General features: G+C 54.9%; 83 protein-coding genes (1 of these 83 cut by a window edge). 21 read left to right on the top strand and 62 right to left on the bottom strand.

Annotation, left to right across the window (positions count from 1 at the left end; all coding sequences use genetic code 11):
* Window positions 1-40 precede the first annotated feature (40 nt).
* The 4 genes from J2I48_RS19500 to J2I48_RS19485 all read left to right on the top strand — a co-directional run bounded on the left by J2I48_RS19500 (window position 41) and on the right by J2I48_RS19485 (window position 3,523).
* A complete protein-coding gene (locus tag J2I48_RS19500; RefSeq protein ID WP_207337171.1) occupies window positions 41-916 on the top strand; it encodes an NAD kinase in 876 nt (291 codons plus the stop codon).
* A 108-nt stretch (window positions 917-1,024) separates the two neighbouring features.
* Window positions 1,025-1,990: a hypothetical protein gene (locus J2I48_RS19495; RefSeq protein WP_207337161.1), complete on the top strand. Its 966-nt coding sequence runs from the start codon at window positions 1,025-1,027 to the stop codon at window positions 1,988-1,990.
* Window positions 1,981-2,649, top strand: a complete 669-nt coding sequence (gene porG / locus J2I48_RS19490; RefSeq protein ID WP_207337160.1) for a type IX secretion system protein PorG — start codon at window positions 1,981-1,983, stop codon at window positions 2,647-2,649. The genes J2I48_RS19495 and porG overlap by 10 nt, the downstream gene beginning before the upstream one ends.
* An 85-nt stretch (window positions 2,650-2,734) precedes the next feature.
* Window positions 2,735-3,523 (top strand): M23 family metallopeptidase, encoded by a 789-nt coding sequence (locus J2I48_RS19485; protein ID WP_207337159.1) that lies wholly within the window; start codon window positions 2,735-2,737, stop codon window positions 3,521-3,523.
* A 99-nt stretch (window positions 3,524-3,622) separates the two neighbouring features.
* Here J2I48_RS19485 and J2I48_RS19480 read toward each other — a convergent pair whose 3' ends face one another.
* Window positions 3,623-3,826: a hypothetical protein gene (locus tag J2I48_RS19480; RefSeq protein WP_207337158.1), complete on the bottom strand. Its 204-nt coding sequence runs from the start codon at window positions 3,824-3,826 to the stop codon at window positions 3,623-3,625.
* A 45-nt stretch (window positions 3,827-3,871) separates the two neighbouring features.
* Between J2I48_RS19480 and J2I48_RS19475 the strand changes: the two genes are divergently transcribed.
* The gene (locus J2I48_RS19475; protein WP_207337157.1) at window positions 3,872-4,348 is read left to right on the top strand and encodes an FKBP-type peptidyl-prolyl cis-trans isomerase; all 477 of its coding nucleotides are present in this window, start codon (window positions 3,872-3,874) and stop codon (window positions 4,346-4,348) included.
* A 25-nt stretch (window positions 4,349-4,373) separates the two neighbouring features.
* Here J2I48_RS19475 and J2I48_RS19470 read toward each other — a convergent pair whose 3' ends face one another.
* Together J2I48_RS19470 and J2I48_RS19465 are read right to left on the bottom strand one after the other, a co-directional pair.
* Complete coding sequence (locus J2I48_RS19470; RefSeq protein WP_207337156.1) at window positions 4,374-5,996, bottom strand: hypothetical protein; 1,623 nt, start codon at window positions 5,994-5,996, stop codon at window positions 4,374-4,376.
* Window positions 5,997-6,008: 12 nt separating this feature from the next.
* The gene (locus J2I48_RS19465) at window positions 6,009-6,716 is read right to left on the bottom strand and encodes a hypothetical protein (protein WP_207337155.1); all 708 of its coding nucleotides are present in this window, start codon (window positions 6,714-6,716) and stop codon (window positions 6,009-6,011) included.
* Between the two features lie 81 nt (window positions 6,717-6,797).
* Here J2I48_RS19465 and J2I48_RS19460 point away from each other — a divergent pair, with 81 nt between their 5' ends.
* Window positions 6,798-7,568, top strand: coding sequence for a tyrosine-protein phosphatase (locus J2I48_RS19460; RefSeq protein ID WP_229376522.1), 771 nt, complete (start codon window positions 6,798-6,800; stop codon window positions 7,566-7,568).
* Here J2I48_RS19460 and J2I48_RS19455 read toward each other — a convergent pair.
* The 14 genes from J2I48_RS19455 to J2I48_RS19390 form a co-directional block, all read right to left on the bottom strand.
* Window positions 7,555-8,700, bottom strand: a complete 1,146-nt coding sequence (locus tag J2I48_RS19455; protein WP_207337154.1) for an acyltransferase family protein — start codon at window positions 8,698-8,700, stop codon at window positions 7,555-7,557. The genes J2I48_RS19460 and J2I48_RS19455 overlap by 14 nt on opposite strands.
* 22 nt (window positions 8,701-8,722) lie before the next feature.
* Window positions 8,723-10,264: a capsule assembly Wzi family protein gene (locus J2I48_RS19450; RefSeq protein WP_207337153.1), complete on the bottom strand. Its 1,542-nt coding sequence runs from the start codon at window positions 10,262-10,264 to the stop codon at window positions 8,723-8,725.
* A gap of 49 nt (window positions 10,265-10,313) precedes the next feature.
* Window positions 10,314-11,567 carry a WcaI family glycosyltransferase gene (locus J2I48_RS19445; RefSeq protein ID WP_207337152.1) on the bottom strand — a complete coding sequence of 418 codons (1,254 nt, stop codon included), beginning with the start codon at window positions 11,565-11,567 and terminating at the stop codon, window positions 10,314-10,316.
* Window positions 11,568-11,578: 11 nt separating this feature from the next.
* Window positions 11,579-12,634: an acyltransferase family protein gene (locus tag J2I48_RS19440; protein WP_207337151.1), complete on the bottom strand. Its 1,056-nt coding sequence runs from the start codon at window positions 12,632-12,634 to the stop codon at window positions 11,579-11,581.
* Between the two features lie 4 nt (window positions 12,635-12,638).
* Window positions 12,639-13,223, bottom strand: a complete 585-nt coding sequence (locus J2I48_RS19435; RefSeq protein WP_229376514.1) for an LbetaH domain-containing protein — start codon at window positions 13,221-13,223, stop codon at window positions 12,639-12,641.
* A gap of 33 nt (window positions 13,224-13,256) precedes the next feature.
* Entirely contained in the window at window positions 13,257-14,492 is a 1,236-nt protein-coding gene (locus tag J2I48_RS19430; RefSeq protein ID WP_207337150.1) for a glycosyltransferase, read from the bottom strand.
* A gap of 84 nt (window positions 14,493-14,576) precedes the next feature.
* Window positions 14,577-15,239, bottom strand: coding sequence for an acyltransferase (locus tag J2I48_RS19425; protein ID WP_207337149.1), 663 nt, complete (start codon window positions 15,237-15,239; stop codon window positions 14,577-14,579).
* Between the two features lie 12 nt (window positions 15,240-15,251).
* Window positions 15,252-16,388, bottom strand: a complete 1,137-nt coding sequence (locus J2I48_RS19420) for a glycosyltransferase family 4 protein (RefSeq protein WP_207337148.1) — start codon at window positions 16,386-16,388, stop codon at window positions 15,252-15,254.
* A gap of 23 nt (window positions 16,389-16,411) precedes the next feature.
* Window positions 16,412-17,659, bottom strand: coding sequence for a glycosyltransferase family 4 protein (locus tag J2I48_RS19415; RefSeq protein ID WP_207337147.1), 1,248 nt, complete (start codon window positions 17,657-17,659; stop codon window positions 16,412-16,414).
* 13 nt (window positions 17,660-17,672) lie between these two features.
* Window positions 17,673-19,292 carry a hypothetical protein gene (locus J2I48_RS19410; RefSeq protein WP_207337146.1) on the bottom strand — a complete coding sequence of 540 codons (1,620 nt, stop codon included), beginning with the start codon at window positions 19,290-19,292 and terminating at the stop codon, window positions 17,673-17,675.
* An 18-nt stretch (window positions 19,293-19,310) separates the two neighbouring features.
* Entirely contained in the window at window positions 19,311-20,861 is a 1,551-nt protein-coding gene (locus tag J2I48_RS19405; protein ID WP_207337145.1) for a lipopolysaccharide biosynthesis protein, read from the bottom strand.
* Between the two features lie 68 nt (window positions 20,862-20,929).
* Window positions 20,930-23,290, bottom strand: coding sequence for a GumC family protein (locus tag J2I48_RS19400; RefSeq protein WP_207337144.1), 2,361 nt, complete (start codon window positions 23,288-23,290; stop codon window positions 20,930-20,932).
* Window positions 23,291-23,364: 74 nt separating this feature from the next.
* Complete coding sequence (locus J2I48_RS19395; RefSeq protein WP_207337143.1) at window positions 23,365-24,042, bottom strand: sugar transferase; 678 nt, start codon at window positions 24,040-24,042, stop codon at window positions 23,365-23,367.
* Window positions 24,043-24,281: 239 nt separating this feature from the next.
* Window positions 24,282-25,034 (bottom strand): polysaccharide biosynthesis/export family protein, encoded by a 753-nt coding sequence (locus tag J2I48_RS19390; RefSeq protein WP_229376512.1) that lies wholly within the window; start codon window positions 25,032-25,034, stop codon window positions 24,282-24,284.
* A gap of 675 nt (window positions 25,035-25,709) precedes the next feature.
* Between J2I48_RS19390 and J2I48_RS19385 the strand changes: the two genes are divergently transcribed.
* On the top strand, window positions 25,710-27,338 hold the full coding sequence (locus tag J2I48_RS19385) for an ArnT family glycosyltransferase (RefSeq protein WP_229376510.1): 1,629 nt from the start codon (window positions 25,710-25,712) through the stop codon (window positions 27,336-27,338).
* Between the two features lie 116 nt (window positions 27,339-27,454).
* On the opposite strand, the gene J2I48_RS19380 is transcribed toward J2I48_RS19385, so the two are convergent.
* Genes J2I48_RS19380 through J2I48_RS19370 form a run of 3 tightly spaced genes read right to left on the bottom strand, consistent with a single transcriptional unit; the run spans window position 27,455 to window position 31,038 of the window.
* Window positions 27,455-28,897, bottom strand: a complete 1,443-nt coding sequence (locus tag J2I48_RS19380; RefSeq protein WP_207337141.1) for a CCA tRNA nucleotidyltransferase — start codon at window positions 28,895-28,897, stop codon at window positions 27,455-27,457.
* Window positions 28,894-29,418, bottom strand: a complete 525-nt coding sequence (locus tag J2I48_RS19375; RefSeq protein WP_207337140.1) for an L-threonylcarbamoyladenylate synthase — start codon at window positions 29,416-29,418, stop codon at window positions 28,894-28,896. Before J2I48_RS19375 ends, J2I48_RS19380 begins: the two co-directional genes overlap by 4 nt.
* Before the next feature lie 39 nt (window positions 29,419-29,457).
* On the bottom strand, window positions 29,458-31,038 hold the full coding sequence (locus J2I48_RS19370) for a hypothetical protein (RefSeq protein ID WP_207337139.1): 1,581 nt from the start codon (window positions 31,036-31,038) through the stop codon (window positions 29,458-29,460).
* Window positions 31,039-31,216: 178 nt separating this feature from the next.
* On the opposite strand from J2I48_RS19370, the gene argS reads away from it, so the two are divergent.
* From argS to J2I48_RS19340, 6 genes are all read left to right on the top strand, one after another.
* Window positions 31,217-33,052 carry an arginine--tRNA ligase gene (argS, locus tag J2I48_RS19365; RefSeq protein ID WP_207337167.1) on the top strand — a complete coding sequence of 612 codons (1,836 nt, stop codon included), beginning with the start codon at window positions 31,217-31,219 and terminating at the stop codon, window positions 33,050-33,052.
* A 30-nt stretch (window positions 33,053-33,082) separates the two neighbouring features.
* Window positions 33,083-33,703, top strand: a complete 621-nt coding sequence (locus J2I48_RS19360; RefSeq protein WP_207337138.1) for a glutathione peroxidase — start codon at window positions 33,083-33,085, stop codon at window positions 33,701-33,703.
* A 106-nt stretch (window positions 33,704-33,809) separates the two neighbouring features.
* A complete protein-coding gene (locus tag J2I48_RS19355; protein WP_207337137.1) occupies window positions 33,810-34,703 on the top strand; it encodes a 1,4-dihydroxy-2-naphthoate polyprenyltransferase in 894 nt (297 codons plus the stop codon).
* 57 nt (window positions 34,704-34,760) lie between these two features.
* Window positions 34,761-35,867, top strand: a complete 1,107-nt coding sequence (locus J2I48_RS19350) for an efflux RND transporter periplasmic adaptor subunit (RefSeq protein WP_207337136.1) — start codon at window positions 34,761-34,763, stop codon at window positions 35,865-35,867.
* Window positions 35,868-35,994: 127 nt separating this feature from the next.
* Window positions 35,995-39,114: an efflux RND transporter permease subunit gene (locus J2I48_RS19345; protein ID WP_207337135.1), complete on the top strand. Its 3,120-nt coding sequence runs from the start codon at window positions 35,995-35,997 to the stop codon at window positions 39,112-39,114.
* 161 nt (window positions 39,115-39,275) lie between these two features.
* Window positions 39,276-39,845 carry an NIF family HAD-type phosphatase gene (locus J2I48_RS19340; RefSeq protein ID WP_207337134.1) on the top strand — a complete coding sequence of 190 codons (570 nt, stop codon included), beginning with the start codon at window positions 39,276-39,278 and terminating at the stop codon, window positions 39,843-39,845.
* A gap of 103 nt (window positions 39,846-39,948) precedes the next feature.
* Here J2I48_RS19340 and J2I48_RS19335 read toward each other — a convergent pair whose 3' ends face one another.
* Entirely contained in the window at window positions 39,949-41,493 is a 1,545-nt protein-coding gene (locus J2I48_RS19335; RefSeq protein ID WP_207337133.1) for a S41 family peptidase, read from the bottom strand.
* A 97-nt stretch (window positions 41,494-41,590) separates the two neighbouring features.
* Here J2I48_RS19335 and J2I48_RS19330 point away from each other — a divergent pair, with 97 nt between their 5' ends.
* On the top strand, window positions 41,591-42,598 hold the full coding sequence (locus J2I48_RS19330; protein WP_207337132.1) for an ABC transporter ATP-binding protein: 1,008 nt from the start codon (window positions 41,591-41,593) through the stop codon (window positions 42,596-42,598).
* A gap of 2 nt (window positions 42,599-42,600) precedes the next feature.
* On the opposite strand, the gene J2I48_RS19325 is transcribed toward J2I48_RS19330, so the two are convergent.
* From J2I48_RS19325 to J2I48_RS19245, 17 genes are all read right to left on the bottom strand, one after another.
* Complete coding sequence (locus J2I48_RS19325) at window positions 42,601-45,162, bottom strand: ExeM/NucH family extracellular endonuclease (RefSeq protein ID WP_207337131.1); 2,562 nt, start codon at window positions 45,160-45,162, stop codon at window positions 42,601-42,603.
* A 1,023-nt stretch (window positions 45,163-46,185) separates the two neighbouring features.
* On the bottom strand, window positions 46,186-47,469 hold the full coding sequence (locus J2I48_RS19320; RefSeq protein ID WP_207337130.1) for a hypothetical protein: 1,284 nt from the start codon (window positions 47,467-47,469) through the stop codon (window positions 46,186-46,188).
* 86 nt (window positions 47,470-47,555) lie between these two features.
* Complete coding sequence (locus tag J2I48_RS19315; RefSeq protein ID WP_207337172.1) at window positions 47,556-48,266, bottom strand: hypothetical protein; 711 nt, start codon at window positions 48,264-48,266, stop codon at window positions 47,556-47,558.
* A 3-nt stretch (window positions 48,267-48,269) separates the two neighbouring features.
* Window positions 48,270-49,583, bottom strand: a complete 1,314-nt coding sequence (gene eat / locus J2I48_RS19310; RefSeq protein ID WP_207337129.1) for an ethanolamine permease — start codon at window positions 49,581-49,583, stop codon at window positions 48,270-48,272.
* A gap of 112 nt (window positions 49,584-49,695) precedes the next feature.
* Complete coding sequence (locus tag J2I48_RS19305) at window positions 49,696-50,463, bottom strand: hypothetical protein (RefSeq protein WP_207337128.1); 768 nt, start codon at window positions 50,461-50,463, stop codon at window positions 49,696-49,698.
* A gap of 109 nt (window positions 50,464-50,572) precedes the next feature.
* Entirely contained in the window at window positions 50,573-50,791 is a 219-nt protein-coding gene (locus J2I48_RS19300; protein WP_207337127.1) for a YgaP family membrane protein, read from the bottom strand.
* 216 nt (window positions 50,792-51,007) lie between these two features.
* The gene (locus J2I48_RS19295) at window positions 51,008-51,898 is read right to left on the bottom strand and encodes an N-acetylmuramoyl-L-alanine amidase-like domain-containing protein (RefSeq protein ID WP_207337126.1); all 891 of its coding nucleotides are present in this window, start codon (window positions 51,896-51,898) and stop codon (window positions 51,008-51,010) included.
* Between the two features lie 50 nt (window positions 51,899-51,948).
* A complete protein-coding gene (locus J2I48_RS19290; protein WP_207337125.1) occupies window positions 51,949-53,685 on the bottom strand; it encodes an alpha-amylase family protein in 1,737 nt (578 codons plus the stop codon).
* Between the two features lie 141 nt (window positions 53,686-53,826).
* Window positions 53,827-54,576: a GLPGLI family protein gene (locus J2I48_RS19285; RefSeq protein WP_207337124.1), complete on the bottom strand. Its 750-nt coding sequence runs from the start codon at window positions 54,574-54,576 to the stop codon at window positions 53,827-53,829.
* A 39-nt stretch (window positions 54,577-54,615) separates the two neighbouring features.
* Entirely contained in the window at window positions 54,616-57,468 is a 2,853-nt protein-coding gene (locus tag J2I48_RS19280) for an outer membrane beta-barrel protein (protein WP_207337123.1), read from the bottom strand.
* Between the two features lie 274 nt (window positions 57,469-57,742).
* A complete protein-coding gene (gene trhO / locus J2I48_RS19275; protein WP_207337122.1) occupies window positions 57,743-58,690 on the bottom strand; it encodes an oxygen-dependent tRNA uridine(34) hydroxylase TrhO in 948 nt (315 codons plus the stop codon).
* Window positions 58,691-58,842: 152 nt separating this feature from the next.
* Window positions 58,843-59,316 carry a hypothetical protein gene (locus tag J2I48_RS19270; protein WP_207337121.1) on the bottom strand — a complete coding sequence of 158 codons (474 nt, stop codon included), beginning with the start codon at window positions 59,314-59,316 and terminating at the stop codon, window positions 58,843-58,845.
* A 71-nt stretch (window positions 59,317-59,387) separates the two neighbouring features.
* On the bottom strand, window positions 59,388-60,353 hold the full coding sequence (locus tag J2I48_RS19265) for a glycoside hydrolase family 16 protein (protein ID WP_207337120.1): 966 nt from the start codon (window positions 60,351-60,353) through the stop codon (window positions 59,388-59,390).
* 113 nt (window positions 60,354-60,466) lie between these two features.
* Window positions 60,467-61,222 carry a uroporphyrinogen-III C-methyltransferase gene (gene cobA / locus J2I48_RS19260; RefSeq protein WP_207337119.1) on the bottom strand — a complete coding sequence of 252 codons (756 nt, stop codon included), beginning with the start codon at window positions 61,220-61,222 and terminating at the stop codon, window positions 60,467-60,469.
* 107 nt (window positions 61,223-61,329) lie between these two features.
* The gene (locus J2I48_RS19255) at window positions 61,330-63,507 is read right to left on the bottom strand and encodes a ferredoxin-like domain-containing protein (protein WP_207337118.1); all 2,178 of its coding nucleotides are present in this window, start codon (window positions 63,505-63,507) and stop codon (window positions 61,330-61,332) included.
* A 267-nt stretch (window positions 63,508-63,774) separates the two neighbouring features.
* Window positions 63,775-64,515, bottom strand: coding sequence for a LytR/AlgR family response regulator transcription factor (locus J2I48_RS19250; protein ID WP_207337117.1), 741 nt, complete (start codon window positions 64,513-64,515; stop codon window positions 63,775-63,777).
* A 3-nt stretch (window positions 64,516-64,518) separates the two neighbouring features.
* Window positions 64,519-65,592 (bottom strand): sensor histidine kinase, encoded by a 1,074-nt coding sequence (locus J2I48_RS19245; RefSeq protein WP_207337116.1) that lies wholly within the window; start codon window positions 65,590-65,592, stop codon window positions 64,519-64,521.
* A gap of 159 nt (window positions 65,593-65,751) precedes the next feature.
* Here J2I48_RS19245 and J2I48_RS19240 point away from each other — a divergent pair, with 159 nt between their 5' ends.
* Window positions 65,752-66,891 (top strand): C1 family peptidase, encoded by a 1,140-nt coding sequence (locus tag J2I48_RS19240; RefSeq protein WP_207337115.1) that lies wholly within the window; start codon window positions 65,752-65,754, stop codon window positions 66,889-66,891.
* 144 nt (window positions 66,892-67,035) lie between these two features.
* A complete protein-coding gene (locus tag J2I48_RS19235; protein ID WP_207337114.1) occupies window positions 67,036-67,746 on the top strand; it encodes a beta propeller repeat protein in 711 nt (236 codons plus the stop codon).
* Here J2I48_RS19235 and J2I48_RS19230 read toward each other — a convergent pair.
* Together J2I48_RS19230 and J2I48_RS19225 are read right to left on the bottom strand one after the other, a co-directional pair.
* Window positions 67,743-68,606, bottom strand: coding sequence for a CHAD domain-containing protein (locus tag J2I48_RS19230; protein ID WP_207337113.1), 864 nt, complete (start codon window positions 68,604-68,606; stop codon window positions 67,743-67,745). The genes J2I48_RS19235 and J2I48_RS19230 overlap by 4 nt on opposite strands.
* Before the next feature lie 11 nt (window positions 68,607-68,617).
* Window positions 68,618-69,199: a DUF1003 domain-containing protein gene (locus J2I48_RS19225; protein WP_229376501.1), complete on the bottom strand. Its 582-nt coding sequence runs from the start codon at window positions 69,197-69,199 to the stop codon at window positions 68,618-68,620.
* Between the two features lie 73 nt (window positions 69,200-69,272).
* On the opposite strand from J2I48_RS19225, the gene J2I48_RS19220 reads away from it, so the two are divergent.
* Window positions 69,273-70,706 carry a glycoside hydrolase family 140 protein gene (locus J2I48_RS19220; protein ID WP_207337112.1) on the top strand — a complete coding sequence of 478 codons (1,434 nt, stop codon included), beginning with the start codon at window positions 69,273-69,275 and terminating at the stop codon, window positions 70,704-70,706.
* Between the two features lie 13 nt (window positions 70,707-70,719).
* Here J2I48_RS19220 and J2I48_RS19215 read toward each other — a convergent pair whose 3' ends face one another.
* Window positions 70,720-71,082, bottom strand: coding sequence for a DUF3471 domain-containing protein (locus J2I48_RS19215; protein ID WP_207337111.1), 363 nt, complete (start codon window positions 71,080-71,082; stop codon window positions 70,720-70,722).
* Window positions 71,083-71,241: 159 nt separating this feature from the next.
* Between J2I48_RS19215 and J2I48_RS19210 the strand changes: the two genes are divergently transcribed.
* From J2I48_RS19210 to J2I48_RS19200, 3 genes are all read left to right on the top strand, one after another.
* On the top strand, window positions 71,242-71,784 hold the full coding sequence (locus J2I48_RS19210; protein ID WP_207337110.1) for a (2Fe-2S)-binding protein: 543 nt from the start codon (window positions 71,242-71,244) through the stop codon (window positions 71,782-71,784).
* Window positions 71,785-71,793: 9 nt separating this feature from the next.
* A complete protein-coding gene (locus J2I48_RS19205) occupies window positions 71,794-72,801 on the top strand; it encodes an FAD binding domain-containing protein (RefSeq protein ID WP_207337109.1) in 1,008 nt (335 codons plus the stop codon).
* Window positions 72,802-72,934: 133 nt separating this feature from the next.
* Window positions 72,935-75,184 (top strand): xanthine dehydrogenase family protein molybdopterin-binding subunit, encoded by a 2,250-nt coding sequence (locus J2I48_RS19200; protein WP_207337108.1) that lies wholly within the window; start codon window positions 72,935-72,937, stop codon window positions 75,182-75,184.
* 56 nt (window positions 75,185-75,240) lie between these two features.
* Here J2I48_RS19200 and J2I48_RS19195 read toward each other — a convergent pair whose 3' ends face one another.
* From J2I48_RS19195 to J2I48_RS19135, 13 genes are all read right to left on the bottom strand, one after another.
* Entirely contained in the window at window positions 75,241-76,131 is an 891-nt protein-coding gene (locus J2I48_RS19195) for an NmrA family NAD(P)-binding protein (protein WP_207337107.1), read from the bottom strand.
* Window positions 76,132-76,148: 17 nt separating this feature from the next.
* Window positions 76,149-76,733, bottom strand: coding sequence for a nucleotidyltransferase family protein (locus J2I48_RS19190; RefSeq protein WP_229376499.1), 585 nt, complete (start codon window positions 76,731-76,733; stop codon window positions 76,149-76,151).
* A gap of 2 nt (window positions 76,734-76,735) precedes the next feature.
* Window positions 76,736-77,980 (bottom strand): sulfate adenylyltransferase subunit 1, encoded by a 1,245-nt coding sequence (locus tag J2I48_RS19185; protein ID WP_207337106.1) that lies wholly within the window; start codon window positions 77,978-77,980, stop codon window positions 76,736-76,738.
* A gap of 102 nt (window positions 77,981-78,082) precedes the next feature.
* Entirely contained in the window at window positions 78,083-78,979 is an 897-nt protein-coding gene (gene cysD / locus J2I48_RS19180; protein WP_207337105.1) for a sulfate adenylyltransferase subunit CysD, read from the bottom strand.
* A 106-nt stretch (window positions 78,980-79,085) separates the two neighbouring features.
* Window positions 79,086-79,796 (bottom strand): phosphoadenylyl-sulfate reductase, encoded by a 711-nt coding sequence (locus tag J2I48_RS19175; protein ID WP_207337104.1) that lies wholly within the window; start codon window positions 79,794-79,796, stop codon window positions 79,086-79,088.
* Window positions 79,797-79,877: 81 nt separating this feature from the next.
* On the bottom strand, window positions 79,878-80,966 hold the full coding sequence (locus tag J2I48_RS19170; protein ID WP_207337103.1) for a Gfo/Idh/MocA family protein: 1,089 nt from the start codon (window positions 80,964-80,966) through the stop codon (window positions 79,878-79,880).
* A gap of 171 nt (window positions 80,967-81,137) precedes the next feature.
* Window positions 81,138-82,328, bottom strand: coding sequence for a trans-sulfuration enzyme family protein (locus tag J2I48_RS19165; protein WP_207337102.1), 1,191 nt, complete (start codon window positions 82,326-82,328; stop codon window positions 81,138-81,140).
* A gap of 101 nt (window positions 82,329-82,429) precedes the next feature.
* Window positions 82,430-83,497, bottom strand: a complete 1,068-nt coding sequence (locus J2I48_RS19160) for a sulfite exporter TauE/SafE family protein (protein ID WP_207337101.1) — start codon at window positions 83,495-83,497, stop codon at window positions 82,430-82,432.
* 124 nt (window positions 83,498-83,621) lie between these two features.
* On the bottom strand, window positions 83,622-84,206 hold the full coding sequence (locus tag J2I48_RS19155) for a YdeI/OmpD-associated family protein (RefSeq protein WP_207337100.1): 585 nt from the start codon (window positions 84,204-84,206) through the stop codon (window positions 83,622-83,624).
* Window positions 84,207-84,226: 20 nt separating this feature from the next.
* Entirely contained in the window at window positions 84,227-85,522 is a 1,296-nt protein-coding gene (locus J2I48_RS19150) for an acetylxylan esterase (RefSeq protein WP_207337099.1), read from the bottom strand.
* Between the two features lie 59 nt (window positions 85,523-85,581).
* Complete coding sequence (locus J2I48_RS19145) at window positions 85,582-86,271, bottom strand: uracil-DNA glycosylase family protein (RefSeq protein ID WP_207337098.1); 690 nt, start codon at window positions 86,269-86,271, stop codon at window positions 85,582-85,584.
* An 89-nt stretch (window positions 86,272-86,360) separates the two neighbouring features.
* The gene (locus tag J2I48_RS19140; RefSeq protein WP_207337097.1) at window positions 86,361-86,885 is read right to left on the bottom strand and encodes a GNAT family N-acetyltransferase; all 525 of its coding nucleotides are present in this window, start codon (window positions 86,883-86,885) and stop codon (window positions 86,361-86,363) included.
* A complete protein-coding gene (locus J2I48_RS19135) occupies window positions 86,882-88,375 on the bottom strand; it encodes a helix-turn-helix domain-containing protein (protein WP_207337096.1) in 1,494 nt (497 codons plus the stop codon). The genes J2I48_RS19140 and J2I48_RS19135 overlap by 4 nt, the downstream gene beginning before the upstream one ends.
* Before the next feature lie 160 nt (window positions 88,376-88,535).
* On the opposite strand from J2I48_RS19135, the gene J2I48_RS19130 reads away from it, so the two are divergent.
* Window positions 88,536-89,405: a glucose 1-dehydrogenase gene (locus J2I48_RS19130; protein WP_207337095.1), complete on the top strand. Its 870-nt coding sequence runs from the start codon at window positions 88,536-88,538 to the stop codon at window positions 89,403-89,405.
* Window positions 89,406-89,492: 87 nt separating this feature from the next.
* Here J2I48_RS19130 and J2I48_RS19125 read toward each other — a convergent pair whose 3' ends face one another.
* The 8 genes from J2I48_RS19125 to J2I48_RS19090 all read right to left on the bottom strand — a co-directional run.
* Window positions 89,493-90,137, bottom strand: a complete 645-nt coding sequence (locus J2I48_RS19125; protein ID WP_207337094.1) for an NAD(P)-dependent oxidoreductase — start codon at window positions 90,135-90,137, stop codon at window positions 89,493-89,495.
* A 221-nt stretch (window positions 90,138-90,358) separates the two neighbouring features.
* Window positions 90,359-91,216, bottom strand: a complete 858-nt coding sequence (locus J2I48_RS19120) for a glycine-rich domain-containing protein (RefSeq protein WP_207337093.1) — start codon at window positions 91,214-91,216, stop codon at window positions 90,359-90,361.
* A 64-nt stretch (window positions 91,217-91,280) separates the two neighbouring features.
* Window positions 91,281-92,468, bottom strand: coding sequence for an MFS transporter (locus J2I48_RS19115; protein ID WP_207337092.1), 1,188 nt, complete (start codon window positions 92,466-92,468; stop codon window positions 91,281-91,283).
* Window positions 92,469-92,486: 18 nt separating this feature from the next.
* Entirely contained in the window at window positions 92,487-95,354 is a 2,868-nt protein-coding gene (locus J2I48_RS19110; protein ID WP_207337091.1) for an ABC transporter permease, read from the bottom strand.
* Between the two features lie 22 nt (window positions 95,355-95,376).
* Complete coding sequence (locus J2I48_RS19105; RefSeq protein WP_207337090.1) at window positions 95,377-96,204, bottom strand: hypothetical protein; 828 nt, start codon at window positions 96,202-96,204, stop codon at window positions 95,377-95,379.
* 134 nt (window positions 96,205-96,338) lie between these two features.
* Window positions 96,339-99,008: a site-specific DNA-methyltransferase gene (locus tag J2I48_RS19100; RefSeq protein WP_207337089.1), complete on the bottom strand. Its 2,670-nt coding sequence runs from the start codon at window positions 99,006-99,008 to the stop codon at window positions 96,339-96,341.
* 16 nt (window positions 99,009-99,024) lie between these two features.
* Window positions 99,025-99,456, bottom strand: a complete 432-nt coding sequence (locus tag J2I48_RS19095; protein ID WP_207337088.1) for a type II toxin-antitoxin system VapC family toxin — start codon at window positions 99,454-99,456, stop codon at window positions 99,025-99,027.
* 32 nt (window positions 99,457-99,488) lie between these two features.
* Window positions 99,489-102,099: the 3' portion of a BPTD_3080 family restriction endonuclease gene (locus J2I48_RS19090; protein WP_207337087.1), read on the bottom strand. The gene runs 632 nt beyond the window's last position; the window shows 2,611 of its 3,243 coding nt (coding positions 633-3,243); the start codon falls outside the window, past its right edge; it ends in the stop codon at window positions 99,489-99,491.

Here is a 102,099-nt window from a genome sequence, read left to right as displayed (position 1 = left end):
GACTTACGACTATCGACTTGTGACTTACGACTATTTTCTCATGAAAATTGCCATTCACGGACGTACGCTGCCAGAACCGGCCCGGCCTTTTGTACAGTCGATGTTCGATACGCTGGCGGCCCGCGGCATTGACGTCCAACTCTCGGACGTATACCGCCGGGCGCTCGACGAGATGGGCGTGGCGCATAACAGCCATAGTACTTACGCCAGCCCCAAAGATTTGTTCGATGCTGATTTTGCCTTTAGTCTGGGCGGCGACGGCACCCTACTCGACGTGGTGTCGCAGGTGGGGGAGCGCGAAATTCCCATTGTGGGCATCAATATTGGTCGGCTGGGGTTCCTGGCCACGGTGTCGCCGGGGGGGATCCAGTTCATGCTCCACGCCCTGATGCACCAGAAATTCACTATCGACGAGCGGTCGTTGGTCAGTGTGCAGTGCGACACCGACATTTTCGAGGGCATTCCGTTTGGGCTGAATGATTTCACCATCACGCGCACCCAAAGCTCGTCGATGATTACGGTGCATACCTATCTGGACGGTGAGTTTCTGAATTCCTACTGGGCCGACGGCATCATTGTCTGCACACCCTCCGGCTCCACGGGCTACTCGCTTAGTTGCGGCGGGCCGGTGCTCTTGCCCCATACCAACAATTTCATTATCACGCCTATTAGCCCTCATAACCTCAACGTGCGGCCCATGGTGATCATGGATTCGTGCAAGCTGTCGTTTGAAGTAGAAAGCCGGAGTGGCAACTTCCTCATAGCACTCGACTCGCGCTCAACTACTGTCGACGTGGCCACCAAACTGCACGTGCAGCGCGAGCGTTTTTCGGCTAAACTTGTCAAGCTCAGCGACGACAACTTCCTGAATACCCTACGCAGCAAGCTCAACTGGGGGTTCGACGTGCGCAACTAAACCGGGGCTGCTCTGTAGAAAAAGCGTTTATTCGCCAATATTTCACCTTACCTGCCGTTTTCTGAACAAACCGATTGGATTGGGACAACCTAGTCTGGACTAAATTACATGACATACCGAAACATAACTACCTGGGGATTTTTGTCGGTGCTGCTGGTTGGTGTGGTTAGCAATGAAGGGTTAGCGCAGAGCCGACAAAACCCCAATTTTTTACCTTATTCGGAAGTGGGTTTTGGCGCCGGTACCTCCACCTACTTTGGTGACCTGGCCGGTATCAGCCGCCCGCTGAAGAGCCTGTTTACCCTGCCCCGCTGGAATGTGGGCCTGATGTATACCCGGCATTTTACCCCCCGAATCAGCGCACGGGCTTCGTTTACCTGGGCACGAATCACCGGCGACGATTACACCTTTAGCAAGGGTGACCCGGTAACGTATGCGTCGTTTTTTGTGCGAAACCTCCACTTTCGGAACGACCTGAAAGAGTTTGCACTCATTGGTACGTATGATTTTATTCCGGGTGGCCGCACTCCCCGCGAACGTCCCAAAGTAGCGCCGTACTTTTTGCTGGGCGTAGCTTTGGTAGGGCATAACCCTATGGGCTATACCCCGGCAGGCAGTGCCGATGGTCCTCAGCAGTGGGTAGCGCTTCAACCGCTGCATACCGAAGGCCTGGGGCTGCCCGGCTATGGCAAAAATTATTCGCTGGTGACGGTCTCCATCCCAGTAGGGCTGGGCGTTCGGTATGCCCTCAATGAGTCGTTCAATCTGGGGGCAGAGGTGCGATTTGCTCCCACCTTCACTGACTACCTCGACGATGTAGGCGGGCCATACCCGAATCCGAACGACCTGGAATCGCCACTGGCCAAGTCTTTTTCAAACCGGACCCAGGAACTTGTGGCCGCCCGCACAGGCGAGAGTCGGCAGCCGGGTATCGATAAGATCATTGCAGCGGGCGGCAACCCCGCTAACGAAACAGCGCGGGGCGGAGCCAGCCGACTGCCTATCAAAGACTCCTACCTGCTCACCAGCTTCCAGATCCATTACATCATTCCCGCCAAAATCAGATGCCCCTAGCCCCTGTCCACGTTCGGCTGTTTTTGGTGGGTTTGTTGCTGATACCGGTGCTGGGTTATTCGCAAACGATTGAAGTCGGCGGGGCGTTGGGTGGCATGCTCTATAAAGGCGATGTGTCGCCCACGCTAAACCCGCGGTTTGTACAGCCGGGTGGCGGGCTTTTTTTTCGCTATCACCCCACGCGCTCGTTTGCCGTGCGGGTGCAGGTAAGCACCGGCCGACTCATTGGTGTCGATAGCCTGACTACCGACCCCTTTCAGCAGGCGCGGGGGGCCTCGTTTCGCAATACCGTTCGGGAGTTTGCCGTGCTGGGCGAATACAAATTCAGAAATTATACACCACTGCGGAATGTGAAAAACTGGACGCCCTACGCTTTTGGGGGCATCGGCGTGTTTACGCATGGCCTGCGTCAGCCGGGTGAAGGCCCCGTAAACATCGCTTTTCCGCTCGGCGTGGGGGTTAAATATGAATTTCACCGGCCCTGGACACTGGGCTTAGAATGGGGCACCCGGTTTACCTTCTCAGATTCGCTCGATGGGCTAAAGCAGCCTGCCGCCGGTGCCTCCCGATTGAACCAGAGCGACCCCGATACCAAAGATCAGTATACGTTTGTGGCCCTTACGCTGAGCTACACGTTCTATAAAGTCTTTTGCCCATAGGTAGGGCAGTTAGCCTATCAGGTGGCCTTCCGGGTGTATGTTTGTAGGAAACTTACCCTCACCGATAGCCGATTCTTACCTGCTCATGCCGCCTGTTAGTCGTTTAACCAGTGTCCTGCTGGTATTATTGCTGGGGTGCGTCAGCGTTGCTTCGTCGCAAATACCGGCGCTCCTTGCCCCCGGCGCTACGCCCTACGCGCACTGTCAGCGTTTTAACACCCTATATGTAGAAATCAGGGAGCAGACCATTGCCCCTGATTCGGCGCGGGCCGTGTTTAGTCAGGTTATGCAGGGGTTACGCAACTATTACCGGTCTAACGCGAATTTCCCGGACACAACTACCATCGGTGGGCGCATCCGCACGGCCATGGCATTTCCGCTACGAGGCTATGCGGCAGGGGCCATTGGTGGCACGCACGGCGAAGGCTACCGGGGCAACGGCTTCGACCTGTTCGACTATAAGGTGCGGGGTAGCCACCCGGCCCAGGACATTTTCATCCGCGACCAGAATCAGGATTGTATCGACGACCGCACGGGTGCGCCGGTAGACGTGCTGGCTATGGGCGAGGGGCTGGTGCTGGCGGTGGAAACGGGCTGGACACCGGGGCAGGAGTACCGGGGCGGCAACTGGATCTGGGTGTATGACCCCGTCCGCGATGGCCTGTTCTACTACGCCCACAACAAGGTGGTGAACGTGGCCATGGGCGACTGGGTGCAGGCGGGCCAGAAGCTGGGCGAGGTGGGCCGTTCCGGCCTTAACGCCTACAAAGCCCGCTCGCCAACGCACCTGCACCTGATGTACCTGCAACTCCAGCCCGACGGGCTGCCACAACCGAAGAATACCTACGGCTGGCTACTAACGGCGAAAAAATAATGTACAATGTATAATGAACAATGTACAATGACTTCGCCAGCTACCGCAAAGGTTCTCTGGCGAAGCCATTGTACATTGTTCATTATACATTGTACATTATTAAGAGTTATTGATCAAGTTAAAACCAGCGCCGAAGAAGATCAGGCCTACGATGAAGGGGGCGGCGGCTTCGCCACGCGATACGTCGAGGCCCAGGGTAGGCTTACCGTCGGAGAGGAACGCCACGCAGGCAAACAGGATTACCACGGCCCCCAGGATGGTCAGGCCCGCGCCAAACGAACGACGAAAATTATTCTTTTCCATAGTGCTGCAAAACTACGCCGTAACTTTGCGGCTAACCGAATTACGATGAAAAAATACGCGTTTACGATCCTGCTGGGTGCCCTCCTGGCCACCGGCTGCAAACAGGCTGATCAAACACCCTGTAATGCCGCGACGGTGACGATCAAAGCACCCGATACGGAAATTGCCACCCTGAAAAAATATATCGACGATAACAAGATTGCCGCCACCGCCGATGGCCGGGGTTTTTACTACAGCATTCAGTCGACGGGGGCGGGTACGAAGCCTACGGTTTGCTCGACGGTGACGGTCAATTACAGCGGCAAGCTGACCAACAACAGCACATTCGACAGTGGCAATGGCGTCACGTTTGGGCTTAGTCAGCTGATTATAGGCTGGCAGGAGGGGATTCCACTGGTGGCTCCCGGTGGCAGCATCACGCTCTATTTGCCGCCCAGCCTGGCCTACGGCTCCGCTGCCCAAAACGGTATCCCGGCCAACTCAATCCTGATCTTTAAAATTGATCTGCTGAAAGTGGAGTAGTGATTAGTCATTTGATGACCAATCACTACTTACAATATATCTCCGACTTGATTTTAAACGTCCATTCGGGTTTATCGACCAGGTAGTCATTCTGGCGCAGGAGCCAGGTGGCTCCGCCGTCGAGGCTGGCGCGGAAGTCGTAGCGTTTGCCCACCTGAATTTTGTAGGACATCACACTGCGCTGGGTTTTGGTGGCGGTGAGCAGGTCCTGCCAGTTTTCTTTGCCTACCTCGCTATACTGCGCTTTCACCAGCGACGGCAGCGAGGCTTCGTCCAGTGCCTTGCCGGCGGGGCAGGAAAACTGGAAATCGAGTTTGGTGGCCGCCGGAACGGGTAACTCGCTCAGATTGATCGGCACGGGCGTGGCGTTGCAGGACTCGGCCACGCCCGATTCACCCATCAGCCCGCCTTTGGTGCCTTTGCCCCAGGCATCGGTTTGGTCGAAGACACGCAGCCTATAGCGCCGCCCCGGCTCCTGGTCGTAGATGCTGATAGTAATGCCGTTGTTTACGTTGGTGTAGAACTGACTTATCAGATTATTCGTCTGTGCATCAACGAGTTGGCAAAAGTAATTCACGTCTACGTTGCTGAGCTTGCTGCTTACCCTAAACACCGGGCCAAGTTTGCACACCGACTGTGTCCAGGCTGCAATGTAGGCTCCTGTTTTGCTCACGTCACTGTGCAGCACCAGACGGCCGGTGACGTCATCGCGCAGGATCACCCCCGGCCGTACCTGTTGCCAGCTACGCTCCTGAGCGTCGTACCGAAACAGCGGAATACTATCGCCTACCTGAATAATCCGGCCTTTCGCCTGGTTCGTCGTAACCGGATTCAGCTCCATGGTCAGGTGTATTGGTTTCGATAGTGTATTGACCAATTGATAGGCCTCGTTGTAGAGCGTCACGGTGAGTGAACCGGCAATGGTTTGCAGGCGCATCGTACCCGGCAGGGTACCACCGCTAAAGCCTGCCACATTGTCGAGGATGGTACCGCCCGGCAATTGTGCCCCTGGGTTGTTAGTCCGTGCGTTGGTGTGGATCAGTTGGGCGGTGAGCATACCAGCCACGGCAGCACCCTCGCGGTCGGTACATACGGTGCCCGGCTGAAGAGCTATACCGGCCCGGTCTACCGCAGGTAGGCTGGGCCTGGTAGTTAGCGAAACACCGGCCAACAACGCACCATCGGCACCGCCCTGCCCTGCCTCCAGTTGGGCGGGGGTTACGCTTTCGGGGGGTCTTGTCAGGCTAATAAGGGGCATGTATCGTCCCTGTCGGTTATTATTGGCAATGATAAATGGCTGCACTACAGTGAGGTAGCCCGGTGTTTCGAGCGCCAGCGTAAACCGAACCGGGTCGGCGGCCGAGGGCAACACGTTGGGCGAGGGGGCCAGTAGCAACACGCCGTCGCTGTTGATCTTGAAGTTCCTGGTGTTGAGGGTCGTCACCACCTCGCCCGCATCGGGTCCGGCCAGGATGATCTGGGTGGTGCCGGGCCGGGGATTACCCGACGGGTCGTACAGGCGGCAATCTACTATTCCCGCCTGTAGCGGATCTTTCAGCCGGATTGTAACACCATCCAGGGGATTGCGGCAGGCATCCAGGGCTATCAACAGGCTCAATAGCAGGTAACAGAGAACAGTACGATTCATGGGTGGCGTTGGTTAGTTAGGCCTGTTGAGTTGGTAAGTCAGCGTGACGTTCAGCGAGGGCAAATAACGATACCCGGAAAGGTTGCGGTTGATGGCGGGCAACTGATCGGCAAGGGTGGTGTTGTTGAGCGCCCCGTCTGAGTCGAGGGTAACGGTGGGCTTGCCCAGGTAAAAGACGCCCAGTTCCAGGCCCGTGCTAAACCGGCGTCTGGTCCTGATTCGTCCAAAACCAATGCCCGCATAGGGCATCACCGACTGCCAGGTGAAGTTGATGTTCACCGTGCCGATGTCGTCTGCTTTCAGCACCAACCCGCTGAGGTTTAGATCGCTACTGGTGTTTAGCATGAAACCCAGCGACGGCCGCCAGTTATAGGAAATGCCCCCTGTGAGGTACAGCGACCGCCGGGGAAACACCTGCCATTTCAGGCTCACCTCCGTGGCATTGATCCGCAGGTCGGGCCTGATCGTGATGCTCGACGTCTTGTCGATGGCCACATTGAAGGGCTTCTGATAGGCCAGGTAATGCGCGCCCAGGCGCAGGCTAACGCGCTGGGCTTTTCCCAGACTGTGGTAGTAATAGAGGCGGGCACCCGTCGTGCCAAGCTGCACCTGAACAGATTGCGTGCTTCGTTGGCCGGTGGTGTCGTGGGGTTGGTGCTGATTGGTTGGCAACGACCCGTAGAGGCTGGAAATGAGAGTACTAACCAGGAGTAGGTGCATGGGCTACGATGAGGCTTACGTTGAGGTAATCTGTTTTGGGTGTTATCGCGTATCTTCACTTACTTCATTGGTTTCTTTTCCATGCGTGTAGACAGTCTGGTACAGTCGTTTAAACAGTTGTTTTCGCTCGCCCCTGACAGTGCCGGGCTGCGCGAACGCATGGAAGCGGTCTGGATGGTCGATATGCACAATCACCTTTTGCCGGGTATTGACGATGGGCTGACCACCCTCGACGACACCATGGCCTGTTTGACGCAGTATGCCGAATGGGGCATCCGGCGCGTTATCTGCACCCCCCACGTCAGTCAGGATTACTACCCCAACACAGCGCAGGCGATCAGGGCGTTGGGCGAAACCGTTCGGCAGGCCGTGGCCGAAGCCAACCTGCCCATCGACCTGACCGTGGCCGCTGAATACCTCCTCGATGAGCAGTTTGACGTGCTCCTGCGTACCGACGAACTACTCTCCTTCGGGTCGGCCCGGTACGTGCTGGTCGAAACGGGCTGGGCAGCGGCCCCCATGCAACTCGACCAATGGCTGTTTGCTATGCAGCTCAAAGGCTATACCCCCGTTTTGGCGCATCCCGAACGCTACCGCTACTACCAGACCGACCCCGGCCGGTTAACACAGCTTCGAGACCAGGGCTGTTTACTGCAGCTGAACCTGCTCTCGCTGGCAGGACGTTATGGGCCGCAGGCTAAAACACTGGCTATGAGTTTGTTACAGGATCGAGCCATTAGCTTTGTCAGCAGCGACCTGCACCGCACTGCTGACCTTGCTGCACTTCAAAAAATTGTTGAAAGTGCCGTCTGGTACCAATTGAAAGAGCAACCCCTCGTTAGGCTGGCGTAGCAGCCTGACCCACCACCACACCAGTTTCTGGCTGTTGGCTGAGTACGGGTTTGGCCGCGGTGGCTTTGAAGCGGTCTTTCAGCTTCAGAATTGGCTTCTCCAGCACGTAGTACGAGAACACGGCAGCCGCCACGGCCAGCAACAGGTTCTGCGGGAACTGAGCAGGCCAATACCCTTCTTTATCCGTTAGAAACAATTGCTGCCAGACGTACAGTGAATACGACAGCACACCCACCTGCACAAACGCCGCCGAGTTCAGTACCGTAGCCACCCGCGACGGAACATGAATGCTCCATAGGAGAATAAATAGAATCGACATGTTGTTGAGCGTAATGCCAATGGGAAGAAAATAAGCCCCCTGGTACCGGCCACTCAACATGGGCGAAATGATAAATAGAAATAGGCACAACGCGGTAACAAATAACCAACTATGCAACAGTGTGAGTATACGTCGATTGTTCAAGATTTTGTTTTCTAGTAAAGCCCCCAGACAACCGGTCAAAATAGCGTCGCCGCCGGTATGTAGCATCATACCTATTTGGCCCCGACTATCGGGAACAAAAAAATATGTAAGTAGTCGAATAATGGGCATCACTAAAATGAGTGTGATTGTAATCTGAATCAGCCTGATTTTAGTCAATTTTTTAAAGGCTAATGGCCAGAGTAAATAAAATTGCTCTTCCATTGATAATGACCAGAAATGGCCAAAAAACCAGTTGCCTTTGTCGTCGGGGCTGACGGGTGCACTCAGCAAATGTTTGTAATTCCAGAGATACAAACCGGCAAACACCACCAGCGAATAACTACCGAACATATCGGGTACAACAAACCATTTCAGCAGTAAAACAACCAGGATGTACAGGTAGAATACGGGAAAAATTCGGAACACCCGCCGGATGTAGAACTGTCCGATATGAATACTGCCCGTTTTCTTTTCTTCCAGCAGCAACAGTCTGGTAATCAGGTAGCCACTGATGACAAAGAAGACTTTAACGCCCAGGGCCGAATTGGAAAAAAAGGCATAAATTGGTGATTCGGCAATGGATTTTGGCAGGGTGTGGGCCGCATGACCCAGCAGTACCATGGTAATTGAAATGGCCCGTAGCCCATCGATGCTTTTAATGCGATTCATAGACTTACTTCTTGTTACAGGTCTATCTGAAGAATCCCTCTTTCCGGATAGTCAACATACCCCCCAGGTTCGAGCTGAAAATACGCCCGCTGTCGAAGGCTAGCTTTACGCCGGCCTGAAGGCCGCTGGCGTTCAGGCGTAACAGATTGTTTACCTCAAGGCTGGTATAGAGCTGATCGTAGTATTTTTTTGTATTTGGCCATTCGTAATAACGATTTGCTGTTACGAGCAAAACTACTGGTATACGGTCAGACACGAGGGCATATAGACCCAAATGAACGGTTTGTACGGCATTATTATTTACGGGCAATACCCAGCCAGGTTTGTTTTTGTCGGTAACTTCCATTTTTCGGTTAAACCACTCATTATTGTACCGCAGATCATTCGGTAAATCGTTGGTTCTGGTGAAAATTGGCGTGCCGATCACGTTTTTTTGCTGTACCCAACCCTCAATGTATTGACCGTTAAAAAAATAATTATCTCGGCCATAAATGGGCGATGTACCGCTGCGGTTTATGGACGTCAAAAATTCAACTGTCAGTTGTTTTAGCTGCACGGCCTGGTGTGAACTGGGCCTGTCTTTACGCCAGCGAATGCCAAACAGGCCGTCGGGGAAATTCTGGAATTTTACGCCCGATCCATCCTCGTAAATATGCTGATAGTAGAGGTACAGGTTCGACCGGGCAAACTGAACGTCCATGCCCATGTCGATAGATCCCAAATGGTTGCCTACCTGATTCAGCGAGTCGATGGTTGATATCTGCCCATCGTTGCCACTGACGGCACCTACGGGCCAGACCACGTTTTTGTAGGCATTCCAGTCGCTGGCGATGTGCCCCTCTTTCGCCACGAAGCTGGGCAGGTAAGGCGAGTCGCCGCCCCACTGCACAAAATGGTTGATGCCCCCGTAGAACCGGACTTTCCAGTTGGGTTTGCCAATGCGCAAAAACACCGATTTGGCGTGCAGCTTCACGTTGCGCATAGAGTCGGTGTTGGCAAACCAGCCGTGGCTGATGAAAGCGTTGACGGCAAACAGCCCACCCGCCATTTTCAGCGGGGCAAAGCCGTTGGTGCCCAGGCGTATCTGGGTAATAGGCAGTGCATTGCCCGACCAGGCAACAGAACCCGAGGTGAGCAGAGTGTCGGTGAGGCCGTTGATTTCTTTGCGCCGCCCCACATACAGCTCCCCGTGGCCGAACCGAATGGCGGCGTAGGCTTCAGGCAGCACCAGGCGAGAAGCCCCGTTCAGATTGGCCACCACCTCGACACCCGCTTTCAGGTAGGGTCGGCGTTGGGTGGGGTCGCCCCAGATGCCCACGGCACCCACACTGGCCAGACCCGTGGGCGAATTGAACGGAATAGTGCCAAACTGGTTCGAGCGAATCCAGAACGGAGTGGTGCCGTTGCTGGCCGCAATTCCACCCAGGGCTACCCGGTACCGAACCCCCTGCGCCGTGGCGGTGTCGGCCACGGGCCGGTTATAAAACTGACCAAACGCGGCTGCGTGGGTGAGCAAAATTGCGCCAAGCAAGCCGAGGAGCGAACATGGAGATAGATGTTTCATACGTTGGTTGTATGCTGAATGATGGATTCTGGACGCATCCAGCATCCCTTTAGGCAAGTGAAAGCGGCAGTGAGCGTTGTTGAAGATGGAACAGATCGGCCTCGAACTGCCGCAGAATGGCCTCTTTGCTCAGGTACTTCTGGGCGTAGGCGCGGGCGTTATGCCGGTAGTGCGACAGGTCGGTGGTGAGCGCGTGGGTGAGGCCCGCAATGAGGGCCGGGGCCGATTCGGGTTCAATCAGCAGGCCCATCTGGTGCGTACTGACCACGTCGTAGAGCGTAGTGTCCGGTACCGCCGATACCAGCGCGCACCCACCCGCCGCCAGCATACCCGTCAGCTTGGACGGCAGCACCAGGTCAGAGGCCGATTTTTTCTGCAATACCAGGTGAACATCCGGCGTGGCCAGCAGGGCCGCCAGCTTCTCGTAGGGCTGTAACGGATGGAAGTATACGTTAGTGAGCTGAAGCTGTTGCACCAGGGCCTCGAGCCGCGTTTTGCCCCCGCCCGATCCCACAATCAGAAATTTTACGTCGGGCTGCTGCTGAAAATGCCGGGCGGCTTCCATGATCAACTCCAGGCCCTGCTTTTCGCCCAGGCTACCCGAATACAGCACCACTTTGTCGGTGTCGCTCAGCCCAAATTCGGCACGGAGCGACTGGCTGCGGGGTAAGGGCCTGATCACCGTTTCATCTACCCAGTTGGGAAACAGCAGCGGTGTTTCGGTCAGCACGCGCTTGTCGGCCACCTTCCGAATCATGCCCTCGCTGATAGTCGACACCACCGAGGCCTGTTTCAGCATCCGGGCCTCAGCCGAAAAGAGCAGGTCGATAAAGCGTCCGTTTTTAAACATGCCCAGTTCTTTGGCCATATCGATTTGCAGGTCCTGCAAGTGAATCCAGAGCGGCGTGTTGGTCAGTTTGGCAAATAAAACGGGGAGCAGGCTGGCATGGAACGGCGGTGCTACGCAGATGACTGCATCGTAACGGGTTGAAAAACAACGTCGTAGCCATAGCGGAAAGCTGCTGAGCTGAAACGAAAACTCGTGGATCACCCGGCTCAGCGACGTCACCTTGTTGGGTACGTAGAGCGGGCAGCGATGCACCGTCACGCCATCGATGTGTTCGGTAAACCAGCCCCGGCCCCGGTAGGCAGGGTGCACCCGCCATTCGGGGTAGTAGGGCATGGCCGTAATTACGTCTACGGTATGGCCCTGCGCAGCCAGCCAGGACCCCATCTCGCCGGTGTATTTGCCCACGCCCGTGAGTTCCGGTGCGTAGTTGATATCGTAGATTAACAGGTTCATCGGGATGGCGGCTATGATACACGATTGGATACAGCGCGAACGGGGGCGGCAGCGGTAGACGACCGACGTACGGCTCGGCTCACGTATTTTGCCAGTTTATGCGACGGTTTTTCGACTACTAAAAAGAAAACATACGATACCGCCAGGGCCACTACAAGTTGCACTATTTTTAAGCCAGCACCCTGTAGCCAGGCTACTCCAAGTAGTGTAATCATGGCCGGTATAGTCTGGTGAATAATGTAGAGCGAATAACTCCAGCGGCCTGCCCGCTCCAGGATGGGTGATGGGATCCGTTCTTTGAAATAAATAATCTCTAGCCCCAGCCACCAGCACACAGGAAAGGCAAATGCATTCAGGGTAAATATATTGCTGGCAAAGGGCGAGTGAACGTGGAATTTAATAACCTGGAGAAAGACACTTGCGAAGAAAATACCCGCCCGAAGTATCCAGATTTGCGACGTAGCCGTATAGGAGAAAAGCTGATAATTTTCGGCAAGCCAACACCCTAGTAACCAGCAGGGTAGCCCAATAATCCAGGTAAGCGCTCCCAGATCAATATAATTATTCTGGGCAGCGGCAATCTGATCGAGGTTCGTGAAACAAACCATAAAATAAACAACGAAACTTGGCAGAATTAATTTGCCCCAGCTTAGCTTATTTCTGACCTGTAATAGTAGTGGATAAAGAAGATAATAAATCAGCTCGCAGATCACACTCCAGAATACACCATAATGAGGTACCGTTAATTTCAAACCCACCAAACTGTATACACCCATAGCGATTAATGCTGGCAAACAAATTCGAATAATACGCCGACTATAATAGGGATATAGTGGTACCGATTTGCACCCCACAAACGGGTAATGAATGCAAAAGCCGCTGATGATAAAAAATACGATAACCGCCGCCGGTCCGTTGAAGGCGTTGTCGATAAAGCCATTGATCGCGAACAGGATGGGGTTACTGGCCGACGCGACCAGGTCTGGCTTTGGAAAACCGAAATGGCCCAGCACCACAATGAGTGCACACACAAAACGGATAGTATCTATCCCTTTAATCCTTTCCATGATCTTATTCGGTGAAATTGGTCCGTGTTTTAACGGGGCGGGCGGGGTTGCCGGCGTAGATGGTCCAGGGCCTGGTGTGTTTCGACAGGATAGACCCGGCCCCCAGAATACTGCCCTCGGCACACCGTACGCCGGGGAGCACCACGGCTTTGGCGCAGATCCAGACGTAGGGTTCCAGCACCAGCTTGGTTGGCAGGTAAGTAAAGGCCGGGCTGTTGTAGTCGTGGGTGGCCCCGCAGAGGTAAGCATGCTGCGACACAATGGCGTGGTGGCCAATGTAGACCCCACCCGGATTGTACACCTCTACGTTGGGGCCAATGATGACCACGTCTTCTGTTTCCAGCAGCCACGGTGCCCAGATTGTGCAGTTGGAATAGATGGCGTTGTGGCGGCCAATTTTCCCGCCAAACAGGCGAATGACCCAAATACGCCAGGCGTGCAACGGCCGGGGCGTCCAGCTACAGAGCAAGGCCCAACTCATGATCCAGACCAGCCGACGTAGTTTGTTCTGGATGGAAAAGACCGGTTGCCGATACGGATCTTCAGCTACAGCGGCTGGTTTGGGTGCCGTGAGGGTAGGAGATAGCATAACCTGATTGACGGATTGTTGAGAAAAGGAAAATTAGGCGGCCTGTTTAAGGGGTCTCAGCATAGGCAATTTGCTACTGACGGCTTCTTTGAACCGTTCGGCGGCGGGCCGGATAGTGAAGTGCTCCTCGAACGTGTCGCGGGCCTGCCTGCCCAGCATTTTCCGCTCAGCGGGGGTAAGCGTGATCCACTGCTGCAACAGGTGCAACGTTCCAGCCGGGGTGTTGGGCACCACAATGCCCCCACCGCCTGCTGCTATTTCGCGCCAGATGTTAACCTGATCGGAGATGAGGGTGGGCGTACCGCAGGCGAGTGCTTCGGCCACGGCGATCCCGAAATTTTCCTGATGACTGGGTAGCACGAAGGCATCGCAGGTATAAAAGGCCCCCCATTTGGCCGCGCCAGACAGCATACCCGGGAAAAAGACGTTGGCGCTAATGGCCGGGTGCCGCTGCACAAGCTGCTGTACCAACTGCCCGAAGGCCGTGTCAAGCCCCGGTCCGGCAATGACCAGTTTGGGCAGCTCCATACCCGACGACGCCAGTTGCTGGCTCAGCTCGATGTAGGCGTTTACCAATAGGTCAACCCCTTTTTTGGGGTGAATACGGCTCAGAAACAACAAAAATGGCGTATTGGCTACCTCCGGGCATCGGGCCAGAAACGCATCCTGCATAGCCTGCTCAAACGGGGGCGGGGCCTCAATGCCATAGCCCACGTTGAGCTCAAGCTGGGGCCGGTAGGGGCTGAAGGTCTCCCGCGCCAGCAGCAGTTCTGTTTCGCAGGTGAACAGAATCCCATCGGCCTGACTGATGACGTGCTGTTCAATGAATTTCCAGTAAAACCAGTTGCGAATGGCCTTGAGTTTGCGGTCAACAGCACGCTGAAAATAGGGGTCCAGCATACCGTGTGGCATGACAAACCACTGGAGCGGCTTTTTAACTTTTGCCATTCGGTTATACTGCCGTACGGCTTTTCTGACCGCCTGCGAATGGTAGGACCACAGGCCGTTTGTTACCACGACATCGAACCGATGTAAATTCTCGCGCAGCCAGGGGGCTAGTTTAGGGCTGTAGAACCACTGGTTTTTGCTCGTACCCAACGCATGAACGGGAAACGGGTCTGTGCCCAGGTAGGCAGCCGTGGGTGGATCGAAGCAGACTATCTCGCGGTAAACCTGAAGTGCTTCCAGCACCGGCGACGATGTTCGGATACCCTGGCAAGGCCCGCCAGACAGGGGGTCCATGCTGCTGATAATGTGTAGTACACGCATAGCGTAGTGAGCTTGTTCATAACATTGTTCCATTGAAAGAGCACAGTTCTAGTGGATAAAGAGGGCAAGCGTAATAGAGGTAGGCTAATAGACAAAGCCATCGGCCCGGGTAAAGTATTTTGCCTCGCGTGAGATGGTATTCACGGCTTTGGCTGGTACGCCGCCGTAGAGTACCCACTCGTCGGTGAAGGATTTATTTAGTAATGATTTTGCCCCCAGCACCGACCTGGCCGGTAAACTGGCCCCGCCCAGCACGACTACGTTGGTACCCACAAACGTGTAGGCACCAATATGAATGGGCGCGCTGTCCTGCCGACTGGTGGTGACGTCGATAGAGTGGGTAAGCAACTGCGAGTTGTAGCCCGCCACGGTGCTGAACGCCCCAATCTCGATCAGGTTGGTGCAGTCTATATGGTGGTTTTTGGTAATCGCCGCCGACTCGCCCAGGTGCAGTTCGGCCCGGCGGTCGGCCTGGTGCTGAAAATGCCGCGAGTGTTCGTGTTTCGACATGCCCGTGATCCAGTTGCCCCGGCCAATAGACGCATTTTTTGCCAGCGATATCAGGTCGAGGTGAATGGCCGTGTTGAAATGGTCGATCCGGCTGCCTTCGGCCATGATTAGTTTTCTGGGATATACCCAGGCCAGGCCAATGCGGGCGCTAGGGTGGATGTCGTAGTGAAACCACCGCCTCAACACCACTCGTTTCAGGGACCATGGCAACAAAACGGTCAGTGCTTTCAACAGCATAACGGGTTGGGTTTAAGCGTGATGGAGGTCCAGGTAGGCACTAATCATGGCCTGGTCTGAAAACCGGGTGCAGTTGCTACGCCCCTGCTCGATGAGCTGGGAACGAACGCGGGCATCCTGAAGGGTGAGCAGGGCGCGGGCAAACTCGTGCGGGCGGGTGGGGTCGGCAAAGAGAGCCGCCCCGCCGCTGACTTCGGGCATGGGGGCCAGCGTGCTGGAAATGACGGGTGCTTCGCAGGCCTGAGCCTCAATAACGGGCCAGCCGAAACCTTCCGAAAAAGAAGGAAACACCAGGGCCTCGCAGTGGCTGTAGAGCGCCTGAAGGGTGGCATGGTCTGGCCGGGCCACCGATACGACCCGCTCCTGGAGGTTTAGCTTCCGGGCGTGGTCAACCAATCGGCCTTCTACGGCCTGCCCGGCATAGCAGATAGACCCCTGCCATTGATCGCCCAATTGGGCCACCATGTCGAGGAGCATCGACCGGTTTTTGCGGGGTAAATCTGACCCTACGTACAGAATAAAAGGCTTGTCGGTTTGTAGCCCGGCTCTGGAGAGCAGGTGCTGGGCCTCGGTACTAACAGTAGGCGCAAAAGGTGCATTGAAGGCGTTATGGATGGTCAGCCAACGCTGTTCGGGTTGCCTGTTAACGGGAGCAAGCACCTGCAACTGGTTGAGCGTGGTTTGGGTGACGGCGGCAATTTTCCGGGCGCTGGTCAGGTGCTTGAGAATCCATTTCTGGTAGATCTTGCCCGTTTTGCTGGCCGGACAGTAGGCATCGGCATGACCCAGCGCCCCCCGAATGGCCAGCACGTCGTGGCAGGTGATCACGGTTCTGTCGGTGGGCAGCACCCCCAGGTAAGGCGCGTTGGAGTGGTCGCAGATGTGGAACCGAAGGTCTTTTTCGCCCCGCCTGCTCACGTTCACGCGCCACCACACCAGCAGCGAAAAAACAACCCATTTGTCCAGGTAACTCAGCCATTTGCCCAGGCCCGACGTGGTGCTTTTCGTTAGTTTGCCAAACAGCAGCGTGGGGTACCAGATTTCGGTCTGGACGGCCGCTTTTTCTAGTCCTTCCTGCAACATGAGCGCAAACCGATGCATACTCTGTTGACGATCAGGCAGGTAGTTTCCAAGTAAAATGATACGCATGGTGGAGAGATGGTTTACAATAGCTAACACCCATTAATAGATGACACGATACTGTTGCCGTACTGTTGCCAGGTGTAGGTGGCTGCGTGTTGCTGCGCCAGCTGCCCCATGGTGGGTATGGCGGCGCGGTTGTCGAGAAACCACTGGAGTTTTTCGGCGATGGCCGCTGGTGAACGAATAGGGATCAGGAAGCCTGTTTTACCTTCCTGAATCAGGTCGTGGCCACCGGTATTGGGTGTAATCAGCAGGGGTAGGCCCTGGCTCATGGCCTCCTGCATCACCAGGGCGCGGCCTTCTACAATAGAGGGCAGGCAAAACACATCGCAGCTGCGCATCAGGGCCAGTACGTCGGCGTGAGAGCGACCCGGTTCGTAGGTGAAATGAGGTAACTGGCTGCGGTAGAACGACATGGGTGCCTGTAGCGACCCCAGCACCACAAGTTCTATAGCCGAACTGTTGAGCAGTTTGATGGCGTCGAACAAGTCGCCTAGTCCTTTGCGCTGCCCCATAGACCCGGCAAAGAGTACGCGCAACGGGCGGTTGGCGGTGGGTGCGACGGGCACGGTAGCGGGGGTGGTGAACGTGGGCGTGCCGAAGGGGGCCATCACGACCTGTTTGGTTTTGGCCCAGTTGGGTAGCGAGTCGTTCACGAAATAGCTGGGTACCACCACCAGGTCGGCCAGTTCCAGTTCGTGGCATTTGCGCTCCAGCTTTTCGGGCGAATCCTGGGTGCCGCCGCCCAGGGTAATGGCCCAGGCGGGAAGCCGTTCGGCCTCTTCGTGCATCAGCCGACGACCCGTAGACCAAAAGGCAATGGGCAATTCATAGACGCATTTGATGCCCTGCTTTTTAGCCTCGGTAAAGGTAGCCAGTGCGCCATCTTCGTAGGCATATACCGCGTTTATTGGCCCGTGGGTGCTGGCGCTGAGGCGCTTAGACACTCTGCGGTCCAGCTGCCGGTATACGGCATCGACCGAAAAGGGGCCGGTTTCGTGGCGGGTTAACTGCCGAAAACCCGACATATTGGCCAGTTGCCGACCCAGTTCATACCAGGGCGACTGGTGCGAATAGGGCTTCAGCACGGCATCATACTGCCGACGATGCAACTCGTTGAAGTAAGGCAGCTGCCCAAGTTTCTCCAGCAGAGTGCCCGGAAACGTGGTCACCGTGGTGTGGAATTCGGCCAGCATATCGTTCTCCAGCAACGAGGCCGTGAGCGCCCGAACAAATGTGTTGCCCGTGGGGTGAACAAGAATGGTTTTGCTATTCATGGTTATAAACAGACTAAGCCGCCAGACCAGCCGGTGATTTTTTGAGGTAAGCAGGGCTCCTCCTGACCAGCAGGACCATCAGGATAAACATCAGGAAAGGCACTTCAATCCAGCCCCGGAAAAAGAAGCCGAAGAACTCAGAGATCGATTCGATGCCGGGGCCTGCGCTGGTGCAGAAAAAACAGAGGTTAGCTGTTTTAAGCCCTGCGAAATAGCTGAACGTGACGTTGACCTGCCCTTTTTGGGTTACTCTATCGTTCCGCGTCACGTTGATCTGCACCAGTTGATCCACAATGGTGAAGAGCAATAGTGCCAGACCGCCAATCACCAGCAGGTACCACCAGTCGAAGATGGCGTAGGATGACCCCAGCAGGTTGCCCACCCTGAACCCACCCACTACCCAGTCGTCGCCGGTGAATAGCTGAAGCAGAAAGTCGCCGCTGGAGCCAGAGAGCGCCTGCTTTTTGTTCACCTTCATGCCCAGCAAATCAATCACTGGCGTAGGAAACCAGCTCAGCGCCCGGTCAATTTCAATGTCGATAACGCTCTGCTTGTCTTTGCCAATGAGGTTGTTGGCAATGTCAATGCTGTTGTCGGCGTATTTGAGGTTACAGAGTCGGGAGAAAAACACGTTGTCGACATAGTTTTCGTCCCAAGTGTCAGAGGCCTCGTAAAAAGCGAGCGTGCTTTTTATTTTCTCATCATCGCCCATGGCGTCGAAGGTTTTGGCGATCAACTCAGAGGTGCTCATCTCGGTCCGGTCTTCGCGCACGGCCACCAGGCTCAGGGCAACACGGGGCAGAACACCAAACAGCAATACTCCCCCAACCAGCGCGTAGAGCAGCAGTTTCGATTTGTCAATAGATTTTGTCATGCCATACAGGTTGGCCAAAATCAGCAGCAAACCAATGTTGGTGAAGCCGAAAAATATGTCGGACCGGTGGTTCTGCGCGATCCCCACGATGACCGACGAGATAGGGTACAAGTAGAGTAAGCGGCGTTGTCCTTCGCTCATGGTTCCGGTTACGGGAAACAGCTTCGGCACAAACAGAATGTAGGGCAAATAGGAAATGATGGAGAAGCCTTCCAGCAGTTTGATAAGCGTGTCATCATTGCCGCTGACGTGCCTAAACGGCGCCGTGATGGAAATAAAAAACAGGCTGGCAAACCCCATCAGAAAGACCTGACTGACGTTAAGAGGCTGAAAAATGGTTAGTTTGCTGTAGACCGTCCTGTAAAACTTGGCCACGTTGCGGGTGGGCTTAAAATTCCGGTAGATGATGTGCGTCAGCACCAGGGTCACAAACAGGGCCGTTGTGTGCAGGTAGATATCGAGCGGGTTTTTCAGGTTGTTAATGACCTGTTTGCCTTCCAGCAGCGTGATAATTGGCGGGAGAATGAAGTAGGAGAGCAAATAGCCAAACAGCATCATAAACGAGATGGGGTAATACAGCATCTTCGGCCTGAACAGATACGACAACCCGGCGTAGCTAACGCCAATTGACAGTATATTGACAATGCAGCAGTCAACGTTGTCGAGGTAGAAAATTACCTGCAACAGACAGGCCAGTACAGACACCTTCAGCAGGATCCTTCTGACGTCGGCGACGTTATGAAAATGCTTGATAACCATAGTCGTGTTGAGTCGCGCTCACTTCGTTAATACCATACTATACACTTTCTGAATCGAGGGGAAGCGCATCAGAACAGCGTTGATTTTATGAATAGCCACGTCTGACAACTGCCTGATATACAGTCTTATGTTGACCAAAAGAGCTACAAACGTCAGGATAGTGATGAGGTCTTTGCCAGCGGGTATCAGCACCATGCCAATCATGCCAATAGCCGCAATCAGCACCGATACCGAAGCACGGGTAAACTCCTTGCGGGGCCACGCCAGCCCGTTTGTTTCCAGCCAGTTTTGGGCCTGCTTTTGCGCCAGCAAGGCCAGCATCAGTTCGCCACTCAGCAAGGCGTAACCCGCCCCCACTACCCCCACAAACGGCACCAGGGCCACCATGCTCACCAGCACCATGCCTGCCACCGCCCCAAAGATGCGGAGTTGCGCTTTCAGCAAATTATTGCCGATCAAGATGGCCATGGCAGGTTGGGCAATGGCATAGACCAGAATACTGAGCGACAGCAGCGCAAACAGCAGGGGGTTGAAGACTATTTTGTGCGTGGTCCAGTTGGCAAACAACGGTTTCACCACAAATTGAAGCCCCACAATGCCGGGTGCCAGCAGCGCCACCACCACAAACCAGATGGTAGAGAAGGCTGCCTCCATCTTTTTCTGTTCCCGCAGGGCTACAAAGCGCATGATCTCGGGCATGAGTGGGTTCACCAACGTAGACAGCCCCTGTAACGCCACGTTCGAGACGGTGCGCATGGTTGAAAACGCCGCCAGGCCTGCTACCCCCACTAGCGGGGCCAGCACCAGCCGAATACCCTGCTGCCGAAAGCTTTCCAGAAAATAGCGCCCGGCTAGTGTGAGGGAGGTGACGTAGTTGGCAAACCCGTAGCGAAGATCGGCTTTCTGGATGGCCAGCCCGTGTTTTTTCAGCAAGTGCCTGATGTCGATGTACTCGATCAGCACCACACACAACTGGCTGATTGTAAACACAATACCCACCGTGAGCAGGTTGCCTCCCAGCAGTACGGCCACCACCGTGGCCAGTGTAGACACGATGGCGTTGAGTAAATCCCACCAGCACATTCGGGGAAAATAACCGTATACGCTTAAGGCCCTGAAAAAAAGGCCAGTACTGTTGCCCAGAAACAATACCCCCGAACAACTGATCAGCAGTACCCACTTGGTCTGGTTCACCAACTCGGGCTGTATGGCGTGGTGGTAGTTGACCTGTTCGACCACCGGAAACGAAAACAGGACCAGCGCCAGTAGGGTTAGTTCGGCCACACCAACCAGTAACAGGACGTCAATGCCGGACCAGAGCCTGCGCCTGATGTCGTCTTTTCTGTGGCTGCCCAGCTTCAGAAACTCATAGCCCAGGTAGTCTACATGCCCTTTGTCGAGGGTAGTAATCACCAGCGTAATGGCCTGAACCGTGATCCAAATACCGTAGGTTTCTACTGTCCAGTGAGCCAGGTAGATAGGCACGAGCGCTAACTGTGTCACCATCGTGACCAGAATGCGCGCCCAGGATGCCAGGCTTCCGGAAAGTAATCGTCGGGTGGTTGACATGCGTAATGGTTGGTTAATAAACCAGCTAGAATGTGCTAACGCAGCTATGTATACGTTAAGACTTTCGCCTACCGGCTGAAGAGTTTACCAAACATGCCCTTCTGCTCGTGTTCGCCGTAGCTATAGCCCTTGCCCTTATAGCCATAGCCGTAGCTGTAGTACTGTTCTTCGCCATCACCCACGGCGTTGAGGACAATGTTGAGCTTGTTGAACCGCTTCTCAACATACAGCGACTCGATCATTTTAAGGTAGCTCTTGGGCGTTACATCGTGGCGAATCATAAACATAGTGGCGTCGGAGTAGGGCGCAATGAGCTGCGCATCGGTCACCAGGCCCACCGGCGGCGCGTCGATGATGATGTAGTCGAACCGTTGGCGCAACTCCGCAATCAAGGTTTCCAGCCGGGGGCCGCTCAACAGTTCAGAGGGGTTTGGGGGCAGTGGTCCCGACGTGATAATGAAGTAGTTATCGCAACCCGGCACCGGTTTTACCACCTCGTCGACGCTGATTTCGCCAATGAGGTAGTTGCTCAGGCCATTACCTACGGGCAGGTCGCCGAGCGAATGACGCAGCCGGGGCTTGCGCAGGTCCATTTCCAGGATCACCACCCGCCTGCCGGCTAATGCCAGGCTGGCCCCCAGGTTGAGCGACACAAACGACTTGCCCTCGCCGCTGATGCTCGACGTAAAGAGCAACACCTGGCTACCCTCGCGGCTATCGCGCAGGTATTGCAGGTTGGTGCGCAGGGTACGAATCTGCTCGGCAATAATCGACTGGTTGTTAAGGGCTACCACTAGCGCGCCCGGTTGCCGCTTCTTGACCACTTCGCCCAAAATAGGCACGTGGGTGTTCGATTCTACGTCGGTCCGGCGCATGATCCGGTTGTTGAGCGCATCGCTGGCGGCAATGCCGGCAATGGGTAGAAACAGGCCAATCAGAGCAAACAGCATATAGACCGTTTGCTTGTTTGGTTTCACGGGCCGCAGTTCAGACCGGGCCGCATCAACGGTGCGGGAGTCGGAAATGGTTGAGGCGAAGGACACGGCGGTTTCTTCGCGTTTCTTCAGCAAGTAGGTGTACAGGTCGTTTTTAATGGCCTGCTGCCGGGTAATGTCCATTAGTGCTCGCTCTTTGGCCGGCAGGGTTTTTATGACCCGCTCCATTTTGTTGTTGTTGCCCACGTAATTTTTCTGGGCAGTTACGAGCATGTTTTTCATCGTGGCCACGTTCTCCGTAATGTTGGCTTTGGTGGCTCGTATCTGGCTTTCGATGGTAACCAGCAACGGGTTTTCTTCCGACGTAGTGCGCGCCAGCTGATCGCGTTGCCCTTCCAGCTTTGTCATCTCTTCAATCAGGCCCAGTAGTGTGGGGTCGTTGAGGCCCACGGTGGCTGGCGCTCCTGCCCGCGAACCGGGTTGCCGCTTCAAATACGTTTCCAGGTCATGGAGTGCCCCCAGCTGGATGTTTACCTGGTTGAGTTGAGCGTCATTTTGTTGCACAGTTTCCAGGAAACCCTGCGCCTGGGTGCTCAGATCGGTGATTCCCTGGCTCGACTTGTAGTTTTCAACCCCCCTTTCAACCGTGGCCAGTTCGCCGGAAATCAGCTTCAGCCGCTCTTCAATGAAGTGCAGGGTGTTGGCCGCCACCTGATTTTTGTCCATCACGGCGGCTTCGTTATAAACGCTGATGAGCCGGTTCAGAATAGCCTCGCCTTTGTCAGCTACCGGGGTTTCAACGCTCAGCACAATCACCGTCGACGATTTGCTGGTTGGTTCGGCCTTCAGGTTTTTCAGCATGTTGTTGGCCACATTTACGGGGTCAAGCAACTGCACATATAGGGTCGGCAAGTTGTCGCTGATGGGCTTATTGGCCACAATGCGCAGTCGGCCATAGGGTGTATTCACCCCGGTATTGACCCGGTAGGTCTGGTCGTTGAGGGTGACAGTCTGGTTTGAATGGAATTGAATGGTGAGAAAATCACTGCCGGTCACAGTACCCCCTGATTCTTCAACAATGAGTTGGATAGGCGATTGCTTGTAAATCTCACGTTTGCCGTAGGGCGTATCGCGGAAGTAAACAGCGCTCAGGTTAAGTTGCCTGGCCACTCGGTCCATGAGGGTATACGATTTAAGGATCTCGATTTCATTTTCGACCACTTTTTTAGGGGCAAAAATTTCAAGTTCTTTCAATACGCTCTCCTGGTCAATACCCTTTTTTTCGTCTTTTATGAGGACGCTGGCCTTGCTTTTGTAACTGGGTGGCTGATAACGTAGGTATATATACGCCGCAGCAATAAGGATGCCAATTGACAATAAAAACCAGTACCAGTTGCGGAGATATTTGAACACCACCGCCCTGATATTGATCGTATCGGTGTCGACATTCTGATAGGGCACATAAGAGTAGCCCTCTTGCAAGTTCGTTTCCATTGAGTTGAGAATTAATAAGGTAAGTAAGCTGCCACCGCGCAGTTGGCTGAGGGTGGGAAGTTAAACGGCTGTAGTCAGTAGGCATTCGTGCAGCCCGTCAGCATTTGCCGGGCGGTTGCCCAGCAGAGGTAGACATCGAACAGGAGCGATTGCCGTTTCATGTAATGTAGATCATATTTCACCCGGTGCCGCATTTTCATTAAGCAAGCTTCGCCCCGTGCGCCGCGTACCTGTGCCAGCCCGGTTATGCCTGGCTTCACGGTATAGCGGTAGCGGTAGTTGGAGATAGACGCCCAATACTGCGCATCGTGCGCCACGGCATGGGGGCGTGGCCCTACAATGCTCATATCGCCCAGGAGCACGTTTAGAAACTGGGGCAATTCGTCGAGGTTGGTTTTCCGCAGAAAACGCCCAATGGCCGTCACCCGTGAGTCGCTGGCGGTAGCTTGCCTGAAGGTTGCGTCTGCCTGATGCCTCATGGTTCTGAATTTGAAGCAACCAAATACTGTGCCTCTACGTCCGGTGCGCTCCTGAATAAACAAAGCGGGTCCCGGCGAGCAGGCGCAAATAGCTAAACCCATCAGGGGGAATAACCATGAAAGGACAAACACACAGACCAGCAGGGCAACGGCTACGTCGAAGATACGCTTGCCGTACTGGGTGTACCAGGTTTGTTGAACGTCATTTGTTACCCAAATTTCGGTAAAAGTAGAACGCCTGTTTTCATTGACAGTTGAGTGGAGGGGAATCATAAAAATGCCCTATTAGAGTGAAACAGAACTAGCTATATGTCGGTCATTAACGATTGCAACGCGTTTATTGGCGCTTAAACAGGTACTAATTGAAAAGAAAAAGCGGATACTAATCGAAAAGAAAAATCGTCGTCAACTAAAGGCTGTTCGTACTAAAAAAGGCTGTTATCTACACACTACGGGGCTGTTGGCACTATGGGCAATGCACTATATGGGCTGTTGATATAAAGGGGGGTAGGCTACTTCCGCAGTAACACATTGGTCACGACTACGGCAATGACAGATAAGGTACTGAGTACGATGGGCATAACCTGGTAGAACCGGTCGGCGGCAGCGGCCCGCGAGGTGCCTGGCTCTACATACACCACATCATTTGGGTGCAGGTAGTAGTAAGGCGACCGAAATACGTCGCGTTTGGTGAGGTCGAGGCGGGTGTAGTTTCGCTGCCCGTTTTCTTCCCGAATGACCAGGATGTTTTTCCGTTGGCCATACACCGTGAGGTCGCCAGCCAGGCCGAGTGCTTCGGGCAGCGTGATGCGCTCATTAGGAATGTTGAAGAGCGAGGGGTGATTGACTTCCCCCAGCACGGTGATCCGGAAGTTGAGGTTGCGGACCGTAACGGTAGGCTCTTTGAGGTAAGGCTTCAGTTTCTGCCGAAGCCGGTCGGCCACCTGCGTGTTGGTTTGCCCCACCACCGGCACCCGCCCTATGATGGGCAGCGAGATGGTGCTGTCGGCAGCTACTGAATAACCCGTGGCAACCGGTAGTGGCGTTGTCGGGGTAGACAAGGTTGTTGGCGTGTTGGCCGGCACCGAATACGGATTGAAGAAAACGGTTGCTTCGGGGTTCAGGCTGTTAACCTGAATAGAAAGCAAATCGCCGGGCTGAATCACCGACGCATACGGTTTCAACAACGTGGAGTCTGGCCGATTGGTCAGGTCCTGGAAGTAGACTAGCTGTTTGGTATTTACGCAACCAGATAGACTATTCATCCCAGCGAGCAAGGCTAATATGCTCGCAAGTCGACCGGACACAATACGGATTGGTTCGTAGTGTTTTGGCATCTCATCATACGTGTAAGTGTGAGCAAATGGGGGGGCTGTCACCACAGCTATTTTGCCCCTTTTGCCTAGAAAGTGAGCGAAAGATAGAAGTGGTTGTCGACATTCCTAATAGCAAGAACAAAAAAAATAGTAAGTGGTTTGAGCCTTATTTATAGTTAGTCTGTTACCAAAACGGCATCTGAAAAAGCTATACGATTATACAATATATTTATTATTGTTTACTTAACGTATCTGCATCAAATTTGAGTAGTTCGGAAAAACGCTCAAACTGGTTATCTCAGAATGATCGTACTACTACCGATAAAGAATAGAATTTAAACTACTGATAATCAACTATTTAAATTATGGTGTATGTACACCTAATCTATGACATTAGTTATTAGTGACTAGTTCGTTGAATATATAAAATCAGTAGAATTAATTTGTAACTTATAGTAACTTAACTATGTAGCATACAGCCGCTTTTATAGGTAAAACAAGTTTTTAGAGCTGTAAAAAAATTGATTAACAAGCCAAATTTTAATGTGACCATGAACCACTTTTGGTCTTTCGGCACTTTTGGGTTAGCACAGATCTTGACTTTGGGTGTATCTAGCAACCTTAATGCAACGACTCAACATGGAACTTTTCTACGTCCCCTCAACAGCAGCGAGGCTGGCTGCCCACCCCCTTAAACTCGTGGTTATCTGTGTGGGTTTACTTTGGGTGCTGGTGTCGCACCTTGGGTTCATGCCACTCGATACCGGCGACGAAGCTCGCCGGGCCTTGGTGTCGCTAGAGATGATTCTCTCCGGCGATTATATTACGCCCACACTGCATGGAGAACGGTATTTCAACAAACCACCGCTCTATAACTGGCTCATTGTTAGCTCTTATTGGCTCTTTGGTACGTATTCGACCTTTGCCCTGCGATTTCCCATGCTGGTGTCGCTGGTGCTGTTGGGTGTGGTCATGTTCAGGTTTGTGCGGCGATATGTCAACGCAACGGTGGCCTGGTCGTCGGCGTTGATGATGCTGACCAACGGGCGCGTTCTGCTCTATGATTCTATGCTGGGGCTGATCGAAATCACGTTTGCGCTGGTGACCTACCTGACTATGCTACTGGTCTATCACTACGATCAGAAACAGAAATACTGGCTACTCTACACCACAAGCTACGGGCTAACGGCCGTTGGTTTTCTGCTAAAAGGGTTGCCCTCTGTTCTGTTTTTGGGCCTTACGCTGCTGGCCTGGTGCCTATATACCCGTCGGTTGCGGTTGCTGCTGCACCCGGCTCACTGGGCGGGTATGGGGCTGTTTCTGCTGCTAACGGGGAGTTACTACGTTGCCTATTTTAGCCAGAATCACATTTCCGTTCAGGACGTGGCGGGGGTGCTATTTCATGAAAGCGCTAAACGTACTGGTCTATACCTTGGCTGGCTGGCCACGGTCATTCACCTGGGTACGTTCCCGGCCGAAGTGATCTACCACCTGATGCCCTACTCGCTACTGCTGGTGCTACTGGCTCAGCGAAACATAGGGGCCGTGCTCCAAAAAAACAGGTTTATTGCCTTTAACGCTCTCACATTTGGTGCTACTATACTGGTTTATTGGCTTTCTCCGCAGGTATACGGCCGGTACCTGATCGATCTGGCTCCTCTGCTGTTTACGGTCCTGTCCTACCTCTACCATAGCGAATCGGCAGGGGCAAACCCCCGGCGTTTCTGGATTGAACGGAGCTGGCTGGTGTTGTCGGGGGTGGTGGCGGTGGGTATCTGGACGGCCGTGTTTTACCCCGCTACGCGCTCATTGCCGGGGGTAGTCTGGAAAACAGCCCTACTGTCGGGGCTGCTGGCTGCGCTGGTCTGGCAAATGAGCCGCCGCGATGCTAACCAACTACTGCTCATTGTAGGTGTGCTGATTGTGATACGGATGGGGTTCAACTGGCTGGTGCTACCGGGCCGGGCGCAAAAAAGGCAATTCTACAAAGACACGGCTACGCAGGCAGCGCAGGCTACACTGGGTCATCCCCTCTACAGCTACAAGGCCACCGTTGGGGCCGACGGCGCCACCGACCTCAGCGCATTTCATATTGCGGCCGTGCGGCGGGAGATTCTTCGCAAAACGGCCAGGAAGATACCAGGGGCCTATTATATCGGCGACTCAGCTACGTTGGCATTCGAACGCTACCAAACTATCGGGCACCTCGTTTTGTTCGACCGGCACCGGGCTAGTGTGGTACTGTTTGATTAAACATCCCTTCTGGCAAGCTATAGTAATAAATTATCCGGCGTTCAGGTAAGTACCCGTAATTATCCTATTAAAACTATAGATTTATAGAAATGACCAGCTATAAATACTAGTTTTTCTCAGGATTGTACCGGAGCGAGTCCCAGTTTCTGCCCTATTTTCAGCATAAAGGGCATTGCTTCCTCCAGGCGGTTGGGAATGGTGCCTTCCAGGATAGCCTCGCGCACGGCTACTTTGATCTCGCCAACTTCCTTAGACGGTTTCAGTCCGAAGGTCTCCATGATCAGTTCGCCAGTGATCACGGGCTGAAAGTTGCGGAGCTGATCGCGTTCTTCCAGGTCGTGGAGTTTCTGCTCTACCTGATCGAACCGCTGCAAGTGCCGCTGTACTTTGTCGTGGTTTTTCGAGGTGATATCGGCGCGACAGAGCGTGAGCAGAGCTTCCAGGTCGGGACCAGCGTCGAAGAGTAATCGGCGCAGAGCGGAGTCGGTGATGCCGTCTTTCACCAGCGGAATGGGCCGCATGTGTAGCCGGACCAGTTTCTGGACCTGCTTCATGTGTTCGTTGAGGGGCAATTTCAACCGCCGGAACAGGTTGGGCACCTGCCGGGCACCCACTTCTTCATGTCCATGAAAGGTCCAGCCCACGCGCTTGTCGAAACGTTTGGTCTGCGTTTTGGCAATGTCGTGCAACAGCGCCGACCACCGCAGCCACAAGTCATTGCTCATGCCCGCCACATTGTCAAGCACTTGCAAGGTGTGGTAAAAATTGTCTTTGTGGCCTTTGCCTTCCACCGTCTCTACGCCTTTGAGGGCTACCAGTTCGGGCAGGAGGTGTTGCAGCAGCCCGGCCTGGTAGAGCAGCTTAAAGCCATACGAAGGCGTAGGGGCCAGAATGATCTTGTTCAGTTCGTCGATGATCCGCTCCATCGACACAATTCCGATCCGATCATTCATGCGCATAATCCCATCGAAGGTGTCGGCGTCAATATCGAAGTTGAGCTGAGTGGCAAACCGGATGGCCCGCATCATGCGCAGGGGGTCGTCGGAGAACGTGATGTCGGGAGCCAACGGGGTGCGAATGATCTTCCGCTTTAGGTCAGTAAGGCCGTTGAAGGGATCAATCAGGTCGCCAAAAGCATAGTCGGCAGTATCGGCGTTGAGGCTGATAATCATGGCGTTGATGGTGAGATCGCGGCGGTTTTGGTCGTCCTGGAGCGTGCCGTTTTCCACAATCGGTTTTCGCGAATCGGCGCGGTACGACTCTTTGCGTGCCCCCACAAATTCCACTTCTACCCAGCCGTCTACGGGGTCATCCACGCGCAGCATAGCCGTGCCGAAGTTCTGATATACGGCCACGCTGACCTTCGCGGCTTTACCTACGGCCTCGGCCAGGGCAATGCCGCTGCCCAGACACACGATGTCGATGTCTTTAGAGGGCCGTTTCAGCACCAGGTCGCGCACGTAGCCCCCCACCACATAGGCAGGGATGCCCAACGCTCGCGCCTCCGTAGCAATCAGTTCAAAAATAGGTTTGGTATGGAGGTATGCTGCGAAGTTCATTTCCTTAAAAATTCAACCTCCCCACCCTGACCCAGTTTCATGATGCGGGGTTTGCGAAAATTGCGGGAAACCGTGCCTACGGTGTGGGCAACTGCCTTTTGGGCGGCGTCGGGCAGGGTGAAGCTCTCGAAGGGTAGCGTAATGAGGCCTTTGGTGAAGCCGCCAAGCAGAAACTGCACCGTCTCGTCGGTCGATTTGCGGATGGCAATTTCGCCGTTGGCGAGGTCGCCCGCCACGTTTTTGCCTTGCTCAAACACCACCGTAAGCGGAATCTCAGCAAACTCGACCAGGTCATAGGCGATGTCGGGCATCTTAAGCACGTACATCGCCACCTGATCGGTGTTCCTGGCCAATACCGTAAGCATACAGGGATTATTGGTGGCTTTTTTCAGGGCCAGCAACTGCGCAAGGGCGGTCTCATTCTGCGGGTCGGCTCCCACCGACCAGCCCGTTTCATCGGCGATGCCAAGGAGTTGGCCCTGACGGAGGGCATGAATCAGTTCGCGGTTGGTGGTTGTCATAGCAATTTCAACCCCGAAAGTAGCCCAACGGTTCCGGTCTCAGTGGTCGGGATCGGTTGTTCTGGTGGCCTGAACTGGTAGGGCTGTACCGCTTTTGGGCACCGTATACCGGAGTTTTGTCAAATAAAATACGTCACGCGGTGGGTTCGTCCCAGTGCGGGTGCTGGCAATTCGCTGGTAGCCGGTAGCCAGAAAGTAAGGGCCATACCAGGCATGAATCATCGGGTCGGCAGTGTTGGCGAATCGCTCGGTTTCCAGCGTGGGTTTCATGGTAAACAGCTCTTTGTTAGCCAGCACACTGTCGCGCTCTACCAGCTGACTGTGTAGCGCGTTCTCGTCGGGGTAGGCCATGACCACATACGGCGACTGGTGCATTACTTCTACCTTGGGAGTTAGTCGGGGGCTTTCTATGTTCTTGATTGGTAGGCAGTTATCCCAAAGTAGGTTTCCCTGCCGGTCGAACCCGCACAAAAATGCATGGGTGTACTGGTACATTTCTACCTGCCTGCCCTGCCGTGCGGCCTGGTTAATGGTGCTGATGCCGCCCGAATAGATCGTGTTGGTTGATCGGTATTGCTGGTAATAGACTTCGGCTACCAGCGTCAGGCCCTCATTGGTGGGGATCAGTTCATGCACCAGCAGCCGGTACCGAAACTTCACGTTTTTACCTTCGTTTTGCCGCCGTGTTACCCTGGCCAACACGCGCTGTTGCCGTTTGGGGTCGAGGTAGTTAAAGAAGTTTTTCAACTGCGAAAAGTCGATATACCGAATGGCCTCGCCGTGGTCGGTAGTGACGGTGAGCTTACCGGTTTCGGTGTGCTGAATGCGCGTGACATAGATACCCTGTGAATAAGGCGTGCAGTCGGCAGAGTAGTTGCCAATCAGGAGCGACTCGCCCGCGCTGATGGGCAAAATCTGACCCGAAATGAGGCTGTATTCGGTGCCGTCATATTCGATGGTACGCAACGGCTTACCGTCGGGAGAGTAGGAGCGGACCGTAAACTGGCACCGTTTTTTGGGGGAATGCGTGAGCACGTGCACTTCCTGCCGGTACTCATCGACGTCCATGCTGCCAATCTCGATGTTGTTCATATATAGTCCCTGAAAAACGCGGGTGCTGGCATCAAAAAAGGAGAAGCCCATCACCAGCGGCCGGTCGTGGTAATAGCCACCCAGGTAGGCCACGTTGCCCATAACGTTGAAATGGGTCAAGTCGATAGGTGAGGGGAGCCTGCCTTCAAACAGTTCGATATGGCCATCGTCGAGGTTGAGGCGAATAATTTGGATATCGTTGGTGCCCGGCTCGGTAAACAGTTGAAACCGGTACAAGTTGTTCGTGAACTCACTAGTGGGTACAAAGTGCGATTTTAGCTTAAATTCGGCGATCCAGCGCGGTTTTAGGGTCGTGTCGATGCGTGAAAAGGTGTATTTAAAGCCCACCGGCCCATATGACTCTTCGCGCTGGTAGATCAGCAGTGCACCCCGCTCGCGCAGTGGCCACACCGAGTAGGCATCGGACGCGCTAGGGTCAATAGGCATCTCTACGCGAGTCACGGCGGCCATCTGCGCCCAGAGCGGCACTGTAAGGAAACTAAGCAGGAACAGATACAGAAGGCGCATAGCACGGAAAGGACAGGAGTAAGCCAGCCAATGCCCTAAGCTACAGCGCGGACAGGTGCAGTACAACGATTTTCTACTCAAAAAACCGGGCCTGGTGGCGCAATTGCCCAAATGCGGGGGGTATTCGTACTTTTGCGGCATAATACACATCCCGGCCTTTGCGCAACAGGCCAACACCATGGATTTACAGGCAGACTTAACAAGGGCCATTCAACAGGCCATCCAATCGCTTTATACCGACTCATCTACCGCCGCCCCCGAACCTGGTCCGGTGCTGCTACAGCCTACCAAAAAGGAGTTTGCCGGTGCGTTTACCTACGTCACGTTCCCCCTTACCAAGCCCCTGCGCCTGGCCCCCGCCGAGATTGGGCAGCGCCTCGGCACCTGGCTTGTGGCCAACAGCCCGCTGGTGAGCGCCTTCAACGTGGTGCAGGGTTTTCTCAACATCAGCCTGTCAGACAGCGCCTACATCCAGTCGCTGAACGGGTTTATGGCTAAGCAACAACAGCGTGTTGAAACCACTGATGGTGAGCGGGTTATGGTCGAATTCTCGTCGCCAAACACCAACAAGCCACTGCACCTGGGCCACCTGCGCAACATCTTCCTGGGCGATTCGGTGAGCCGGATTCTGGCCGAAAATGGCTATACCGTGACCAAAACGTGCCTGGTCAACGACCGGGGCATTCACATCTGCAAGTCGATGCTGGCGTACCAAAAATTTGGTCAGCAACCCGACGGCACGTTCGAGACCCCCCAATCGGCGGGCCTGAAAGGTGATCACCTCATTGGCAAATACTACGTGCTGTTTGATAAGGCATTGAAAGCCAAGATTGCCGAACTCGTGGCGGGTGGTATGGCCGAAGACGAAGCCGCCAAAAAAGCCCCCGTGATGCAGCAGGCGCAGGAAATGCTGCGGAAGTGGGAGCAGGGCGACGCCGAAACCGTGGCGCTTTGGGAGCAGCTCAATGCCTGGGTCTACGCCGGTTTCGCCGAAACGTACCAGAAAGCAGGCATCAGCTTCGACAAGACCTACTACGAATCGCAGACGTATTTGCTGGGAAAAGACGTGGTTGAAGAAGGACTGGCCAAAGGCGTTTTTTACCAGAAAGAAGACAAATCGGTCTGGATTGACCTCACCGCCGAGGGGCTGGACCATAAGCTCGTGCTGCGCGGCGATGGCACGTCGGTGTATATCACGCAGGATTTAGGAACGACCGATCTGAAATTCAGCGATTACCACTCCACGCGGTCGCTGTGGGTGGTGGGCAACGAGCAGGATTATCATTTCAAGGTGCTCTTTGCCATCATGAAACGCCTGGGCCGCCCCTACGCCGACGGCTGCTATCACCTCAGCTACGGCATGGTTGACCTGCCCACAGGCAAGATGAAATCACGCGAAGGCACCGTAGTGGATGCCGACGACCTGATTGACGAAGTAGCCGCCGTGGCCGCGCAAGCCGCCGACGAGGCCGCCAAGGGCAAGCTGGACGAGTTTACGGAAGTCGAAAAGAAGGATCTGTTCCGTATGATTGGGCTGGGTGCGCTGAAGTATTACCTGCTGAAAGTGGACCCGCAGAAACGGATGCTCTTCAACCCCGAAGAGTCGGTCGACGTGCATGGGCATACGGGGCCGTTTATTCAGTACGTCTACGCCCGCATCCGGTCGGTGCTGCGCAAGGCTGAGGAAAGCGGTCTGGTCACCAATGGCACTGCCGACGAAACAGCCGCACCGGCGGACCACCCCCTGCACGAAACGGAACGGGACGTTATCCTGATTCTGGGGCAATATGCACAAGCGCTTGCCCTGGCGGGACGGGATTATGCACCGTCGTACATGGCTCAATATGTCTATGATTTGGCGAAGGCTTACAACCGTCTTTTTGCTGAGGTATCCATATTATCTGAACCCGACGCGGCCAAGACGCAACTCCGGCTTAATCTATCGGCGGCAGTGGGCGAAACTATCCGCAAAGGCATGGGTTTATTGGGTATCGAGGTACCTGAGAAAATGTAAAACGAGTTTACTGTTCAACGTCTCCTACCCATGCGTTCATCCACCAAATTTATCCTGGCAGCTACGGCTGTCGTTATTCTCATCACGGCTATGTCTTTTTCCCGCCTGGTTAAGCACGTCTTTAGCGACAAAAACGCGGCCCTTTCGGCCCCCGCATCCATGGAAGCAGCCCCCACGAAATCGCTGTATGATTTTACCATGAACAGCCTCGACGGCAAGCCCGTGGCCCTCAGCCAATACAAAGGCAAGAAGGTGATTATCCTCAACACGGCTTCGGAGTGTGGCTACACGCCGCAATACGCCGACTGGGAAAAGTTCTACGAAGCCCACAAAGACAAGGTAGTGGTACTGGGTTTCCCGGCCAACAATTTTGGCGGTCAGGAACCCGGCAGCAGCAAAGAGATTGCGTCGTTTTGCCAAAAAAACTACGGTGTTACCTTCCCCTTGTTCGAGAAGATAGACGTGGTGGGCGACAAGCAGGCTCCGCTCTACAAATGGCTGACCACCAAAAGTTTAAATGGCTGGAATGAGCAGGCCCCCGGCTGGAATTTCTGCAAATACGTCGTCGATGAAAACGGCAAGCTCACCCACTTCTTTGCCTCCGGCGTAAAACCCAACGATGGGGCGTTTAAGAAGGCGGTTGGTATTTAAATTAAGAATTAAGAATTAAGAATTAAGAAGGCCTGACAGCAGGTAGTTGCCTATCTGCCGGACAATTCTTGATTCTTAATTCTTAATTCTGCATTCTTAATTGCAGATGAACCCATGGATCGCAGCGGCGCGGCCGCGGACGTTGCCGCTGGCGTTGGCCAGTATTATTCTGGGCAGTTTTCTGGCGGCGGGGGCTGGGCGGTTTAGCTGGCTCACGTTTGGGCTGGCCGTGCTAACCACCATCTGTTTGCAGGTGCTCTCTAACTTCGCCAATGATTACGGCGACGCCGTTTCGGGCAAAGACACCCCCGACCGGGTGGGTCCGCGCCGGGCCGTTGCCACTGGCGATCTCACCAAAGAGGCCATGTTCCGGGCTATGTTGCTCACGGCGGGTTTGTCGCTGGTGTCGGGTGTGTGGCTACTGATTGAGGCCACGCGCGGGGCCGATGCCACGTTGTTCTGGGTGTTTCTGATGCTGGGGCTGCTGTGCATTGCGGCGGCGGTGGCTTATACCAACGGCAAACGGCCCTATGGCTACGCGGGCTACGGCGACATTGCCGTGCTACTTTTTTTTGGTTGGGTGGGGGTGCTGGGCACCTATTACCTGCACACGCAAACAATCACCTGGCCCTTGTTGCTGCCCGCTAGTAGCGTAGGCTTTTTTGCTACTGGGGTGCTGAATATCAACAATATACGTGATATTGAAACTGACGCCAAAACGGGTAAACATTCGATTCCGGTGCGGCTGGGTCGAGCCGGGGCCATCCGCTATCACTGGCTGCTGTTGATTGGCGGCATGGTGTGTGCAGTGGCCTATTCGCTACTAACCGCAACCACAGCCTATGATTTTGCCTACCTGCTGGCCTTTCCGTTGTTTATCATCAATGGGCGGGCCTTGGCCAACCACACTAACCCAGCCGAGTTGAACCCCCGGCTGGGTCAACTTGCCCTATCTACGCTGCTCTTTGTGGTGCTGTTTGGGGTGGGTGTTCTTCTATAAGTAAGGGTAAACCGTGGCGCCTTTGCGGTTTACTGAATAAACCTCAATACAAACATTTTGAAACGCTGGATTGCCATTGGTCTCGTTGTGCTGGTCCTGGGGGGCCTGATCGTCTATAACAAAATTCTCAAACCGGCACCCGGCGCAGGCGGTGGTGGCGGCGGTGCCCCGGCAGCGGGGGGCGCTGGTGGCAAAGGTGGCCCCGGCGGTGCGGCAGGCGGCGGGCCAACGTCGGTCAATGCGTATGTGGTGGTGCCCAAAGTCATTGCCAACGCCATTGTGGCCACGGGGTCGCTGGTGGCTAATGAACAGGTCGATATTTATCCCGAAATAGCTGGGCGCATTGTGCAGCTCAATATCCGCGAGGGACAGCCCGTGGCGCAGGGGTCGCTGCTGGTGAAAGTCTACGACGGCGACCTTCAGGCGCAGCTTCAGAAGTTTAAGGTGGTGGAAGAAAACGCCCGCCGCACCGAGGCCCGTAACAAGCAACTGCTGGAACGTGGCGGCATCAGTCAACAGGAATACGACATTATCGTGACGAACCTGAAAGGTGCCCTCGCCGACATCGACCTGACCAAGGCCGCCCTGCGCCGCACCGAAATTCGAGCACCGTTTTCAGGCGTAATCGGCATCAGAAACGTGAGTCCCGGCGCGGTGGTTACGCCTCAAACACTCATTACGCGGCTGCAACAGCTTAACCCCATGAAGCTCGATTTCACCGTGCCCGAACGCTACAGTGCCTCGGTACGGCCGGGTGAGCGGGTCAACTTCACCGTAGAAGGCAGCCTGGCCGGGTATACGGGGCAGATTTACGCCATCGAACCCGACGTAGACGTGGAAACGCGGAGTCTGCGCATCCGGGCGCGGGTGGCTAATACAGGGCGCGACCTGCGACCGGGCGCGTTTGCTAAAGTAAATCTGACGTTCCGCGAAGAAAAAGCATTGACCATTCCGTCGCAGGCCTTGTTACCTCAAACACGGGGCAAGCAGGTGGTGGTAGTGCGCAACGGCAAGGCTACGTTTGTAGAGGTGCAAACCGGCCTGCGCGACAAGAGCAACATTCAGATCACCAAGGGCCTAACCCCCGGCGATACCGTTGTTACAACCGGCCTGCTTTTTGTCAAGAAAGACGCTCCGGTTAAAGTGGTTAAGATTAGTCTGTAAAACGACCATTCTGCTTCGCTGTCATTCGATGGTCATTAAGTGGTCATTAGTAACAGGCTTCTCTAAAACAACGAATGACAACGTAATGACAGTGAAACGTAATGACTACTAATGACACTTCTTCGTTATGAGCCTTTCTTCCCTCTCCTTAAAGCGCCCGGTCTTTGCGATGGTGATGTCCATTGCCATCGTACTGTTTGGCGTTATCGGCTACACCTTTCTAGGGGTGCGCGAGTTTCCGGCTATTGACCCGCCGGTGATTTCGGTGCGGACGAGCTATACTGGTGCCAACCCCGAAATCATTGAGTCGCAGATCACCGAGCCAATTGAAAAGACCCTCAATAGCATCGAGGGCATCCGTACAATCTCATCAAGCTCGGCGCTGGGTGTGAGCAACATCACGGTCGAATTTAACCTCGATACCGACCTGGAGCGGGCCGCCAACGACGTGCGCGATAAGGTGTCGCAGGCGCAACGACTGTTGCCGCAGGATATCGACGCCCCGCCCGTGGTAACCAAGGCCGACGCCAACTCGGACCCCATCATTTTCATGCCCGTGCAGAGCACCACCCGCAACCCCATGCAGCTATCGGACTATGCCGAGAACGTGTTGCAGGAGCGGTTGCAGACCATTCCGGGGGTGTCGCAGGTGAGCATTTATGGCCTCAAGCGCTACGCCATGCGCATGTGGCTCGACCCCGCCAAACTGGCTGCCTACAAACTGACGGTGCAGGATATTCAGGCGGCATTGGTAGCCCAAAACGTGGAACTGCCGGGCGGAAAAATCTACGGTAACAATACCGAACTGACCGTAAAATCGGTAGGGCGGCTTACCACCGAAGAGGACTTCAATAACCTGATCCTGCGCGAAACCAACCAGCAGATTCTGCGCCTGCGCGACGTGGGCTATGCCACGCTGGGACCCGAAAACGAAGAGACCTCGTCGAAGCAAAACGGGGTGCAGGGGGTCATTCTGGTGCTTATTCCGCAACCTGGTGCCAACATCGTCAACATTGCCGACGAGTTTTACAAACGCTTCGGTCAGATCAAGCGCGATTTGCCTAAAGACCTGATTGTCAGCGTAGGTATTGACCGGAGCACGTTTATCCGCAACGCGATTACCGAGGTAGAAGAGACGCTGCTGATCTCGTTTGTGCTGGTGGTGCTGGTGATCTACCTCTTCTTCCGCGACTGGCTTATTGCCTTCCGCCCCCTGATCGACATTCCCGTTTCGCTCATCGGCGCGTTCTTTATCATGTACGTTGCCGACTTCAGCATCAACATCCTAACGTTGTTAGGTATCGTGCTGGCCACGGGTCTGGTGGTCGATGATGGGATTGTGGTGACGGAAAACATTTTCAAGAAAATTGAGAAAGGCATGGCCCCGGAACAGGCTGCCAAAGAGGGGTCAGACGAGATTTTCTTCGCCGTCATTGCTACGTCTATTACGCTGGCGGTGGTGTTTCTGCCCATCATTTTCCTGCAAGGTTTCGTGGGGCGGCTCTTCCGCGAGTTCGGCATTGTGGTGGCCGGGGCGGTACTGATTTCTGCCTTTGTGTCGCTTTCGCTCACGCCTGTATTGAGCGTGAAACTGACCAGCAAGGACCACGGGAAAACGTCCTGGTTTTACCGAAAGTCGGAGCCTTTTTTCCAGTGGCTCGACAACTCGTACCGTAGTAACCTAGAGGCTTTTCTGAAAAAACGCCGCTGGGCCTGGATCATGATGGTGGCTTGTCTGGCCCTGGTGTTTGGGCTGGGAGCCACGCTGAAATCGGAGTTGGCACCGCTCGAAGACCGGGGCCGTATTCGGATACCCATCACCGCGCCAGAAGGCACCAGCTACGAAGCCATGTCGTCTATTACCGACCGGATCACCAAACTCGTGCTCGATTCGGTACCCGAAACTAAGCTGACCTTTAGCGTGGTAGCACCGGGTTTTTCGGGGGCGGGGGCCGTCAATTCGGGCTTTGTGTTTATCAACATGGTTGACCCGCAGAATCGGAAACGGTCGCAGCAACAAATCGTAGATAACCTGACCAAGAACTTCAAGAAATTCTCGGATGCCCGCATGTTTGCCACACAGGAGCAGACCATTTCAACGGGTGGCCGGTCGGGGTCGTCGCTGCCGGTGCAGTTTGTGTTGCAGAACCTGAGCTTCGAGAAACTGCGCGAAAAACTACCGCAGTTTCTCGAAGAAGCCCAGAAAGACCCCACGTTCCAAAACGTCGACGTCGATTTGAAGTTCAATAAGCCCGAACTGAACATCAGCGTTGACCGCGAAAAAGCCACCGATTTAGGCGTATCGGTCCTCGATGTGTCGAACACGCTGCAACTGGCCCTGAGCAACCGGCGGCTGGCGTATTTCCTCATGAACGGGAAGCAGTACCAGGTGATTGGGCAGGTGGACCGCGAAGACCGCGACGAACCCACCGACCTGCGCACCTTCTACGTGCGCAACAACCGGCAGGAACTGATACCCCTCGACAACGTAGTGCGGTTTCTGGAGGTGAGCAGCCCGCCGCAGGTGTACCACTACAACCGCTTCAAGTCGGCCACGGTGTCGGCGGGTCTGGCCCCCGGCAAGACCGTTGGCGACGGCGTGAAAGCCATGAACGCCATTGCCGCGCGGGTATTGGACCCCAGTTTCCAGACGTCGCTCACCGGCTCCTCGCGTGACTTCGCTGAAAGTTCATCCAACACGCTGTTCGCCTTTGCGCTGGCCCTCATTCTGGTATACCTGATCCTCGCCGCCCAGTTCGACTCGTTCGTCGATCCGTTTATTATCATGCTTACCGTGCCCCTGGCGCTGGCTGGGGCCGTGTTCTCGCTGTGGCTCTTCAACCAGACGCTGAATATTTTCAGCCAGATCGGCATCATCGTGCTGGTGGGTTTAGTGACGAAAAACGGGATTCTGATTGTGGAATTTGCTAACGAACAAATGGCCGAAGGCAAAACCAAAGTAGCCGCCGCGCTCGAATCGGCCGCCATGCGACTGCGCCCCATCCTGATGACCACGCTCGTGGCGGCGTTTGGTGCGTTACCCCTGGCCCTGGCGCTGGGGTCGGCCTCGAAAAGCCGGGTGCCGCTGGGGGTGGTTATTGTGGGTGGCCTATTGTTCTCGCTAGTGCTGACGCTGTTTGTTATTCCGGCCATGTATATCTTCCTGTCGCGCCGCAAACCCGGTCAGCCCATCGGCGAATCCCCCGACGAAAAAGCATTGGAAGCGCAATCAGCGGAGGTGGTTTAGAGTTAGGCGCGTCTCTCTGCTACTACAAACATTAGACCGCTACGCGGCCAGCAAATTAAATTTGCTTCTATACCAGAACGGGTATAAGTTGACCTCGATGAGGTGGATTTATACCCGTTCTGGTATAGATGGAATGATAAAAGCACTAACGCACTGCTACTGTGAACGATAAATTGGTCATACTTGATTTGGATGAGACCCTCATTCATGCCACTAAGCATGAGCAGAATTGGCCGTGTGACTTTAAATATGAAGAGTATTTTATATACAAAAGACCACACGTCGATCAATTTCTAAACGACATTGCAAAGCATTTTACAATTGGTATTTGGAGTTCAGCCGACGATGATTATGTAGATGATATTGTGCGCGTTATCACGCCCCCCGTTGTAGCGTTTAGCTTTGTTTGGGGAAGAAGCCGATGTTCGATCAGACGAGATATAGAGTCGGATACGTATTGCTTCGAAAAGCGACTCGATAAGCTCAAGAAACGTGGCTTTCGTTTGGAGGATATGTTAATTGTGGACGATTCTCCTGAAAAATCGAGAACGAATTATGGCAATGCAATTCATATTGCAGAATTCAACGGTGATCCAAGTGATGAGGAACTTCCTATTTTGTTGACTTACCTAATGCAATTAAAAGACGTACCAAACGTCAGGAGTATTGAAAAAAGAGGCTGGAGAAACAGAACGAGTGGCACACTTGCAGATCCTGTTACTTCTGTTTAGCTATGCTCACAGCCCACAATCTGTCTAAATCGTTTGATGCGCTTACTGCGGTGCGGAATGTGTCGCTGTCGCTGGCGGCGGGGGAGATTAGGCGAGGAACGTTTTATCGGTAGATATGACTGCTCAGGTAGTCAATCGGTAAAGCACAATGCTCAATTACATGACCGCTCCCATCAAGAACAATAAGAACTGTTTCGCCTTGCCAGCCGCCCTGATTTAAATGTAAGCGGACATAGTAATTATCGTTGAGCTTAATGTGATGTGCCACAGTTAATCGACGGGCGTTTCGTTTAGTAAACGGCCACCGCAAATGTTTTTTGATTGGCGCAGGTACGTTGACATAAAAACGGTTTTGCACATTTTGGGAATAGAACGCGGAATCCGCACGTTGCTCGGTCTGAAAACGCCTTTGTATCGCTTGTGAGCTATTAGCCGATTTCAGTGAAAGGCATTTAGCGGCGAATGGAGTCAATAAAGTAGCGTCTTCTTCAACTAGGCCGTTGGAGTAAGCTGTGACATCACCATATATTTTTTGTGAAAGCAGGCTATCCGCATAGAACGTTACGGCGATTTGTTCGGGACAAATCGTAAGCATTGACAACAGCGGTGCGTTGGCTTGCAAGTACATTAAACTGCTATCCAGAACGGGGTCGTGACCAGCCAGCATAGCGTTGCGGTGGTGCATTAATGGCCAATCGACAGGTACCCCCTTTGCTTCATAACTAACTCGTTTCGCATCGACTATTTGGCCATCGGAAAGCGCAATTTCCCAACCATTGGGGAGTCGCTTGCCAAGCATCGGCGAAAATATCCCGTTTGACTGTTCGCCAGCCAATTTGACGTATGGAAACTCACGCAGGTAAAGTGCACAATGATCGCCAGCACTGATGGTGCTGCCACTCGTTAAAACAACAATCGGTTTAATGAGTTTTCGCTCACCACGGGGCAAAACATAATAGCTGGTCCAGGGGCCGTATTCGTAGCTTTTTTTACCAATGCGGGCTCGTCCGTATCCAACTAATCGCTTCACCTGCGTCAGTCGCCCAATCAGCTCACCAAGATAGGCCGGGGAGCCGCCCCCGTTGATTCGGATGTCCAGAATCAACCCCTTCACATCAGAAAAAGCGGCGACCATGTCATCTAATTGTCGCGCAAAAGCGGTCAGCGGCATTCCGCCAAAACCGTTTAGTTGCAGATACCCATACTCAGTGGATCGGCAATAGCCGCCAATGTTGTAGGGGGCACTCTGAAACGGCACGAACTGCCCAAATCCCCGCTGTTGCAAGAAAGCCAGACTAACCTGGTGAAATTGGGTCTGTAAATCCTTTGTGGGAAATTCCTGATAAAAGCGGGCGTACTTGGCACTCGCGGGTAAGTCGCCGGTAGGAGAAATCACCACATGCCCATCCCTTAACGGAGCCACCATCTGGTTGAAAATGGTCAATAATGCCTCATCTGATGTTGACGGGCTGATTGATGGCCGGAAGCGCCTGTACTGTTGTTGCCAGTCAACACCTCTGGTGTCAAAGTGAGCGTAGTAGCGGTTAAATAGCTGCCAGAAAGCCTCAAAATTACGTTCAGGGTCTTTATCGGTGAAATTGGCTGAGGCTGCGACTGAACCGAGGAGCCATGATACAAGGATAGTCAAACAGCTTATTCGCATGAGTTCAAGAGAGGTAGTGAGATTATTGATGCATGAACCCCCTTCTTTGCACAAAATCAGTCATGAATTTACTTAACGCACTATGCTCACAGCCCACAATCTGTCTAAATCGTTTGATGCGCTTGCTGCGGTGCGGAACGTGTCGCTGTCGCTGGCGGCGGGGGAGATGGTGGCGTTGGTGGGGGCAAGCGGGTCGGGGAAGAGTACGCTGCTGAACCTGTTGGCGGGGCTGCTGGATGCCGACCGGGGCACTATTCGGCTCGACAACGAGGCGGTGGCGGGGCCGAAAGATAGGCTCGTAGCAGGGCACCCACAGATACGGGTGGTACATCAGGAATACCAGCTGATGCCCAACGTGACCATCCGCGAAAACATTGCCTTTGCCCTGCGTTACTACGAACGCACCTACCGCGACCAACGCGTAAACGAACTCCTGCGCCTCTGCCGCCTTGAAGCCGTGCAACACCACAAACCCCGCGAAACGTCGGGGGGCGAAAAGCAACGCACCGCTATTGCCCGCGCCATTGCCGAACCCGCCCGTGTACTGCTGCTCGACGAGCCGTTTAGTCACCTCGACCTGCCTAATCGCCTGCTCATCCGCGACGTACTCATCGACCTGGTTCGCAACAGCACCACCGGCCCTGATGCGGGTACGGCATGCCTGTTCGTGACCCACGACGCCTCCGACGCCCTGTCTATCTCCGACCAAATTGGTCTGTTGCAACGCGGACGACTGATTCAGCTCGACACCCCACGGGCGGTGTATGGCCAACCCAAAAATGCCTACGCCGCCAGCCTCACCGGCCCTGTCAACCTCATCCGGGGGAAGCACCTGCCCTCGCTTGGACTACCCGCCCTGGGCAACCCCGACACTGAGTACGGCCTGCGCCCCGAGCACATACAAATTGACCCTGCCGGAACGGTATCGGGCAGGGTCGAGCGGGTATTTTTTGGGGGGCGCGACACCGAACTACTCGTGCGCCTAAACCGATTTGTGGCACTCCGGGCGCTGGTTTCGCAGACCGATAGGCGCATTGGCGACGAAGTCCGATTGCATATAGCTCAGGATAAGCTGCTGGTATTCAGTTGATTCTAATCAGCCAGAATCTTTACCACTTGGCGTGTAATTCCCACCTGACCTTCTAGCAGGTAGATGCCCGCGCCAACAGCCTGGCTCAGTTGTAGTTCAACTAGCCGGTCATTCTGGCTCACGATGCTGGTGCGGATGGTCTGACCGGTGAGGGTACGCAGTTGGTAGGTTGCCCCGGCCATGTTGCGCACCGCCAGCCTGATTTTTCCGTCAGAAATGGGGTTGCCCATGAGGGTCATCACTGGCGTTTCATCGTCGAAGGTGGCGGCCACTACTTTACTCAGCTCACTGCTGCCATCGCGGTCAATGGTGCGGAGGCGGTAGTAGTTAGTACCGGGTCGGGGGGCTGGGTCAATGAGGTTATAGGCCCGGCGCGTAGCCGAATTGCCCGCTGATGCTACCTGGCCAATGGCACCAAACTCGCTCAGGTTGGTGCTTCGTTCCACCACAAAATGGGCGGCGTTCTTCTCCATTGTGGTTTCCCAGTTCAGCACCACCTGATCGCCCACCACCGACGCCCGGAAATTGACAAGCTGCACAGGCAGGGCAGCCGTCAGGTTCAGCCCCACCACCAGCGGGTCGTGGTCGGCAGAGCGGTATTGGTCGGCGTTGTACAGGCTGGTCTGCTGCGCTGTTGTCTTGTTTTCAGTGTTGTAGTCCAAGGCCGTAGGCTCATCTGAATTGATATACCACTTGGTAGCACCCGTTACCTGACCTTGTAATGCACTGTTTGCTAAGGCATGATCCAGTGACCCCCACTCCCCTTTGAATGCAAACGAATAGCTGCTCTTGGGAATGAGCGCCGTGTAGCCGCCGTTTTCGAGTGTAGTGAGGGGCGTTTCGCTCGCATAGGCGTTCAGGTCACCCACAATCAGGTAATCGGGGTCCTGTGTGCCAGTTGGTTTGGTATTGATCCACTGGAGCAGGTCCTGCGCCTGACGGGTGCGGGTACCGCTCGAAAAGCCCTGTCCATCGCCCGCGTCGGCATCCCCTGCTTGGCCAGCTGATGACCCCTTCGATTTCCAGTGGTTGGCTACGAGCGTAAAAATGCCGTCGCCACCACCGCTAATTTGCTGGAAGGTCTGCGCAATAGCCGAGCGGCCCACCACGCCAAAAGCCCCCTGCCCGAAACTGCCCGGAATGGGTACGGCTTGCCCTACCAGCGACACCATGGCTGGTTTATAGAGGATGGCTACGGTAATGAAATCCGTACTGGCCAGCGTGTTAGGCGTGACAAACGCATAGGTACCGGCACCCGCTACGGCGTTCATGCCGCTCACCAGATCGTTCAGTGCCGTAACGCCGTTGTCATTTTGGGTTTTGTTCTGAATTTCGCTCAGGCCGATAACGTCAGCCCCCGTACCAATCAGGTTGGCAATAACTTTGGCCCGCTGCCGCGAAAACTCGGTGGCATTGTCGGCCCCCCGGTCGTTGGTTGCGCCGAAGGTGGTGAAGTAGTTGAGGACGTTGGCAAAACCAACCTTCAACGTTCCGCCAACATTGGGTATGGTGGCCGGACGAGGGTTGGCAGCGTTGAAATTGACACCGGTGTTGGTCTGTAGTCGGTAGCCATCGAACCGCTCATCGAGCACCGCCGTGATACTAGCCACGTCGTCGCCACCGCGCACGGTGTTGCTGGCTGTGAGGGGGTTTCCGCCCCGTGAATGAATAATGGTGGCCGGGTACGACGTGCTGCTGGCATCGTCAAGGATGATCTGGCGGCGATCAACGGCTGCCTCGTAGGCTGCATAGCCGCTCACGCTGGGTGTATTAAATTGCGTGTACTGGTCAATGCGACCATCGGTACCGGCCTGATTGGTGCCGTCGGTTGCCGAGAGGGTAATCTGTCCATACTGCCGCAGGCTAAACGTTTCAGTCACCGTGAGGTTGCCAGTGGCAGCACTCAGTTGAATAAGCATACCCTCATACCGCTCCAGGGCCGATACACCACCAGACGAGGCCGCAAAAGGCAGGGTCACGTTGGTGGCGGCAGGCAGGGTGCTGGCTCCCAAATTGACCACGCTGGTTAGGTTGGCCAACTGCGTAAGGCTACTGTTTACCCCGCCCGACGCGCTGGCAAACTCGGCGGGTGTGCCGGCTACCTGTACCTTGTCGCCCACATTGCCCGTAAACAGCCCGGCAGGGTCATAGCAGAAAATGCCTTCTGAAGTAGCCGGGTTACCATCCTGATCGGCGTCTTCTTCCTGTACGTAAAAACCATTCTGTCCGGTGGCTCCTGCAAACTTCCGCGTCACGATACCTTCAATGTTCTGTGCTCCCGTAACGGCCACCGCATTACCCGATCCCTGGATGGTGCTGATCCTGGTAAACGTACCTACCGCCGCATTCACCGTACCACTCGCCGCTACGTTGACCGACGTGGCCCCTGTGCTGGCATTGACAATATTGCCCGAAAAAGTCCCCTGTGTAGCCCCCGTTAAACGGGCATATATTGTGGCCGACGTAGTGGTTTGTGGCAGTGTAAAGCTGCTGGAAAACGTCGTGTTGTCAGGGCTAATCTCAATGTTGCTGTTTGGTGCCGTTATTGTAATGGCATTTGTCAAGTTACTGGCAGTCAGTACATAGGAGGCTGAAGAAGAGGTGTTTCCTTGCGTCGTCGCAGGAATCGTTAGCGTCGTTGGGTTAGCCGATAAGGTTGGGCCGGTAGGGGGTGTGGACGTAGTGAAGGTGACTGATAAGTCGTCTATAGCGAGTCCGTGATCAGTTCCTGAGTGGTCAGGATCATACCAACGTAACATTAATTCGTCACCAGAATTAATAGTAACAGTTATGGTGGCAGTCTTTGTAGCCCGATTAGCCGCTGCGTTACCATCAAGCGAACCAGCCGCTGCATTGTTAATGAGTGACGTAAAATCGAGCGATGTGTTAGCTACGTAGCCCGCCGGTGCTGCCGTGCCTGGCGCAGATGTCGTAATAGCAGCCGATGATACTAGGTACGAAAAAGTTACGGTCTGTGCATTCGATGTGGTACCGCCGCTTCGCCATTGTTCACCAGTGTAAGAGACTTGAAATGAGGTAATCGTACTGGTTGTGTTATTTTTAAAACGTACGCCATATGCAAAATTGCCAGCGGCAGCATTACCAGAACCAACTGAGCCAAGTGCACGCTCGGTGGTAGTACCCGTTCCGTAGCTATACAGGTTGCCTCCAGTGTTTGAACCAGCATCAGCTACAATGGTAGTCCCGGTACCAGTCCTTTCACCGTAGACACCAGTTACTATACTGTTTTGTACAAAGGCAGGTGTACCAGTGGTAGGCAGCGTGTTAAAATCTTGTGTGTAAGCTGTGCCGCCACTTGTGACAGAAATTTGACCAAAAACAGATGGCGTAAGCACAAAAAAAGCTCCTACAAACAGGAGCCAGAAAAACCGTAGTGGTTGATGCATACGAATTGGGGGAAAGCGTTGATGACAACATATTTCACCCAATATAACGGTGGTGCATTACCAGAATATTACCCATTTTTTATCTATAGAATTAGTTATACAATACCTTACATTAGTACATAAATTGGCTACTAGTAGAGAGAAGTATTATTTTATGACCATATATTTGTAATTTACAATTTACTGATCATTTGGCCCATCGAGCCGCTGCCGGATCAACTGCCGGATGGCTTGGTGCGGGCGGGGCATCAGCGGGTTAGCTTCATTACGACTAGGCGTTGAGTCGCGGTCGGCTTCGCCTTTGGCATACCCATCGGTATACTGCGCAATGCGCCGGTCGGTGATGGCGAGGCGGAGTTCATTGCCCAGGGTTTCTATGAACAAAACCAGTTCCTGACGATGTTGCCGAAGTTCAGTTAAATTGGGCAGTTGACCTAGTTGCTCAGTTAGCGCCTGGTGGTGCGTATTTCGCTCATTATGAGCTTCTTCCAATGGTGTCAACACGCGTAGTAACGCCCGTTCCCGCCGTCGCAACACGCCCCGCCGCCGGTCTATCTGCAGCCAGCGCGTCCAGAAAACGGCCAAAACGGGCAGGCCGATGCCCAGGCAAACGGCACCTGCCAGTGCAAACAGTAGCCCGCTCAGTACAAACGACAGCATGGCCCAGGGGCTACCTACCAACGCCACGTTTAGCTCACCCGACTGCGCCAGTTGCTGTTCAATCTTAGCCAGCACCGCCGGGTCGACTACCGTGGCGGCGGGGTCGTCGGTAGGCAGGGTATTTTGTTGCAACTGCCGGATGCTGCGGTTGATGGCCGCCTTGAGCTGATCGGTGCGGTAGGCTTCGTAACGAAACCAGCCAAGTACCATGAGCGTGATGAGCGCAAAAACGGCCAATAAGATTTTGAAACGACTATATCGCCCTCCATACCGCACCGGGTCGGTTTGGTAGGGGCGCTCAATCAGGCGGTCGTAGGTGGGTTTCAGCAGCACCGTCACCATCGCCAGCCCCGCCGCAAACGCCCAGGCCTCCAGGTTGTCGCGGATATTGAGTGCGTAGGCCACAATCTCGTGCGAGATTACCAGGTCGCCGAGCAAAAACGACAGTCCCGCTACGAAGAAAAACAACCCGCTCAGCAGCGAATATTCCGCCGTAAGGGCCAGCCTCCGCGCCACTAACTGCGCCTGTTCTGTCTGATTGTCAAACTGTTGCTTCCGCAGTTGGTCTACCCGCACCTGCCCCGCCGAGCGGGCGGCAGCAACCGACATGAGTTGCTCCTGAAGAACGACCTGTTGGGCCAGGGTCTGCTCAAGCTGACTGTCTAGCAGGACGATGTCGGCTTCGCGCCTAGTAATTTGTTTCGTCAAAAACACCTCATGTTCCTGACTCGACACCATACTTTCAAATGAATCGCGGGGCGAACCCTCGCGGCCACTGTCGTAGCCATGCAAATAGTCGGACATGGGGGGTAGGGAGGAGGAGGGGAGGAAAGGAGGAGGGAGGAAGGGAGAAACATTGGACTTTGGACATTAGACTTTAAACCTTAACGTCAAATTCCCTCTGAATAGCGGTAGTCGTTGGGGTTGAGGCTGTAGCGGAGACTGCGGGCCAGGTCGAACTCGCTCTCGAAGAGGCGTATCAGCCGGTCGCGGTGGGCATGCTGTGCATCGCGAATGGCTTCATACTGGTACAAGTCGGCAATTAATTGTTGCTTAGTTTGTTGATAATCAACTAGTTTACTCTCCGTTTTTGCCAGTCGCTGCTCTTGGATCAGCCGGTCGGCCTGTTGCTGATTGAGTCTGGCCCGCCCGTCGGCCGCATACCGAATCAAGGCCGCACCGATGCCCCCCAGGCCTACTAATCCGCCCAGCAGCACACTCGCAAATGGCGTTGGTAGTAACTGATTGGTACTAAAAATCACCGCTGCACACCCCACCAGCGACAGGCCAAACCTGATTAGCAATCGCTGTCCGGCAAGAGAAAACAGGCGTTTTTGGCCCGTTAGCTGTAGTGTTTGCAGCGCATTCAGGTCCGTCTGAGCGGCGTCAATGACGGCGTTCAAATCACTCACGTGCTCCTGCGCCTGCTCAATTTGCTTTTCCACCAGCACCGTACGTTCCAAAAAGGCCAGCCTGATCTGGGCCAGGCGTTCATCAGGTCGCGCTTCGGATAGACCAAACAACACAGCTTCATCAGCCAAACTAGCCTCATCGGCAAGCCAGTCGGGCAGGGGGGCGGTGGCGGGTGTTTTGGTGGTCATTGCCTAATCAAGCATGTTGAGCTTAACTGGAACGGCACGGCGGCCAACCAGTCGAAAGACCAGTAATGACAGGCCGCCAAGACCCAGAAACAGCGCACTTAGCCGGGGGTTAAAGTAGACGATGGCAAGTAAGCAAATTAAGGACAGAAACAGGGCCAGCAGGGGCAAAAAGGGATAAAATGGCGTTTTAAAGGGCCGTTCAAGGGTTGGTTCTCGCCGCCGTAAGGCCAGCAGACTAACTAAACTGATGCCGTACATGACAATGGCCCCCAGTGCCGACAGCACGATGATCTGGTCGGTGCTGCCCGAAAAAAGGGCCACTAGGCCAATGCCACCCCCCACAACCAAGGCCCAGTGGGGCGTGCGGAATCGTTCGTTTACCTGGGCCAGAAAAGCGGGAAGATAGCCGTTGCGGGCCAGTACGTAGATCTGCCGTGAATAGCCCAGCGTGTTGCAGTGGAACGATGCCACCAGCCCAAACAAGCCAATGCTGGCAAACAGCCTAGTCCAGACGCTGTTGTGCCCCAATACCATAGCTAGGGTTTCGGGGAGGGGGTAGTCGATGGTGGCGAGGCGGCGCCAGTCGCCGGCCCCGGCGCAAAGGAGCATGGTGCCCACGGCCAGCAGTACCAGCGTGCCGATGCTGAGCAGGTAGGCGCGGGGTATGGTGCGGCGGGGATCTTTTACTTCTTCGGCCACCATGGCCACGCCCTCGATAGCCAGGTAGAGCCAGATGGCAAACGGTAGGGCGGCAAACACACTCGTCCACTTAAACTGCTCGGTATGTGCCACCACATTGTCGAACTTAAAAGCCGGGGCTACCAGCCCCATAAACACCAGCAGTTCAACCACGGCCAGGATGGTTACGATAAGCGAAAAATTGGCCGAATCGCGTACACCCAGCATGTTAATGCCCACAAAGACCGAGTACGAAATAACCCCCACCCAAAGTGGCGACAGGGCTGGATTAAGAAAATGGGCGTAGGCTCCCAACGCCGCCGCAATGGCTGGTGGTGCCAGTAAAAAATCGACCAGGGTAGCGTAGCCTGCCAGGAAGCCCCCCGTTGGGCCAAAAGCGCGGTAGGCATAAGCAAACGGCCCGCCCGCGTCAGGAATGGCCGTAGTGAGTTCGGTATAGCTGAATACAAACGCGACGTAAAATACCGTGACAATGGCAGTAGCTACGCCAAATCCCAGGGTACCCGCTACCTGCCAGCCGTAGTTCCAGCCAAAATACTCGCCAGAGATAACCAGCCCCACCGCAATGCCCCAAAGCTGAACGGTGGTCAATACACGGCGTAAGGGAGGGTTCGTCAACGGATTGGCTGTTTGATTGTTTGGTTGTTTGGGGTTTAGCTGTTTGGTTGTTTGTGGGTTTGGTTGTGGCTTCGCCAGTCAAAACACCAACAAACAATCAAACCCCCTTTTTCTATCGCCAGAGGAAAATCTTCTTCAATGCTTCCCAGAGCTTTTTTTTCAGGGCTACGTCGGTCTCGATAGCGGGCAGTGGGTCGGCCATCAGGAAGGTGATGCCATCGAATCGGACGGGCTGATACCGGTCCATCAGAATGTCGAGGTTGATGCGGCTGAAGGGTACGCCAAACGTGAAAAAATGGTGAATGTATTTGCCCGACAGCAGTTCCTGAAAATTGACGTTGCTGGTACCATGCACATTCAGCAGATCGACCCCCTCAATATCGAGATGGACCGCTTTGAGAATTTTTTCGAGAAACAGTAAGTCGCTGGGCAGCAACTCATCATCGACCAGAATAAGCACTTTCTGGCCGATCTGTGGTGAAGCCGGTTTGCGCGAAACGGGCGGTTTGGTATCGGTCGGTGAACTGACCGGCGGTGCTACTACTGGTTGTGGTGCAGGAACTGATGCAGGCTCGGTAGGGGGCGGGGCAACCATAACAACGGGCTGCTCGGCCGGTATGGGCGGAGTAGTTATGGGTTCTGTGGGTACTGGGGCCTGTACGGTCACCGGAGCAGCGGGAAGTACAGGGTCGTTGATGGTGATAATAATAGGTTCACTATCAATAACTTCTGTATCAATGACTGTTGTTTCATCAAATGCCGGGGGGCTAAGTAACTCGTGGGGGGTGTCGTAGCGGGCCGGAAACGTCAGGGCTTCATCGGCGCGGCGGAAGAGTTGTTCGGTCTGATAAAACGTCTGGTAAAAAGCCTTGGCAGACATACGGTGGTAGGCGGGGTGTAAAGCCAAAGATAGGGCCTTCTACGCGAAAGCGCCCCGCTTATGGTCGATAAACGGGGCGCTTTTGGGGGCTTTTTAAGGGCCAAAGGTACTAGGGTTCGGTGCGTTGGCGGGTGTTCAGTCCCAGCATGGCGTAGACGGGACAGTTGCCTGTTAGTCCCGAATAGGCGGCGTAGGCAGCCAGCATAAGCGCCAGCCCAACTACCGAGCCTTGAATAAACGAGGCCAGGCAAAGCGCCAGTAGATCAATGGCCAGTAATCCGCGAATAAGACGGTCGATAAAGCCGACGTTGAGCATCCTTGGAGTCATCTTGTAGGAAAGTTAGGCTACCAATATAAAAGGACAATCATCTATTTCGGTACGATTCCCTAGTAAAAATGGCGAGATAGTTCAGTAAGGCAACATTACTCTAAGAGGTTGTTAACCCTGTAGTAACCGCTCAATAGAAATAGTTATCCAGAAATTTTCAGTTTTACTTATAATCTGTTTGCCATCGTCGGCAATGGCAGGTGCTTTGATGCACCTCTACTGCTTCACCAGCAAACTCATCAGCCGGGATTTCTTGGGCTGGCACGCCACCTTGCTCACCACCGACCGGATGCGCGCCACCCGAACGCCCGACAGCCGTTTGTTGCTCAGCAGGTAATCGGCCAGTGGGGTGGGGGTGATCACTACTTTGTGGTGATCAGACGAGGCGTGGAGTAAATACACCCGGCCGTTGCGCCAGGTAGCATAGCCCACGTGGCGGGTATCGAGGCCGGGGCGGGCGGCGGTCAGCAGCACAATATCACCTTCGTGCAATTTGGGTTCGATGGCCCGGAACTGATCTTTCCGGATAAACCAGAACGGTTGCTGACTGATGTCGGTCTGCACCTGCGTGATCTGCTTGAACACCGCCGGGTCGTTCAGGTGGGGGTATTTATGCACGGCGGCGGTCATATAATTCACAGCCTTCTGCACCTGCACGCCTCCAATCTCGCGGGTGACATCCTGCAACAGCCCTTTGCGTTCATTGTCGCGGAGCCAGTCAGATAGGTAGTGCAACCGGCTGGCATAGCCGTCTATCTGACCATTGCGGTAGCGAATTTTGGTCAGGTATTTCCGGAAAATGGGTTCGGCCTGAACGGGGCTGTAGCTGGCTACCAGTTCCTGGTCGGTGAGGGCCAGGGCCAGGGTGGTTTCAATAAACGTGGTGCAGTCGAACTGCTGAAGGTTCACCACTAGTTGCTCGGTGGGGTTGCCTTCCAGCGTGTAATGTACGTAGGGACGGCCCAGCAACGATTCGCCGGTGCGCACGGCGGTTTCGGCCACGGTTTTGCCCGGCACAATGGTCACATACTTTAACTCGTCGGTAGTTTGCGCCACCACAGCGTAGTGGGCAACGACTAAAATGAGGCTAAGGAAACGTGCATGCATACGTATCAGACGGTGGTAGTGGGCAAAAGACACCTTCAAAAACCAATAACCTAACTAACGTCGAGCTGATATACGCGTACACCGAACGGCGGGATGTCTACCCGGAAACCGGCGTTGCCACTGGCCGTAACGACCTCGGAGGTCATAAACAGATCGACGCCGCGCAGGGAAATCCCTACGGTTTGGCCCATCAACAGCAACGCGTGTTCAGGAATAACCACACTGGCCGACAAGGTATTATGAGGGTCGAAGTTACATACGATCAGCAGCTTCTGGTGTTCGGTATAGCGTAGATAACTGTAAGTCAGGTGCATGTTGTAGCCTGGCGTGTGCTGATTGGCCCATTGCAAATCATAGAAGCTACCAGTCCGAATGGCCTCAGATTGCTTTACCAGTGTGCCCAGTTTTTCGTACACGGCCCGCAACTCGCGTTGCACGGGAGTGAGGCCCGCCCCGTCATACTGGTGGCTGTTGAGGTAGCCCTGCCAGTCGGTGAGGCCCCAGTAGTCGAAGATGGTGGTGCGCCCGTCGTGACCGCTGAACCCTTCAGCATCTTCGCCCCGCACGCCCAACTCCTGCCCGAAATAGAGCAGATACGGCCCCGTATGCATGGTGGCGGTGATGACCATGGCCGGTATGGCCCGCCGGGGATCGGTGGCAAAAAAGGACGACGCAATGCGCTGCTCGTCGTGGGTTTCCAGGAAACGGAGCATGTGTTCGGCAAAATCGCCCGACTCGTTTTGCCAGACATGGGTGAGGTCATAACACGACCCGTGGCCTTCGGTCAGGCGGCGCAGGGCGTCGTAGAGACCCACTTTGTCGTAGAGGTAATCAAACCCACCCTCGAAAATGTACGTCCGGTAGAGGCCGGGGTCATAGATTTCGGCAATGAAAATAACGTCGGGATAGGTGGCCCGCACAATAGCCGTGACCCATTGCCAAAATGCCACCGGCACCAGGTGGGCCATGTCGCACCGGAACCCATCGACGCCTTTTCCGGCCCAAAACAAAAGGATATCGCGCATCTTGTACCAGGTATCGGGTCGGTCAGCCGAATCCAGCGAACCCACGTGCAGCGTACCGTCGAAAACGTTATAGCCGTAGTTGAGCTTGATGGTCTCGTACCAGTCGTCGATGTGGGGCGCTTCGGTAATGGAGCCGGAACCTGTGACTCGGGTGGGCATTTCCTGAATGGGCGGGGCCGAGTTCGTAAGTGGCGTGTGGGCGTCAACGCTGCCGGGCACAAACGGGGCTACAAACCGGGTGCCGGGTAAGTAATAAAAGTTGTTTTTCGGGGAAAACGCCTGCCGCACGTCGTCACCTTCGCCCAGGTCTTCTACCGCTGCCGGTTTGGTGTCGGACTGGTACTGCCGGGCTACGTGGTTAGGCACAAAGTCGATGATCACCTTCAGGCCGTGGGCGTGGGTTCGGGCCACTAGTGCATCAAACTCGGCCATCCGGTTGGGCACTGAAACGGCCAAATCGGGGTCAACGTCGTAATAATCTTTCACCGCGTAGGGCGACCCGGCGCGGCCTTTCACCACGGCGGGGTCGTCGGGCCGGATGCCCTGCGCCGCGTAGTCGGTCATGGTGGCGTGTTCGGGCAGGCCCGTATACCAGACGTGGGTACTACCCAGGGTTTTGATGCTCTCCAGGGCCGCGTCGTTCACGTCGGCCAGCTTCCCCGACCCGTTGTCGGCCAGCGTTCCCCAGATGCGGTTGGTGGTATTGGTGTTGCCAAAAAGACGCGGCAGGAGTTGGTAAATAATCAGTTTGTGCGAAGCCATGAGGTCGCAAAGATAAGTTCAAAGTCTAAGGTCTAAAGCGGTCCGCTGCTGCGGTTGCTTCGCACACCAGATGGGTAGTGCGCGAAGCAACCGCAGCGGCGGACTGCTTTAGACCTTAGACCTTGGACTTTGAACTATTCCTCAATACCGGATCGTCCAATACGGGTTTTGCTGCTCCTTCATTTGTTCGGCGATGTGGTTTTTGATGAGCGCTGCATAGCCCTTCTCATCCACTTTTTTGGCCTTTTTCGTCTTGGGCACCTTCAGGTCGGCGGCTACGGGTTTGAAGGAAACGTTGGTGGCTTCCAGGATGATGATGCCCTCGTCGACGTCGAGTTCCAGGATCAGGCCGGGCAGGCCGGCGTATTTTTCTGGTCCCGCCGGCACCGGAATGTCCTGCGCAAACCACGCCTTGATGTTATGCTGTTTAACGGGGTCGAAGGTGGTGGCTACCAGGCACATATGGCCCAGGATTTCACGAACCTGGTTGCCGATCTTCCATTTTGGCAGGCGCAATGTATCTTCTACCACATAGGTTTTGCCCAGCATTTCTTCTACGTCAACCACCTGTTCTTTGTCATATTCCCGGTAAAAGAACAGGTCTTTGTTACGCCAGGTGTATTTACCGTCGGGGCTTTCGCCCGATTCGCTGGCGAAGCTGTATAGGCTGGCCGTGGGCGTGAAGACGAGCTTCATTTTTTCGCTCCAGTCTTCGTCGTTCTTCCAGGTGTTGGCATAGCGGTCTTTTTGCTCCTGACTCAGGTACGTGAGCTTGGTGAGCAATTTGGCGTAGTCGGTCTTGCGCGAATACAACGCCACCCCCTCCGTGTTTTGGGCGTGTGCCAACAAGGTAGCGCAGCAGATAAAGAAAAGTAAGGTGTAACGAAGCATAAGAAGAGCTTAAATTATGTTGAAAACCAGAAATACTAATTAGTCGTCCCAGCCACCTTTGCGTATGCTGGCTTTCACGCCGCGCATGTTGTAGGTCATGCTGAACATGAAGTAACGGGCCAACGTGCGGGTGCTGCTGTTGAAAACAGCCGTCGGTCCGGCGTACTGCGACACGTTTACGTTGCGGTTCAACAGATCAAACGCCGACAACCGTACTTCCATTTTCTTGGCCTTGCCAACTAGCCGGTACACCGCCGCGTTCCAGATGGGCAGGTTCCGTTCGAACCCAAACCGTTGGTTACGATAGAGCAGGTAATTGAAGGTGGAACTGACAAAAATACCGCCCGGTAGTTTCACGTTGGCGTCGGCGCTGTAGTTGTTGCTGATCGTTTGGGCATCTTCGGCCGTGCTGATGGAGTACTTCGCGTTGCCAATACCAATTTCGGCGTTGCCGTAGAACGTAAACCAGTCGGCTGGCGTCAGGCTCAGCCGGGTGTTGATGTTGTAGTTGGTGGTATTGGTCTGGTTCAACTCGCCGTTGATGGGCGTCAGGGTACGGCCCGCGTTGATGTTGCCGCCAAGGTCGAGCGTGGCTTTTGTCTTTTTCAGCGGAAAGCTCACGTTGCTGTAGAAGCTGAAGTTGTTACCACCCGACACGTTGACGGGCACCGACGTGCGCACCAGTGTGCGGGGGTCAATGGTTTGTGCATACACAATCTGGTTAGTGATGGACCCATAGCTGACGCCCCCGTAGTAATTGGTAAACGAGCCGGGGTTAAAATACTGGAAGCCCAAGTTAACGCCGTGCGTGAGTGCGGGCAGCAGATCGGGGTTGCCCCGGCTGATAAATAAGGGGTTGCTGTTGTCGACCAACGGCTGCAAGTCACGCGAGCTGGGTATTTGCACCCGTAGGTTATAGCCGCCATACATGAACTTGTTGTTTTTCATGTCGAAGTTCAGCGAGACGTTCGGAATAAACGTGGTAAACACTCGGTCGATGGTTTGGCGCACGGGCAGGGTCTGGTCGAAGGCATATTGCCCGTTGAGCGTAAACCGCTGCACAGCCCCACCCACGCCGATGTTCAAACCCTTGTTGGTGTACCGAAAGCCCGTGCCCAGCCGGTTGTAGGTGTAGTTGTTGGTGTAGTACCGGCTCAGCGTGTCAACCCGCAGCAGTTGGTCAGTGCGGGTGTCGAGCACGTCGCGGTCAACGGCGTCATTGCGCAGGTTGAAGTTGTAGAACGATTCCCAGAAGACTTTTTTCGACAGCGGCTCTACGTATTGCAAGCTGGCCTTGTACTGCGCCACGTTACTGTTGGTGGCCTGCCGCTGCCGAATAAGGCGGAATTGATCGTTCAGGTCGAGGGCTTCGTAGAACCGGTTCTCGGCGTTGATGTTCAGCGTAGCGTCGTTGGCGTTCAACTGGTAGCCAATGCTGGCGGCAAAGCTGCGTCCCTTCTTCTTGAAATTCATTCGGTAGATGATGGAGTTGTTGGTGCCAAACGACTGGCTCGTGCTGTTGTTGTTAGTCGTATTGGACGTAGTAGGCGTGCTGGTTGCGCTAAGAATCCGCCTGATGTCGCGGTTGCTGAACAATAGGGCGTTGGCGGTGGCAAAACGGCTGTTGTTGACAAACACGATCTTATTGAGCGAATCGAGCTCTTTTTCAATCCGAAAACTGATTCGATGGGTGCTGTTGCGGTTGATTTGATTCGACGCCGAGCGGGTGTTGAGCGTGCCTGTGGGGAAAAAATTGTTTTCTTCACTCTGCGTCTCCGACCGCAACTTGGTCTGGCTGAAATAATAGCTGCTGCTGATCTTCGTTTTCTTGGTGTCGAAGTTGTAATTGACCCCCGCCGCCTGGTTGTCCGACAGGCCGTTGCCTCGGTCGCCGCCGCTGATCGGAATGGTCAGGCTTTCTTCGTCGCCCCCACCGAAATACATAAACCCCCCGCCAAAACCAAAGTCGGCATTATCGTTCCAATTGAAGGAATTACTACCCCTAAAATCTTGATAATCAGCCCAGGACAGACCGGTCTGGTTAGTGTTGTTGGCCAGGCCAATGACCGAAAACTGCTGCGTTTTATTGAATTTATTGTAGTTGCCGCGCACCTCGGCCCGCGCAGACAGGTTGCTGGCCGGGCCTGCGCCCCCCGTAATTTTACCAAAGCCGCCTTTCTTGAACTCTTCTTTCAGCTCCAGATTCATGGTCTTTTCTTTGGTGCCGTCGTCAACGCCCGTCAGCTTGGCTTTTTCGGTCTTATCGCTAAATACCTGCACCTTGGAAATGGCTTCGGCCTGAAGATTTTTGGTGGCCGTTTTGGGGTCGTCACTGAAAAACTGCTTGCCGTCAACCAACACTTTTTTAACCTCCTGCCCCTGCGCCCGGATGTTGCCCTCCCGGTCGACAATAACGCCCGGCAGCTTGCGCAACAAATCCTCAACGCTCGACCCCGGCGGCACCTTAAACGCCCGGGTATCATATTCCACCGTGTCGCCCCGGATCGTGAGCGGCGCGCGGGCCGTGCGGACCACCACCTCATACAGTTCTTTGGCAATGGGCTTTAGCTTAATAGTGCCCAGATCAACGGTGGCCTCCTGCTCGAAACTGACGTTTTTGGTCAGCGGCATCATGCCTACATACGTAATTTTCAGGATGTAGCTGCCGCGTTTAATGCCTTTTAACACAAAGGCCCCCGTCTCGGCAGAGCGACCGTAATTGGTTAAGGTTGAATCAGTTACGGTTTGAAGCATGACCGTGGCTCCGTTGAGTTTAGCACCCAGCGTGTCGGTAACGGTGGCCTGTAAGGCAAATCGGGAGGGGGCCGTTTGGGCCAAGGCTGACCCTGACAGAAAGCACCAAAAGAACAGCTGGAGTAAGCGATGTTTCATACAAAAAGGGAATGGAAGTTGAGTTGATTGCCTAAATGTACTGACGTAACTATTTCCAGAATGTTGCTTAACAAAAATTAACTAACTCAATAGTTATTAAACGGTCAGCATACTCTCACGATGCAAAAATCCCCCACATTCCATACGGCCTGTGGGGGATTTTTTGATTTACGATTTTTGATGTACGAATTACGATTTGTTGCTGACGCGTCAGCCTGCTCTACAGCATAAGGGATGCGTCAGCCACAAATCGTAATTCGTAATACGTAAATCCCTACGTAACGCTTCGCTGTCTGCTTCGGTAGCCTTGCTCCGGGGTGTAGCCAATGGATTTTTTGCTGTAGTAGCCGGTACCGTCGTAGGGGCGGAGGAGGGGGTCGGCTTTGCAGGCGTCGGTGCAGGTGCCCGCGTGGGTGTCGCCGCAGGCTTCGCAGAGGGGTACGTGGTTGTTGCAGGCGGGCGAGGCGCAGTTGACCATGCGGGTGCTGGGCGTGCCGCAGCGGTGGCAGGTAGCGATTACCGTGGGGTTCACCTGATTCACATCAACGGCCAGACGGTTGTCGAACACATAGCACTGTCCGTCGAAGCCTTCACCCTCGGCCTCCATGCCGTATTTGATGATGCCGCCGTGCAGTTGATAGACGTTCTCGAACCCCTGCGCGAGCAGGTAGGCCGAGGCTTTTTCGCACTTGATACCGCCCGTACAATAGGTGATAATCTTCTTGTCTTTCAGGTGCGCGATCTCAGCCACGTGGTCGGGTAGTTCGCGCAGATTTTCCATGTCGAAGGTGACGGCCCCGTTGAACTTGCCCATGCTGTGTTCGTAGTTCGACCGCATATCGACAAGGACCACGTCGGAGTCGTTTTTCATAGCGCGAAACTCGGCGGGTTCCAGGTGAATACCGGTTTGCACCAGTGGGTCAACGGGGAGTTCGGAATGGACAATTTCGGGCTTCACCCGGACGTGTAGTTTCTGAAACGTATGGGCCGGGGCGGTGTCTATCTTGAATTCCAGCGCCGCAAACCGGGGGTCGGCTTTAACCGTGGCCATATAGGCTTCGCAGTCGGCAGCCAGGCCCGACACGGTGCCATTGAGGCCTTCGGGCGCCACAATAATGCGCCCCAGCAGGTTCAGCCGTAGACATAGCTGATGGTGCTCTTCCCGAAACGCTTCAGGATCGGCAATAGGTGTGTAGCAGTAATAAAGAAGAACGCAATACATATAAACCCAACCCCCAACAGGCGATTTTTAGTTTGATTTCAGGGGGCGAATTTACGAAAAACGGGGTGTTTTCGGGGGAGGTGGGGGCGGTTTAGCTTCGCTTTAGGGCTTAGAGCGCGAAGCCTGAAACGCGAAGCCACACCTATCAGTTATCATTTCACACGTACGTAGCGCTCAATATTAATCCGGTTGATGCCTGCTGTTGCCACCACTTCCACGCCCTGCTGCGTAAGCGTATCATTTTTGATACTCACTGTAAACGAAAACGTGTGATTTTCCCAGTCTCGCTCGGTGCAGTAGTCCAGCTTTTCGGTGTACAGACTGTCGGTCAGGGTATAGCGCCCCCCGCCCGAATCGTACGCAGCGGTGTTGCCTTTCCCACCCGAAAGATCATGCTTCAGAAACGCAAAATGCGTGTCGTTGATGATCTTAATAAACGATTGATCTTTGGTGTAATCTGTTACCGTCGTGTCGCCTTTCTCAATGGTCGTTCCCGACATAAGCTGCCAGGTGCCCACAATAGGCACTGGTATTTTCTTGCCTTTTTCTTCACGAACATTTTGCTGTCCACAGGCAATAAACACACCCGACAGGATTAACAGAAAAAGCGATTTCTTCACAGACATGCAGCTTTTAAAAACCCAAATAATAGAACAATATTACCTAAGAAATTAGCTTACAGATACAGCCCTTTTTATTACTGAAACACGCGGATGTAATCCACTTTCATCTGCTGTGGGAATACCGTTGCCGAGCTTGGTTTTCCGGGCCAGTCGCCACCCACGGCCAGGTTCACAAGCAGGAAATAGTCTTCCTGAAATTCGCTTAATCCGGCGGGGGTTGTGTCGATGATGTGAAACTGTTTATCGTCTACATACCACACAATTTTCTTGGCATCCCAGATGATGGAGAACACGTGAAATTCATCATTGAAGGTGCCTGAGGCCAGTTTTGTGTTGCCGCCATACTGTGCGTGACTGTTGTTGTTATCCCAGTGGGCGGTGCCGTAGACGGTGTTGTCTTTGTCAGTGCCGCCAATCAGTTCCATGATGTCTATTTCGCCACATTTGGGCCAGCTTACCTGCTTAATATTTTTGCCCAGCATCCAGAGCGCGGGCCAGATACCCTGCCCCTTCGGCAGCAACGCCCGAATGTCGATACGACCGTATTTAACATTGAATTTATCCTGCGTGGTCAGTCGCGAAGAGGTGTAGTTACTAGCACCGTTTGTTTCAACGCGGGCTTCAATAGTGAGGTAACCATCTTTAACAGTTGTATTCTCTTTTTTATAATACTGTAATTCGTTATTTCCCCACCCGTTATTATTGCCGATTTCGTAATTCCAGTATTTTTCATTTAAATTGGTACCATCAAATTCATCGGCCCAGACCAGCGTGAGGTTCTGATACGAAGTTGGCGTTTTATACCCTTTATCGACAAAGGGTGTAGGGGCCACCACGTCGTTGTCGTCGTCGGCATTATCGACATAGCCAACGTATTTTTCGCACGATTGGACGCTGACATTTTTATCGCCCTTGCCGTCGCCATCGGCATCTTTATACCACGTTTTTTTAACGCAGGGCGTGTCTTCTTTTTTGCAGGAAGCGACGAAGGTGGTTGCTATAAAGAGCAACGAAAGCAGGGTAGCCTGATACCGTTTCATGATGAGTTGTTGTGCGATGATGATTGCCTGACAACTGACGGCACTTACCTACAGGTGTTTCGGTAACCAAACATACAACCTATGAGTGGTAGACGCTACCAATGGTCTGCCAATTAGTTTGTTTTGGTTTCTCCAGGTACCTGCTGAAGTACCTCGGGCAGTTTGGCCAGGTTTGCCACCGTCCCTACCACAATTACGGCGGGGTTTTCAATGCCCGTCCGGGCTACTTCAGCCACGATGCTGCCCACAGTAGCTACCACCACGCGTTGCTGCGGCGTGGTGCCGTTTTGGATGATGGCCACGGGCGTATCGGCTTTGCCCAGCCCAAGAAACAGGTCAGCCACGAGGGGTAGTTTGTGCATGCCCATCAGGATCACCACCGTGGCCGACGACTGCGCCGCGAGTTGCAGGTCTTTCGAGAGTTGCCCCTCTTTAGTGGTGCCGGTTACAACCCAGAAACTTTCCGACAACCCTCTGGTAGTGAGCGGGATACCAGCAGCCGCAGGCACGGCATAGCTGCTCGAAATGCCAGGGATGACCTCTACTGGAATACCATGCTGCGCAGCAAAATCCATCTCTTCCCACCCCCGCCCAAAGATGAACGAGTCGCCGCCTTTTAGCCGCACCACGTGGCCGTACTGCTTGGCGTAGTGCACGATAAGCGGGTTTATGTCTTCCTGTACGCACGAATAGGCTCCGCGACGTTTGCCCACATACACCTTCAGCGCATCGGGACGGCAATAGTCGAGCAGTTCGGGGGCCACGAGCGCGTCATACATGATCACGTCGGCCACCCGAAGTACCTTAATCGCCTTTACAGTAATGAGGTCAGGATCACCCGGTCCCGCACCAATGAGAGTGAGCTTCATTTTTGAACGGTGAGTGATGAGCGGTAAGTGATGAGTTTGCTTCCGCCAGCGTAAATGCTCTTGCGGAAGCAAACTCATCACTTACCGCTCATCACTCATCACTATTTTTAGCTGTCCTGCGCTTGTGTCAATTCCTGAAGTTCGGGGAGGCCGTCGCGGGCGATTTGTTGCTGACGGTGGGCCTGCGTGGCGGTGAGGAAAGCGGTAGCTTCGGTGACGAATTCGCGGGCGAAGGCCTCCGACGGTTCACGCTTGTTGATGCTGTATACCAACGACTTAAACTGTCCTTCGGCAGCATGGAAACCGTGGGGCCGGCCTCCCGGTTGCCCGGCAAACTCGCGGTCGAAATCGGTGACGATGCCGTGGTGTGTGTTGGTGTTGATGCCGTTGCCCATGAGCATGGCTTTGGCCCCCGTAATCAGCACGTTATAGGCATGGTAGAGGGCATCGCTCCAGCGGCTTTCGGCCAGGGCTTCATTGGCCCAAACCAGTTTTTCGGCGGCTTCGTCCAGCGTGGTGGCCACGAGGTCAATGAGTACCCCGGCGCACTCGCCCACACCCACTTCGGTGACGTAGGCATCGGTATGGTCCCAGTCGATGTAGTCGCTGTTTTGCAGCGTTTTCAGGTCGGCCAGGGGTTTCAGCAGGGTGTAGAAATAGTTTTTGCCCTGCCGGTTGTAATAGTCGTTGTAATATTCGCCTTCGATGGTGTTGGCTTCGTAATCCTGGAACAATACCCGCAGCGCCTCTGGCCCGCGTTTGGCCGGAATCTTGATCACCTTATCGCCAATTTGCCCCTCGCCCCGCGTGGCACCGGCCCCGTTGAAGCCGCCGCCCAGCAGCACCTGCAAGGCCGGCAACACATACGCACCGTTCTTGAGTGAGGCCCCGTGGAAGCCGATGTTAGCCGCCGAATGCTGTCCGCAGCCGTTCATGCAGCCACTGATTTTGATTTTGATGTCGTTGTTGTAGATGATGTCGGGAAACTCGGCTTTCATTACGTCCTCCAGCGCCCGAGTAATGCCGTAGCTGCTGGTGATGGCCAGGTTGCAGGTGTCGGTACCGGGGCAGGTGGTAATGTCGGCGGTGGTGTCGAAACCCGGTTCGGCCAGGCCCAGCGCGTCGAGGGCGTCAAACACGGCATGTAAATCTTCGGGCTTGATAAACCGCAGCAGATACCCCTGATTCACCGTCACCCGGATATCGTCGGCGGCGTACTGCTTCACAATGCCCGCCAGCGCCCGCGCCGTATCCGACGACATGTCGCCCAGCAGCACCCGCAACTGCACCGCATACCATCCTGCCTGCTTCTGCTCGAAAACGTTGGTGGCAAGCCATGTTTGGAAGTTGGATGCTGAATGTTGGACGTTGGACAAAAAGTCAGTTGTATCAGGATTAGGGCGTGGTGCTGGCAGCGAGTCCAGCGTCCGGGATCCAACATCCAGCGTCTTATTTGGCAGTGCCGTCCATTCCTCGTTTACCCGGTTTAAGAATTCGTCCAGGCCGAGGTCGTTGAGGAGGTATTTCATTCGGGCTTTGTGGCGCTTGGTGCGCTCACCGTAGCGGTCGAACACCCGGATGACGGCTTCGATAAAGGGGATAACCCGCTCTTCCTCAATGAATTCTGTGGCCGTTTGCGCCGAAAAGGGTTGCGCCCCCAGGCCACCGCCCAGCAGCACCTTAAAACCCCGTTTGCCATCCTGAATCCGAGGAATAAGCCCAATATCATGCATGAACCCATAGGCGGTGTCGGCTTCGGAAGAGGATAAGGCGATCTTGAATTTTCGGCCCATTTCCTGGCAGATGGCGTTGCGCAGAAAGTACTCGAAAATGGCCTGCGCGTAGCCCGAAATGTCGAACGGCTCGCGGGGGTCTATGCCCGCGCGGGCCGACCCCGTCACGTTGCGCACGGTATTGCCGCAGGCTTCTTTGAGCGTGATGCCCGCATCTTCCAGGTCGGCCCAGAGCTGGGGCGAGTCGGCGAGTTTGACGAAGTGGAGTTGGATATCCTGCCGCGTGGTGGCGTGGAGGTTGCCCGTAGCGTACCGGTCCGACACGTCGGCTATGCGAATGAGCTGATCGGCGGTGATACGTCCGTAGGGCAGCTTAATCCGGATCATCTGCACCCCCGCCTGCCGCTGACCATATACCCCTCGCACTAACCGAAACTTGCGGAATTGCTCGTCGGTCATTTGGCCGGAGGCAAAGGCTGCTACTTTCTTGTCGAGATCGAGAATGTCACGCCGGGCAGCTGACTGGACGTTGGTAGTGAAGGTGATAGACATAATTCTATTAGCCTATAGAGTTTATATACTGCTTATTTAAAACAAATGCCGACAATTGGGTCGGCAGGGGGGATCGGTGAAGAGGACACAAAGGTAATGCTAAAGTGGCCTAAATCGTTCAGCCACGTCCAGTTGAGCACCCCGTGCTGACTATTCTTGGCGACCCTGGCAATGCATTCAGCACGCCTGTTGTCGGGCAGCACCAGATATACCATGTCCAGGTCTGGGATAGAGTCATATTAACGAAAAGAGGCAATCGGTGCGGTATTAGGGTTGCTTTAGCCGCGTCAGCACATGATCGCGGTATAATGCGCCGATGGGTAGGGTGTGGGTGCCTATGTCGAGGTCGGCGGTGGTGTAGGCGGTGAGGTAGCGCAGGTTAACCAGAAACGAGCGGTGAATGCGCAGGAAGCCGAGCGGGCTGAGGGTGTGCTCAAGGTCGGTGAGGGTGGCTTTGGCCGTGATGACTTGCCCTGTGGTTACCACCTTGACATAGTCTTTCTGGCTTTCCAGATACAGGACCTCCTTAGGGTCGATGCGGTACATCTTGGCCCCTACTTTCAGATGCAGAAACGATTTGTCGGCCGGTGGTGCCGTGGCCATTTCATCTAGCTGGTGCGGCCCAGTTGTCGCTGTATGTACTAATCGATGGTACCGGTCGATGGCCCGCACAAACCGGTCGAAGGTGATGGGTTTGAGTAGGTAATCGACCACATCAAGATCGTAGCCGTCGAAGGCAAATTCGCGGTAGGCGGTGGTCAGAATGGTGTGGGGGCGGTGGGTGAGTGCCTTCAGAAAATCGACACCCGACAGCTGCGGCATTTTGATGTCGCAAAAAAGCAGGTCAATCGGTTCGCCGGTAGTCTGTTGTGTGCGCAAAATGTCCATGGCCCGGATGGCATTGGGGGCCGTGGCCACCACGTTCAGCGCGTCGATTTGCGCAATGTGCTGTTGCAACAGGCTGATTGCCAGAGGTTCATCATCAACGAGTAAGCAGCGGATCGGCATTAGTCAGGTGAGAGTTAGATCAACGACAAACAGACCATCGTGCTCGTTCAACATCATCGTATGCCGGTTGGGGTAGAGTAAGGCCAGTTGTTGGCGTATGTTGGGCAACCCCAACCCACCCGCCGTCAGGTGCTGGGGCGTACAGGAGTTGGCCACCCGAAACTGGATATTCCCCGGTTGAGCTGTTAGCCGGATGTCGATTATCGGTTGGTGAGTAGCCTCGCCTGCGCCGTGTTTAAAGGCATTTTCAACCAGCGACAGCAGTAGGAGCGGGGCAATTTCTACATCGGGTGCGTGGCTCAGGTGGCAGGTCAGGTGGAGGGTGTCATCATAGCGTAGTCGTTCCAGGGCGATGTAGTTGTTCAGCAGGGTCACCTCGCCTGCCAGCGGTACCAGTTGGGCGTTGCAGCGGTAGAGCATGTAGTCGAGCATGTCGGCCAGGCGGGCAATGGCGGCAGGGGTATGAGGTGACTGCAACAGCGCCAGGGCGTAGAGGTTGTTGAGCGTGTTGAACAAGAAATGTGGATTCAGTTGCGTCTTTAGGAGCTTCAGTTCCAGCGCTGTCTTCTCCTTTTCCAGTACCAGCGACTGTTGCCAGACGTCGCCCTGATGTACAAGCAACCGAATTAACAGCAACCCGCCCGCGCCGCCGAAATTGCTCAGCAAGAACGACTTATAAAACATCCTGGGTTGGTTCAGCACGTCAGCAAGGGTTTGAAACGAGTTGAATGAACGGCTAAGTTGCCTGCTTACCGCCCATTGCCACCCAATGTTGGCCAGGTAAATACCGTACAGGGCCACCAGCCCCAGCACGAGCCACCCCAAAGCCTGACCAATGGGCGCAGGCCGAAACAGCTGCGGTAAGAGGCCATATACGGTGAGGTAGGCAATGGCAATGCGGGGCAGCAAAAACGTGGCCTCAATTTGGAGCGAAATCCCCAGTGAGTCAGTCTGGCCATAGTCGCGGGCGTAGTGATCCATCGACCCGGTCAGCAGCACCAGCGCCCAAAACAGCCCGTGCGTCAGTCCGCGGTGACGTTGGTGAAATTGACGCAGTATGGCGAAGACGTGGGTCATAGAGTTGGGGCAAGTTACGGGCTGAAATCCGCGCTACACAACCCGTCTGTCGACCCAAAGCAAGTGTCTGTCGATTGGCCTTGGTAACCCCGGCAGCAACGGCCACACTTGCAGCCGTCAGAGGCGGCTATAGCGCCTGTCTCCAAACTACTAGCACCTATGTATAGCTCCCTGCTCCGTTCGCTTCTCCTTCTCTGGCTGTTGGTCTTGCCCGCCTGTCAGCGCGAAACTGTAGCGCCTGTCAGGGCACCGAGCCATTACCAGTTTCAGGTCATGGAAGAATGGTCCAGTTTACCCGTGCTGAACCAGGGCATCAGCGGCACGTGCTGGGCGTTCGCCATGACCTCGTTCTTCGAGTCGGAGATCATCCGGCAGTCGGGGCGGCATATTGACCTTTCAGAGCTGTATATTGTTCGAAACACGTACTTCGATAAAGCGCAGACGCACGTTCTTCGGCGCGGGCAGCTACCTTTTGGCGAAGGTGCCCTCAACCCCGATGCCCTCAACGCGGCCTTTCGCTATGGCCTGGTGCCGCAGACAGCCTACAGCGGTCTGGTAGATGGCCGGACGCAGCACGATCACCGCGAACTGATCAATCAGTTAATGGCCGTGGTGAAGCCCTACGCTGAGGGGAACCGCCACGGTCCGGGCTGGAAAACCGACATGACCCGCGTGCTCGATGGGCAGCTGGGTGCCGATGTGCCGACCTTTACCTACGAAGGCCGTCTGTTTACGCCCGCCGACTTTCTGGCCTACACGGGCCTGAAGCCCGGCGATTACCTTCATCTCACAAGCTACACCCACCGGCCTTTCTACAAGCCTTTTGTGCTGGATGTGGCCTGGAATTTCTCCAACGAATCATTCCAGAACCTGCCTCTCGACCAGTGGATGAAAACCCTTGATGTGGCCCTGGAAAGGGGCTTTACCGTGGCCGTTGAACTCGACGTGTCGGAACCCACCTTTTCGGGCGATTATGGACTGGCGGTCATCCCCAACAACCCCACCGACGCCACCACGATCCTGACCGACCCCCGCCCCGAACGGCTCGTGACGCAGGCTTACCGGCAGCAGGAATTCGAGAATTTCAACACCAGCAATGACCACAATATGCACCTGGTGGGGCGGGTAAAAGACCAGCAGGGGAAGGTGTATTACAAAGCCAAAAACTCATGGTCTAGCCAGTGGGGGCAGGCTGGTTACAGTTACCTCAGCGAAGCTTACATCAGGCTCAACGTGCTCTACTATACTCTCCACCGCGATGCCCTTTCCGACAACGTCAAACGCGCACTTAACCCATAACGACCATCAAGCGTATGAAGGTCTGGTTCAGCGCCTGTTTCACCTGGGCTGGAGTGTCTGGTTTGTATCGTCGGGCTACGTGCTCCGATACAGGTGTTTGTAATGGCAGAACGATGGAATAAATTGCATGATCAACGCAAGGCTATGAAACACCTACTTTTTTGCCTGCTGGGCATCGGTATAATAGCCTGTCAACAGGCCTCAACCGATACGATAGCCCCCGAATACGATAACTGGTACGTACTCCGCTCACCCATCGATCGCCCCATCATCAGTGTCTGGGGTGACATTGACAAGACCTTACTGATTTCCACTACGTTTTCGATCTTTCGGTCAACTGACCGGGGACGAAACTGGCAACCTGTAAAAGAACAGTCAAGTGGCCCACTGGCTGTTACGGCATACCGTGACACACTGTTCATAACATCTACTATGGCGGGTGGTACACTAGTCAACGCCACTTATTTTAGCCTTGACGATGGACAAACATGGGCTGCTTATAGGCGATTTAACCCGAAATTTGAGTTAAACCTCGTGGTTTCTGGTCGAGTGCCGGGTATCTCAATTGATCCGGTTACTGCTACTGACGGCGCTACCTATAAAATCAGGCAGTACTTTTACCGGGACACCACCAAAACAGTAGGTGTCTTCGAAACCCCCGGCGTAACTGCCAATGCCAGCCGGAGAATCAACCTGCCGCAGCTTCACCAACTTCAGGCACTACATCTGGACAGCAAAGAGCGGCTTTATATAGTGGGTTCAGATGCCGTCTGCGATGGGCGAAAAAACTTCCATTTCTGCAATAGCAGTGGTGGTCGGGGCGTGGTCTATGTGTCGAAAAAGCCGCTGCCCTAAATCGTTCTCACGTCGGCCACACGCCATGGACTTAGCGCCTCAACCAGGGTGTGGAGGCTATCGTTGAACTGACCAATGCGCTGTTCCTGATGGTTGGCTAGTTGCTGCTGCCGGGCAATAAGGCGTTCGGCGGTGCTGATGGGCAGGTGGTGGTCTTGAGCAATGAAGGCTTCCAGGTGGTGCAGCAGCACAATGCTATCGTGCCAGTGGCCAATTTGTGCCTGTAGCTGTTTGGCGTTTGTCAGCACCGTTGCCAGCGCATCGTCGGGAGTAAGCTGCATGAGCAACGTGCCCACCTCCACCAGCGATTTCAACTGCTTCCGGGCCTCATGCACGCGCTCCGGCGACGGCTCGGCTTGTTGCAGCGCATAGATGGCGGCGGCTTCCTGGTCAATAAACGCCCGTAGTCGACGGTCTATGGTGGCCGGGTTGGTCTTTTTGCTCAGGCGACGTATGAGCCTGGTCGTGGGCTTGAGAGCCTTTTTGTGAAACCGGACAAGGGCCTTCTGAAGCTTTTTTCGGGCTTTGTTTTCCCGTTTCTCCAGAAAAAGACGATACGCTTTCTTCACCTCGACAGGCACCGACAGCCGGGGCAGCGCCGCCTGACTTACCTGAATGTCGCGCACCTGCCCGGCCCGTTTGAAGAGCTTCCGCAACGCTTGCTTATGCCGACGGCGTTTAAAGGCTCTGGGCCGAATCATCGCAATGAGCTTATACAGCGAACGCAGGCGTTTTATGCCCACCCGTACCCGCCTGATGTGCTCATCGGTAGGATGACGACGGGCTGCATCAACGCGTTCAACAAGCGAATGCGTACGGTGGGCATAGAAATCGTAGAGGGCGGGGGCTTCTTCGGGCATGGGCTGGTCAGTTAACGCATTTTCTGTAACAACATATCCACTTTCTGTTGCAACAATCTAATCTCGCTTTCGGCTTTTAGGTTTACTTCATAGTCCTGTCGGGCGCGTTCTCGGTCGCGTTCTTCCTGCCGGTTTTGGCTCATCATAATCACCGGGGCCTGCAACGCTGCCAGGCACGAGAGAACCAGATTGAGCAGAATGAACGGGTAGGGGTCGAAACCCCGGTTGGCAAAAATCCAGGCGTTCAGACCAATCCAGGAAACCATGACGCCTAAAAAGGTCAAAATGAACGTCCAGCTTCCGCCAAAATCGGCAATCTTGTCGGCCAGGCGCTGACCCAGGGTCAGATTGGCATCTACGTCGGGTGGGGCGGTGAGCTGCTGGCCAGCAGGCACGAGTTGTACCCTGTCGACGGCCCGGTTGACGTAGGGCATCAGCCGATTGAGCGAGATGTAGCTTTCGGGCTTAAAATTGGGGAAATCGGCCTTGATTTCGGCCAGTAGACGCGGGTGAAGTTCGCTGCCCGGTATCGCGGCTTCAATGACTACTTCGTCGCCCGATATGTCGCAGCGAACGTAGAGTGAATTATCCATAACAAAACGTACCGTTGGAGTAAGCCGACAGCCAGTACGGGTTTTGTCCGAAGATAGCATTAACCTACGTTCTATGCGTTACCTCTGCTCAGCCTTTTTGCTGTTGTTTGCTTTCATCACCACCGCACAGCGCCTACCCCGGATCATGGCCCAACCCAATGGCCATTTCCTGCAAACCGCCACCGGGAAGCCGTTTTTCTGGCTCGGCGACACCAACTGGGAGCTTGTTCACCGCCTTAGCCGACAGGAGATCGACCAGTTTCTGGCCGTTCGGAAACAGCAGCGGTTCACGGTTTTGCAGGTTGTAGCCCTGGCCGAGTTCGACGGCCTTACGCAGCCTAACGCCCACGGCGACCTGCCCCTCCTTAACCTTGACCCCACCCAGCCCGCGCTCACCCCCGGCAATAACCCCGCCGATTCGGCGCAATATGATTACTGGGACCATGTGGACTACCTCATAAAACAGGCCGAAAAAATGGGGCTGTATGTGGCCCTGCTGCCTACCTGGGGCGATAAACTGACCAAGGACTGGGGCGCGGGGCCGGTTATTTTCACCGAAAAAAATGCCCGCATCTACGGGCAGTTTCTGGGCAAACGTTACGCCCGCGCCACCAACGTAATCTGGATGCTCGGCGGCGACCGGCCCGCCACGCTCACCCCCGCCGAGGCCACCCGCCGCAAACGCGAACCCTACGACCACCGGCCCATTTGGCGGGCCATGGCGGCGGGCATTCATGACGGGCTGGGCCGGAACGTACCCGCGCTGATGACCTACCACACCTGGGGCGGTGGCTATCGTACGTCGCAGGAAATGGCCGACGAACCCTGGCTGACTATGAATACCATGCAGTCGGGCCACGGCGGTGGACATGACATCCCCGTCTGGGACTGGGTTATGGCCGATTTTGCCAAAAAACCGGTCAAACCGACCATTGACCTGGAGCCGAATTATGACGACCACCCCGTGAACCCCTGGCCGAAGTGGGACCCCAAAAACGGTTACTTCACCGCCTATGACGTACGCAAGCAAACGTGGCGTAGTGTGCTGGCCGGTGGCGCGGGCGTAACCTACGGGCACCATTTTGTGTGGCAGTTCTACAGCGCTAAACGCCCGGCCATCAACCCTGGCGATACGCTGATTCCGTGGCAGCAGGCACTCCGGTCAGAAGCCGCCGGACAGATGCAGCACCTGCGCAACCTGATCGAAAAATACCCCGGCAACCGCCTGCCCGATAACAGCCTGATTACCTCAGAAATAGGGGAGAAGGGCAAACACCTACAAGCCTGCCGGACCGAAAATGGTCGTTACGCATTCATCTATACGCCTGTGAGTGAATCGTTTACGGTTGACCTGAGCAAGCTCTCTGGTCAACGCATAACCGCCTATTGGCACGACCCCCGGACGGGCCAAAAAACGCCTGCCGGTACCATACAAGACCGGCAGGCGCATGAATTTCAGCCTCCCGCCAACGGCCCCGACTGGGTGCTGGTACTGGAAGGTCGTTGACTGTTGGGGGCGTTTATTTGTCTTTTGTCGCGCTGATTTCCTGCCCCTGCGCAGCCAGAGTGAGGCCCGTTACTAGTTTGGTAGTGGCGTCGCGGAGGAAGGTAATGATGGAGCCGTAGGAACTTGTCGACTGGAAGGTGTCGGCTTTGGGTTGTTTCACCAGTTTGAAATTGCCCATGCCCGCCTCGCCGTAGAGGCTACCGTCTTTTACCGTAACGACATAGTTACTAATAGGGCTGCCAGTGGCGAAGGTGTAAGCTCCGGCATAGACGGCCAGATTGGTGGTGTCGGCGGGGGCGGGGGCGGCTACGGTTTGGGCGAACGACTGATCGGCAACCAGGCCAACAAGCAAAAGGGCTAGCAGGATAATTTTCATGAGTAGTACGAATTTGTTTTAGGAAAGATCGGCAAAAACAGGGCGAAAGCAAATCATAACTGCCTGAGTGGTTGGTGCAGACAGACGCTTTACTCTGATTTTAAAACATACACCATAGCTACTGGTTGGGTTGGGTATACATCCAAACTAGTAGCTCGTATGTCGGTGAAGACCCTTACGCCACCCGCCGTTCAATTGGCGGCAAAAGCCGATACCCGTGGGCCTGCGAGGCCGATGCCCAAGCCGGGTATGGTCACGTTTCGCATCAATGGCGAATCGAAAACCCTATCTATTGCGCCCTGGACCACTTTATTGGACGCCTTGCGCGAATACGCGAACCTGACGGGCACCAAAAAAGGCTGCGATCATGGCCAATGTGGGGCCTGCACGGTGTTGGTTAACGGTACCCGCATCAACTCATGCCTCACCCTCGCCGTCATGCACGACGACCATGAGATCACCACCATTGAGGGGTTGGCCAACGAAGGCGGGTTGCACCCGCTGCAAACGGCTTTTATCAACCACGATGCCTTCCAGTGTGGCTACTGCACCCCCGGCCAGATCTGCTCGGCGGTGGGGTTGATGAACGAAGGGCAAGCCAAAACCGAAGCTGACGTCCGCGAACTGATGAGCGGCAATATCTGCCGCTGCGGTGCCTACCCGCACATCGTAGATGCGGTCATGGAAGCGATAAAGAAATAGAGACCAGCTATGAACCCATTTACCTACGCCCGGCCCGATTCGGTGGATAAAGCCCTTGGCGAACTGCGCACGAACCCAACGGCCAAGTTTATTGGGGGCGGCACCAACCTCATCGACCTGATGAAGGAGAACATCGAGCACCCCACCCGGCTGGTCGACGTAAACCGACTGCCCCTGGGCGGCATTAGCGAACTACCCGACGGTAGACTGCGGCTGGGTGCGACCGTAACCAACGCCGAAACGGCTTATAATGAGCTGGTTAAGACGCGATATCCATTGCTGTCGCAAACCATTCTGGCGGGGGCATCGCCGCAATTGCGCAACATGGCCACCAACGGCGGCAACCTGTTTCAGCGCACCCGTTGCTATTATTTCTACGACACATCTATGCCCTGCAATAAACGCCAACCCGGCTCAGGTTGCGCAGCTATTGGGGGTTATAACCGCATTCATGCCATTTTGGGCACCACATCGGGTAACGCAGATGCTACTTCGCCAACGGCCTGCATTGCTACGTACCCGTCAGACATGGCCGTAGCCTTAGCCGCGCTGGAAGCCGTGGTGCAGGTGACTGGGCCAAATGGTGAGCGGAGCATCAACTTCGCCGATTTTCACCGCCTGCCGGGCAACGAACCCCAGCGTGATAACACGCTGGAAGCCAACGAGATCGTGAAGAGTATTGATCTCCCAGCGAAAGGATTCACGGAAAACCATACCTACCTGAAACTCCGTGACCGGTCGTCCTACGCCTTCGCGCTGGTATCTGTAGCGGTAGGCCTGGAGATGGCGGGCAACACCATCACCGACGCCCGCATTGCCCTGGGTGGCGTGGCCCACAAACCCTGGCGCAAACCCGAAGCCGAACAACTGCTGGTGGGTAAAGCAGCCACCCCTGAAAACTTCCAGCTCGCCGCCGACAACCTCCTGGCTGGTGCTATCGGCTACGGACACAACACCTTTAAAATAGACCTCGCCAAACGGGCCATCGTCCGGGCGCTTGGAGAAGCAACTAATTAACGGTGAGTGCTGAGTGCGGTCCGACGGGTCGGTAAGTGGTGAGTTTGCTGCCGCCAGAGCAGGTACGCTGGCGGCAGCAAACTCACCACTTACCGACCCGTCGGACCGCACTCAGCACTCACCACTCCAGACTATGACCTACATCGGACAACCCGTCAAGCGAGTTGATGGCTATGATAAAGTGACCGGCAAGGCGAAATACGCCGCCGAGTTTAACGTGCCGGGCCTGACCTACGGGTATGTGGTGTCGGGTACGATTGCCAAAGGGAAAATTACCCGTATCGACTCGTCACGGGCCTTAGCCGTGCCGGGGGTGATCCAGGTGTTTACGCACGAAAACCGACCCCATACGGCCTGGTTTGATATTAATTACAAAGACCTGGACGCGCCGCCGGGGTCACCGTTCCGGCCCTTGCATGACGCGCAGATCAAGTACAGCGGGCAGCCCGTGGCGCTGGTCGTAGCCGAGACGTTTGAAGTGGCCCGCTATGCCGCGTCGCTGGTGGTGGTCGAGTATAACGAAGAGGCCCATGAGACAAGTCTGGAAGCGAATCTGGACGAAGCCCGCGACCCTAAATCGGGTATGGCCGACTTGCTGAAGCCCAAGCCACCGAAGCCCCGCGGTCATGCCGACAAGGCACTGGCCGCCGCGCCGGTGTCCGTTCAGACGCACCACGTGCACGGCCCACAGCACCATAACCCCATGGAAATGTTTGGCACCACGGTGGTGTATGATGGCGAGCAGAAAAAAGGTAAGCCCCACTTCACGATCTATGACAAAACGCAGGGCGCACCCAGCAGTCAACTGTATGTGAAGCAGATCTTTGGTTTCTCCTCAGATCAGGTACGGGTTATCTCGCCCTACGTGGGTGGCGGTTTTGGGTCGGGCCTACGGCCTCAGTATCAGTTGTTTCTGGCCGTGATGGCGGCTAAGGAACTGAAGCGGTCAGTGCGGGTTACGCTCACGCGGCAGCAGATGTTCACCTTCGGCCACCGTCCCGAAACCGTGCAGGACGTAGCCCTGGGCGCTTCGGCCGACGGCACGATCACGGCCCTCAAGCACCGGGCCGTTGGGGCCACCTCGCAGTTTGAAGATTATACCGAAGTGGTGGTCAACTGGTCGGGTATGCTCTACGACGTACCCGACACGACGCTGGAATACCAGATCACTCCCCTCGATCTGTACTCGCCCCTCGACATGCGGGCACCCGGCGGCGTCACCGGCGACCATGCCATTGAAACGGCGATGGACGCGCTGGCCTATGAACTGAAGATGGACCCGGTGGAACTGCGCCTGAAAAACTATTCTGAAAAGGACTGGACGGTAGGCGATAAGCCCTACTCGAGCAAAGAACTGCGCGAATGTTTCCGGCAGGGGGCTGAGCGTTTTGGCTGGGAAAACCGCAACCCCGAACCCCGCGCCACCAAACGCGGTAACGTGCTGGTAGGCTGGGGTATGGCCACTGGTATCTGGGATGCCAACACCCTCCCGGCCCGCGCCGAAGCCGTGCTCACCGTCAATGGGAAACTGCGCGTCAGCAGCGCCACCGCCGACATTGGCACGGGCACCTACACGATTATGACCCAAATTGCCGCCGACACCCTGGGCATGCCCATCGACGACGTGATCTTTAAACTCGGCGATACCGATATGCCTTTGGCCCCGTTTCAGGGCGGATCATTCACGGCGGCAACGATTGGGTCGGCGGTGAAACAGGTGTGTACGGATCTGGGCAAAAAGCTGTTTAAGCTAGCCCAAAAAAGCAAAGGTTCACCGTTTTATGATGCTGACTATGACGAAGTTAGGTTTGCTGATGGCCACATGCGCCTGAAAAAAGACCCGTCGGTCACGATGCCGTTGATCGATATGGTAGCCCTGAATGGAGGCCGCTCTGTCAGCGAAACATCGACGTCAATAGTTAACCCGCTGAAGACGTCGAACTACTCGCGGCATACGCATTCGGCGGCGTTTGTGGAGGTGGAAGTAGATGAAGACCTGGGCACGGTAACGGTGACGCGAGCGGTAAGTGCCATTGCGGCGGGCCGGATTCTGAACCCCCGCACGGCCCGCAGTCAGATCATCGGCGGCATGGTGTGGGGCATCAGCAGCGCTTTGCAGGAAGACAGCAAAATGGACCACCGCTACGGCCGGTTCATGAACCACAATCTGGCTGAATACCACGTCCCTGTCAACGCCGACATCCATGACCTCGACGTGATTTTCGTGGAAGAACACGACGAGATCGTGAACCCGCTGGGCGTAAAAGGCCTCGGCGAAATTGGCCTCGTCGCCATGCCCGCTGCCATCGCCAACGCCGTCTGGCACGCCACCGGCAAACGCATCTACGACCTGCCCATCACGCTGGATCGGGTGTTGTATTGAGGCAGAAAATCAAACCTATAAGGTCTTTTGGACGGGGGCGCCTAGCCCTTATAGGTTTATTTCGCCGCCAGCACGTCCCGTGCCGTGGTCCAGATGATGCCGGGGTAGCGGTTATTGTCGAGGGTTTTCATCTCGGCGCGGCCATCGAGCATATCGCGCATGTATTGCATGCCCTGCCAGGCGGGGTAGAGGTCATCACCGCCGGGGGCTACCGTGTGGGCAATCTTGATTAGGATGCTGAGCAAACCCAGCCCACCAGGGCGAAGCAGGCTAAATTTTTGGCCGGTTACGTCGCCTGCCACGGTTACCATCTGCCGGGCGCTGACCTGGTCACCAGCAATGTGCAGGTAACGCGGCGTGGTGGGGTCGAGGGCGGCACTGGCAGTAAACGTGGCCACGTTATCCATGGTGGTAAAGTCCATCCGCTGATCGGCGTTACCCCAGTAGAGAATGCGCTTTATGTTGGTCAGCACTAAGGGCATGTCGCCCGTCAACAACTCTGCAAACGCACCGTTGAAAATAGTCGTGGCCGCAATGGGGGCCTTGTCCAGGTACGTATGGAACTCGCGCCGGAGGTCCAGATTGCGGTTTCGGCCAGCAGGAAGCGGGATGAAATCGAGCGAAAAATCGGACGGGATAAACCGGGGTACACCCGCCGCCACGGCCGCATCGAGCAGGATTTTCTGGGCGTCGACAATAACGTCGTGCAGCCCGGAAAGCACCGATACCACACAGGCTGCACCCCGGCAGGCTTCGGTCAGTTCGGCCACGTTCCACTCATGCATAGTGCATACGGTTGCGCCTTGTGATTCCAGCTTTGCTACGGCTTCGCGATTACTACTTGGCCGGACCAGTACCCGAACGGTAGCCCCCTTTTTCAATAACTCACGGACAATGCGCCCGCCCAGATTTCCCGTTGCTCCCGCAACCACGATTGTATTGTTCATTCTTCACAAAGTAGTACCTACAGTTCATTCCGCCACTTCGCTACGTCTTTGGGGGTATCCAGATCAATGACTCCTTCAGCAAAAGGGACAGAAGCCACATCGTCGGGGTGGTTCTGCACGAGTTTGCGGGCACCGGTGTCGCCGGTGAGGTTTTTGAGGGCGTCGAAAAAGGCGGGGCGGAACAAGATGGGCACCCCCAGCACATCGCCGTATTGACTGGCAATGATGGCTTTATGGGTCGATGTGGCCTGCTCGATAAGTTGTTCCAGCAGGGTGCGGCTCACGTGCGGCTGATCGGTCAGCAGCACCAGGATAGCTTCGGGAAAGGTCTTTTCCAGCGTCTCAACGCCGATTTTGAGCGAACTCGCCATACCCGTTTCCCAGTCGGGATTCAGCACGTGACGTACCCGGAGGTCATGCAGTGCTTCGGTTACAACCTCGGCATGTGCCCCCGTCACGACCACGATGGGTCCGGCGTTGAGGTCGATGGCCATTTGCGCCATGCGCCGCACCAAGGGTACGCCGTTTTGCTCCAGCAATTGTTTGGGTTCGCCCAGCCGCGACGATTGCCCGGCAGCGAGGATGAGGGTACCTACGGTCATAGTCAGTTTGCCAGCATCAACGCCCCTACCGTAACGTTGCTGGTTTCGTCGATGAGAATGGCGCCGCCGTTGGCGCGGTTTTGGGTGTAGGGGTCGAAGGCAATGGGTTGGGCCGTGCGGAGCGTGACGCGGGCTAAGTCGTTGATTTTCAGCGTGTCAATGCCTTCGATCTGTTCGTAGGTTTCGATGTTGAGCTGGTACGGAATGTCGCGGACCGAGCAGCGGGTGCGGGCCGTACCCACCTGCAACACATATTTGTTGCCGACTGAAAAAGCTTTGCTATCCATCCAGCAGAGCATCGCTTCTACGTCCTGACTCACGATAGGCTGACTAGCGCTGGGCACAATGAGATCGCCCCGGCTCACGTCGATATTGTCTGCCAGATGCAGAATCACCGACTCATCAATCCCGGCTTCGGGTACGTCTTTTTCGCCCCGCTCAATCCGCGAAACAGTCGAGGTCTCGCCCGATGGCAACACCGTCACGGCCTCGCCCACGCGGAACGAGCCGCAGGTTACCTTGCCTGCATAGCCCCGGTAATCGGGCAGTTCAGCCGTTTGTGGGCGGATCACCAGTTGTACCGGCATACGTCCGTGCAGCAGGTTTTCGTCCTGCTGAATCGTAATCGTCTCCAGGTAATGTAACAGCGTAGTGCCCTCATACCACGGCATATGGGCCGACCGGTCTACCACATTGTCGCCGTTGAGGGCGCTGAGGGGGATGTAGGTGATGTGAGGAATGGCCAGTTTCTGAGCCAGTTCGGCATACCGAATGCAGATGTTGCTGAACACATCTTCCGAAAAACCGACGAGGTCCATCTTGTTCACGGCCACCACCACATGCTGAATCCCCAGCATACTGGCAATCAGCGAGTGCCGCCGGGTTTGCTCCACTACGCCATGCCGGGCATCGATAAGTACAATGGCCAACTGGCAGTTCGACGCGCCCGTGACCATGTTGCGGGTGTATTGAATATGCCCCGGCGCATCCACGATGATGAACTTCCGGGCCGTGGTCTGGAAATAGCGGTACGCCACGTCGATGGTGATACCCTGTTCCCGTTCCGAGCGCAGGCCATCGGTGAGCAACGCGAGGTCTACCTCCCCGTTGTCGCGGCTTTTACTGGCTTTTTCCACGGCCTCCAACTGGTCGGCGAGGATTGATTTTGAGTCGTAGAGCAGTCGGCCAATGAGGGTGCTTTTCCCATCATCCACGCTGCCGCAGGTTATAAAACGTAATAAGTCCATGTAGATAGTGGTGAGTGATAAGTGGTAAGCGGTGAGTTTGCTGCCGCCAGCACAACTATTACGGCGGAAGCAAACTCATCGTTCATCACTCATCGTTTACCGTTAAAAGTACCCGCCCTTCTTCCGGTCTTCCATCGCGGCTTCGGAGAGTTGGTCGTCCATGCGGGTTTCGCCGCGTTCGGAGATGCGGGTAGCCTGAATTTCGGCGATCACGTCGTCGAGGCTCTCGGCTTCCGATTCGGAGGCGGCGGTGCAGGAAATGTCACCTACGGTGCGGAAACGCACTTTCCGGGTCACCCGCTCATCGTCGGCTTCGGGCTGAATCACGTTACCGGCGGTGGCCATCAGCTTGCCGTCGCGCAGGAGCAATTCGCGGTCATGGGCGAAATAGAGGCTCGGCAGGGCGATGTTTTCGCGGCGGATGTAGTTCCAGACATCGAGTTCGGTCCAGTTTGAAATGGGGAACACGCGCACGTTTTCGCCCTTATGAACCCGGCCGTTGTAGAGGTTCCAGAGTTCGGGCCGCTGCCGTTTGGGGTCCCACGAGCCAAACTCGTCGCGCACCGAAAACACGCGCTCTTTGGCCCGCGCTTTCTCTTCGTCGCGCCGTGCCCCGCCAATGCAGGCGTCGAACTCAAATTCTTCGATGGTCTCCAGCAGCGTAAACGTTTGCAGGCCATTGCGGGTGGCGTTGCGGCCCGTTGGCTCCTTCAGCTTTTTGGCCTTAATCGTGTCTTCCACGTACCTGACAATGAGCCGTTCGCCCAGGCTGTTGGCCAGCCAATCGCGGAAATCGAGGGCTTCCTGGAAGTTATGTCCCGTGTCGATGTGCACGAGCGGAAACGGAAATTTGCCGGGCCGAAAGGCCTTCCGGGCCAGGTGTACGAGCGTGATCGAGTCTTTCCCGCCCGAAAACAGCAACGCAGGCCGTTCAAACTGCCCGGCCACTTCCCGCATGATGTGAATCGCTTCCGATTCGAGTTGATCGAGGTAATCCATGTGGTGAAATAGTGAAAGCGTAAAAGAGTGAAAGAGTGAACGTTACCACGCTGGCGATTGCTTACGCGTCAGCAACTTTCGCTCTCTCACTCATTCGCTCTTTCACTCATTTGCTATGTAGTCCGCATTCTTTTTTCGAGTTGTCTTCCCACCACCAGCGGCCGGCGCGGAAGTCTTCGCCGGGCTGAATGGCGCGGGTGCAGGGCTGGCAGCCGATGCTCACAAAGCCCCGGTCGTGCAGGGGGTTGTAGGGTACGTTGTGGGCCTTCACGTAGGTGGTCACGTCGTCGAAGGTCCAGCGCATGAGGGGGTGGAATTTGTAGAGCCCATGCGCTTCGTCCCACTCCAGTTGCGGCATGTCGTGGCGGTTGTTCGACTGCTCGGCGCGGATGCCCGTGACCCAGATTTTTTGCCCCGCCAACGCCCGATTCAGCGGCTCTACCTTACGGATGTAACAGCATTCTTTCCGGTTGTCAACGCTCTCGTACATGCTGTAGGGCCCTTTTTCGGTCAACAGCGCTTCTACAGCGGCCTGCTTTGGAAACATCGTATCGATGGTGATGCCGTAGCGGCTGAGGGTCTTGTTCCAGACCGAATACGTCTCGCCAAACATGCGCCCGGTGTCGAGCGTGAAGAAGCGTACGGGTACGTCGTTGGTGGCGATTATATCCGTAATCACCTGATCTTCATAGCCCAGGCTGGTCGAGAAAACGACCTGACCCGGAAACAGATCGGTCAGTTTCCGCAGGGAATCGACTTCGTTCAGGCCGGTAAGTTCGGCAGTGAGGGAGTCCAGGGAGTGGGTGGTGGTTGTCATAGCGAATGAGCGAAAGAGCGAATGAGTGAAAATTGCTGACGCCAGTGGTTGCTCTCGCGTGAGCACCACTCATTCGCTCTTTCACTCTTTAAGTACTATTTTCTTCCCCGTCTTCGCAGACTCGCGGGCGGCGTCTAAAATTTGAACAACAATCAGGTTATTTTCCAGCGAGGTCAGCGCGTCGGGTTTGATCTCGTTACGAAGGAGCTTGCTCAGGTACGTAAAGGGATCGGTGGCGGGGGCTTCTGTCTGAGGCACTTCGACCGCTTTTTCGATTTTTTCACCTTTCAGCCGAATGCGCATCCGCGTGCCATCGATGGTGTTGACGTAGCCGGTTTGGCCATACACTTCCATGTCTTTGCGCGAAAAAGGCCAGTTCCACGACGCCTGAATGATAGCCTGCGCTTTGGGGTAGTTCAGCAAAATCGTGGCGTCATCGTCTACTTTCGGATAGATGTCGGGCTTGATTTGTTTGGTTACGGCCTCCACCGAGAGGGGCTTTTGGCCCTGCATGAGCCACGTAGACAGGTTAGCCCCGTAGCAGCCGAAGTCGAACAGGGCACCCGCGCCGTTGCCGACGGGGTCGGTGAGCCAGGCCAGAAATTCGGGGTTGCAGCCAATCTCTTTCGGGCCCTCGTGGCCGTCATGCACCACAATCTTACGAATCTCGCCGATGGCTTTGTCAGTATGCGCTACGGCATAGGCGTGGTGGTTGCTGCCGTACCAGGTTGTTTCGTAGTTGGTCAATAACTGCACCTTGTGCTTGCGGGCCAGGGTCGCCATATCTACCGCGTCGGTGTATTTGGTGGCCAGTGGTTTTTCTACCATGATGTTGATGCCCATTGGTGCGGCCACCTTCACCGTAGTAACGTGGGTGTTGATCGGCCCGAAATCCAGTACCGCTTCGGGCTTGGTTTTCTCCAGCATCGCCTTCAGATCAGGCGAAACCAGCGCCATATCGAAGCCATACTGTTTCGACAGCGTAGCGGCGCGGTTGCGGTCGGTTTCGTATATACCCACCAACTCCAGACCGGGCCGTTTCAGCCGGTTCAGAATCTCATGCACGTGCGCGTGTGACAGCCCCGCAATAGCCACTCGCAGCGGTTTCTGCGCCGGTTGCGCCACGGCTAATTGGGTGAAGAAAAGGAGAGCAAGGGAATAAAAGCGCACGGGGGAGGGGATTAGTTTGAGATTGGTATATCGAATGTAGATAGCTACGCGCTCTAGGCCCTTCGACAAGCTCAGGGTGACAACCACCTTGAGTCAACTTAGGGTGATTTTCTATTTGCTGTCACCCTGAGCTTGTCGAAGGGCCTAGAGCGCATAGCCAAACACTAAAACTTACACTCTTTCCTTCATCACCTCCGCACTCACCGTCAGCGCCTGGGCGAAATCGGCAATCAAGTCGTCGATGTGTTCCAGGCCGACCGAAATGCGGATGAGGCCGGGGGTGATGCCGAGTGCCTTTTTCTCGTCGGGTTTCAGCTTTGCGTGGGTCGTGGTGTTGGGGTTGGTCACGATGGTGCGGGAATCGCCGAGGTTAGACGAGAGCGTCGGAATTTCCAGGGCTTCCATAAACGCCTGTACCCGCTCGAAACCGCCTTCCAGCTCAATGGTTACGATGGCCCCGCCTGCGCTCATCTGGCGTTTGGCCAGTTCATACTGCGGGTGCGACGGTAGGAACGGGTATTTCACCGTAGCCACGTCGGGGTGCTGTTCCAGGCTTTCGGCCAGGGCAAGGGCGTTTTTGCAGTGCCGCTCCATGCGTAGGTCCAACGTTTCCAGGCTCTTCGACAAGGTCCAGGCGTTGAACGGCGACAGTGACGGACCCGTGTGGCGGGCAAAAAACCGGATCGGGGCAATCAGTTCGGCACTGCCTACCACAATACCGCCCAACACGCGGCCCTGCCCGTCCATGAACTTGGTGGCCGAATGCACCGACAGGTCCGCGCCAAAATCCAGCGGGGTTTGTAGCAGGGGTGTGGCAAAGCAGTTGTCGACGTTCAGGATGAAGCCGTGCTTGGCCTTCAACCGCCCCAGCATGGCCAGATCGACCAGTTCCAGACCGGGGTTCGAGGGGGTTTCGAGGTAGACCATACGCGTATTAGGCTGGATGGCGGCGTCCCATTCGGCCTCGGTGGCGGTGGCATCGAGGTAGGTATGCGTGATGTCCCACTTGGCCAGAATTTGCGTGATAATCTGGTGCGCCGACCCAAACAACGCCCGACAGGCCACGATATGGTCGCCCGATTTCAGCAGCCCGGCCATACTGGCAAACACCGCCGCCATGCCCGTAGCCGTGGCAATGCCTTCTTCGGCCCCCTCCAGCATACACACCTTGTCGACAAACTCGGTGACGTTGGGGTTGGAAAAGCGGCTGTAGATATTGCCCTCAAGGGTTTCTTCAAACAGTTCTTTACCCTGCTCGGCGCTCTCGAACGTGAAGCTCGACGTCAGAAACAACGGCGTTGAATGTTCGCGATACTGCGTCTGCCCGGTTTGGGTACGGATGGCTTTGGTCTGTTTTTTCATAGGGAGAAGCAAGAGATGAGAAGCAAGAAACAAGATAATTGAGCATGACTCAACGAGATCAGCAGCACAAATCTTGTTTCTTGTTTCTCACTTCTTAACTCTTAAAAGAATAAAATAATCTTCCGTAAACTTACGATGATGACAACGATGCCGACGAGTACCATCATGGTTTTCACGGGCAACCGCTGGGCCAGGTGGGCGGCAATAGGGGCGGCAATGCTACCACCCAAAACCAGCCCCAGGATCACCAGGCCGTAGTTGCCCAGACCCACATAGAGCGCGAATACCACCGACGAGGCAAATGAGACAAAGAACTCGGCCAGGTTGACCGACCCGATGGTGTAGCGCGGGTGCCTGCCGCTGGCAATGAGTGTGGAGTTGACAATAGGCCCCCAGCCGCCACCCCCAATGGAGTCGAGAAAACCGCCCGTCCAGGCCAGCAGGCCAATGTTTTTGACCGGCTTTTTAGCGATCCTTTTTTTCAACGCCTTCCGAATAATCAGGATGCCCAAAAACGCCGTGTAGACCGAAATGACGGGTTGCAACATCTTCGCATATTGCTCAAACGCACTTAACTCCGAAATGAGCCACGCCCCCAGCGCCGCGCCGATGACACCCGGAATGAGCACCGCCTTGAACAACTTGCTGTTGATGTTACCGAACTTCAAATGCATGTAGCCCGACACCCCCGACGTGAAAATCTCGGAGCTGTGTACGCTTGCCGTGGCGTGTAACGGGCTGATACCCACGCTCATCAGAAACGTGGTGGCCGTAACGCCATAGGCCATGCCCAGGGCACCGTCGATCATCTGCGCCACGAAACCGGCCAGCAGGAAATAAAAGAACTCCGGTTCCACCCGCACCGACGTGGCCAGCAGCGTGAGCCGATCCAGCGTAAAATAGCTGAACAATAAATGCCCAACCACCATCAGCGACAGGGCAGCGGTAACGTAGATAGCAATCTCTTTACGGGTACGTTTGCGCCAGAGCGGCGGGTCGAGGTCGGTACGAACCTGAGCTTCAGGAAAAGCCGCCTTGATAGCCCTGGCCTGCCGGTCGGCGTTGTTGCCCTGCACCGTCACCGTAAAGCCGTTCAGGTCGAATGGTACGGTTGGCGTTGGGGGCGTTCCCGTAGGGGAGTCAGGTAGGGTAACCGAGTCTGATTGCATAATGTATTATGTATATCGACTTAATAGAGTATTGCTCTTATGAAAAACGCCACAATGGCTGTGGCGTTTTTTGGGGCGTGATGTGCGCAAAGGTAAAAGAAAAAGTGGGACGTAAAGGTTCACCTCACCTGTCGGCAGGAAAATTTGCCCGTTTGCCCAGTTCCGCCAGTCGAACGGTTTCGGCCACCCGCGCCGCCCGTGTTTCGGGACGTTTGGCTGCGTTGAGCCAGCTAAGAATGATCTTGCGCGAACCGGGCGAAAATTTGTGAAAGTTACTGAACGCCAGTGGGTTGTTGGCTAGGGCATTTTCAAGTTCAGCGGGGATAAGCAGGTTGTCGCTGTCGTTGAGGGCATCCCAGGAGCCGTCTTGTTTGGCCTGCTCAATTTTGGCCAGGCCAACGGGTGTCATCAGGCCGTCGGCCAATAGTCGTTCCACGCGCTCTTTGTTGGGCTTCGACCACACGCTTTTGAGCTTGCGGGGCGAAAATTTCAGCGCGTGCCGTTCGTCGTCCATTTTTCGGGGAAGGCTGTCTACCCAGCCGAAGCAGAGGGCTTCTTCTACGGCTTCGCCATAGGTGAGGGTGGGGGTGTTAGTCTTCTTTTTGTAAAACACAAACCAGATACCCGGGGCCGAATCGTGATTGTCGGCCAGCCACTGCCGCCATGCGTTTCGTTCAGGCGAATAAAAGAAGTCGAGTTCAACGGCCATATCGTCAAGGGGTCGGCGGTTTATTTTTTGAGCTGTTCCAGCAACCAGGCGTTCATCCGTTCACTTTGTTCGGGGTAGGTCCAGTGGCCCTGATCGCGGAAGAGTTCGAGTGTTTTAGGAGCGCTGATGCCGTTATAAGCTGCATACATCGACGTGGGCGGGCAGGTTTCGTCGTTGAAGCCCCACGTGTACCGACCCGGCACCCGCACCCGTCGCGCAAAGTTCACCACGTCATAATAACCCGCTGTTTTCACTTTGTCAGCTTTGTTGGTCCAGTTGGCGTTCTGGCCCGTAAATAAATGGGGCCATCCGCCAGCGCGCCCGTGCAGGTAGCCCGTCACGTCGGAAAGAGCCGGGTAATAGGCCCCCAACCATTTCACGCGGGCATCCAGCCCTGCCGTAACGATGCTCAGCGCCCCACCCTGCGACCCACCCGTGACGGCTATGCGGTCGGCGTTGCACTGGGGTAGGCTGGTCAGGAAATCTACCGCCCGAACGCAACCCAGATACACCCGTTTGTAGTAATACCGGTCGCGGTCGTCGAGGTTAAAGGCCTGGTAATTCTGTAAGGCTCCGTTCGAGAGCGACGTATAGACCGACGGGTCCAGGTTGACGGGGATGCCGTGAATGCCGATTTGCAGCGTGATGAGGCCTTTTTCGGCATTGCTTAGGTCGCCCTGATACGGCCTGATACCCGCCCCCGGCACCTGCAACAATGCCGGAAATTTGCCCTCGCCTTTTGGTATGCAAAGGATACCGTATAGCCGCGAATTGGCGCTGGCCGTGCCCCAGTTTTGCAGGTTTACGTGATAGACGTTTACCGTGGCCGTGCAACGCTCGGGTAGGAGGGTCATCTGCGCATCGACCGGAATTTTGGCCAGATCAGCTTTGGCGGCGGCCCAGAAGGTGTCGAAGTCGGCGGGGTTGTCAACGGTGGGCGCAATGGTCTGGGGGTCGATACCCGCCGTGCCGAGGTTTCGGTAGTCTTTACCGTCGATAGTGGTCGTGGCTACGCACCGCAAAAATCCGGGCGACGCCAGCGTACCGCCATCCACGGTGAGGGTGCCGTTGGTGAGGGTAACAGTTTCTTTTTTGGTAGGGTCCATTTTTTCAGGACCGATCTCATACCGGACGGTAGCACCCTTCACGGGGTTGCCGTCGTGGAGGACCGTGATGGTGAACTTCACCGGCTCACCGGGGCGGTAGGTCCAGTCGGTATGGTCGGGGGCGACGACCACTTTGTAGAGGCGTTCGGCGGGTTGGGCCAGCAGGGTGGCGGTGGGCAGCCAGAGCAGGAATAGAAGTAGCTTTTTCATTGCCGACAAAAGCAGCCGGACCGGAATACATACCTGACTAACTGGCGAGTTGGGGTAGGCTAGATCCGGTCCAGATCGGGCAGGGCATCGCTCAGCACCTGTAAGTATGTATCAACATATTGGTCGATGAATTTCGATTTGTATTGCAGGATATAGCGCGGATGATCCAGCGAAACGATGCGTCCGAAAAAGCCGGTTTCGTCGTTTAGTTTTTGCAGGAAGCCCTCGTTTTTTCGGCCAAAGCAAATCACCGTGCGCCGGTCGCAGCCGAAGCTGATTTGTTCACGCAGCCCCTCAATCATCACTGGCCAAAGCTGTTTGGTCGTGACTTTGTCGTCGTAAAAATTGTAGTTCTTGCCCCCCTTCACCAACGCCAGCGGGTAAAGCGACGACAGGAAAAAACGGCCATAGAAGGCTTCTACGCCCCCGAAAGCCTCAATAACCCGGTACACAAACCGGCTCGACAGTTCAGGCGTGGGGGGCAGGCTGTTGGGAATACCGCAGTAACGGGCCAGGTTTTGCGGCGTGGTAAATGAAAGCCCCGTCACGCCCGCCCCAAACCGCCCGGGATTGATGCCCAGGATGTACACGCGGGGGGTGTTGTCGTTGTAGAATTTCGTATAAAACTGCGCCACCAGATCCTGCACTGTGGGGTCAGCATAAGGGTTCATAGCCGATACGTCCGCGGGCAGGCCAACAGGTTTGTGCAGACTCAGGTAGTAGGCAGTGGCGCGGTCGGCGAAGGTCATGAAAGGGGGATGTTGGCTGTTAGACGTTGGACGCTGGATAGAGTGGTATAGCGTCCAGTATCCAACGTCTAACAGCCAACATCCACTACTTATCGTTCAATCCGGTACTTAATCAGCGTCAGTTCCTGCCCCATGCCGCCGGTGCCGTCGTACTGACTGATGATGGCTGCCCCCAACGATTCGGGGATTTTGCGGCTCGACAGGTTGCGCGAATCGACGGGGTAGATGAGGTATTCGTAGGGCAGGTGCTCGTCGGCCCAGCGTTTCAGGGTGCGGATGGCCTCGCGCCCGTAGCCGTGCATGTGCGCCGACCCTTTCACCCAGATGCCAAATTCGGGCCGCGGGTCGGCTAGGCGATGCAGGCCCACACAACCCAGAAACTCGCTCGTTTCGCGCAGGGTAATCACCATGTTCAGGCTGCTACCCTCCCGGTTCTCCTGCATAGCCGACTGCACAAACGCTTCGGTATCAGCGCGTTGTTCGGCGGGGCGGGGGTACATATAGGTGGCTACGTCGGGTGTAAATTCCCGGAAGATAACGTCGGTATAGGCTTCAGAAATAGGCAGCAGCCGGAGCCGTTCCGAGTCGAGGGTGAGGGTAGAGAGGTCAGTCATAAGCGATTAACGGCTTCTTTCATGCTGTCGATCTGGCGTTTTTTCTGCAAGATGGTCGGGGGGGCTATTCGTTCGCGGCAGTCGAAAATGCCGCAGCGTTCGCAGGCCTCGTTCACCGTCCGGCTCGGAATACCGGCGTCGGGGTTATTCAGAAAACGCATCTTGGCCCGCAGCGTATCGTTCACCGCAAAACACATCGACACGCTCATGTTTTGCCCCGCGTGGCTGGCCTTGTCCGACCGGTGGGGGTGGGCTACCGAGATAATTAGAAACTCATTGCCGGTGTCGGCGTAGGTGGAGCGCTGCGCCTGGCAAAGCGAACCGCCAAAGTCGCTGTGTACCTGCCGAAAGCCCAACTCCTGCAAGATGGTCAGCGCCACCCACCGACGGCAAAAGTGCTCATCGACCATGCCGCGCGGACCTTGCTGCCGCGAGAGATGCATCTCTTTGGTGAGCGAAAAGGTGGTTTGTCCGGGGGTGTTGTTGATGCGGTAAAAAAAGAGCTGGTCGATGCCGAAATCGCGGGGCAGCACGTTGCTGAGGCGGTAGAAAAACCGTTCGGGCGTGGCACCGAAATGGCTGATCAAATCCAGAAACGCCTCATTGCTCCAGGTGTCGTGAGCAAACAGGTCGGTGAGTCGGTTTACCAGTTCGTCGCGGCGGATAAGCACGGCCCCGGCAAAATAAGAGGCCTTGTAGTTGTTCAGAATCTGCTCAAACGAATCGGCTTCGACGTAAGCGTAGGTGTAGGGGCGGTTTTTCAGGCCAAGGTAATGAAAACCAGCCTCACGGGCCAGAATGTACGTTTTTTGGGCTTCCGACAATTCCGAGTTCAGATGCAGCGTGCGCGATTCAGGCTTATAAACCGACCGCAGTTGCGCCAGGTCGGTCTGTTGCATGGGGTTGAAGACCACCAGCGACACGTCGTAGCGCGTCTTGAGCAGGTTGGTCAGCAGCCCCATGTCTACCCGCTGATTGGCGGGGGCAAACTCGTCCAGAAACTGCGCCGCGTCGGCCTCGATGGCCTCGAAGTGGTTGTCGTTGATTTCCTGATACGACCGCAGCATGGCCAGGTAGAGCCGCTCCACGCTCATGTTATAGCTCAGCGCAATGTCCATAAACGTGCGGATCATGGCGCTTACTTTGTCGGGCGCTTCGGCCAGCAATTCAATCAGGTCCGACGGGTCAATGCCGAACAGTTCGAGGGGTATTTCGGTCAGGAATTTCGAGCGGAGTAGGTCGGCAATGGGGGCCAGTTTCTTGTTGACTTTCAAGGACACCAGCGTGTCATAGTCTACGTTGAGGGCGTTGGCCAGACCCGAAATCTTGTCGGCCTTGGGGTATTTGCGGCCTTTCTCGATCTCGGAAATATACGAAATCGCCATACCCGACCGCCCGGCCAGTTCACTCACGGAAAGGCCTTTTTCAAGGCGGAGTTGACGAAGTTTCAGCCCAAACAGCAGGCGGATATGATCGGTGGGATGTGTCACGCGGGTCAGTTTAAAACACCCTAAAGATAATAGGCTTCCTTGGATGCCCCATCACGGTCCGTTTACTCCTATTCGCTGAACAAAAGGCGGCAACAGGTTATCTACACTACGGCAGCGGCCCTTTGACAACCGTGCCTTTGATCAAAAAGTAATCAACTCGATGGAACAACAAGAAAATTATCCGCAGGCAGACGCACTCAAGAGCGAGGTGCAGGAATTTCCGGCTATTCAGGCCAAGATGACCCCCGAACCCATCAGCGAATTAACTAACTACAGTGCGGCGGGCAAGCTGGCCGACAAGGTGGCTATCATCACCGGTGGCGACAGTGGCATTGGGCGGGCGGTGGCTGTGGCGTTTGCCAAAGAGGGTGCCAACGTAGCTATTGTATACCTCGATGCCGAAGAAGAAGACGCTCAGGAAACTAAGCGCCTGGCCGAACAGTTTGGCACCAAATGCCTGCTGCTTCCCTCCGACGTACGCAGCAAAGAAAAGTGCCAACAGGCTGTTGATCAGACCGTTAGTGAGTTCGGTAAATTAAATATTTTGGTCAACAACGCAGCCTACCAGCACATCCAGAAAAAGATTGCCGATATCACCGAAGAGCAACTCCGGCGCACGTTCGACACCAACATTCTGGGGTATTTTTTCATGGTACAGGCCGCGCTGCCCCACTTGCACGAAGGCGACTCGATCATCAACACGGGCAGTATTGTGGGTAAAAAAGGCGAACCCCAACTCGTAGATTATGCCTCGACTAAGGGCGCGATTCATGCCTTTACCATGTCGCTGGCCAATCAGCTTGGCGAACAGAAGATTCGCGTCAATGCCGTGCTGCCCGGACCAATCTACACACCTTTTTTGCCCGGTGCGGGCATGGGGCCAGAAGGCGTGGAAAAAGCCGCCAGCAAAACAACGTTGCAACGCCCCGGACAGCCCGAAGAACTGGCCCCGGCCTATGTGCTGCTTGCCTCAACCGACGGTTCCTACATCACGGGTAGCCTGCTCGACGTCAACGGCGGGAATGCATAGGAAGGAGTCGTAAGTCGATAGTCATAAGTCGGCTGGCGCGAAGCAACATGCGTCAGCCGACTTATGACTATCGACTTACGACTTCCTTCACGCGTTCGCGATAAATGGCGCTTGTTTACTGAACGTTTGGTTATCAAGCTGTTCGAGTAGAAATCTGGCCAGATCACCCACCGCCAATTGACCTCCGGGCATGTATCCCAGGTGCGTTTTCACCGTTCCTGCTGTTTCTGATTCCACTAGGTATGGCACTCGCACGTAGGTCCAGTTGAGGTTGCTGGCTCGCAAGAGAGCGTATTCGCGGGCACGGTCGGCCATGAAGTCGGGAAAATGCTGCTTCATGAATGCGGCCGAGAGCCGGGTTTTCTCGTCGGTCTGCGCATTGCCTGTGTCGTAAAGGCTGGTCAGGGTAACGTACCGGCTGATGTTTGCCGTTTTCATTCCGGCCAGAATGAGGCTGGTAACAGTACTCAGAATCGGTATGTTTTCGCCTTTGGGGTTACCCAGCGTACTGATCAGGGCAGCACTGCCAGCCAGTAGTTGACTGATAGACATCGAATCGCGGGCATCGCTGTGAATGATCGTAAGCCGTTCGTGGGCAAAATCAAGCTGATCGGGATGGCGTAGCAATGCGCGGACAGTGTATCCCTGTCGAAGAGCTTCTTCCATGAGGGGGCGACCAGCTTTTCCGGCCCCGCCTAACACGGCAATGGTTGAGTTTGTGGGAGTAGCCATTGATATAATGGGTTGACTTTATTAGATGATCAGCGCATAGCCAGACAAGCGCGTGGCGCTGCGTGATCATTAACCAGAAAATAAAAGAAGACAAAGACCGAAATCGATCTTTTACGCGTGTTCCAGGGCGCAGTGCGTCAAGGCTTTCGTGAAGTGAAAGCAGGAACCGCTGGGCGATATGTTAGCCGAGTTTGATGCCATAAATGTAGGCAATTTTCGGGTCAATCGCCCCCACCGCAACCGCCTCCGCAGCCGGAGCATCCGCTACCACACCCGCTGGCCGAGCAGCCCGCATCGCCGTGGCCACCGTCGCCGCTATCGCCCGAATGATGACCGTCGTCTGAACCGAATAGCACAAAGCCCCCATCACCGCCAGAGGTATCGCCTTGGCGGCGGGGGCGGTTGGGGCCGTCGTTGGCGTTGGCCAGATTAACGATCACCACAAAAAACAGGGCGAAGCCGGTAAGCAGCCAAAAGAGCAGGCTGCTGGAGGCTTGCAGGAAGATACCCGCCGCACTCAGCGCACCGAGCAACACCACGGCACCTACCGTTTGGGCTGGGGCCGGTTTGGCAACGACCCAGTTGGTGCGCCGGTTGATTCGCCCAAAATCAATGTCTGAAAAGCGTTGCTGGTTCGTGGGCCAGATGTCGGCGGGTGGCTTTTCGCCGAAATACAACTGGTACAAGGCCTGACTGTCGGAATACATGCCGTCGAATTTCTGGCCTTCACGTGCCCCGCCTTTGGTGGGGTTGTGGTGCAGTTCGCGCCCTAGTGTATCGCGGCAGAGGTCGTGCCAGTACGACTTGGTGTAGGTCAGATGCAGGTGCCACGCCTGATCAACGGCATCGGAAGGGGTCACGCCAGTGGGCGTAACGCAGCAGAGGAAGAGGAACTTACGGTACTCCGCAATGACCCGTTCGGTGTAGCGGGTGGCCCAGTCGTTTTCGCGGGCCAGTCGCGCCGCAAAGGTGAATTCGGGCCGCGTTCGGCGGGTGTCAGGACCGTCGAATGTGAAGGTGCTGATGGCTGTCCAGAGGGCCGCTTCGTCTCCGGACTTGTGTTCGAGTAACACGTTCATTTTTTCTTAAAAGTAGCAGCCCCAAAATCATATGACAACAGGGCGACTGTTAAGAAATTATGAACTACTTCCGTCCTCCACGACTGGCCCAAACACCGAGCATTGGCCCTGGTAAGAGCAGATAAAACAACCACACCGACGGGCCAACCTGCGCCACCAGCCCTGCCATGAGTTGAATAGACACCACCGTGATGAGGAAGCCGATGCTCACCACCAACGTAATCACGCTGCCTTTGTTGGCCACAGGTGCGTGGTTGGCCACCAGCGTTGAAAACTGGGGCGAGTCGCTCGCCACGGTTAGGCCCCACACGGCGAGAAATAGGCTAAATAATGTTGGCGATACGTGTAACATCCAGGGAACCAGTACAATAGAGGCTCCCGAAACAAACAGGAACGTGCGGGCCACCCGGCTGCTTCCACTGCGTAAGGCCCAGAAACCACCCAACACGCACCCCACACTCCCCGAGGCAATTAGCCCGAACGTCCAGACTGACGCGTTAATGTGAATGTTTGGGTGCTGTGCGGCGTATAGCGCAATTAGCATGGGTGCAAAGGCCCAAAACGTATACAGCTCCCACATATGCCCAAAATACCCCAGCATTGCGGGGCGGTAGCCCGACGGCCTGAACAGGGCCGACAACTGCGCAAACTGAAAGCCGACGGGTTGTTTGGTAACGGGTTTCGACGGGATAAACAAGGCCAGGAACAAACCACCCAAAATAGCTAATGCGCTGACCGATAGCAGGATAGCACGGTAGGGGAGTGTGCTGCCCAGTCCCCGAATCAGGTGCGGAAACGCCGTGCCGATGACCAGCGCACCTACCAGGAACCCCATGGCCCGTCCCAGCACCGGCCTGAACCAGTCGGCGGCGATTTTCATGCCCACGGGATACACCCCCGCCAGAAAAAAGCCCGTTAGGAACCGACTTACCAGAAGGGCATCGGCCCGAACAGGTCCCACGAGCCAACTCACGTTTGCCCCTGCGGCCAAGACTACCGAAACCAGAAATACCCGCGAAGCCGGAAAACGGTCAGGAATGGCCAGCAGGGCGTAGAGCAGCGTGCCCCCCACAAAGCCAATCTGCACCGCCGACGTGATCCAGCCGGTCATGCCGGGTAGACTGCGGGTCAGGTCGGGAAGGACTGCGTTTCCCGCAAACCAGAGTGACGTACCCGCAAACTGTGCAAAGACAATGATAAGCAGATGACCGTTGGTCAGCGTTCGTTGGGCGGGGGTAGCTGTTGTTTCCAAAGAGACAAAGTAACGCCGTCAGCCCGGCCGATGCACCAATTGCTTGCGATTATCCATCCGGTTGGTCTCTGGCCAGGCACCCAGCGGATCAATAACTACTGTGGCGGCATTGGCAGGGTGGGGGAGCCAGACCGCTTTGGTAGGGAGGTCGCGTTCTGGCATGACGGGCAGCACCAGTTCGCGGTGAATGACCTTGCCGGTGGCATCGAGCAGCACAACAGGTACATAATCGCTGGGGAGTTTTTCCCGCGTGTGGCCCAAACCATCGTCCATCGTTTCATGGGCAGTAACCCGAACTCCAATTCTGTCTTCGTCAGTCCATACCCACCCGATGCTGAAGGCAAATTGCGGTCGTTCGAGGAGGTAATTGGCGGCATATTTCAGGTCGTTGGGTAACGTTGTTTGCAGATTTTGAACGTACTCTTCGGCGCTGGTTCGGTGCGTTTTGTGCGCCTGATAAAACCGGCCAATCTGTTGGCAAAGGGTTTCGTGCCCCCACACTTCGCCAATGCAGGTGAGTGATAGGGGGGCTTTGTCTATGGCTACATAGGAGCCAACAGCTGCCTGCATAACCACGGGTTCTCGCCCGCCGTTTTGCCCACGCCCGCGCCGATAAAGGCCCTCCTGCCGCGTCAATTGCCCTTTTAGCCAGTTATCACCCCACGTTTCGTGCACAACGCGCAGGGCCAGATACCCCGCCAGCCCGTCGGTTAGTAAACCCGATTGGCGCGAATTAACGAAGCCAAACCCCGCAGACAGCCATTGGCTTAGCACCTGCCGCGCTACCACCAGGGCCAGCTGCCCCGCATCGTCGGTGTGGGTGGTGTTGGTCATCCAGCCTTCGCGCTCGGGCAGGGCTATAGACGCGGGCGTGCTACGGGTTGCTTTAGGGCTAAACGGCGTTTCGGTAATGCGCAGGGTCTGGTGCGGAAACGGCCCCAGCCACCTGGCTCCTTGCCGAAGGGCATTGGTAACTGCTGTTTGCACCGCCCCCAGATTTTGTGGGTGCACATAGTGGTAGACCACGTTCACCCGTTGTGTGTTGCTTACCCGAATTTGCTCCGTCGTGGTGTTGTAGGGTGAAATGGCTTCGTTTGATTGCGTGTTGGTCATCGCTGCATCGGAGGCCATAGCCAACCACAGGCCACTTCCTATACTGATGATTACCGTTACTGCCAGCCCGGCCACATAAGATTTGTTCAGCGCGTTGTACCACCGCTGAAACAGCGTTTTTGGTCCAACCAACAGCCCCCGTTGTGCCAACCGTGTCGTCAGTAACAGCAGCATAGTGGCCACCGCCGTCCACAGCAGTGCCGCCACCGGTCGGAGCTGTGCAAACGAACCGAAGCCAGTGATGTCGGAATAGAGTCGGGAGGCGGGGAGGGTGCCGTAGAGCCACCACGCCATGCCCCCGCTTTTCTCGTCGAGAAACGTCAGTCCGGCCAGCGTGAGAACGGTCAATCCATGACCTACCAGTCGGTTGGGTGTCATAGTGCTAATCAGGGCCGACAGGGCAATTAACTGACCGTAACGCAACAGGCCGTCGGTACCCAAGTCGTTGGCATACAGCAACCAGTCGATAGGCGTTTGGTTACTGAGCAGCTGCAAGCAAAGGCCAGTGCCAAGCAGCGTGGTGGTGATAGCCCCGGCCAACAACAGCATGGCCCCAACATGGCCTAGCAGCCGTACCCAGGCTGGCAGCGGTGTAGCGTCTACCAGTTGCCAGGCGCCCGACGTTCGGTTGCGGTGGATGAGTTCGCCCGTGAACACCACCAAAAACAGGCTGATATACAGGTGCATGGGTAGGCGGATGAAGGTCATCCGCGAAGTAAAGGGCAGCAGCCGTTGGCCGTAGGGTGCATCGCCAACGCCCAGGGCATAGCCCACAATGCCCAGCGTCAACAGAAGCAGCCCGACAGCCACGGCCGTTTGCCGAACCAGCCAGCGGACATCGGCCACGGCCAGGTGAACAGCTGTTTTCCAGCGGGCAGATGACGTAAATGCGCGGGTCAGCACGGGGATTTCATCAAAACGTTGCCACCTGGCTGCTGCGCTAAGCCGAGGCAAACCCATGCGTTGAAACGGCTTCCCCTGCGCCGTCATATACTGGAAACTCAGCTGCTCGTCGGCGCGGGCAATGAGCCAGCCGCTGAGGCCCAGCCAGAGCAGACGGTTGATATAGAGGAGTTCAGGCGTGTCGGGCCAACTGGTGTTTTTGTCGGCAGTAGGCATGATTTCTACCGCCTGACGAATGCTAATCGCTCCAAACGGGTCGAGTAGATGCACCCAGTCATACTCTACCACCGACAGGTAGCTTAGTTGCAGAAGCGTGTTCGCCAGCGTAAGCGCTAACAGGGCAATATAGGCCCCCGTAATATGCCGAAACTGGGCCGTGAGGGCATACGACAGGCAAACCATAACCACCAGATTGGGTAGCAATAGCCGGATGAAACCGTCTGCCAGCGAGCCAAGGGGCCATTCGCCCGTTGGTCCGTTTACCCAAAAAGGCACCAGCAGCAGGCCAAATGCGTAAGCCATCCCCAACAGCACACTAATGCCCAGACACCCCAACAACTGCCCGGAAAAATAAGCTCGTTCGGCAATGGGAAGGGCATAGAGGTAGGTCACGCGGTAGTCACGGTCGCGCAACAGTACCTGCCCTGTCAATAGTGAGACGGCCGCTACCAGCAACGGCCCGGTGTTGGCAAGGCTCAGATACAGTAAAATGGGCGCGTTGGTCAGCAGCGTGACGTCGGCAAGGCGCTGATAATCGGCCACACTCACGGCCAGCCCCTGAGCCGCCATCAGGAGCAACAGGCCGTAGAAATAAGGTTGCCGAAACTGATACCAGATTTCGAAACGGGCAATGCGTAGGAGTTCCTGCATGGTTTTGGGCGGTGAAAAGGTGTTATAAAAACCGGCTCATCTGGTCGAAAATGACGGAATATTCTAAAATAAGGTTACCCAGTTCAGGATAGTACCGAACAGACTTAATCGCTTTTCTGAAAGCACGATGGGCCTTTTTGGCGTTTTCCTCGTTGGCATACATCCCTTTCCACGGCCTGTTTTCTTCGTAATTGGCCAGACGCAGGCCACCGTTATAAAAGCGGATGGGCATGCCCACGGCGGCGGGCTTAAACTGCTGAAGCTGATTGGCGTAGATGGCCTTGAAATAAAGGGCATAAAACGCCAGGCAGTTTTTTACCCGCACCCGCACTTGCTCATCCGTTTCGGGTGCCGGTGGGTGCGTAAACACCGCCTTCGCCAGGGCCAGTACCCGTTGCTTGTCATGCCCAAACTCGATTCGGTGCAGCCCACAACGTACGCTACCGTGACTCGAATCGACCGGAATAGGCAGCGTCATGGCAAAACCACTGCCTGTCTGTTGCACATTGTCAAACAGGGCTATTTGCGTGAGCAGGCGTGAATCGCGTAGCTGAAAAGAACTGTTTATCAGGTTGTTAGCGCCAATAAATTGACAGTTGCCGTCTGGCGCGAAAGCAAATAAGCCAAACTCCAGCGTCCTGATCACTGAATCAACTGCCTGTTTTTCAGCCTCGGTGGGCTGCGAAACAGCTGGTAGTGGCTGAACCATGGTGACCATATACGTATCGGCCGAGTAGCGCGGAGTAAGCCAGTCATCGGCTGGCGGCTGCTCCGTTTTGCCCGTCAGTTGGCATGACCACAGCAGGGCAAATACTCCCGGCAGTATAATGAAAAGTCTACTCCGTGTCATTAAACAATACTACCAAAAAAAGCCGCCCGTCAACAGACAGGCGGCTTCAAAATAAGTAGTTTATTAGCTTGTGGCAGTAGCCTTACCAATGAACCGACGGCCTATCGTAACGTGCCCAGCACAGCCGTAAGGCTTCACATTGATAACACTTTTGTGCTCTCTTCCCCGAATTGGCTGATGACACGAACCGCAATTTTGCGACCTTTTCTGTAGTCAATGGGGTGGGAAACTGTGCCATAAAGCCGGTCGAACGCTTCGTCATCAATCTCGATTTTAAGCGTTTTTTCAGCTTGCTTTTTGGTAGCCTGAGTGGCTAAATTGCTTAACCCCTTCTGCCATTTCTTAAATTCGTCCTTGTCGTTGGAGCCGCAAAAGAACACCTGTCTGACAATGAAGTTGGTGCCATCGTAATCATCATCGACCATCCAATAGGCAATGTCTTTGGGATCACGGGAACGAACGTCGTCTTTGATAGGATCGTAAATATCTAATCCACGGACCTCTACGGTGGCTTCGTCGCCTTTTTTACTCAAGCGAATATCTGGTTCACCCAGCAGCACGAATGAGCCGGAGGCTTTATTTGGTTTTTTGAGCAGACCATCCTGTAGGAAATCATCATGAAGCCGGACCTTATCAACGCGAAATGTGCCCACGTTCATGCTCACGGATTTGTTCTCAATGTCTGACTCGAACGATAGGCCCAGGATTAGGAGCCAATCGGCGTCGCCTCGTTTGCGGCACTCCCGCACCGCCATGTTAACGGCCTCTTTGCTGACGGTGCTGTATTTACCACCAAGGTGAATGTAGGCTTTGGCTTCTGTGCCGCCTGCCGTTTGGTAAAACCCTTCGGCGTGAAGGTATTCGCCTGCCAGTGGCTCTACCCGCCCAAACTTGGTGTGCTGCGTTTTGTCGCCGTTGTTGATACCCGCCGATTGTAGCCGTTGAAACACTAACTGCTCGAAATTCTCTAATTCGGTGGGACTATCGCCCGATGCGGCCACCACCGTTTGTGGGTCAGCAGCTTCTTCGGGGCTAACCGGCTCAAAGTTTTGTAACGTCTCGACGGTGAACGCCCCCGCCACGCGCATTCGTTTTTTGTCTTCGTAGGGTTTGTCGTAGAGCGTTTCAGTGTCGGCGGGTTCGTCGTTGGCAAGCGACTTTAGCGTGATGTGCGGCACTTCTTCATACACAAAACCGAGCCGCAAATCGCCCCTTGCGTCTTTTTCCTCCTTCGTTTTTGGTTCGGGCAGTGGAGTAATTGTTTTTTTGATCTTGCCGCCTTTCTCTTCCTTTGCCACGTCTACGTCGCTATAAAGATGATAGAAAGGAAATGTGGCGGTCATCAACCTGCTTTTGGCAATGTTGAGCGCAATGCGGCTCGTATCGGTGGTGATCCACCGCCGCCCCCACTGCTCCGCTACGTAGGCCGTTGTGCCGCTGCCACAAGTCGGGTCAAGCACTAAATCACCTGGGTCTGTACACATCAAGAGGCACCGTTGAATGACTTTATCAGCAGTTTGCACTACGTACACTTTGTCGCTCAGACCAGTATCATCCCAATAATTTAAAATGGGAACAGCAGGAAAGTCGTCCAAATAACGAACATACCTTAAGGTTTTGTCCCCAATCATTACTCTATTTTTATGAATAAGATTTTGAAACCCGCGCTCTGTAGTTTTCCAATTTGTTCTATAAAACTTCTGTCCGCCATAGTAAACTTCAAAGCTCGTACTAGGAGATGAGCTTTCGGATATTAATGCCGTGAGTTGAAAGGTTTTCCCTCCGTTTTGTACTAACTCCTTTAATAAATTGGAATTAGCTTTTTCCTCAATTTTAAGAGGGCGCCGAGTCTTATCCGGTAATTCGATTTGGTCATATCTCTCACCTGTTCCTTTTCCTACCCCTAACTCTTTCTCAACATATAACTGATTATATTTTACCTGTTCAACATCTTTAGCATACCATACTACGTAGTCAAATATAGAATCTAGATTTTTAGACTGCTTAGCACCGGTTTTCTTGACGCATATCATACTTACAAAATTTTCACTGCCGAACACTTCGTCCATTAGGCAGCGTACAAGATGCACGTTTTCATCGGAGATTTGGACGAAGCAGGAGCCGGATACGTGTAGCAATTCGCGGGCTACGAGCAGGCGGTCGCGCAGGTAGGTCAGGTACGAGTGAATGCCCAATTCCCAGGTGTCGCGGAAGGCTTTTATCTGTTCGGGTTCGCCGCTGAGGTTCTCATCTTTACCGTCGGCTACGGCGCGGTCGTTTACGCGCAGTTGCCAGTTGGAGTTGTATTTAATGCCGTAGGGCGGGTCGATGTACACCATCTGCACCTTACCCGCCATGCTTTCGCGCTGCAGGAGGCTGTTCATCACCAGCAAGCTATCGCCCTGTATGAGCCGGTTTTTCCACTCGTCGGCGTGGGTGTAGTATTCCGATACTTTTTCCAACTCATCCATATGCAGGCTATTGCCAAATAGCTCATATAGATCAAGTTGCGACAGTTTCACCTCCTGCGTCCGGTACAGCCTGTTCAGCAGCAGTTCGGGGCTGATATGCTCTACCCGGTATAGGCTTCGGATGTCCACGTCGAGCGTGTCGGCGGCGTCGTCGGGGCCATATTTATTCAGCCAGAACAATTCGGGGTCCTGCCCGCGTGTGGTTACAGGATTTTTGGGGTAAGTGGCCGTAGCCTTGCCCGCCACGGTAGGGTTATCCTGTTCGGTGCCGGCTTCTTCCTGCGAAGGGATAAAGGCACGAGTAGCTTTATGTTGGTAGGCGTTCTTAGCCATAACGTTGGGTGGAGGATTAGGAGTGAATCGTGATGAGTGAATTGAAGCGGTTAAAATCGTCAGGATTGTAGGTCAAAATGTTGGAAATTTCATTGACCAGCATACAGGCCACTAAATGTGTATCGTGGGCGTTTTTACCGCTAACGTTATAGGTGTTGACCAAGAAACGCCAACGACTAAACGACAGGTTAGAATCTTCCGTCAGGTCATAAGCATCCATGAAGTTTTGCACTTCCAGATGGGCCTGTTCTGGTGTTAGGCCCAGCCCATTCGCTCTTGGCGGGGTGGTCATTACTTTATAGCACTCACGAAGCACCTGCGGGCAAACCATTAACTCATGACCTGCGTCCATTAATTTTTCAATATCATCTTTTGCACGTTGATGGTGAACGGAGGCTTCATTAAGCAGATTAATAAGAATGTTAGTGTCAAGCAAAATCTGTTTCATTGCGCAAAAACGGTGCTAATCAGACGGGCAGATTATTCGTAAATATATTCGCGACGTAATTGCTCGGATGTGAGGGTCGGCCCGTCTTTTATTCGACCAAACGTAGCCCGAATTTTTGCTGATTTATCGGCACGTTTCACAACTTCGTTAATCTCTCCAAGTTTATCAGCCAACTGATTTTTTATGTAACGGATATCGTTGGCAATTTCCACGAAAAACCATTCGTCATAGCCATACTGTTCTCGTACTGAATTAGCGGCAGGCAACCACCGGTCAATCACGTACTGTTTCTTGGCGGCTTTATCAAGATTCATTCCCGTGATCTCAACAATTAAATTTATAACCCGGCCTGATGACGTTTGAATGCGGGCAATGAAATCAGGGAAATACAACTTCTCTTTACCCTCATTTACATACGGGATGGCAAAACCGAGAAAAGCGTTCTTGACATAGCTCAGAACTTCGGGTAGTTCGTCGAGGGTTTTGGCGGCAATCTGTTCCCAACTATCGGTGTCGGCCACCACGTAGTTAACGTGGCTTTTGCGGGTTTCATAAATCGGGCGCGAGGTGTTGCCGTTTACGTAGCGGGTGCTGCCAAACCGGTTGTAGTGGTTGAACATAGGCAGAATTACGTCGGAACCGGCGGTTGCAGCCATAATGCCCAGCTGAATATGGTCGGCTACTTCTTTGTGGTTCCAGAAATAAAGCAGCCTTTTGTAATTCTCATTGGTTTCGCCCACCAATGCCACGCGGGTGTTGTACCATTCGGTCACAATGGCCCGTAGTTGGTTAAATTTCTGAAACTGAGGTTGCCCGTTATTACCCGAGTGATAGTAATGAATGAGTTGCTGCGTGAGTTTATAGATCACCTGTTGATCACGAAGATCAAGCACCGACGTTAATTCTAACTCTTCAACGCGCTCTTCAATGGCCGTTTGCATGAGTGTTCTCACCGGCATACTACTATAATCGATCTCAAACGGCTCTACATGGCTAAAATCAGCTTTTATGTCGCCGATCATGGTCTCAATTCGGTAGCCAATGATATTCGGAAATGTGATCTCATAGACCGCCTGCCGGTCGGGCAGGGCCGTAATATGCGTGTAAGTAGGTGGGACGGGGGGTGGGGCCGACTTACCTTTTTTGAATGACTTAAAGGGTACGCCGATTATCTGGGCATATTCGGGCGGAAACTTCCAGACAATACTTTCCGGCTTTTTTTCAGCAACCTTAATACTCACTGGTTCGCTCGTCACTTTGTCGTAAGGGAGTAATTCATAACTCTGCCTCCGTAACGCACGCCCTGCTACCTGTTCACATAGCAGTTGTGACCCGAACGCCCGCAGCCCCATAATATGCGTGACGGTGTTGGCATCCCACCCTTCGGTCAGCATAGACACCGATACCACGCACCGCACATGGGACCCTAACGAGTTAGGCTTCCCCACGGTGTTAACCACCTCGCGCAGCACGTCAGCGTCTGTAAGCCGGTCAGCTGACCCCTGCCCGTAAATCCGGGCATATTGATCTTTAAACTTTTCAATTTCGGGTGCGAACACTTTTTTAAAATCATCATCTATTTGCCCGCTGTCGTCAAGCGCGGCACTGTCAATAAGCAGCGTAGGTGGTTTGTTTTTGGGTAGATGATTCTGATCGAAGTTGTTGAAAAGGTCGTAGCGACCCGGCGTTGTTTTGGTCTTACCCTCTGCATCGGTTGCTTCGTAGCCGGCAATGTGTTTGTAAAGCTCTTTAGAAACCGACGTGTTGTTGCATACGGCAATAAAAACTGGAGGTGTACTGTATAACGTACCCATCTGGCTGTGGGTGCGTTCATAGTGAGCATAGAACTGTTCCAAAGCCGTCACTAAGGTTTCTGGCATTCGGGGCGGTTCTTCTGTCAGGGATGTACCCTGCGCTTTTGCCGCTTTTTTGCTAGCCGTTTGTCCTTTTTTGGGAAGTCCCTCCTTCACGTGCTCATACAGATTGCGTAATACAGGTTCGCTAAGGCGTTGTGTACTATCCGATTCGGGCAGGAAGGGGATTTTTACCAAGCCTGACTCGATTGCGTCAATCAACCCGAAATCACTTACTATCCATGGAAAGAGTTTATAGGCATCGTAGCCGGAGCCACGTAGGTAGTAGGGCGTAGCGGAGAGGTCATAGATGTGACGTACCTGGAACCGCTTTGTTAGTTCCCGGATGCCCGAAAACCAAACGGCTGCCCGTTGATTCTCTTCATCAGTCGCTTCGTCGTCTGCACTCCGTTTGTCAGCCTTTTTGGGCAGATAGCAGTGATGGGCCTCATCGTTCAGAATTACCAGTCGAGAACCTGGTTTGATTGACCCAAACAACCGTTTGATGACTTGTCCAAACTCTTCTTTGTTTTCGCCTTTGCTATCATTTTTTACTTCAACCACCTCGCCGTCAACAACTCGCCGCGAAATTTTGCCGTCGAACGGAGTTCGTTTGTTTCCCTGTAATGTCTTTGGCTCGAAGCTATGGTAATTGGTAATAACTAATCGGGCATTTAGACCACCGAGCAGATGTTCAAACTGTTGTGGCACTAATCCCCGCTGTCGATAATAATCGGATGCTTGTCGTCCACTCTGCACATTCGTATCAACCCGTAGCACACTTAGCCGA

Source organism: Fibrella aquatilis (assembly GCF_017353255.1).
Lineage (GTDB): Bacteria > Bacteroidota > Bacteroidia > Cytophagales > Spirosomataceae > Fibrella > Fibrella aquatilis.
This window is presented reverse-complemented; position numbering and strand designations above follow the sequence as displayed.

Excerpts from the sequence above, each read along its gene's own strand:
- J2I48_RS19495 (WP_207337161.1), top strand. The coding sequence starts at position 1,025 with ATGACATACCGAAACATAACTACCTGGGGATTTTTGTCGGTGCTGCTG.
- J2I48_RS19230 (WP_207337113.1), bottom strand. The coding sequence starts at position 68,606 with ATGCCCGAAGAAGCCCCCGCCCTCTACGATTTCTATGCCCACCGTACG.
- J2I48_RS19240 (WP_207337115.1), top strand. The coding sequence starts at position 65,752 with ATGTATAGCTCCCTGCTCCGTTCGCTTCTCCTTCTCTGGCTGTTGGTC.
- porG (WP_207337160.1), top strand. The coding sequence starts at position 1,981 with ATGCCCCTAGCCCCTGTCCACGTTCGGCTGTTTTTGGTGGGTTTGTTG.
- J2I48_RS19330 (WP_207337132.1), top strand. The coding sequence starts at position 41,591 with ATGCTCACAGCCCACAATCTGTCTAAATCGTTTGATGCGCTTGCTGCG.
- J2I48_RS19155 (WP_207337100.1), bottom strand. The coding sequence starts at position 84,206 with ATGGCCGTTGAACTCGACTTCTTTTATTCGCCTGAACGAAACGCATGG.
- J2I48_RS19380 (WP_207337141.1), bottom strand. The coding sequence starts at position 28,897 with ATGAACTTCGCAGCATACCTCCATACCAAACCTATTTTTGAACTGATT.
- J2I48_RS19095 (WP_207337088.1), bottom strand. The coding sequence starts at position 99,456 with ATGAAACAGATTTTGCTTGACACTAACATTCTTATTAATCTGCTTAAT.
- J2I48_RS19440 (WP_207337151.1), bottom strand. The coding sequence starts at position 12,634 with ATGGAAAGGATTAAAGGGATAGATACTATCCGTTTTGTGTGTGCACTC.
- J2I48_RS19455 (WP_207337154.1), bottom strand. The coding sequence starts at position 8,700 with ATGAATCGCATTAAAAGCATCGATGGGCTACGGGCCATTTCAATTACC.
- J2I48_RS19195 (WP_207337107.1), bottom strand. The coding sequence starts at position 76,131 with ATGAACAATACAATCGTGGTTGCGGGAGCAACGGGAAATCTGGGCGGG.
- J2I48_RS19210 (WP_207337110.1), top strand. The coding sequence starts at position 71,242 with ATGTCGGTGAAGACCCTTACGCCACCCGCCGTTCAATTGGCGGCAAAA.
- cysD (WP_207337105.1), bottom strand. The coding sequence starts at position 78,979 with ATGGATTACCTCGATCAACTCGAATCGGAAGCGATTCACATCATGCGG.
- J2I48_RS19460 (WP_229376522.1), top strand. The coding sequence starts at position 6,798 with ATGCGTGTAGACAGTCTGGTACAGTCGTTTAAACAGTTGTTTTCGCTC.
- J2I48_RS19395 (WP_207337143.1), bottom strand. The coding sequence starts at position 24,042 with ATGATTCCCCTCCACTCAACTGTCAATGAAAACAGGCGTTCTACTTTT.
- J2I48_RS19415 (WP_207337147.1), bottom strand. The coding sequence starts at position 17,659 with ATGAATAGCAAAACCATTCTTGTTCACCCCACGGGCAACACATTTGTT.
- J2I48_RS19245 (WP_207337116.1), bottom strand. The coding sequence starts at position 65,592 with ATGACCCACGTCTTCGCCATACTGCGTCAATTTCACCAACGTCACCGC.
- J2I48_RS19280 (WP_207337123.1), bottom strand. The coding sequence starts at position 57,468 with ATGAAACATCGCTTACTCCAGCTGTTCTTTTGGTGCTTTCTGTCAGGG.
- J2I48_RS19235 (WP_207337114.1), top strand. The coding sequence starts at position 67,036 with ATGAAACACCTACTTTTTTGCCTGCTGGGCATCGGTATAATAGCCTGT.
- J2I48_RS19175 (WP_207337104.1), bottom strand. The coding sequence starts at position 79,796 with ATGACAACCACCACCCACTCCCTGGACTCCCTCACTGCCGAACTTACC.
- J2I48_RS19165 (WP_207337102.1), bottom strand. The coding sequence starts at position 82,328 with ATGAAAAAACAGACCAAAGCCATCCGTACCCAAACCGGGCAGACGCAG.
- J2I48_RS19470 (WP_207337156.1), bottom strand. The coding sequence starts at position 5,996 with ATGAATCGTACTGTTCTCTGTTACCTGCTATTGAGCCTGTTGATAGCC.
- J2I48_RS19130 (WP_207337095.1), top strand. The coding sequence starts at position 88,536 with ATGGAACAACAAGAAAATTATCCGCAGGCAGACGCACTCAAGAGCGAG.
- J2I48_RS19385 (WP_229376510.1), top strand. The coding sequence starts at position 25,710 with ATGCAACGACTCAACATGGAACTTTTCTACGTCCCCTCAACAGCAGCG.
- J2I48_RS19345 (WP_207337135.1), top strand. The coding sequence starts at position 35,995 with ATGAGCCTTTCTTCCCTCTCCTTAAAGCGCCCGGTCTTTGCGATGGTG.
- J2I48_RS19400 (WP_207337144.1), bottom strand. The coding sequence starts at position 23,290 with ATGGAAACGAACTTGCAAGAGGGCTACTCTTATGTGCCCTATCAGAAT.
- J2I48_RS19110 (WP_207337091.1), bottom strand. The coding sequence starts at position 95,354 with ATGCAGGAACTCCTACGCATTGCCCGTTTCGAAATCTGGTATCAGTTT.
- J2I48_RS19150 (WP_207337099.1), bottom strand. The coding sequence starts at position 85,522 with ATGAAAAAGCTACTTCTATTCCTGCTCTGGCTGCCCACCGCCACCCTG.
- J2I48_RS19435 (WP_229376514.1), bottom strand. The coding sequence starts at position 13,223 with ATGCTATCTCCTACCCTCACGGCACCCAAACCAGCCGCTGTAGCTGAA.
- J2I48_RS19120 (WP_207337093.1), bottom strand. The coding sequence starts at position 91,216 with ATGAACGTGTTACTCGAACACAAGTCCGGAGACGAAGCGGCCCTCTGG.
- J2I48_RS19215 (WP_207337111.1), bottom strand. The coding sequence starts at position 71,082 with ATGAAAATTATCCTGCTAGCCCTTTTGCTTGTTGGCCTGGTTGCCGAT.
- J2I48_RS19300 (WP_207337127.1), bottom strand. The coding sequence starts at position 50,791 with ATGACTCCAAGGATGCTCAACGTCGGCTTTATCGACCGTCTTATTCGC.
- J2I48_RS19250 (WP_207337117.1), bottom strand. The coding sequence starts at position 64,515 with ATGCCGATCCGCTGCTTACTCGTTGATGATGAACCTCTGGCAATCAGC.
- trhO (WP_207337122.1), bottom strand. The coding sequence starts at position 58,690 with ATGTATTGCGTTCTTCTTTATTACTGCTACACACCTATTGCCGATCCT.
- cobA (WP_207337119.1), bottom strand. The coding sequence starts at position 61,222 with ATGAAGCTCACTCTCATTGGTGCGGGACCGGGTGATCCTGACCTCATT.
- J2I48_RS19410 (WP_207337146.1), bottom strand. The coding sequence starts at position 19,292 with ATGGTTATCAAGCATTTTCATAACGTCGCCGACGTCAGAAGGATCCTG.
- J2I48_RS19315 (WP_207337172.1), bottom strand. The coding sequence starts at position 48,266 with ATGACCACCAAAACACCCGCCACCGCCCCCCTGCCCGACTGGCTTGCC.
- J2I48_RS19100 (WP_207337089.1), bottom strand. The coding sequence starts at position 99,008 with ATGGCTAAGAACGCCTACCAACATAAAGCTACTCGTGCCTTTATCCCT.
- J2I48_RS19125 (WP_207337094.1), bottom strand. The coding sequence starts at position 90,137 with ATGGCTACTCCCACAAACTCAACCATTGCCGTGTTAGGCGGGGCCGGA.
- J2I48_RS19450 (WP_207337153.1), bottom strand. The coding sequence starts at position 10,264 with ATGAAACATCTATCTCCATGTTCGCTCCTCGGCTTGCTTGGCGCAATT.
- J2I48_RS19485 (WP_207337159.1), top strand. The coding sequence starts at position 2,735 with ATGCCGCCTGTTAGTCGTTTAACCAGTGTCCTGCTGGTATTATTGCTG.
- J2I48_RS19105 (WP_207337090.1), bottom strand. The coding sequence starts at position 96,204 with ATGACACGGAGTAGACTTTTCATTATACTGCCGGGAGTATTTGCCCTG.
- J2I48_RS19425 (WP_207337149.1), bottom strand. The coding sequence starts at position 15,239 with ATGCTGTTGAAAGCACTGACCGTTTTGTTGCCATGGTCCCTGAAACGA.
- J2I48_RS19500 (WP_207337171.1), top strand. The coding sequence starts at position 41 with ATGAAAATTGCCATTCACGGACGTACGCTGCCAGAACCGGCCCGGCCT.
- J2I48_RS19185 (WP_207337106.1), bottom strand. The coding sequence starts at position 77,980 with ATGGACTTATTACGTTTTATAACCTGCGGCAGCGTGGATGATGGGAAA.
- J2I48_RS19285 (WP_207337124.1), bottom strand. The coding sequence starts at position 54,576 with ATGCTTCGTTACACCTTACTTTTCTTTATCTGCTGCGCTACCTTGTTG.
- J2I48_RS19270 (WP_207337121.1), bottom strand. The coding sequence starts at position 59,316 with ATGTCTGTGAAGAAATCGCTTTTTCTGTTAATCCTGTCGGGTGTGTTT.
- argS (WP_207337167.1), top strand. The coding sequence starts at position 31,217 with ATGGATTTACAGGCAGACTTAACAAGGGCCATTCAACAGGCCATCCAA.
- J2I48_RS19420 (WP_207337148.1), bottom strand. The coding sequence starts at position 16,388 with ATGCGTATCATTTTACTTGGAAACTACCTGCCTGATCGTCAACAGAGT.
- J2I48_RS19205 (WP_207337109.1), top strand. The coding sequence starts at position 71,794 with ATGAACCCATTTACCTACGCCCGGCCCGATTCGGTGGATAAAGCCCTT.
- J2I48_RS19445 (WP_207337152.1), bottom strand. The coding sequence starts at position 11,567 with ATGAACCTGTTAATCTACGATATCAACTACGCACCGGAACTCACGGGC.
- J2I48_RS19370 (WP_207337139.1), bottom strand. The coding sequence starts at position 31,038 with ATGCGCCTTCTGTATCTGTTCCTGCTTAGTTTCCTTACAGTGCCGCTC.
- J2I48_RS19375 (WP_207337140.1), bottom strand. The coding sequence starts at position 29,418 with ATGACAACCACCAACCGCGAACTGATTCATGCCCTCCGTCAGGGCCAA.
- J2I48_RS19200 (WP_207337108.1), top strand. The coding sequence starts at position 72,935 with ATGACCTACATCGGACAACCCGTCAAGCGAGTTGATGGCTATGATAAA.
- J2I48_RS19475 (WP_207337157.1), top strand. The coding sequence starts at position 3,872 with ATGAAAAAATACGCGTTTACGATCCTGCTGGGTGCCCTCCTGGCCACC.
- J2I48_RS19405 (WP_207337145.1), bottom strand. The coding sequence starts at position 20,861 with ATGTCAACCACCCGACGATTACTTTCCGGAAGCCTGGCATCCTGGGCG.
- J2I48_RS19320 (WP_207337130.1), bottom strand. The coding sequence starts at position 47,469 with ATGTCCGACTATTTGCATGGCTACGACAGTGGCCGCGAGGGTTCGCCC.
- J2I48_RS19255 (WP_207337118.1), bottom strand. The coding sequence starts at position 63,507 with ATGTCTATCACCTTCACTACCAACGTCCAGTCAGCTGCCCGGCGTGAC.
- J2I48_RS19430 (WP_207337150.1), bottom strand. The coding sequence starts at position 14,492 with ATGCGTGTACTACACATTATCAGCAGCATGGACCCCCTGTCTGGCGGG.
- J2I48_RS19190 (WP_229376499.1), bottom strand. The coding sequence starts at position 76,733 with ATGACCGTAGGTACCCTCATCCTCGCTGCCGGGCAATCGTCGCGGCTG.
- J2I48_RS19305 (WP_207337128.1), bottom strand. The coding sequence starts at position 50,463 with ATGTCTGCCAAGGCTTTTTACCAGACGTTTTATCAGACCGAACAACTC.
- J2I48_RS19360 (WP_207337138.1), top strand. The coding sequence starts at position 33,083 with ATGCGTTCATCCACCAAATTTATCCTGGCAGCTACGGCTGTCGTTATT.
- J2I48_RS19145 (WP_207337098.1), bottom strand. The coding sequence starts at position 86,271 with ATGACCTTCGCCGACCGCGCCACTGCCTACTACCTGAGTCTGCACAAA.
- J2I48_RS19355 (WP_207337137.1), top strand. The coding sequence starts at position 33,810 with ATGAACCCATGGATCGCAGCGGCGCGGCCGCGGACGTTGCCGCTGGCG.
- J2I48_RS19140 (WP_207337097.1), bottom strand. The coding sequence starts at position 86,885 with ATGACTGACCTCTCTACCCTCACCCTCGACTCGGAACGGCTCCGGCTG.
- J2I48_RS19390 (WP_229376512.1), bottom strand. The coding sequence starts at position 25,034 with ATGAATAGTCTATCTGGTTGCGTAAATACCAAACAGCTAGTCTACTTC.
- J2I48_RS19265 (WP_207337120.1), bottom strand. The coding sequence starts at position 60,353 with ATGAAACGGTATCAGGCTACCCTGCTTTCGTTGCTCTTTATAGCAACC.
- J2I48_RS19160 (WP_207337101.1), bottom strand. The coding sequence starts at position 83,497 with ATGCAATCAGACTCGGTTACCCTACCTGACTCCCCTACGGGAACGCCC.
- J2I48_RS19465 (WP_207337155.1), bottom strand. The coding sequence starts at position 6,716 with ATGCACCTACTCCTGGTTAGTACTCTCATTTCCAGCCTCTACGGGTCG.
- J2I48_RS19225 (WP_229376501.1), bottom strand. The coding sequence starts at position 69,199 with ATGGATAATTCACTCTACGTTCGCTGCGACATATCGGGCGACGAAGTA.
- J2I48_RS19220 (WP_207337112.1), top strand. The coding sequence starts at position 69,273 with ATGCGTTACCTCTGCTCAGCCTTTTTGCTGTTGTTTGCTTTCATCACC.
- J2I48_RS19290 (WP_207337125.1), bottom strand. The coding sequence starts at position 53,685 with ATGGCTTCGCACAAACTGATTATTTACCAACTCCTGCCGCGTCTTTTT.
- J2I48_RS19295 (WP_207337126.1), bottom strand. The coding sequence starts at position 51,898 with ATGCATGCACGTTTCCTTAGCCTCATTTTAGTCGTTGCCCACTACGCT.
- J2I48_RS19480 (WP_207337158.1), bottom strand. The coding sequence starts at position 3,826 with ATGGAAAAGAATAATTTTCGTCGTTCGTTTGGCGCGGGCCTGACCATC.